The 113,094-nt window shown below is 57.6% G+C and carries 109 protein-coding genes and 1 riboswitch (1 of these 110 cut by a window edge); of the genes, 67 read left to right on the forward strand and 42 right to left on the reverse strand.

Going from position 1 to position 113,094, the window contains the following annotated elements:
• Positions 1–58 precede the first annotated feature (58 nt).
• A complete protein-coding gene (gene irrA, locus ACR0D7_RS08195; RefSeq protein ID WP_480678595.1) occupies positions 59–475 on the forward strand; it encodes an iron response transcriptional regulator IrrA in 417 nt (138 codons plus the stop codon).
• 2 nt (positions 476–477) lie between these two features.
• On the opposite strand, the gene ACR0D7_RS08200 is transcribed toward irrA, so the two are convergent.
• The gene (locus ACR0D7_RS08200) at positions 478–1,368 is read right to left on the reverse strand and encodes a LysR family transcriptional regulator (protein ID WP_480678596.1); all 891 of its coding nucleotides are present in this window, start codon (positions 1,366–1,368) and stop codon (positions 478–480) included.
• Between the two features lie 87 nt (positions 1,369–1,455).
• Here ACR0D7_RS08200 and ACR0D7_RS08205 point away from each other — a divergent pair, with 87 nt between their 5' ends.
• Positions 1,456–2,253 carry a phytanoyl-CoA dioxygenase family protein gene (locus ACR0D7_RS08205; protein WP_480678597.1) on the forward strand — a complete coding sequence of 266 codons (798 nt, stop codon included), beginning with the start codon at positions 1,456–1,458 and terminating at the stop codon, positions 2,251–2,253.
• A 7-nt stretch (positions 2,254–2,260) separates the two neighbouring features.
• Here the strand turns inward: ACR0D7_RS08205 and ACR0D7_RS08210 are convergent, their stop codons facing one another.
• A complete protein-coding gene (locus tag ACR0D7_RS08210; protein WP_480678598.1) occupies positions 2,261–3,124 on the reverse strand; it encodes a hypothetical protein in 864 nt (287 codons plus the stop codon).
• A 120-nt stretch (positions 3,125–3,244) separates the two neighbouring features.
• On the opposite strand from ACR0D7_RS08210, the gene miaB reads away from it, so the two are divergent.
• From miaB to cmk, 10 genes are all read left to right on the forward strand, one after another.
• Entirely contained in the window at positions 3,245–4,564 is a 1,320-nt protein-coding gene (gene miaB / locus ACR0D7_RS08215) for a tRNA (N6-isopentenyl adenosine(37)-C2)-methylthiotransferase MiaB (protein WP_480678599.1), read from the forward strand.
• A 180-nt stretch (positions 4,565–4,744) separates the two neighbouring features.
• Positions 4,745–5,509, forward strand: a complete 765-nt coding sequence (locus ACR0D7_RS08220) for an outer membrane protein (protein WP_368040187.1) — start codon at positions 4,745–4,747, stop codon at positions 5,507–5,509.
• Positions 5,510–5,644: 135 nt separating this feature from the next.
• Positions 5,645–6,667, forward strand: coding sequence for a PhoH family protein (locus ACR0D7_RS08225; RefSeq protein ID WP_170385243.1), 1,023 nt, complete (start codon positions 5,645–5,647; stop codon positions 6,665–6,667).
• Positions 6,668–6,700: 33 nt separating this feature from the next.
• Positions 6,701–7,195, forward strand: a complete 495-nt coding sequence (ybeY, locus tag ACR0D7_RS08230) for an rRNA maturation RNase YbeY (RefSeq protein WP_480678600.1) — start codon at positions 6,701–6,703, stop codon at positions 7,193–7,195.
• 35 nt (positions 7,196–7,230) lie between these two features.
• Positions 7,231–8,112, forward strand: a complete 882-nt coding sequence (locus ACR0D7_RS08235; protein WP_480678601.1) for a hemolysin family protein — start codon at positions 7,231–7,233, stop codon at positions 8,110–8,112.
• On the forward strand, positions 8,109–9,605 hold the full coding sequence (lnt, locus tag ACR0D7_RS08240) for an apolipoprotein N-acyltransferase (protein ID WP_480678602.1): 1,497 nt from the start codon (positions 8,109–8,111) through the stop codon (positions 9,603–9,605). The genes ACR0D7_RS08235 and lnt overlap by 4 nt, the downstream gene beginning before the upstream one ends.
• 41 nt (positions 9,606–9,646) lie before the next feature.
• Positions 9,647–9,695, forward strand: a riboswitch (SAM-SAH riboswitch).
• A gap of 5 nt (positions 9,696–9,700) precedes the next feature.
• Positions 9,701–10,882, forward strand: coding sequence for a methionine adenosyltransferase (gene metK / locus ACR0D7_RS08245; protein ID WP_480678603.1), 1,182 nt, complete (start codon positions 9,701–9,703; stop codon positions 10,880–10,882).
• A 93-nt stretch (positions 10,883–10,975) separates the two neighbouring features.
• Complete coding sequence (trmB, locus tag ACR0D7_RS08250) at positions 10,976–11,686, forward strand: tRNA (guanine(46)-N(7))-methyltransferase TrmB (RefSeq protein WP_480678604.1); 711 nt, start codon at positions 10,976–10,978, stop codon at positions 11,684–11,686.
• Between the two features lie 68 nt (positions 11,687–11,754).
• Complete coding sequence (gene aroA, locus ACR0D7_RS08255; protein ID WP_480678605.1) at positions 11,755–13,101, forward strand: 3-phosphoshikimate 1-carboxyvinyltransferase; 1,347 nt, start codon at positions 11,755–11,757, stop codon at positions 13,099–13,101.
• Positions 13,098–13,715, forward strand: coding sequence for a (d)CMP kinase (gene cmk / locus ACR0D7_RS08260; RefSeq protein WP_480678606.1), 618 nt, complete (start codon positions 13,098–13,100; stop codon positions 13,713–13,715). Before aroA ends, cmk begins: the two co-directional genes overlap by 4 nt.
• Positions 13,716–13,733: 18 nt before the next feature.
• Here cmk and ACR0D7_RS08265 read toward each other — a convergent pair whose 3' ends face one another.
• Entirely contained in the window at positions 13,734–14,213 is a 480-nt protein-coding gene (locus ACR0D7_RS08265) for a YHS domain-containing (seleno)protein (protein WP_480678607.1), read from the reverse strand.
• A gap of 218 nt (positions 14,214–14,431) precedes the next feature.
• On the opposite strand from ACR0D7_RS08265, the gene ACR0D7_RS08270 reads away from it, so the two are divergent.
• On the forward strand, positions 14,432–14,956 hold the full coding sequence (locus ACR0D7_RS08270) for a hypothetical protein (protein WP_480678608.1): 525 nt from the start codon (positions 14,432–14,434) through the stop codon (positions 14,954–14,956).
• Positions 14,957–14,972: 16 nt separating this feature from the next.
• Here ACR0D7_RS08270 and ACR0D7_RS08275 read toward each other — a convergent pair whose 3' ends face one another.
• A complete protein-coding gene (locus ACR0D7_RS08275; RefSeq protein WP_480678609.1) occupies positions 14,973–15,380 on the reverse strand; it encodes a hypothetical protein in 408 nt (135 codons plus the stop codon).
• Positions 15,381–15,568: 188 nt separating this feature from the next.
• On the opposite strand from ACR0D7_RS08275, the gene ACR0D7_RS08280 reads away from it, so the two are divergent.
• From ACR0D7_RS08280 to trpB, 7 genes are all read left to right on the forward strand, one after another.
• The gene (locus ACR0D7_RS08280; protein WP_480678610.1) at positions 15,569–15,868 is read left to right on the forward strand and encodes a DUF6525 family protein; all 300 of its coding nucleotides are present in this window, start codon (positions 15,569–15,571) and stop codon (positions 15,866–15,868) included.
• Positions 15,869–16,133: 265 nt separating this feature from the next.
• Positions 16,134–17,810 carry a 30S ribosomal protein S1 gene (gene rpsA, locus ACR0D7_RS08285; RefSeq protein ID WP_039532111.1) on the forward strand — a complete coding sequence of 559 codons (1,677 nt, stop codon included), beginning with the start codon at positions 16,134–16,136 and terminating at the stop codon, positions 17,808–17,810.
• 271 nt (positions 17,811–18,081) lie between these two features.
• Positions 18,082–18,366, forward strand: a complete 285-nt coding sequence (ihfB, locus tag ACR0D7_RS08290; protein ID WP_170385213.1) for an integration host factor subunit beta — start codon at positions 18,082–18,084, stop codon at positions 18,364–18,366.
• A 6-nt stretch (positions 18,367–18,372) separates the two neighbouring features.
• Positions 18,373–18,723, forward strand: a complete 351-nt coding sequence (locus tag ACR0D7_RS08295; RefSeq protein WP_480678749.1) for a lipopolysaccharide assembly protein LapA domain-containing protein — start codon at positions 18,373–18,375, stop codon at positions 18,721–18,723.
• Between the two features lie 5 nt (positions 18,724–18,728).
• Positions 18,729–19,373: a phosphoribosylanthranilate isomerase gene (locus tag ACR0D7_RS08300; protein WP_480678611.1), complete on the forward strand. Its 645-nt coding sequence runs from the start codon at positions 18,729–18,731 to the stop codon at positions 19,371–19,373.
• A gap of 47 nt (positions 19,374–19,420) precedes the next feature.
• Positions 19,421–19,756, forward strand: coding sequence for a DUF3291 domain-containing protein (locus ACR0D7_RS08305; protein WP_480678612.1), 336 nt, complete (start codon positions 19,421–19,423; stop codon positions 19,754–19,756).
• A gap of 67 nt (positions 19,757–19,823) precedes the next feature.
• Positions 19,824–21,071: a tryptophan synthase subunit beta gene (gene trpB, locus ACR0D7_RS08310; protein WP_480678613.1), complete on the forward strand. Its 1,248-nt coding sequence runs from the start codon at positions 19,824–19,826 to the stop codon at positions 21,069–21,071.
• Positions 21,072–21,159: 88 nt separating this feature from the next.
• Here the strand turns inward: trpB and ACR0D7_RS08315 are convergent, their stop codons facing one another.
• The 7 genes from ACR0D7_RS08315 to ACR0D7_RS08345 form a co-directional block, all read right to left on the reverse strand.
• The gene (locus ACR0D7_RS08315) at positions 21,160–21,537 is read right to left on the reverse strand and encodes a DUF2237 family protein (protein ID WP_480678614.1); all 378 of its coding nucleotides are present in this window, start codon (positions 21,535–21,537) and stop codon (positions 21,160–21,162) included.
• A 9-nt stretch (positions 21,538–21,546) separates the two neighbouring features.
• Positions 21,547–22,710 (reverse strand): serine hydrolase domain-containing protein, encoded by a 1,164-nt coding sequence (locus tag ACR0D7_RS08320; protein WP_480678615.1) that lies wholly within the window; start codon positions 22,708–22,710, stop codon positions 21,547–21,549.
• 82 nt (positions 22,711–22,792) lie between these two features.
• Positions 22,793–23,473: an aminoacyl-tRNA hydrolase gene (pth, locus tag ACR0D7_RS08325; protein ID WP_480678616.1), complete on the reverse strand. Its 681-nt coding sequence runs from the start codon at positions 23,471–23,473 to the stop codon at positions 22,793–22,795.
• A gap of 128 nt (positions 23,474–23,601) precedes the next feature.
• Positions 23,602–24,255, reverse strand: a complete 654-nt coding sequence (locus ACR0D7_RS08330) for a 50S ribosomal protein L25/general stress protein Ctc (protein ID WP_480678617.1) — start codon at positions 24,253–24,255, stop codon at positions 23,602–23,604.
• Between the two features lie 246 nt (positions 24,256–24,501).
• The gene (locus tag ACR0D7_RS08335) at positions 24,502–25,668 is read right to left on the reverse strand and encodes an alpha-hydroxy acid oxidase (RefSeq protein WP_480678618.1); all 1,167 of its coding nucleotides are present in this window, start codon (positions 25,666–25,668) and stop codon (positions 24,502–24,504) included.
• Positions 25,669–25,799: 131 nt separating this feature from the next.
• Positions 25,800–26,591 (reverse strand): tryptophan synthase subunit alpha, encoded by a 792-nt coding sequence (gene trpA / locus ACR0D7_RS08340; RefSeq protein WP_480678619.1) that lies wholly within the window; start codon positions 26,589–26,591, stop codon positions 25,800–25,802.
• A gap of 80 nt (positions 26,592–26,671) precedes the next feature.
• A complete protein-coding gene (locus ACR0D7_RS08345; RefSeq protein WP_480678620.1) occupies positions 26,672–27,157 on the reverse strand; it encodes an acyloxyacyl hydrolase in 486 nt (161 codons plus the stop codon).
• Between the two features lie 199 nt (positions 27,158–27,356).
• On the opposite strand from ACR0D7_RS08345, the gene ychF reads away from it, so the two are divergent.
• On the forward strand, positions 27,357–28,454 hold the full coding sequence (gene ychF, locus ACR0D7_RS08350; protein WP_480678621.1) for a redox-regulated ATPase YchF: 1,098 nt from the start codon (positions 27,357–27,359) through the stop codon (positions 28,452–28,454).
• A 97-nt stretch (positions 28,455–28,551) separates the two neighbouring features.
• Here the strand turns inward: ychF and ACR0D7_RS08355 are convergent, their stop codons facing one another.
• Entirely contained in the window at positions 28,552–29,232 is a 681-nt protein-coding gene (locus ACR0D7_RS08355) for a hypothetical protein (RefSeq protein ID WP_480678622.1), read from the reverse strand.
• 191 nt (positions 29,233–29,423) lie between these two features.
• On the opposite strand from ACR0D7_RS08355, the gene ACR0D7_RS08360 reads away from it, so the two are divergent.
• From ACR0D7_RS08360 to ACR0D7_RS08380, 5 genes are all read left to right on the forward strand, one after another.
• Positions 29,424–30,305: a LysR family transcriptional regulator gene (locus ACR0D7_RS08360; RefSeq protein WP_480678623.1), complete on the forward strand. Its 882-nt coding sequence runs from the start codon at positions 29,424–29,426 to the stop codon at positions 30,303–30,305.
• An 85-nt stretch (positions 30,306–30,390) separates the two neighbouring features.
• A complete protein-coding gene (locus ACR0D7_RS08365; protein ID WP_480678624.1) occupies positions 30,391–32,094 on the forward strand; it encodes an NAD(P)H-dependent oxidoreductase subunit E in 1,704 nt (567 codons plus the stop codon).
• Positions 32,095–32,107: 13 nt separating this feature from the next.
• On the forward strand, positions 32,108–34,891 hold the full coding sequence (gene fdhF / locus ACR0D7_RS08370; protein ID WP_480678625.1) for a formate dehydrogenase subunit alpha: 2,784 nt from the start codon (positions 32,108–32,110) through the stop codon (positions 34,889–34,891).
• Positions 34,892–35,006: 115 nt separating this feature from the next.
• Positions 35,007–35,795: a cyclase family protein gene (locus ACR0D7_RS08375; protein ID WP_480678626.1), complete on the forward strand. Its 789-nt coding sequence runs from the start codon at positions 35,007–35,009 to the stop codon at positions 35,793–35,795.
• Positions 35,788–36,306 (forward strand): thioesterase family protein, encoded by a 519-nt coding sequence (locus ACR0D7_RS08380; RefSeq protein ID WP_480678627.1) that lies wholly within the window; start codon positions 35,788–35,790, stop codon positions 36,304–36,306. Before ACR0D7_RS08375 ends, ACR0D7_RS08380 begins: the two co-directional genes overlap by 8 nt.
• On the opposite strand, the gene ACR0D7_RS08385 is transcribed toward ACR0D7_RS08380, so the two are convergent.
• The 4 genes from ACR0D7_RS08385 to ACR0D7_RS08400 all read right to left on the reverse strand — a co-directional run bounded on the left by ACR0D7_RS08385 (position 36,300) and on the right by ACR0D7_RS08400 (position 43,711).
• Positions 36,300–40,382, reverse strand: coding sequence for a translocation/assembly module TamB domain-containing protein (locus ACR0D7_RS08385; RefSeq protein ID WP_480678628.1), 4,083 nt, complete (start codon positions 40,380–40,382; stop codon positions 36,300–36,302). The genes ACR0D7_RS08380 and ACR0D7_RS08385 overlap by 7 nt on opposite strands.
• Positions 40,379–42,184, reverse strand: a complete 1,806-nt coding sequence (locus ACR0D7_RS08390) for an autotransporter assembly complex protein TamA (RefSeq protein ID WP_480678629.1) — start codon at positions 42,182–42,184, stop codon at positions 40,379–40,381. Before ACR0D7_RS08390 ends, ACR0D7_RS08385 begins: the two co-directional genes overlap by 4 nt.
• Before the next feature lie 162 nt (positions 42,185–42,346).
• Entirely contained in the window at positions 42,347–43,333 is a 987-nt protein-coding gene (locus ACR0D7_RS08395) for a type I glyceraldehyde-3-phosphate dehydrogenase (protein WP_480678630.1), read from the reverse strand.
• A 54-nt stretch (positions 43,334–43,387) separates the two neighbouring features.
• Positions 43,388–43,711: a hypothetical protein gene (locus ACR0D7_RS08400; protein WP_480678631.1), complete on the reverse strand. Its 324-nt coding sequence runs from the start codon at positions 43,709–43,711 to the stop codon at positions 43,388–43,390.
• Positions 43,712–43,991: 280 nt separating this feature from the next.
• Here ACR0D7_RS08400 and ACR0D7_RS08405 point away from each other — a divergent pair, with 280 nt between their 5' ends.
• On the forward strand, positions 43,992–44,348 hold the full coding sequence (locus ACR0D7_RS08405) for a hypothetical protein (protein ID WP_480678632.1): 357 nt from the start codon (positions 43,992–43,994) through the stop codon (positions 44,346–44,348).
• Between the two features lies 1 nt (position 44,349).
• Here the strand turns inward: ACR0D7_RS08405 and ACR0D7_RS08410 are convergent, their stop codons facing one another.
• Positions 44,350–45,285 carry a 2-hydroxyacid dehydrogenase gene (locus ACR0D7_RS08410; RefSeq protein ID WP_480678633.1) on the reverse strand — a complete coding sequence of 312 codons (936 nt, stop codon included), beginning with the start codon at positions 45,283–45,285 and terminating at the stop codon, positions 44,350–44,352.
• Between the two features lie 139 nt (positions 45,286–45,424).
• Here ACR0D7_RS08410 and ACR0D7_RS08415 point away from each other — a divergent pair, with 139 nt between their 5' ends.
• The 3 genes from ACR0D7_RS08415 to ACR0D7_RS08425 all read left to right on the forward strand — a co-directional run bounded on the left by ACR0D7_RS08415 (position 45,425) and on the right by ACR0D7_RS08425 (position 47,859).
• On the forward strand, positions 45,425–46,231 hold the full coding sequence (locus tag ACR0D7_RS08415; RefSeq protein ID WP_480678634.1) for a thioesterase family protein: 807 nt from the start codon (positions 45,425–45,427) through the stop codon (positions 46,229–46,231).
• A gap of 120 nt (positions 46,232–46,351) precedes the next feature.
• Positions 46,352–46,951 (forward strand): DUF1007 family protein, encoded by a 600-nt coding sequence (locus ACR0D7_RS08420; RefSeq protein ID WP_480678635.1) that lies wholly within the window; start codon positions 46,352–46,354, stop codon positions 46,949–46,951.
• On the forward strand, positions 46,936–47,859 hold the full coding sequence (locus ACR0D7_RS08425) for a nickel/cobalt transporter (protein ID WP_480678636.1): 924 nt from the start codon (positions 46,936–46,938) through the stop codon (positions 47,857–47,859). The genes ACR0D7_RS08420 and ACR0D7_RS08425 overlap by 16 nt, the downstream gene beginning before the upstream one ends.
• Here ACR0D7_RS08425 and truA read toward each other — a convergent pair.
• Positions 47,856–48,623 carry a tRNA pseudouridine(38-40) synthase TruA gene (gene truA / locus ACR0D7_RS08430; RefSeq protein ID WP_480678637.1) on the reverse strand — a complete coding sequence of 256 codons (768 nt, stop codon included), beginning with the start codon at positions 48,621–48,623 and terminating at the stop codon, positions 47,856–47,858. The genes ACR0D7_RS08425 and truA overlap by 4 nt on opposite strands.
• 107 nt (positions 48,624–48,730) lie before the next feature.
• Here truA and ACR0D7_RS08435 point away from each other — a divergent pair, with 107 nt between their 5' ends.
• From ACR0D7_RS08435 to ACR0D7_RS08480, 10 genes are all read left to right on the forward strand, one after another.
• Positions 48,731–50,143 (forward strand): YcjX family GTP-binding protein, encoded by a 1,413-nt coding sequence (locus ACR0D7_RS08435; protein WP_480678638.1) that lies wholly within the window; start codon positions 48,731–48,733, stop codon positions 50,141–50,143.
• The gene (locus ACR0D7_RS08440; RefSeq protein WP_480678639.1) at positions 50,140–50,595 is read left to right on the forward strand and encodes an N-acetyltransferase family protein; all 456 of its coding nucleotides are present in this window, start codon (positions 50,140–50,142) and stop codon (positions 50,593–50,595) included. Before ACR0D7_RS08435 ends, ACR0D7_RS08440 begins: the two co-directional genes overlap by 4 nt.
• On the forward strand, positions 50,588–51,577 hold the full coding sequence (locus ACR0D7_RS08445) for a YcjF family protein (protein ID WP_480678750.1): 990 nt from the start codon (positions 50,588–50,590) through the stop codon (positions 51,575–51,577). Before ACR0D7_RS08440 ends, ACR0D7_RS08445 begins: the two co-directional genes overlap by 8 nt.
• Before the next feature lie 54 nt (positions 51,578–51,631).
• Positions 51,632–52,342 carry a VIT1/CCC1 transporter family protein gene (locus tag ACR0D7_RS08450; protein ID WP_170385131.1) on the forward strand — a complete coding sequence of 237 codons (711 nt, stop codon included), beginning with the start codon at positions 51,632–51,634 and terminating at the stop codon, positions 52,340–52,342.
• A 78-nt stretch (positions 52,343–52,420) separates the two neighbouring features.
• On the forward strand, positions 52,421–53,743 hold the full coding sequence (locus ACR0D7_RS08455; protein ID WP_480678640.1) for an SDR family oxidoreductase: 1,323 nt from the start codon (positions 52,421–52,423) through the stop codon (positions 53,741–53,743).
• Positions 53,743–54,222, forward strand: coding sequence for a DUF2269 family protein (locus ACR0D7_RS08460; protein WP_480678641.1), 480 nt, complete (start codon positions 53,743–53,745; stop codon positions 54,220–54,222). Before ACR0D7_RS08455 ends, ACR0D7_RS08460 begins: the two co-directional genes overlap by 1 nt.
• 95 nt (positions 54,223–54,317) lie before the next feature.
• Complete coding sequence (locus ACR0D7_RS08465) at positions 54,318–57,005, forward strand: DUF2339 domain-containing protein (protein WP_480678642.1); 2,688 nt, start codon at positions 54,318–54,320, stop codon at positions 57,003–57,005.
• 164 nt (positions 57,006–57,169) lie between these two features.
• Positions 57,170–60,157, forward strand: a complete 2,988-nt coding sequence (ileS, locus tag ACR0D7_RS08470; RefSeq protein ID WP_480678643.1) for an isoleucine--tRNA ligase — start codon at positions 57,170–57,172, stop codon at positions 60,155–60,157.
• A 79-nt stretch (positions 60,158–60,236) separates the two neighbouring features.
• A complete protein-coding gene (locus ACR0D7_RS08475) occupies positions 60,237–60,692 on the forward strand; it encodes a methylated-DNA--[protein]-cysteine S-methyltransferase (protein WP_480678644.1) in 456 nt (151 codons plus the stop codon).
• 76 nt (positions 60,693–60,768) lie between these two features.
• Positions 60,769–61,236 carry a hypothetical protein gene (locus ACR0D7_RS08480; RefSeq protein ID WP_480678645.1) on the forward strand — a complete coding sequence of 156 codons (468 nt, stop codon included), beginning with the start codon at positions 60,769–60,771 and terminating at the stop codon, positions 61,234–61,236.
• Here ACR0D7_RS08480 and ACR0D7_RS08485 read toward each other — a convergent pair.
• From ACR0D7_RS08485 to fsa, 4 genes are all read right to left on the reverse strand, one after another.
• Positions 61,221–61,934, reverse strand: a complete 714-nt coding sequence (locus ACR0D7_RS08485) for a CDP-alcohol phosphatidyltransferase family protein (protein WP_170385112.1) — start codon at positions 61,932–61,934, stop codon at positions 61,221–61,223. The genes ACR0D7_RS08480 and ACR0D7_RS08485 overlap by 16 nt on opposite strands.
• Positions 61,935–62,019: 85 nt before the next feature.
• Positions 62,020–62,940, reverse strand: a complete 921-nt coding sequence (locus tag ACR0D7_RS08490) for a tyrosine recombinase XerC (RefSeq protein WP_480678646.1) — start codon at positions 62,938–62,940, stop codon at positions 62,020–62,022.
• The gene (locus ACR0D7_RS08495; RefSeq protein ID WP_480678647.1) at positions 62,937–63,644 is read right to left on the reverse strand and encodes a DUF484 family protein; all 708 of its coding nucleotides are present in this window, start codon (positions 63,642–63,644) and stop codon (positions 62,937–62,939) included. Before ACR0D7_RS08495 ends, ACR0D7_RS08490 begins: the two co-directional genes overlap by 4 nt.
• A gap of 195 nt (positions 63,645–63,839) precedes the next feature.
• Positions 63,840–64,493, reverse strand: a complete 654-nt coding sequence (fsa, locus tag ACR0D7_RS08500) for a fructose-6-phosphate aldolase (RefSeq protein WP_170385102.1) — start codon at positions 64,491–64,493, stop codon at positions 63,840–63,842.
• Positions 64,494–64,581: 88 nt separating this feature from the next.
• Between fsa and ACR0D7_RS08505 the strand changes: the two genes are divergently transcribed.
• The 4 genes from ACR0D7_RS08505 to ACR0D7_RS08520 all read left to right on the forward strand — a co-directional run bounded on the left by ACR0D7_RS08505 (position 64,582) and on the right by ACR0D7_RS08520 (position 69,469).
• Positions 64,582–66,777, forward strand: coding sequence for a primosomal protein N' (locus tag ACR0D7_RS08505; protein WP_480678648.1), 2,196 nt, complete (start codon positions 64,582–64,584; stop codon positions 66,775–66,777).
• 72 nt (positions 66,778–66,849) lie between these two features.
• A complete protein-coding gene (locus ACR0D7_RS08510; protein WP_480678649.1) occupies positions 66,850–68,082 on the forward strand; it encodes an MFS transporter in 1,233 nt (410 codons plus the stop codon).
• 67 nt (positions 68,083–68,149) lie between these two features.
• Positions 68,150–69,022 (forward strand): 50S ribosomal protein L11 methyltransferase, encoded by an 873-nt coding sequence (locus ACR0D7_RS08515; protein ID WP_480678650.1) that lies wholly within the window; start codon positions 68,150–68,152, stop codon positions 69,020–69,022.
• A 102-nt stretch (positions 69,023–69,124) separates the two neighbouring features.
• Positions 69,125–69,469 (forward strand): hypothetical protein, encoded by a 345-nt coding sequence (locus tag ACR0D7_RS08520; RefSeq protein ID WP_170385090.1) that lies wholly within the window; start codon positions 69,125–69,127, stop codon positions 69,467–69,469.
• A 95-nt stretch (positions 69,470–69,564) separates the two neighbouring features.
• Here ACR0D7_RS08520 and ACR0D7_RS08525 read toward each other — a convergent pair whose 3' ends face one another.
• On the reverse strand, positions 69,565–69,777 hold the full coding sequence (locus ACR0D7_RS08525; RefSeq protein WP_480678651.1) for a DUF1127 domain-containing protein: 213 nt from the start codon (positions 69,775–69,777) through the stop codon (positions 69,565–69,567).
• Between the two features lie 335 nt (positions 69,778–70,112).
• Between ACR0D7_RS08525 and ruvC the strand changes: the two genes are divergently transcribed.
• The 18 genes from ruvC to ACR0D7_RS08615 all read left to right on the forward strand — a co-directional run bounded on the left by ruvC (position 70,113) and on the right by ACR0D7_RS08615 (position 86,527).
• On the forward strand, positions 70,113–70,610 hold the full coding sequence (ruvC, locus tag ACR0D7_RS08530) for a crossover junction endodeoxyribonuclease RuvC (protein WP_170326920.1): 498 nt from the start codon (positions 70,113–70,115) through the stop codon (positions 70,608–70,610).
• Entirely contained in the window at positions 70,607–71,284 is a 678-nt protein-coding gene (gene ruvA, locus ACR0D7_RS08535) for a Holliday junction branch migration protein RuvA (RefSeq protein WP_170385083.1), read from the forward strand. The genes ruvC and ruvA overlap by 4 nt, the downstream gene beginning before the upstream one ends.
• 4 nt (positions 71,285–71,288) lie before the next feature.
• Positions 71,289–72,308 carry a Holliday junction branch migration DNA helicase RuvB gene (gene ruvB, locus ACR0D7_RS08540; RefSeq protein ID WP_480678652.1) on the forward strand — a complete coding sequence of 340 codons (1,020 nt, stop codon included), beginning with the start codon at positions 71,289–71,291 and terminating at the stop codon, positions 72,306–72,308.
• A gap of 63 nt (positions 72,309–72,371) precedes the next feature.
• Positions 72,372–72,995 carry a hypothetical protein gene (locus tag ACR0D7_RS08545; RefSeq protein ID WP_480678653.1) on the forward strand — a complete coding sequence of 208 codons (624 nt, stop codon included), beginning with the start codon at positions 72,372–72,374 and terminating at the stop codon, positions 72,993–72,995.
• Entirely contained in the window at positions 72,992–73,375 is a 384-nt protein-coding gene (ybgC, locus tag ACR0D7_RS08550; protein WP_170385069.1) for a tol-pal system-associated acyl-CoA thioesterase, read from the forward strand. The genes ACR0D7_RS08545 and ybgC overlap by 4 nt, the downstream gene beginning before the upstream one ends.
• Positions 73,376–73,481: 106 nt before the next feature.
• Positions 73,482–74,177 (forward strand): protein TolQ, encoded by a 696-nt coding sequence (tolQ, locus tag ACR0D7_RS08555; protein ID WP_480678654.1) that lies wholly within the window; start codon positions 73,482–73,484, stop codon positions 74,175–74,177.
• A gap of 1 nt (position 74,178) precedes the next feature.
• Positions 74,179–74,655: a protein TolR gene (gene tolR / locus ACR0D7_RS08560; protein ID WP_170385063.1), complete on the forward strand. Its 477-nt coding sequence runs from the start codon at positions 74,179–74,181 to the stop codon at positions 74,653–74,655.
• 9 nt (positions 74,656–74,664) lie between these two features.
• A complete protein-coding gene (locus ACR0D7_RS08565) occupies positions 74,665–75,762 on the forward strand; it encodes an energy transducer TonB (protein WP_480678655.1) in 1,098 nt (365 codons plus the stop codon).
• A complete protein-coding gene (tolB, locus tag ACR0D7_RS08570) occupies positions 75,759–77,078 on the forward strand; it encodes a Tol-Pal system beta propeller repeat protein TolB (RefSeq protein ID WP_480678656.1) in 1,320 nt (439 codons plus the stop codon). The genes ACR0D7_RS08565 and tolB overlap by 4 nt, the downstream gene beginning before the upstream one ends.
• Before the next feature lie 88 nt (positions 77,079–77,166).
• Entirely contained in the window at positions 77,167–77,676 is a 510-nt protein-coding gene (gene pal, locus ACR0D7_RS08575) for a peptidoglycan-associated lipoprotein Pal (RefSeq protein WP_480678657.1), read from the forward strand.
• A 4-nt stretch (positions 77,677–77,680) separates the two neighbouring features.
• Complete coding sequence (gene ybgF / locus ACR0D7_RS08580) at positions 77,681–78,505, forward strand: tol-pal system protein YbgF (RefSeq protein WP_480678658.1); 825 nt, start codon at positions 77,681–77,683, stop codon at positions 78,503–78,505.
• Positions 78,502–79,755 (forward strand): tRNA lysidine(34) synthetase TilS, encoded by a 1,254-nt coding sequence (gene tilS / locus ACR0D7_RS08585; protein WP_480678659.1) that lies wholly within the window; start codon positions 78,502–78,504, stop codon positions 79,753–79,755. The genes ybgF and tilS overlap by 4 nt, the downstream gene beginning before the upstream one ends.
• Positions 79,756–79,831: 76 nt before the next feature.
• The gene (gene ftsH, locus ACR0D7_RS08590; RefSeq protein WP_170385045.1) at positions 79,832–81,748 is read left to right on the forward strand and encodes an ATP-dependent zinc metalloprotease FtsH; all 1,917 of its coding nucleotides are present in this window, start codon (positions 79,832–79,834) and stop codon (positions 81,746–81,748) included.
• Between the two features lie 102 nt (positions 81,749–81,850).
• The gene (locus tag ACR0D7_RS08595) at positions 81,851–82,447 is read left to right on the forward strand and encodes an MOSC domain-containing protein (protein ID WP_480678660.1); all 597 of its coding nucleotides are present in this window, start codon (positions 81,851–81,853) and stop codon (positions 82,445–82,447) included.
• A gap of 144 nt (positions 82,448–82,591) precedes the next feature.
• Positions 82,592–84,268, forward strand: coding sequence for a formate--tetrahydrofolate ligase (locus ACR0D7_RS08600; RefSeq protein ID WP_480678661.1), 1,677 nt, complete (start codon positions 82,592–82,594; stop codon positions 84,266–84,268).
• A gap of 58 nt (positions 84,269–84,326) precedes the next feature.
• A complete protein-coding gene (locus tag ACR0D7_RS08605) occupies positions 84,327–84,632 on the forward strand; it encodes a chorismate mutase (protein WP_480678662.1) in 306 nt (101 codons plus the stop codon).
• Positions 84,633–84,685: 53 nt separating this feature from the next.
• Positions 84,686–85,576: a bifunctional methylenetetrahydrofolate dehydrogenase/methenyltetrahydrofolate cyclohydrolase FolD gene (gene folD, locus ACR0D7_RS08610; protein ID WP_480678663.1), complete on the forward strand. Its 891-nt coding sequence runs from the start codon at positions 84,686–84,688 to the stop codon at positions 85,574–85,576.
• 357 nt (positions 85,577–85,933) lie between these two features.
• Positions 85,934–86,527: a LytTR family DNA-binding domain-containing protein gene (locus ACR0D7_RS08615; protein ID WP_480678664.1), complete on the forward strand. Its 594-nt coding sequence runs from the start codon at positions 85,934–85,936 to the stop codon at positions 86,525–86,527.
• A gap of 6 nt (positions 86,528–86,533) precedes the next feature.
• On the opposite strand, the gene pdeM is transcribed toward ACR0D7_RS08615, so the two are convergent.
• From pdeM to ACR0D7_RS08685, 14 genes are all read right to left on the reverse strand, one after another.
• Positions 86,534–87,196, reverse strand: coding sequence for a ligase-associated DNA damage response endonuclease PdeM (gene pdeM, locus ACR0D7_RS08620; RefSeq protein WP_480678751.1), 663 nt, complete (start codon positions 87,194–87,196; stop codon positions 86,534–86,536).
• 41 nt (positions 87,197–87,237) lie between these two features.
• On the reverse strand, positions 87,238–89,649 hold the full coding sequence (locus tag ACR0D7_RS08625; protein ID WP_480678665.1) for a ligase-associated DNA damage response DEXH box helicase: 2,412 nt from the start codon (positions 89,647–89,649) through the stop codon (positions 87,238–87,240).
• Positions 89,650–89,689: 40 nt separating this feature from the next.
• Positions 89,690–90,997, reverse strand: coding sequence for a P-loop NTPase family protein (locus tag ACR0D7_RS08630; protein ID WP_170385025.1), 1,308 nt, complete (start codon positions 90,995–90,997; stop codon positions 89,690–89,692).
• A gap of 114 nt (positions 90,998–91,111) precedes the next feature.
• Complete coding sequence (locus ACR0D7_RS08635; RefSeq protein WP_480678666.1) at positions 91,112–91,657, reverse strand: prepilin peptidase; 546 nt, start codon at positions 91,655–91,657, stop codon at positions 91,112–91,114.
• Between the two features lie 3 nt (positions 91,658–91,660).
• Positions 91,661–92,512 carry a tetratricopeptide repeat protein gene (locus ACR0D7_RS08640; protein ID WP_480678667.1) on the reverse strand — a complete coding sequence of 284 codons (852 nt, stop codon included), beginning with the start codon at positions 92,510–92,512 and terminating at the stop codon, positions 91,661–91,663.
• A 29-nt stretch (positions 92,513–92,541) separates the two neighbouring features.
• Entirely contained in the window at positions 92,542–93,090 is a 549-nt protein-coding gene (locus ACR0D7_RS08645; RefSeq protein ID WP_480678668.1) for a tetratricopeptide repeat protein, read from the reverse strand.
• A 40-nt stretch (positions 93,091–93,130) separates the two neighbouring features.
• Entirely contained in the window at positions 93,131–94,117 is a 987-nt protein-coding gene (locus ACR0D7_RS08650; RefSeq protein WP_480678669.1) for a type II secretion system F family protein, read from the reverse strand.
• A 9-nt stretch (positions 94,118–94,126) separates the two neighbouring features.
• Positions 94,127–95,095, reverse strand: coding sequence for a type II secretion system F family protein (locus ACR0D7_RS08655; RefSeq protein WP_480678670.1), 969 nt, complete (start codon positions 95,093–95,095; stop codon positions 94,127–94,129).
• A gap of 11 nt (positions 95,096–95,106) precedes the next feature.
• On the reverse strand, positions 95,107–96,540 hold the full coding sequence (locus ACR0D7_RS08660) for a TadA family conjugal transfer-associated ATPase (RefSeq protein WP_480678671.1): 1,434 nt from the start codon (positions 96,538–96,540) through the stop codon (positions 95,107–95,109).
• 25 nt (positions 96,541–96,565) lie between these two features.
• Positions 96,566–97,795, reverse strand: a complete 1,230-nt coding sequence (locus ACR0D7_RS08665; protein WP_480678672.1) for a CpaE/TadZ family protein — start codon at positions 97,793–97,795, stop codon at positions 96,566–96,568.
• Between the two features lie 199 nt (positions 97,796–97,994).
• The gene (locus tag ACR0D7_RS08670) at positions 97,995–98,621 is read right to left on the reverse strand and encodes an OmpA family protein (protein WP_480678673.1); all 627 of its coding nucleotides are present in this window, start codon (positions 98,619–98,621) and stop codon (positions 97,995–97,997) included.
• A 16-nt stretch (positions 98,622–98,637) separates the two neighbouring features.
• Positions 98,638–100,044 carry a type II and III secretion system protein family protein gene (locus ACR0D7_RS08675; RefSeq protein WP_480678674.1) on the reverse strand — a complete coding sequence of 469 codons (1,407 nt, stop codon included), beginning with the start codon at positions 100,042–100,044 and terminating at the stop codon, positions 98,638–98,640.
• Positions 100,045–100,235: 191 nt separating this feature from the next.
• Positions 100,236–101,111 carry a Flp pilus assembly protein CpaB gene (cpaB, locus tag ACR0D7_RS08680; RefSeq protein WP_480678675.1) on the reverse strand — a complete coding sequence of 292 codons (876 nt, stop codon included), beginning with the start codon at positions 101,109–101,111 and terminating at the stop codon, positions 100,236–100,238.
• 442 nt (positions 101,112–101,553) lie between these two features.
• Entirely contained in the window at positions 101,554–101,814 is a 261-nt protein-coding gene (locus ACR0D7_RS08685; protein ID WP_480678676.1) for a Flp family type IVb pilin, read from the reverse strand.
• A gap of 352 nt (positions 101,815–102,166) precedes the next feature.
• Between ACR0D7_RS08685 and ACR0D7_RS08690 the strand changes: the two genes are divergently transcribed.
• On the forward strand, positions 102,167–103,033 hold the full coding sequence (locus ACR0D7_RS08690) for a lytic transglycosylase domain-containing protein (RefSeq protein WP_480678677.1): 867 nt from the start codon (positions 102,167–102,169) through the stop codon (positions 103,031–103,033).
• Between the two features lie 48 nt (positions 103,034–103,081).
• Here ACR0D7_RS08690 and ACR0D7_RS08695 read toward each other — a convergent pair whose 3' ends face one another.
• From ACR0D7_RS08695 to tldD, 5 genes are all read right to left on the reverse strand, one after another.
• A complete protein-coding gene (locus ACR0D7_RS08695; RefSeq protein WP_480678678.1) occupies positions 103,082–103,708 on the reverse strand; it encodes a 3-oxoacid CoA-transferase subunit B in 627 nt (208 codons plus the stop codon).
• Positions 103,708–104,412, reverse strand: a complete 705-nt coding sequence (locus tag ACR0D7_RS08700) for a CoA transferase subunit A (protein ID WP_480678679.1) — start codon at positions 104,410–104,412, stop codon at positions 103,708–103,710. The genes ACR0D7_RS08695 and ACR0D7_RS08700 overlap by 1 nt, the downstream gene beginning before the upstream one ends.
• A 490-nt stretch (positions 104,413–104,902) precedes the next feature.
• Entirely contained in the window at positions 104,903–107,530 is a 2,628-nt protein-coding gene (gene topA / locus ACR0D7_RS08705; RefSeq protein WP_480678680.1) for a type I DNA topoisomerase, read from the reverse strand.
• A 161-nt stretch (positions 107,531–107,691) separates the two neighbouring features.
• The gene (gene dprA / locus ACR0D7_RS08710) at positions 107,692–108,819 is read right to left on the reverse strand and encodes a DNA-processing protein DprA (protein WP_480678681.1); all 1,128 of its coding nucleotides are present in this window, start codon (positions 108,817–108,819) and stop codon (positions 107,692–107,694) included.
• A gap of 228 nt (positions 108,820–109,047) precedes the next feature.
• Positions 109,048–110,469 (reverse strand): metalloprotease TldD, encoded by a 1,422-nt coding sequence (gene tldD, locus ACR0D7_RS08715; protein ID WP_480678682.1) that lies wholly within the window; start codon positions 110,467–110,469, stop codon positions 109,048–109,050.
• Between the two features lie 176 nt (positions 110,470–110,645).
• Here tldD and coxB point away from each other — a divergent pair, with 176 nt between their 5' ends.
• From coxB to ACR0D7_RS08735, 4 genes are all read left to right on the forward strand, one after another.
• Entirely contained in the window at positions 110,646–111,557 is a 912-nt protein-coding gene (gene coxB, locus ACR0D7_RS08720) for a cytochrome c oxidase subunit II (protein ID WP_480678683.1), read from the forward strand.
• 76 nt (positions 111,558–111,633) lie between these two features.
• Positions 111,634–112,590 (forward strand): heme o synthase, encoded by a 957-nt coding sequence (gene cyoE / locus ACR0D7_RS08725; protein ID WP_170384966.1) that lies wholly within the window; start codon positions 111,634–111,636, stop codon positions 112,588–112,590.
• Positions 112,587–112,748, forward strand: coding sequence for a hypothetical protein (locus tag ACR0D7_RS08730; RefSeq protein ID WP_169794857.1), 162 nt, complete (start codon positions 112,587–112,589; stop codon positions 112,746–112,748). Before cyoE ends, ACR0D7_RS08730 begins: the two co-directional genes overlap by 4 nt.
• A protein-coding gene (locus ACR0D7_RS08735; RefSeq protein WP_170384963.1) for a cytochrome c oxidase assembly protein crosses the window boundary here: on the forward strand, positions 112,748–113,094 show its 5' portion. Its footprint extends 229 nt past the window's final position; 347 of the gene's 576 nt are visible here — the first part of the coding sequence; it begins with the start codon at positions 112,748–112,750; its stop codon lies off the right edge, out of view. The genes ACR0D7_RS08730 and ACR0D7_RS08735 overlap by 1 nt, the downstream gene beginning before the upstream one ends.

The following is a 113,094-nucleotide window of genomic DNA, read 5'->3' on the forward strand; positions in this document are numbered from 1 at the left end:
TGAAATTACCCCGCCATGGCACTTATATATAGGTCAGTAACGAACGGGTATCGGTTCCATGACGCCTCAGAGCCATAGCATAGCCACAAATTGGTTGGTCGACGCAGGATTGCGCCCGACGCGTCAACGCGTGGCCTTGGCAGAGCTGTTGGTCGGTGATGGCCGCCATCGGCATGTGACCGCTGAAAGCCTGTTTGAATCGGCTAAGAAAAACGGTGATGCCGTTTCTTTAGCGACTGTTTACAATACTTTGCGCGCATTCTGCGAAGCAGGTGTTCTTCAGGAAATCACCGTGGACGGCTCGAAAAGCTATTTCGATACCAACACGCATGATCATCCCCATTTCTTCTGGGAAGATGAGAGCCGTCTAAGCGACGCGCCTTCGGACCAGTTGGTGATTCAACGACTGCCGGACGCACCCGAAGGGGTCGAGATTGCGTCGGTTGACGTCGTGATCCGCCTTCGGAAGAAGTAACTTCAATTCCTGAAACTGAGTAATGCGTTTTCCGCGACTGCAATTTGTGCATCCGTCGGCCCCGTACCATGTCGTGCCAAGACCACGGGTTCAGCGGCAAACGAGTCGGACACGGGCAGGCTTAGCAATGGTATTCCGTCATAGCTGATTTTCGCGGGAGGGTTGGCATAACTGATCGCGATCCCTTCACCATGCGCCGCAAGGCTGCGCTGAATTTCCAATGAGGCTGCCCGGTGCGCGACTGTCGGGCTTTCCCCGATCCGTCGGAACAAGCCCAGCACATGCTGGGCTGACAGCCCCTCTTCTGACAGGATAAGCGGGTGGTCAGCGAGATCCCGCAACGAAACCTGCGGTTGCTTGGCCAGAAGGTGCTCTGATGACACAAGGGCATGCGGCGAACTGCTGAATAGTGTTTGCTTGCAAAAGCTCGCATCCATGCTCATCCCATAAGTCAGCGCCATGTCTATCCGGCCATCGACCAGGCCCGAGATCAATCCTTCGAAATTGTCGACCCTGTAGGACACTGCTACATCCGGCAGCTCAGCGCGCAAAAGCCGAAGGGAGCGCGCGAGCATAAACGGGGCCAGATCGACAAAGCAGCCCAGCCGCAACCTTGCCTTTCCCGCGTCTGATTCAGCGGCATTTTCCAACCGGGCAGCCTTGGCCAGCAGCGCTTCGGCTTCTTCGATAAAGCTGCGCCCCTGTGGCGTCAGTGCCATTGCTGCACCCCGCCTGCGGGCAAAGAGGGGATAGCCTAATTGCTCCTCGACCCGCGTCAGCGCGTTGGACAGGGCGGGTTGTGAAACATTCAGGTGCTGCGCAGCGGCGGACAGGCTGCCGTATCGCCCGATGGCGCAGACATATTCATACTGGCGCAGTGAAATATATAACATGAAGTTAAGTGTATCTTTTAAAGTTATGACTTGAACAAGGGGGTTTCCCATGTGCAGATCACCCAAACACATGGCGCGGAGGCAAATATGATCCACCCTTTGGTCACGCATGATATGATCGAAACCTATCAGCAGGATGGCGTTGTCCTGATCAAGGGATTGTTCGCCGATCACGTTGAGACCCTGCGGGACGGCGTGGCCGCGAATATGGCCGAGCCAGGACCGTACGCGTCGGAAAACAGAAAACAAGGTGAGACTGGCCTGTTCTTTGACGATTACTGCAACTGGTCGCGAATTGACCAGTTTCGGGATGTGATCGAAAACTCTCCGGCGGCCGAGGTCGCAGCGGACCTCATGCAGTCAAAAATCGTGCAAATGTTCCATGACCACGTTCTGGTCAAAGAACCGGGCACGTCGATGGCAACCCCATGGCACCAGGACGGGCCATATTATTTTGTCGAAGGAGATCAGACGATCAGCTTCTGGTCGCCGCTGGACCCGGTCAAACAGGCAACGCTGCGGTGTGTGGCCGGATCGCATCGCTGGGAAAAAGAGGTATTGCCGACCCGCTGGGTCTCGGAAGAGGGGTTCTTTCCCGATGAGGGGCAGTACATTCCAGTTCCGGACCCGGATGCCGAGGGCATGAAAGTCGTGGAATTCGAGATGGAACCGGGCGACGCGGTGGCCTTCAACTACCGCACGCTGCACGGCGCGCGCGGTAACCATTCTGACAGCCGCCGTCGGGCGTTCTCGCTGCGTCTGGTGGGCGATGACGCAAGGTATGTAGAGCGTCCTGGCCGCACGTCCCCGCCATTCCCCGGCCATGACATGACGCCCGGTCAGCGTTTGCGCGAAGACTGGTTCCCTGTGTTGCTGCAGCGCTAGGATCGAATCAGAACCACTGGCCCGGTTCGATCAGCCCCAGATCGAGCAATTGGCTGGACGCCCATTGAAACGGCACCGAGTTGCTCCAGCAGAATGTCGGGATGTCGAATGTGGATCCGGCGTTGCTTTTCAACGCCTTGGCTGCCCGGAATGAACATATGGCGGCGGTCATGTTGTGGTGCCAGGGGCAGGAATAGGTGTTGTATTCCGGCTCATCAAAGGTGTGATCGGGCCGCAGTTCCAGGCCCTTTCCGGACTTGAACAGGGCGATCCGGTCAATGCGGCGGCGCTCGTATGGGATGTGATCCTCGAACCGCCAGCGCAAACCACCGGACATGTCCAACTGCCGCTCGATCGGATGACCTTCGGCGTTGTGACGGGTGTGGGCGTAGTATCCCGTGCTGTCCAGCATGGCGCGATCCGGGGCGACGCCATTCGGATAGGTGTTCAGGTCGTCCGCATACAGGTCGACCACGTGGCTCAGCATTGCGTCACGCCGCTCTTCGGTGTGGAAGGCCAGCAATTCGCTCACGGAGCGTGTCTCGCAAAACGGGAAGAACAGGTACTCTGCGTTGTAACAGTAATACATCCAGAGACCCGGAGCAGCCTGTATGATCTTGTTGATAGTGTCGAAAACCACTTTGCTGGGCACGCAGTTCAGGGTGACGCGATGGATGCGTTCGGACAACTCGGGGTCCAGCGCGAATTCCTGCGGCATGAAGGCGATCACGGATTTGAACCCCAGATGCAGGTGGTGCCGGATGGTGCTGTCGATCTCGACCGTGTCCTCGGCAAAGATCAGTGCGACCGGGCCTTTGGCCAGGGCGGATTTACCTGAACTCAGGAAAACGTCGAGAGAGTCGTATTGCATTGCCTGTCCGGTTCCACTTGGCTGGAATCTGCGGTCAAAATCGGGTATCCGCCTCGGCATTGCAAGCGGCGTTCGTAGAGTATAGATGACGCCGATCCCGCGAATGCAAAGGCCATACCCATGTCAGAACCCAAAAAGCTGTACATCAAAACCTATGGTTGCCAGATGAACGTCTATGACAGCGAACGTATGTCCGAGACGCTGGGTGGGCAGGGCTATGTCGAAACACAAAGCCCCGATGACGCGGATATGATTCTGCTGAACACGTGCCATATTCGGGAAAAGGCCGCCGAAAAGGTCTATTCCGAGCTTGGCCGTTTCAAGGGTCTGAAGGCGGAAAAGCCTGACCTCAAGATCGGCGTTGCAGGATGCGTTGCGCAGGCCGAGGGCCAGGAGATCATGCGTCGTCAGCCTCTGGTCGATCTGGTCGTGGGGCCGCAAAGCTATCACCGCCTGCCCGAGATGGAGGCAAAGACCCGCACCGGTGCCAAGGCGCTGGACACGGATTTTCCCGAAGAAGACAAGTTCGAAAAGCTGAAGAATCGCCCTAAGGCCAAGCGTGGCCCGACGGCATTTCTGACCGTGCAGGAAGGCTGCGACAAATTCTGTGCCTTCTGCGTGGTGCCCTATACCCGCGGTGCCGAGGTCAGTCGCCCGGCGGATCGCATTATCCGCGAAGCCCATGACCTGGTGGAACGCGGCGTGCGCGAGATCACTTTGCTGGGGCAGAACGTCAACGCCTATCATGGCGCAGGCGCGAACGGAGATATGACTCTGGCCGGTCTGATCTGGGAGTTGAACAAGGTCGACGGGCTGGAGCGTATCCGTTTTACGACTTCGCACCCCAATGACATGGCCGACGATTTGATCGAGGCGCACGGGACCTGCGAAAAGCTGATGCCTTACCTGCATCTGCCGGTTCAGTCCGGATCAGACCGTATACTCAAGCGTATGAACCGCAGCCACACCGCTGAAAGTTATCTGCGGCTGATCGAGCGTATCCGCGCTGCGCGTCACGACATCGTGATGTCTGGCGACTTCATCGTTGGTTTCCCTGAAGAAACCGAGGAGGATTTTCAGGCCACGCTGGATTTGGTTGAACAGGTCAAATACGGCTACGCCTATTCCTTTAAATACTCGACACGACCGGGAACCCCGGCGGCAGAACGCCCGCAGGTTGATTCTGCGGCGGCGGATGACCGACTTCAGCGTCTGCAGGCGTTAATTACCCGACATCAAAGGGAAATCCAGGATTCGATGGTTGGCCGAAAGGTCGGTGTATTGTTCGAGAAAACCGGTCGCCTGCCGGGTCAGATGGTCGGAAAATCCGAGTATTTACATTCGGTTCATGTAACCGATGCCAATGTCGCGGTGGGTGACTTGCGAGAGGTTCTAATCACGGATTCAGGGGCGAACTCGTTGGCCGGGGCATTGATCTGATCCTGCCGGAACGTGCTGTTTTGAGAACCTAGGCCACATTTTCCCCATTATTAATCCTTGATTTATCATCGATAAATATGGTCCGAGAAAGCTCAGGTTTTCGGGCGCAGGAATTGTACGTTCCTTAAGGTTCAGGGGTGTGCTGACCGTATTTCCGGCCTGGCACGATGGAGGTTACGAGTGCAGTTACTGGCGCGTTACATTGGATCGAACAGTCAACTTGCTTTTGCGGCGGCTCTGGTACTTTCCTTTTGTTCCAGCGCAACGGTTGCAGGCAATCTGGAACAGAGCGTGACCGAACCCCCGGTCATCAGCCCAAAACGGTTTGGCAGTGACGTAAGCGCTTTTTATCTGGGTCTTAGCGGGGGGCATGCCTCAGGCGGCTCGGACCGATTCGGACTTCGGACCCCGGCGGATTTGTTTGAAATTGGTGAGTTGGACCTGAAAGGTGGCTACGTCGGCATTCGGGGCGGCTGGCGCGGTGTTTTACCTGCCGTCGGTGGGCGAGATTATGTTTACGGAATTGAGCTGGGATATGATACCGGCACGATTGATGATGACGTCTCGACTGTTATCGGTGGTGTCACGGTGACTGGTGGGTCCGAGGTTTCGGACGTTCTTTCGATACGGTTTCGCAACGGCCTAACCAACAAAAGCGGTTCAACCCTGTATTTTATTTCCCTCGGCTATGTGCAAGGCGATGTCAAAACGACGAGCAGCCTGGCTTTGGGAGCCGCCGTGCAACCCTTTGAAGAAAATGACACACGCGGCGGTTATTCGGCCAGTATCGGTGTGGAGCACCGCTTGAATGAGGATTGGTCGATCACGGGAGAGTACGAATATGTGCAATTCAACTCGCGCACAGTCGAATTCGACAATGGTTTCTCGACGAAATCCACACCTCGTTACCGCAGCCTGAGATTCGGATTGAACTATACATTTTGATGGCGCGGATTTCTGCGGGGGAGTGTCCGGCGTCGGCGGTTTTACCATCCATTGATGAAATTTTGAATCTGTGGCTTGCGCCCACCAAGATTTGTTGTCTACGCTCGGGGTGAAACGCCAAGACAGGAGAACGGATTGGCCATCGGTGCCCTTACCCCACCGCAAGATGACATGCCCCAACGCGAGGCGTTTGTTGAATTCCCTGACAACCGGTTGTTGATTGATCTGTGCGGCGAGTATGACCGCAACCTGACCGATATCGAACAAAAGTTGTCCGTCCAGATTGTTCGGCGTGGCAACCAGTTGGTCGTCATGGGCGATGAAGACGCTCAAAAACAGGCGATGGAGGTGTTAGAGGCCCTTTACGCTCGTTTGGAAGGTGGCCGCGACGTCGAAGCGGCCGACGTGGACCGCGAATTGCGGATGGGCGGATCGGAACAGGGAACCGGCAGTCGCGATGGTGACCAGCTTGAGATGTTCAAGGGCGGCACGGTCGAGATCAAAACCCGTAAAAAGCTGGTTGAGCCGCGCACCGACGCGCAAAAGGCGTACGTCCAGTCACTGTTCAACAACGAACTGGCCTTTGGGATCGGTCCCGCGGGCACTGGCAAGACCTATCTGGCCGTGGCCGTAGGCGTGTCGATGTTTATCGGTGGGCATGTAGACAGGATTATCCTCAGCCGTCCGGCGGTCGAGGCTGGTGAAAAGCTGGGTTATCTGCCCGGCGACATGAAGGACAAGGTCGATCCGTATATGCAGCCTCTCTATGATGCGCTGAACGACTTTTTGCCCGGCAAACAGCTTGCCAAGCTGATCGAGGAAAAGCGAATCGAAATTGCGCCGCTGGCCTTTATGCGCGGTCGGACGCTGGCCAATGCCTTTGTGGTGCTGGATGAGGCGCAGAACGCCACGACCATGCAGATGAAGATGTTTCTGACCCGTCTGGGCGAGGGAAGCCGCATGGTGATCACCGGTGACCGGTCGCAGGTCGACCTGCCGCGCGGCGTGCAATCGGGTCTGGCGGATGCAGAACGCCTCTTGAAGACGATCCCGAATATCAGCTTCAATTATTTCACTTCAAAGGATGTGGTGCGACATCCGCTTGTCGCCGCCATTATCGAAGCGTATGAGGCCGACTCGGGTCGCGAGACGGGGTGAACGTCCGGGGCCGCAGGCTTTGGGCGTGGTGACATGAACCTTGAACTGACAATCGAAGATGCGCGCTGGCAGGGGCTTGAGCCCTTGGCGATGCGGGCTATTCAGGCGGTTCTGGATCATTGTGATCTGGACGCTAACCTGTGTGAGATCAGCCTGCTGGCCTGCGATGATGCGCGAATCGCCGAGCTGAATGCCGAGTTTCGGGAAAAAACCACGCCGACCAACGTGCTCAGTTGGCCAGCCGAAGATCTGGCTGCCGACCAGCCGGGGGTGGTTCCGGTTGAGCCCGAACCCGACTTTACCGGCGAAATCGCGCTGGGCGATATTGCGATTGCTTACGACACCTGCGCCCGCGAGGCGGAAGAAGCTGGGAAATCCATGGATGATCACGTCACGCATTTGATCATTCACGGAACGTTGCATTTGCTGGGATATGATCACATTCGTGACCCCGACGCCACTTTGATGGAGGCGGTTGAGGTCGCTATACTTGGCAAAATGGGTATTGATGACCCATATAATGTGTAGACGGGCCATTTCGGCCGATTATTTGGAACAGGACTATGGGCGATACAGACGGCAGTTCTAGGGCGGCGCAAGGCGCGCAACCGAAGAACGGCGGTGAAAATGAGAAAACCGGATTTTTCTCTCGAATAGTGGATGCGTTCTCGCCACCCAGCGAGAATGAGGTTCACGAGGCCAATGGGCTTGAGGTCGACAAGGTGCAACCTCGTGGCATGATCAACCTGCGACGGATGCGCGTCGAGGATGTGGCGATTCCGACTGCTGAGATCATTTCTGTCCCTTCGACAATTACGAAAGACGAACTGGCGCAGGTGTTCCGCGACAGCGGGCTGTCGCGCATACCGGTTTACGAGGGTACTCTGGATACGCCGCTGGGGTTTGTTCACCTCAAGGATTTCGCCCTGACCCATGGGTTCAATGGCGGGTCCACCGAGTTTGACCTTGTCTCGATGCTGCGGACTTTGCTTTTCGTGCCACCTTCGATGCCGATTGGTGTGCTGATGACCAAGATGCAGACCGAGCGCCGTCACATGGCGCTGGTGATTGACGAGTATGGCGGTGTCGACGGGTTGGTGACGATTGAGGATTTGATCGAACAGGTCGTCGGTGAAATTGCTGATGAACATGATGCGGATGAAGATCAGCTGTGGGTTCAGGAAAAATCCGGCTGTTACATCGTGCAGGCTCGCGTTCCGCTGGAGGAGTTCGAGGCCGAGATCGGTCGTTCTTTGACCAGTCACGAGGATGTGGACGAGGAAGAGATCGACACTCTGGGCGGTCTGGTTTTCATGTTGTCGGGCCGGGTGCCTGCTCGGGGCGAAGTTGTTCTGCATCCTGAAGGCCCCGAGTTCGAAGTGATTGATGCGGACCCGCGCAGAATCAAACGATTGCGTGTCATGCTTCCGGATCTCGTTGGATGAATCCTACACAGGGTTGGCCTTTTGGGCTGAGGTTTACACTGGCGGCCCTTCTGGGTGCGCTGGCAGCGTTTGGGCTGGCACCGTTTGGCCTTTGGGGCGCAACCCTGGTTGCCTTGGTTCTGTTGGCGCCACTGTTTCTGTCGACTGAAACGCGGGGTCGGGCAGCTTGGGTTGGTTGGGCTTTTGCCACCGGATATTTCGCGCATGGCCTTAGCTGGATCACCGAGCCGTTTTTTGTCGACGCCGCGCGTCACGCGTGGATGGCGCCTTTTGCTCTGGTGTTCATGGCAGGCGGGTTGGCCTTGTTCTGGGCGCTGGCCTTTTGGCTGGCAAGGCGACCGGGCGGCAGTGTCGTTGCGCAGGCGGTTTTCCTGGCGGTGACCATATCTTTGGCGGAAATCGCTCGCGGTTATGTTCTGACAGGGTTTCCCTGGGCGGGTATTGCGCAGGTTTGGATCGACACTCCAGTTGCGCAGCTTTTGTCCTTAACCGGCCCGTATGGGCTGGGCGCGCTGACACTTTTGGCAACGTTGCCTCTGGGTGCAGCCCTGACGCAGCGCGGTAGGTTTGGGTTTCCGCTTGGCTTGACGGCTGGTGCTGCCATTCTAGCGATAAGTTATGGCACGACACGCCCGGCCGTAACGGAGACCGACCATGTGGTTCGGCTGATCCAGCCCAACGCGCCCCAACATCAAAAATGGGATCGCAACTACGCGCCACTGTTTTTTGCCCGGCAGGTTGAGTTCACTGCAGCACAGCCACGACCAGACCTGATCGTATGGCCTGAAACCTCGGTCCCTGAATGGTTGGGAAGCGCGCAGCCCTATCTGGACGTAATCGCGGATGCAGCGCAGGGCACGCCTGTTTTCCTTGGTATTCAACGGGGAGACGGCCCGCGAATCTACAACTCTATGATCTATCTGGATCAGCAAGGTCAGCAAGAAGGGCTGTATGATAAGCATCACCTTGCGCCGTTCGGAGAATATGTGCCGTTCGGAAATCTGATGGCAAAATTCGGTATTCACGGCATGGCCACCACGGCAGGCCATGGGTTTAGCGCGGGGCCGGGGGCTGCGCTGATGGACGCGGGCGAGCTGGGCCAAGCGCTGCCGCTGATCTGCTATGAAGCCGTGTTTACTCAGGATGTTTTGTCTGCGCCCGGGCGCGCGGACTTCCTTTTGCAGATCACCAATGACGCTTGGTTCGGAACCAGGTCAGGGCCATATCAGCATCTGGTTCAGGCGCAGATGCGCGCAATTGAGCAGGGGCTGCCGATGATGCGCTCGGCCAACACAGGGGTGTCGGCGATGATCGACCCGCTGGGACGGATTGCCAAGTCATTGCCCCTCGGGCAGGCCGGGTTCATCGACGCCAAGCTGCATGCGCCGCTGGCCCCGACTGTGTACTCCAAGCTCGGTGATTTTCCTGTTTTTGTGCTTTTGTCTGTCCTATTTGGGCTGCTTTGGCGTCTTACCCGGCCAAAGAACGCTTAATTACCGATTGACCCTGCGTTTCGGTCGGCGTATCCCCCGAATGCCTGTCACAACGGCTTCCTGGCGTGATGGGGAAATCTTAATGGAGCACTTTCATGTCCCGACAGAACTATACTTTCACTTCGGAATCCGTATCCGAAGGGCACCCGGATAAGGTTTGCGACCGGATTTCCGATGCCGTCCTTGACGCTTTTCTGAATGAAGAACCCGAAGCGCGCGTGGCGTGCGAAACCTTTGCCACGACCGACCGTGTGGTGATTGGTGGCGAAGTAGGTCTGTCTGATCAGGAAAAACTGCATGACTATATGGGCCGCATCGACGAGATTGCGCGCGCCTGTATCAAGGACATCGGCTATGAGCAGGATAAGTTCCACCACGAAACCGTCGAGGTGACAAACCTGCTGCACGAGCAATCCGCTCATATTGCACAAGGTGTTGACGCATCCGGCAGCAAGGACGAAGGCGCCGGTGACCAGGGCATCATGTTCGGCTACGCGACAACCGAGACACCTGCGCTGATGCCAGCCCCGATCCAGTATTCCCATGCAATTCTGCGCCGTTTGGCCGAGGTGCGTAAGAACGGCACCGAACCCGTGCTGGGCCCTGATGCCAAATCGCAATTGTCGGTGATCTATCGCGATGGAAAGCCGGTTGGCGTCAGTTCGATCGTGTTGTCAACTCAACATCTGGATGAGTCGCTGACCTCGGATGATATCCGCCGGATCGTTGAGCCCTATATTGCGGAAACCCTGCCCGAAGGATGGCTGTCGGCTGAAACCGAATGGCACGTCAACCCGACCGGAAAGTTCGTGATTGGTGGCCCCGACGGCGATGCGGGCCTGACTGGACGTAAAATCATCGTGGACACCTATGGCGGTGCAGCCCCGCATGGTGGCGGTGCATTCTCCGGCAAAGACCCGACCAAGGTAGACCGTTCTGCGGCTTATGCTGCGCGCTATCTGGCTAAGAACGTTGTCGCGGCTGGTATGGCCGAGCGTTGCACCATTCAATTGAGTTATGCGATTGGCGTGTCCAAGCCACTGTCGATCTATGCTGATACCCACGGCACTGGTCAGGTTGCGGATGCCGCAATCGAAAACGCAGTTGGCAAGGTGATGGATCTGACCCCGCGGGGGATTCGCGAGCATCTGCAGCTGAACAAGCCGATCTATCAGCGTACTGCGGCCTATGGCCATTTTGGGCGCGAGCCGGATGCGGACGGCGGTTTTAGCTGGGAACGCACCGATTTGGCCGATGCATTGAAATCGGCAGTCTGATCCGAAACATCCCGAAGCGCGCCGAGACCGGCGCGCTTTTTCGTTGCCGCGCCGGGGTTGCAACACTGCCACCCGCGCAGTAAGGGCTCCGCCATGAGCACCCAGACACCACAACGCCCCCGCAGAAACTTCTATGGCCGCTTCAAGGGCAAGGCCCTGAAGCAGAGTCAGAAGACGTATCTGAACGAAGATCTCGACGCCCTGTCGCCGGGTGCCGTGGATTGGGAGACCAACCCCGAACGTCATCCGCTGGACCTTACTGCGCTGTTCGGTGGCAAAGATGTCTGGCTTGAGGTCGGCTTTGGCGGAGGGGAACATCTGGTGCACCAGGCCGCCAGCAACCCTGACATCGGCATCATCGGAGCCGAGCCGTATATCAACGGCGTTGCCATGCTGCTGGGCAAGATCCGAAAGGCCGGGGTCGAGAATTTAGCGGTGCATCCCGGCGATGCGCGAGACCTGTTTGACGTGCTGCCTGAAGCCAGCATTGCACGCGCCTTTTTGCTGTACCCTGATCCGTGGCCCAAAACGCGGCACCATCGCCGCCGCTTTGTGACGCAGGAACATCTTGAGCCACTGGCCCGCGCGCTCAAGCCGGGGTCAATCTTCCGCGTGGCGACTGACATTCCCGACTATGTCCGCCAGACGCTAGAAGAGGTTCCGCGCGCTGGGTTCGAATGGCTGGCCGAGCGCCCCGCAGACTGGCGCGAGCCGTGGGATGACTGGATTTCCACCCGGTATGAGCAGAAAGCCCTGCGCGAAGGGCGCACGCCCCATTACCTGACCTTCCGCCGTAAAGACTGATTGCCGCTGGACCAACCGGCCCCAATTCGCTAATCCGCCTTGAACTGATAGCGAAAACAGGAGCCCCCATGTCCGGACACGGCACGCCCATCCCGATGACCTCGCATCCCTGCGGCCCGCTGACTGGCACGGCAGAGGTGCCCGGTGACAAGTCGATCTCGCACCGGTCGCTGATCTTGGGGGCTATGGCCGTGGGAGAAACCAAGATTTTCGGCCTGTTGGAGGGTGAGGACGTTCTGGACACGGCCAAGGCCATGCGCGCGTTCGGGGCTGAAGTCACGGATCACGGTAGTGGCGAATGGACAGTGTATGGTGTGGGCGTCGGCGGTTTTGCCGAACCAGATCAGGTGATCGACTGTGGTAACTCGGGCACCGGTGTACGGCTTATCATGGGCGCGATGGCGACCTGTCCGATCACCGCGACCTTTACCGGTGATGCCAGCCTAAATAAACGCCCGATGGCGCGCGTGACCGATCCACTGGCGCTGTTTGGCACACAGTCCGTTGGCCGCTCAGGCGGGCGTTTGCCGATGACCATCGTAGGCGCGGCAGAACCCGTTCCGGTCCGTTACGAAGTGCCGGTCCCGTCGGCGCAGGTTAAATCCGCCGTACTGCTGGCCGGTCTGAACGCGCCGGGCAAGACTGTAGTGATTGAGAAAGAGGCCACCCGCGATCACTCCGAACGGATGCTCGCGGGCTTTGGGGCGGAAATCACCGTTAAGGATACTGATGAGGGCCGCGTGATAACTCTGACCGGTCGCCCCGAATTGAAACCTCAGGTCATCGCTGTTCCGCGCGATCCGTCCAGCGCGGCATTCCCTGTTTGTGCGGCGCTGATCACGCCCGGCTCGGACGTGCTGGTGCCGGGGATTGGCCTGAACCCGACGCGTGCGGGGCTGTTCACCACTCTGCGCGAGATGGGGGCCGATCTGACCTATGAGAACGAACGTGAAGAGGGCGGCGAACCAGTCGCTGATCTGCGCGCGAAATACTCCCCTAATATGAAGGGCATCAACGTGCCGCCGGAACGCGCGGCCTCGATGATTGACGAATATCCGGTTCTTTCCGTGATTGCGGCGAATGCGACCGGCACGACGATGATGGGCGGTGTGAAAGAGCTGCGCGTCAAGGAAAGTGACCGGATCGATGCTATGGCGCGCGGGTTGCGCGCCAACGGTGTGACCGTCGACGAAGGTGAAGACTGGTGGTCGGTCGACGGGCTGGGCATCGGTAACGTCCCTGGCGGCGGAACATGTGAGAGCTTTTTGGATCACCGCATTGCCATGTCGTTCATGGTTATGGGCATGGGTGCGAAAACTCCGGTTTCGGTGGATGATGGCGGGCCGATCGCGACCTCTTTCCCGATTTTCGAACCGCTGATGGCGGCGCTGGGTGCCAAGGTCGAACGCACATGAGTTTCACCGTTGCCATCGACGGTCCTGCAGCCGCTGGCAAAGGCACGATTTCGAAAGGGGTCGCGGCGCATTTCGGATTTGCGCATCTGGACACGGGTCTGTTGTACCGCGCTGTTGGTCGCCGGACTTTGGACGGAACCGACCCTATTGCCGCTGCCGAAGCGTTGAGCGCCGAGGAGTTGGAACAGGGCGATCTGCGCACTGCTGACATTGCGCAAGCGGCCTCGAAAGTTGCGGTAATCCCTGAGGTGCGCGCAGCTCTGGTCGATTTTCAGCGCGCGTTTGCTCGCCGTTCCGGCGGCGCGGTTCTGGATGGGCGCGATATTGGGACGGTGATCTGCCCTGAGGCCGAGGTGAAGATATTTGTCACCGCCAGCGCCGAGGTGCGCGCCGAACGTCGATATCTTGAGTTGAGCGCAAAAGGCACAGATATCACACGTGATCAGGTTCTGGCAGATGTGCGCGAACGCGATGCACGGGATGCCGAACGTAGCACGGCGCCGATGAAGCCTGCAGATGATGCTGTTTTGCTGGATACATCCGATCTGAGCATCCAAGACGCCTTGGCTCAGGCCGTGGCGCTTATCGAACGGAAACGCCCCGCAGCGTTTTAAGACCGCGGGGCAGGGGGGTTACAACTCGCCGACCGCGATGCTTTTGATGCTCGCCCACTGATCGTCGGCGGTTTTTGCGGTTGTCGCCAGATCTTCTAAGAACGCCGCGCGTGTTTCGGCATTCAGGAACAGATAAAGTTTGCCATCCGCAACCAGATACTGATCCGGGTCACCGTCGAACTTCTTTCCGACCGAGACGCCAAACGAGCAGAACCCGCCGTGCTGTGGCAGGTAGGCACCAGGGTTGGCCTCAAAAGCCTCGCGGTTCGCCACGCTGGTAAAGTAGTATGACGCACCGCCATAGGTGGCAGAGTGGGTGGCAAAGCCTTCGACCGGATTGCCGTCATTGACTAGCGCCACAAGATCGACGCCATGTGCGGCCAGCGGCGCCCCCGCGGCCGAGATACCGTTCGAGACGTTGATTTCATCCGCTGCAAATGCAGGTGCAGCGACTAGGGGCAAGGTGGCGATCAAAGCGCTCAGGATCACAGATTTCATTGCGTTTTCCTTTCATGTTCAGGAATGGGCTGACGGGGCTGCCAACCGCTGAAACATATTTAGGCGGGTGGTTTTGAACGAGCTATCGCAGTTAGCTCGGCAAACTTTGCAGATCGTTCAAAGTTGCGGCGATACGGGAAACACTCTTCACTAAGCTTTGTTTGGCCAGTGTGAGATCGGCTTCCTATGGTTAGCTTGTAGCCTTCAGGAGAGATGCCATGATCCGACTAGCCTTAATGCTGATTTTTCTGGCCGGAGCGCTGGCGGCTCAGGAAACGCCAGAAGCTGAGCCTCCGATGGACTATGAGCGCTTGGGCAAGATCATATTTGCGCTCGACCCTGAGGCGCAGCCCAGTGGCCCCGGCTTTCAGCTGACCGTATCGGATGTGCCGATGCTGGTCATCACCGACACCAACGCTGACCGGATGCGTGCCATGGTTCCCATCCGCAGCGCCGAGGGCCTGACCGCAGAAGACATGCAGCGCATGATGCAAGCCAATTTCGACAGCGCCTTGGATGCGCGCTATGCGATTGCCAACGGGATGCTGTGGGCGGCCTTCATTCATCCGTTATCGCCGCTGGAGAAGGATCAGTTGATTTCGGGCTTGGCGCAAACAGTGAATATCGCCAAGACTTATGGTTCACTCTATTCCGGTGGCGCGCAGCAATTTGGCGGGGGCGACAGCGGTAATCTTCAGCGCGAGCTGATCGAGGAACTGTTGAAAAAAGGCGAGGAAATCTGAAGCGGGTGAATGGGTTTTACGCTGGAGCAGGTACTGGCGTTCGGTCACCCAGCAGATATCGGATAGCATCTGCATAGTCGAAAGCGAGTGAAATTGCGATGGTTAGCAGCACTGCGCGAATGATCCATTTAGGGGCCGTAGGCACGTCTTCGCGGCCCTGCTGCCTCCACAAGTAATAGGCAAGCGGCGTCCAGAATACGGCATGGCCCAGTCCCATCAGTCGGACATATCCAAGCTGGTTGAAGATCAGCAGAACCCCGGCTGCGGCCAGTATACTGCCCAGCAACGTGATGATTGCCGTCAGACGTGTTTTCTTCCAGATCAGTAGAGTAACTGGCAACACAAAGGCGCAAAAGCTCAGAATATTCATCCATATCTGAATCCACTGGGGTTGCTGTGCAACGATCAGGTTAAATTCTTCCATGAACTGACATCTCCGGTTTGCATGTATGAATCCACAGGTGCCGTGTTGACGCAAAGCACGCAACCAAAGGGCAGTTTTATCAACGGAATGTGAGATCGGTAGTCTTGGCTCGGTTCTTGTTCCGCAGTCCGTATTGTGCTCATGTTTTTAACATGTAATAACATTACTTCAAGTGGAGCGCAAAAAGAATGACTTCGAGCAGAGCCCAGCGACGACCGCATCCGACAGGCAAGTCCGGTCGCAACCTACAAAGCAATCTCAGGCGTCGTAAGCGGCAGAAACCGCCAATGCAGGCTTATGACGCGTTGCCCCCGCAATTACGGAAATGGTTGGCACAAGCTTGTTTGCCGTGGAGCCCGATCTCGGCCTTGAAGATATGGAATAACGCGGGTGGTGGGAACGATCCATCGGCTGCGATTGTTCGTCTGGATTCGGTGGAAATGGCTATGTTGCGCCGGGACGCCGGTGTGTGGGGCGGGAACAGGTGACGTGATCGCGCCGACAATATTCGATCAAGCCTTGGAAATATGGGCTTTACCCTTGCACACGCCGCAGAATCCGCCTATACGCGCGCTGTCTGAACAAGGGCGGTTAACGTCCGGATGACGTATCTGAGCAGGGCCGGGTTACCTCGGCCCTTTGTGTTTGTGTAATCGGATGCGCCCCGGATCACGCCCGGTGAAGGCATTGAACAAGACCGGCGGAGACAACCGCTCGGCCAGCAAAAACGTATGTAAAGGAAAACAACGCCACATGGCTAACGCATCCATGGAGGAATTCGAAGCCCTCCTGAACGAAAGCTTCGAAATGGACACACCCGAAGAGGGTTCTGTTGTCAAAGGTAAGGTTCTGGCGATCGAAGCCGGCCAAGCCATCATCGACGTAGGCTACAAAATGGAAGGCCGCGTTGATCTGAAAGAATTCGCAAATCCCGGCGAAGCCCCTGAAATCGCTGTTGGTGACGAGGTAGAAGTATACCTGCGCGCCGCAGAAAACGCCCGTGGCGAAGCCGTCATCTCGCGCGAGATGGCCCGCCGTGAAGAGGCATGGGACCGTCTGGAAAAAGCATATGCCGACGACCAGCGCGTCGAAGGCGCAATCTTTGGCCGCGTCAAAGGCGGCTTCACCGTCGATCTGGGTGGTGCAGTTGCGTTCCTGCCCGGCTCGCAGGTTGACGTTCGCCCCGTGCGCGACGCTGGCCCGCTGATGGGTCTGAAGCAGCCGTTCCAGATTCTGAAAATGGACCGCCGTCGCGGCAACATCGTTGTTTCGCGCCGCGCAATCCTAGAAGAATCGCGTGCCGAACAGCGTGCCGAAGTTATCGGCAACCTGTCCGAAGGTCAGACCGTCGAAGGTGTTGTCAAAAACATCACCGAATACGGTGCATTTGTTGACCTGGGCGGCGTTGACGGCCTGCTGCACGTCACCGACATGGCGTGGCGTCGTGTGAACCACCCGTCCGAGATCCTGACGATCGGCGAAACCATTAAGGTTCAGGTCATCAAGATCAACAAAGAGACCCACCGAATCAGCCTGGGCATGAAGCAGCTGCAGGAAGATCCGTGGGATCTGGTTGCTGCCAAGTACCCGCTGGGCTCGGTCCATCAGGGTCGCGTCACCAACATCACCGACTACGGCGCGTTCGTCGAGCTGGAAGCCGGTGTCGAAGGTCTGGTGCACGTCTCCGAGATGTCCTGGACCAAGAAAAACGTCCACCCCGGCAAGATCGTTTCGACCAGCCAGGAAGTCGACGTCATGGTTCTGGAAATCGACGGCGCCAAGCGTCGTGTGTCTCTGGGCCTGAAGCAGACTCAGCGCAACCCATGGGAAGTGTTTGCAGAAACACACCCCGAGGGCACCGAGGTCGAAGGCGAAGTCAAGAACATCACCGAATTCGGTCTGTTTATTGGCCTCGAAGGCGACATCGACGGTATGGTTCACCTGTCCGACCTGTCCTGGGACGAGCGTGGCGAGGATGCGATCCAGAACTACCGCAAAGGCGACATGGTTTCGGCCGTCGTTTCGGAAGTTGACGTTGAGAAAGAGCGTATCTCGCTGTCGATCAAAGCCCTGGGCGGTGACAAGTTCGCCGAAGCCGTGGGCGGCGTGAAGCGTGGCTCGGTCATCACCGTTGAAGTCACCGCGATCGAAGATGGCGGCATCGAGGTCGAGTACGAAGGCATGAAGTCGTTCATTCGTCGTTCCGACCTGTCGCGTGACCGTGCCGAGCAGCGCCCCGAGCGTTTCTCGGTTGGTGACAAGGTCGACGTTCGCGTCACCAACGTCGACAGCAAGACCCGCCGTCTGGGCCTGTCGATCAAGGCACGCGAAATCGCCGAAGAGAAAGAGGCCGTGGAACAGTACGGTTCTTCGGACTCGGGTGCATCGCTGGGCGATATCCTGGGTGCAGCGCTGAAGTCCGGCGACTAAGCTCAGGCCCAAGCCTAAACCGAATTTACGGCCCCGCGTTGATACGCGGGGCCGTTTTTGTTGCGAATCAATATGTTCCGATTTTTGGGCTTTATTCACCTCTCGTTCATGCATTTGGCTACAAATCTGTGCTCACAAGCAAAAAATCGCGTGACATGGTTGGAAAATTAGGGCTTTGCACACAGAGTTGACGTTCCCCCGAACCTCGTTTTTTTCTATACTGTCCAAATAAATAGAGATGACTAACCGGTCACCTGGGAGGGTAACGCTCATGATCCGTTCAGAACTGATTCAGAAAATCGCCGACGAGAACCCGCATCTTTATCAGCGTGACGTCGAGCGGATTGTGAATACTGTGTTCGAAGAGGTGACCGATGCCATGGCGCGCGGTGACCGGGTGGAATTGCGCGGATTTGGTGCATTTTCAGTTAAACAACGCGATGCACGCATCGGTCGTAACCCTCGAACCGGCGAAACTGTTCAGGTTGAAGAGAAATGTGTGCCATTTTTCAAAACTGGCAAGTTGCTTAGGGACCGTTTGAACGGTAAAGCCTAGGGCATGATGCGCTACATTCGATATGCTTTTCTGGCGACCCTCGGGGTCGTGCTTATTTCCGTCTCGTTGGCCAATCGTGAGTCGGTTCAGTTGACGCTGATGCCGGAACCTTTTGCCGAGCTTTTGGGCTTTAACCTGAGCACATCACTGCCGCTGTTCGTGGTGGTACTGGGCGGTGTTATCGCGGGCCTGATCATTGGCTTTCTGTGGGAATGGCTTCGCGAGCACAAGCACCGACGGGATGCCTCGGCGAAAACAAGCGAAGTTCGCAAGCTTGAGCGTGAGGTCAAAAAGCTCAAGAAAAAGCAGAACGAAGGTCAGGACGAGGTTCTAGCCCTGCTGGACGAGGCCAGCTAAGCGGCATGTCTACTGAAATCAGCGTGAAAATCTGCGGCCTGACCGCCCCGGAACACGTGCGCGCGGCAGTTGATGCCGGGGCGCGCTATGTTGGGTTCGTTTTCTTTCCCAAGTCACCGCGACATCTGGAAATCCAAGCTGCGGCCGATCTGGCTCATTTGGTGCCTGCCGGGGTCGCCAAAGTCGCGCTGACCGTGAATGCGTCAGAAGAAGATCTTGACCGTATCACCGCCGCTGTGCCGCTGGACATGTTGCAGTTGCACGGAAAGGAAAGCCCCGAACGCGTGGCTGAGGTTCGCGACCGGTTCGGCCTGCCGGTGATGAAAGCGGTAGGTGTTGCCGAGGCCGAAGATCTTGCCGCGATTGATCTGTATTCCGAAGTTGCTGACCAATTGCTGATAGATGCCAAGCCACCACGCAATTCGGAACTGCCGGGCGGCAACGGGTTGGCTTTTGACTGGCGCCTTCTGGCAGGGCGCAAATACTGGCGGCGTCCGTGGATGTTGGCCGGAGGGTTGACGCCTGACAACGTGGCTGAGGCCATGCGCATGACCGGTGCTCGGCAGGTTGATGTGTCGTCGGGCGTGGAAAGCGCCCCTGGGGTCAAGGACGTCGATCTGATCCAATCCTTTATCAACGCAACCCGGTGATCTGATCGTGCGGTGGCTGCGTATCCCCGTTAGGGGAGGATGCAGTCATGCTGGCAGCGATTGGCGGGGTTTCTTTGAAACGTTGGTATTACGCACCGGAATTTCACTGGCGGGCGCACAAAGCACTCAATCAGGCGCGCGGTGATCCTTTGTGCCTTCACGCGGTGGTGTTTTCGCATCAGGGATTGTATTTCTCTCTGAGCGTCTGGCACGACGCCGAGGCGATGCTGACCTTTGCCTATTCCGGCCCGCATCGACAGCTCATGCAGGCTGCAGAGCGTCTGGCCGATCTGAACGGTTTCTATCATTTCCCCTGTCTGGGCGTACCAAGCAGGGATCAGGCTCTGCAGGTCTGGGAGCAGAATTATCAAGCAGCGGGTTAGTGCGTTTTGCCATGGCAAATCCCGTCGCCACCTCCTATGAACAACGGGTACGACGATGGAGACACCCATGGCCAACGATCTTTTCAATTCCTTTATGTCCGGCCCCGACGAGCAGGGCCGCTTTGGTATTTTTGGCGGACGGTTCGTCAGCGAAACGCTGATGCCCCTGATCCTGTCGTTGGAAGAGGAATATGAGAAGGCCAAGGACGATCAAACCTTCTGGGCTGAGATGGATGATCTGTGGGCGAACTACGTGGGCCGACCCTCGCCGTTGTATTTTGCCGAACGCCTGACCGAGCACCTGGGCGGTGCGAAGATTTATCTGAAACGTGACGAGCTGAACCACACCGGCGCGCATAAGATCAACAACGTGTTGGGTCAGATCATTCTGGCGCGGCGCATGGGTAAGACCCGGATCATTGCGGAAACCGGGGCAGGGCAGCACGGCGTGGCAACCGCGACTGTCTGTGCCAAGTTCGGTCTGAAATGTGTGGTCTATATGGGCGCGCATGACGTGCAGCGTCAGGCACCCAACGTGTTCCGCATGCGTCTGCTGGGGGCCGAAGTTATTCCGGTAACCTCGGGTCGTGGTACGTTGAAAGACGCCATGAACGACGCGTTGCGCGATTGGGTGACCAATGTGCGCGACACGTTCTACTGCATCGGCACCGTGGCCGGTCCGCATCCGTACCCGGCGATGGTCCGCGATTTCCAGTCGATCATTGGCAAGGAAGCCAAGGAACAGATGCAGAAGGCCGAAGGCCGTCTGCCCGACACCATCATTGCCGCCATTGGCGGTGGTTCGAATGCGATGGGCCTGTTCTACCCGTTCCTCGACGATAAGTCGGTCAACATCATCGGTGTCGAGGCCGGCGGCAAGGGCGTGAACGAAAAGATGGAGCATTGCGCCTCGCTTACCGGCGGCCGTCCAGGCGTGCTGCATGGCAACCGCACCTATCTGCTACAGGATGATGATGGGCAGATTCTGGAAGGGTACTCGATCTCGGCCGGTCTGGATTATCCCGGTATCGGTCCTGAACATTCCTGGCTGAACGATATTGGTCGGGCAAACTATGTCTCGATCACCGACAAAGAAGCGCTGGAGGCTTTCCAACTATGCTGCGCAACCGAGGGCATCATCCCAGCGCTCGAACCCAGCCACGCGCTGGCACACGTGATGAAGATCGCGCCTGAACTGCCCAAGGATCACCTGATCTGCATGAACATGTGCGGGCGGGGCGACAAGGACGTTCAGACCGTGGCCAAATATCTGAACTTTGACATGTCGGATACCGAAGGCCGCTCGGCGGACTAGTAAACCATCAATTTTCGAAAATTTGGCGGCCCTCATCTGGAGACAGATGGGGGTCGTATTGTGTTTGCTAACGGGGTGATGCGGGTAATCAGGCCTGATTGGCGGCGTGTTGTGTGAGAATGTTCAACGGCACTACATCCAGCGCCCGCTGATGAGTGGCCTCAAGATGCACTTTGGGCGCACAACCCTCGTCATGGGCCTGCAAGAACCGACCGGCGCACAGGCACCAACTGTCACCGGGTTTCAAGCCCTGAAAGTCGAACTCGGGGCGCGGCGTGCTGAGATCGTTTCCGACATATTTCGAAAAGGCCAGAAACTCGGCAGTCATGACTGCGCAGACTGTGTGACTCCCCTGATCTTCGGGGCATGTGTTACAGGCCCCGTCCCGAAAGAATCCGGTCAGCGGGTCACCTGAACAGGGGGCGAGTACTCCGCCCAACACATTGATACTGTCTTGTTTTTGCATGAGCCCACCTTACAGGCTTTGAGCGATCTTGCGGAACATTTCTATGTTAGCCTCGTTGATGCCCGGATCGCGGAACTTGCGATCTGCTCCGGTCGTCACGATCAAAACGCCGCGCGGCTGATCGAAATAGAGGTATTGGCCGTAAACGCCACGGGCCAGAAACTCGCCTTCATGCGCGCCCAAGGGTATCCACCACTGGTAGCCATAGCCAATCTCACCTGGCGCGGTCGGGGCACTGGGCAGAACAGATTCGGCAATCCAGTCCGCTGGCACCAACTGTTCGCCATTGTGTCTGCCGTTCTGCAGGATCATCTGACCAAATCGGGCAAAGTCGCGGGTGGTAAAGTTCAGCCCACCAAGCACAAAGGCAACCCCGGCACCGTCGGTTACATAATAGCCATCATACTCAAGCCCCAAGGGCTGGATGATCTTCTCAGTCAACAACTCTGTCACACTGCGCCCGGTGGCGCCGCGTATCACCATGCCGATCACATGGGTGTCGATTGACACGTATTGCCAAGTTTCGCCCGGTGTTGCGAAGCTATCCTGCAGCGATGCCGTGAAATCATCCAGCTCGCCACCCAAGGCAATGACGCGCCCCATCCGGTTGATGTCTGATTTGGGGTCGAAGTAATCCTCGTCGAAGGTGACGCCGCTTGCCATATTCAGCACATTACGGATCGAGGTGCCATCATAGGCCGTACCCTGCAATTCAGGCGCGTATTTCACCACAGGGTCGTCCAACGATTGGATCGCACCTTCTGTCAGCAGAATGCCGAACAGGGCCGAGAGATAGCTTTTGGCGACCGACCACGAAATTCGGCGATCATCGGGGCCAGTGCCTAGATAGTATTCTTCAAACCGGATCTGCCCGTCCTGCATGACCAGCAGAGAGGTCACGACGCGGTCCTCGATCCAATTGTCAGTACCCTCTGGCAGCTCAAAACCGGGACCGTATGGCAATTCCCAAGTTGGCCCATTCCCGCGTGGTAAGCTGACCGTCAAGAAAGCTTTGTCCATGTTAGAGAAGTTATGAACGATCTTTTCTTCGGAAAACAATGAGTTCACGGCCATCAGGCGCTGAATCTCTTCGCGTTTCCAGAACCCAACAACAACTGCGGCCAGCGCCAGCATCAAAAGGATACGCAGCATCCATTTCAACACAGCTCTCATAGTTTGCCTCCCTTTTCCCCGCCGCATTGGAGCGCGCCGAACGCCAATCTGCAATCGGGACGTAGCGGCAAGGTGACTAGTCCTACCTGAACTTGTCCAGCAGCTTTTGCATGGCCGAGCGTTCGTCCACCTCGGGCTCAAGGGCGGGCTTGGATGCCGTCTTTGATGGCTTTGCAGGTGATTTTGACGATCGCGGCGGGGCGGTGCGCAGGGCGACCGCGTTCATGAACTTACCACTATCCCCATCGGCCAGATACCCCGCACCGTCAGCTACGCCTCGCAGCACATCGTCCAGCCAATCGGCATCTGCCTTGGCAAAGTCACCCAGGACATAAGGTGAGACCATCTCCTTCCGGCCCGGATGGCCAATACCCAAACGCACCCGATCATAGGCCGGGCTGATATGTTCGTGAATCGATCGCAGTCCGTTGTGCCCGGCATGCCCTCCGCCCGCCTTGACGCGGACCTTACCGGGGGCAAGGTCCAATTCATCGTGAAAGACGGTTACGTCGGTCGAATCGAGCTTGTAGAAGCGCATCGCCTCGCCCACGGTTTGACCCGAGCGGTTCATAAAGGTTTGCGGTTTGACCAGCAGCACCTTTTCGCTGCCCAGACGACCTTCGGCGATCTCGGCCTGAAACTTGGATTTCCATGGGCCAAAACTGCGGTCTTCGGCAATCCGGTCCACGGCCATGAAGCCGATATTGTGCCGGTTGTGGGCGTATTTCGACCCAGGGTTACCCAATCCGACAAACAGTTTCATAGTATCGTCCTTGTGCAGCGCAGGGGGTTGATGGCACGGAATGCCATTCACTTTCCAGCCCGGTACGCAAAAAGAAAACGGGGCTCAAAGTGAGCCCCGTTTCAAAATCCGAATATTTGGATCCGGATTTATTCTTCTGCTTCTTCCTGACCGACGACTTCAACTTCGTCTGCTGCCACTTCTTCACCTTCTTCGTCGTCGCTGGTCGACAGACCGGTCGGTGCCGAAACGTTCGCGATCACGAAGTCGCGGTCGATGGTCGGCTTGGTGCCTGCGGGCAGCTCAACCGAAGAAATGGTGACAACGTCGTTGATGTTCATTCCGGTCACGTCAACGACGATCTTTTCAGGAATGTCACCGGCGGTGCACATCAGTTCGACTTCCGGACGGACTACAGTCAGAACGCCGCCCTTTTTGATGCCGGGTGCTTCGTCCTCGTTGATGAACTCAACGGGGATGAACAGCGCGATCTTGGTGGTCCGACGCAGGCGCATCAGGTCCAGGTGGGTCGGCAGGTCTTTGACAACGTCACGCTGAACGTCGCGGCAGATGACGCGGACGTCTTCGTGGCCTTCAACCTTCAGGTTCCACAGGGTCGACTTGAACCGGCCTGCTTTCAGACGCTTGAACAGGACGTTGAACGGGATCTGGATCGGCAGCGGCTCTTTATCGCCACCAAAAACAATGCCCGGAACCATGCCATCGCGGCGTGCCTGACGAGCGGCGCCCTTGCCTGTCCCCGTCCGTTCCAGAGCTACGAGATCAGGAATCTCTCCAGCCATGATAATTCTCCAATGTTAGGGCGGGCATCCTCCAAGGCTGTATACCCGCGTGAAGCCGCGTCCTTAGCTTGATTCACTGTGTTTGGAAAGGGGTTTTTGACGGTTTGTCTTTTTGCGAGGCTCTGCCTCGCGCTCCGAGATATTTTTAGCCAGATGAATAGAGGATCCGCAACTTCATCTGGCCAGAAATATCTCGGGGGAGTCGCCCGGCAAGGGCGGCGGGGGCAGAGCCCCAATTCCGGCGGTTCAGCTTTGCCATCGCCCGCAGAAATCTTCAGGAACCAGCAGGTTATGCCGCCCCAGATCGTCAATGTTCCGTTCGCCGCAAAGCGCGATGGTCGTGTCGAGCTCTTTCTGGATCACCTCTAGCGTAGTGGTCACACCTTTCTGACCCATCGCGCCCAGCCCATAGACAAACGCACGGCCGATGTATGTACCTTTGGCTCCTAAGGCGAGGGCCTTCAGAACATCTTGACCCGAGCGGATACCACTGTCCAAGTGGACTTCTATGTCGTCGCCGACGGCATCCATGATCTGAGGTAGCATTCGAATGGAACTGAGGGCCCCATCCAGTTGCCGCCCGCCATGGTTGGATACGATAATGGCATCAGCGCCCAGTTTTGCAGCCATTTTGGCGTCTTCGGCGTCCAGAATGCCCTTGAGGATGACCTTGCCGCCCCATTGTTCCATCAGTTTTTCGACCTTGACCCAATCAAGGCTGGGGTCGAATTGCTCAGCCGTCCATGCGCCAAGGGACGAAGTGTCTGAGATACCTTCGACATGACCCACGATATTTCCGAACTCGCGCCGTTTTGCGCCCAACATCTCGATCCCCCAGGACCACTTGGTCATCAGGTTTGCGATGGTTTTAGCCGTCAGTTTCGGCGGCGCTGACAAGCCGTTCTTGAGGTCCTTATGGCGCTGGCCCAGGATCTGAAGGTCAAGTGTGATCACCAAAGCCGAACATTTCGCATCCTTGGCGCGTTGGATCAGGCGGCTGACATAGTCCTGATCCCTCATCGTATAGAGCTGAAACCAGAAAGGTTTCGTCGTGTGCTCGGCCACATCTTCGATTGAATTGATCGACATGGTGGACAGGGTAAAGGGCACACCAAACTCTTCAGCGGCTTTGGCGGCCTTCATCTCGCCATCCGCGTGTTGCATGCCTGTCAGTCCGACCGGAGCCAGGGCGACTGGCATTGCGACATCTTCACCGATCATTTGCGAGGCTGTCGATCGCCCGGCCATGTCCACGGCAACCCTTTGGCGCAGGCGGATATCCGAGAAATCCGAGCTGTTTTCGCGAAAGGTCTGCTCGGTCCAGCTGCCGCTTTCGGCGTAGTCATAAAACATCCGGGGCACGCGGCGTTCGTAGATGCGTCGCAGGTCTTCGATAGTGGTGATCACGGGCATGCGCCAACGCCTTTTCTTAAGTGGTTAAGAATTTGTACAGGCGCATTTTCAAGGGAGCAATCGGGGGCAGGCATGAAAAAGCCACAGCAGGCAGGTGGCTTGCTGTGGCTTCTTAAGGAAGGGCTGAAAGATCAGGCTGAATGCGCGCCGTCGGCCAGTGATTTCACGAAATCCAGAACCTCGGCCACGGGTTTGCCTTGGGCGATCTGGCTGACGATGGCCGAACCGACTACGGCACCGTCCGCAACACTTGCAATCGCTTGAGATTTCTCGGGCGTGCTAATGCCAAAACCGACGATGACGGGCAGGTCGGTTGCGGCTTTGATCCGTGCCACTTCAGGGCCGACATTCGTGGCCTGTGCTTCGGCCGAGCCGGTTATGCCCGTGATCGAGACGTAATAAACAAAGCCCGACGTATTTTGCAGGACGCGGGGCAGGCGTTTGTCGTCAGTGGTTGGTGTGGCCAGTCGGATAAAGTTAAGACCTGCGGCCTGGGCTGGCAGGCAAAGCTCTTCATCTTCTTCCGGCGGCAGATCAACTACGATCAGGCCGTCGATCCCGGCCTCTTTGGCGTCGGTCAAGAAGGTATCAACGCCACGGCTGTAGATCGGGTTGTAGTAGCCCATCAACACAATGGGGGTGGTATCATCGGTTTCGCGGAAGGCGCGGGCCAGGTCCAACGTCCTTTGCAGGGTCATCCCCCCATCAAGAGCGCGCTGACCAGCGGCCTGAATGGTCGGACCATCCGCCATCGGGTCGGTGAAGGGCAAACCCAGTTCGATAACATCGACTCCGGTACCGGGCAGGCCCTTTACGACCTCAAGCGAGGTGTCGAAATCTGGGTCGCCTGCCATGATATAAGCGACAAAGGCCTTTTTCCCTTCGGCCTTAAGGGCGGCGAACTTGGCGTCGATACGGGTCATCTGCAGTCCTTGCATTCAGGTTTCGACCTGATGTGCAGAAACTTTGCCCGAAAATCAATCCCGGTCCTGCTGCAAAGGCATCAGAATGCGAAGTGATACCTTAGAAGTGCTGAATTGACGCCCGGGTTGTCATCCTGCGTACTGGCGTTGGATTTATGAGTGATTGCCACTGAGATCCTGTTGCCATTGTCCAGCGTGTAACCGACGCCCAGCAAACTGCGAATCTGGAATTCGCCGCCCAGATCGTTCAAGTCATCACTTTCCGAGAAATACCCTGGCATGACACTGCCTTCGACGAACCAGCGGTCGGCAAACGTGTAATATCCGACGAGGCCGATACCGACATGAACATTGCCTGCCGTGTCGACTGACAAGGCACTGCCCCAGGTTGCCGAAAAGCGAGTGGCCTCGTGAAACGGGCGGTGTTGGTATTCAAGCGCAAAAACGGCTTCGTCATCGGCTGCACTGTCGGAAAAATCTGAATATCCAGCGCCAAGGATTACGGACTGGGCCTGCGCGGCCTGTGCGGCACAAAGCAGCGCAAAGGCTGCAGTAACGTATTTCATCTTAGGTCTTCACTATTTGTTTGATCACAACATTCTACGTGGTGAGTTTAGGGGGCTGTTTTCAATTCAGGCAAGTTCACACGTTGTGAACTTTTCCGTGATGTTGCAATTCGGACTTTCCATACCGTTTTGTCGTCCGACTTGCGCATTTCCCCGGACCTGCCTAGAAGACGCCGTCGTATCGCTTCAGGAGGCCAGCATGGGCTTTAAAATGGGAATCGTGGGTCTGCCGAATGTGGGCAAGTCGACCCTCTTCAATGCGTTGACCAAAACCGCAGCCGCGCAGGCGGCGAATTTCCCGTTTTGCACCATTGAACCCAATGTGGGTGATGTTGCTGTACCTGATGATCGGCTGGACAAGCTGGCGGCGATTGCAAGCTCGAAACAGATCATTCCGACGCGGATGACCTTTGTGGATATCGCAGGTCTGGTAAAGGGCGCCTCAAAAGGCGAGGGGCTGGGCAACCAGTTTCTGGCCAACATTCGTGAGACCGATGCCATCGCCCATGTGCTGCGCTGTTTCGAAGACGGCGACGTGACCCATGTGGACGGCCGCGTCGATCCGGTCGCCGATGCCGACACGATCGAGACCGAGCTGATGCTGGCCGATCTGGAAAGCATCGAAAAGCGCCGCGCCAATCTGGTGCGCAAGCTGAAAGGCAACGACAAAGAGGCGCAACAGCAAGACCGTCTGCTAGCCGAGGCGCAGGCTATGCTGGAAAGCGGCAAACCCGCGCGTTTGGTTGAGGTCACCGCCGAAGACGCCAAGGCCTGGAAGATGCTGCAACTGCTGACTACCAAGCCCGTGCTCTACGTCTGCAACGTGTCCGAGGAAGAAGCCGCCGAAGGCAACGAATACTCAGCAAAAGTCGCCGAGATGGCTGCGGCGCAGGGCAATGCGCATGTCATCATCAGCGCCAAGATCGAAGAAGAGATCAGCCTGCTGGAAGAAGACGAAGCCCAGATGTTCCTTGAGGAAATGGGTCTGGAAGAACCCGGCCTCGATCGTTTGATCCGCGCAGGCTACGACCTGCTGAAACTGGAAACCTATTTCACCGTCGGCCCGAAAGAGGCCCGCGCCTGGACCATCCGCACCGGCACCGCCGCCCCTCAGGCCGCAGGTGTGATCCACGGTGATTTTGAGAAGGGCTTCATCCGCGCCGAGACCATCTCCTACGACGACTACATCGCGGCCAATGGTGAGCAGGGAGCCAAAGAAGCGGGCAAGATGCGGGCTGAGGGCAAGGGCTACATCGTCAAGGATGGCGATGTGATGCATTTCTTGTTCAATACGTGAGTGTGAACCATCCCTTTTTCGGATTTGAAAGAATATTTCGCGGCTTAAATACACGGCAAGTTCATGCTGAGCATTAAGCGCGCGCAGAATAGCCTGCTTATCTGTCTGAGAACGCCTCAACCGCAGCCTGACATCTGCCTGGCAATGCTCTCATTACGCTGAATTGGAAAAATACTCGTGGTTTCGGAGGTGGGTCCAATTTGGGATAAACCTGTCGTATTGCACCAGTTCTGACAGGTTGGACTGCCAGTACGATGCCATCTTTACGGACGTTGCATCGGGCTACAACAAACCCTGGTTGCCGAGTGTCCGTTAAGTCGACGTTCCCTGCAACATTCTTACTGACATCATACCAGGCTTGGGCTGCTTCTTCGACTTCGCCCCATTCGGCCCAATCCTGCCAATCGTTCGTGAATTCAGCTTCTAGAGTTGGGTGTTTGCCCCACAATATGCACCTAGCCACATTATCCCTTGTCGGAGAAACATCGGCTAGAAGTGTTCCTGCAACGGTATCAATCCGGATCCGCTGTCCGCGTTCATTTTGTCCGATAACCTCGCCAAGCTCCAACATAGGAGCAATCGTGTTTTGGACCACGCTGGCCTCACAAGCATCGAAGGCATCTCGTAGTGCTACGCCTGCCGTCGCACTGAGCGGTGCCCAGAACAAACTACAGATGCCAATCAAGATACAGTACAGATGGTGCATTATTTTCTCTTTGGGCAGGTGGTTGCAAGTATCATTCAGCGGACAAATGCCGCCCACGGATACCGGTTTCATGCTTTGCAGTCCATGCGATAAGAGATTTGATAATCCTTAACTGAGCATATTTCGACCTAGCAGAAGAGTGTGCTCTTGGAAGACTATCGTGGGCAGAAAAGCCAATGCGCGAACATCTAACACTGCTAATTTTCTCTTTTTGCAAAAGACTATATTGTTGAGGTTGCCTCGCCATATTGAAGTGACCTCAAATGATCGAAATCCGCGACCTCCAACTCCTCAGCGCCTTGGCGCGACATCGCCACTTTGCCAAAGCGGCCGAGGAATGCGGGATTTCGCAGCCTGCGTTCTCGATGCGCATTCGCAATCTTGAGGACCGGTTGGGTGTTTCCATTGTGCGCCGTGCGAACCGATTTCAGGGCCTGACAGAAGAAGGCGAGATGATCGTCCAGCGGGCGCGGCGTATCCTCGATGACACCAAGGCGCTGGAACAGCAGGTTCTGGCCGCTAAGGGCGAGATTACCGGGACGTTGATTCTGGGCGTGATCCCGACCGCAATTGCCTTTACCGGTCGCCTGATCAAACGGTTGCGTGACGCCCATCCCCGTATCATCACGCGGATCGAAACCATGTCGGCAACGGCCATTCAGCACCGGCTGGATGAGGGCAGTCTGGATGCGGGCATCACATATGGCGACAGTATCGGTACTGATCTGCGACAGGTGCAGCCTTTGTATGAGGAAACCTATGTTCTGCTGGTGCCGTCGCATATGACGGATGAAGCCGGGTCGATTCCGTGGGCGAGGGTGGCCGAGTTCCCACTCAGCCTGCTGGAGCCGCAGATGCAGAATCGACGTATTCTGGATCGGATATTCGCCGAACAGGGCCTGCATCCGGATGTTGTGGCCGAAACCAGCGGATTCACCGCCTCGATGGTCATGGCGCGTGAGGGGTTGGCGGCTACCGTGGTGCCTCGGGTTCTGGTCCGTGCGCTGGGCGATTTGAAGGGGACGAAGGTGCTGCCCCTGGTCGATCCCGTTGTCAGTAAACCGATTTGTCTGGCGACCCTGAGCCGCGATCCGGAACTACCGACTGTTGAAGCTTTGCGCGCTGTGGTGACGTCTTTGCGGTGATAAGCTGTCGTTATCGTACGATTGCGACAAGAGATTTGACGATATGTTAGTCTGATGAGACACGGAGCCTTAATCGGAGGGCATCATGGCACCATTAGACACCAAGCCATCAGGCGCACCCAAAGGCGTCTGGAAGTCAGGTAAAGGCAAAGGGCGGCACACGCCCAAAGGCCGTCAGTTCACGGATGAGGCACAGGCTGAGATTCACCGCCTGCTGGGCGATCGCCCGCGCCGCCGCGACCTGCTGATCGAATTCCTGCATTTGATTCAGGACGAACACGGCCATATCAGCGCCGACCACATCGCCGCTCTGGCGGTCGAGATGCGCATCGGTCAGGCCGAGATCTATGAGACCGCTACCTTCTATGCTCATTTCGATGTGGTGAAAGAAGGCGAGACGCCTCCTCCGGCGTTGACCATCCGGGTCTGTGATTCCCTGTCCTGTGAAATGGCCGGTGCTCAGCAATTGCAAAAGGCGCTGGAAGATGGGCTGGACCCCTCCGAGGTGCGCGTTGTCCGCGCGCCGTGCATGGGTCGTTGTGACACCGCTCCGGTGCTGGAGATTGGTCATAACCATATCGACCACGCGACCCCAGAAAAGGTGCAGGCCGCGATTGCCGCCGGTGACACCCACGCCCATCTGCCCGACTACGAAGCCTTTGCGGCCTATGAAGTAAATGGCGGCTACGCCAAGCTGAAAGAGCTGCGTGACGGCGGCGATTGGGAGAAGGTGCAGAAAGACGTCCTGTCCTCGGGCCTGCGTGGTCTGGGCGGCGCGGGCTTCCCATCCGGCAAGAAATGGGGCTTTGTTCGCATGAACGAAGGACCGCGCTATCTGGCTGTGAACGGGGACGAGGGCGAACCCGGCACGTTCAAAGACCGCTATTACCTGGAGCGCACGCCGCATGTCTTCCTTGAGGGTATGCTGATCGCCGCATGGGCCGTCGAGGCCGAGACCTGCTTTATCTACATGCGCGACGAATACCCGGCGGTTCTGGAAATCCTGCGCCGTGAGATCGCCGCGCTGGAAAACGCCGGGATTGTTGAGCCGGGTTACATCGACCTGCGCCGCGGTGCCGGTGCGTATATCTGCGGTGAAGAATCCGCGATGATTGAATCCATCGAAGGCAAGAAGGGCCTGCCGCGTCACCGTCCTCCGTTCGTGGCGCAGGTTGGGGTCTTTAACCGCCCGACCTTGGTGCACAATGTCGAGACGCTGTACTGGGTCACCAAAGTCTGCCGCGAGGGACCTGAGTGCCTCAACAGCACCGAAAAGAATGGCCGCAAGGGTCTGCGCAGCTATTCGATCTCGGGCCGTGTGGCGAAGCCGGGTGTTTACCTACTGCCCGCAGGGTCGACCATTTTGGATGTGATTGAGGCAGCTGGTGGCATGGCCGACGGCCAAACCTTCAAGGCATATCAGCCCGGTGGCCCCTCCTCGGGCCTGTTGCCTGCGTCGATGGATGACATCCCTCTGGACTTCGACACGCTGCAACCGCATGGCACCTTCATCGGTTCTGCCGCTGTGGTGGTTCTGTCCGATCAGAATACCGCGCGCGACGCGGCATTGAACATGCTGCGCTTCTTCGAAGACGAAAGCTGCGGCCAGTGTACGCCTTGCCGTGCCGGCTGCGAAAAAGCGGTGAAGCTGATGCAGGCCGACAAGTGGGACACCGATCTGCTCGAGGATCTGTGTCAGGTGATGGGCGATGCCTCGATCTGCGGTCTTGGCCAGGCGGCCCCGAACCCGATCCGTCTGGTCATGAAACATTTCGCTGACGAAATCTGAGGGAGACAGAGCCATGCTTGATGCAAGCCCAAACAAGACCGTCACCTTCAACCTGAACGGCGAAGATGTCACCGTGCCCGAGGGCTGGACCATCTGGGAAGCCGCGAAGGGACAGGGGTTCACCATTCCGCACCTGTGCCACAAGCCGCAGCCGGGCTATCGCCCCGATGGCAACTGCCGCGCCTGTATGGTTGAGGTGGAAGGCGAGCGCACGCTGGTCGCTTCGTGCATCCGTCCCGCAGCGGACGGTATGGTCGTCAAGACCGACAGCGAGCGTGCCGAGAAGTCACGCGCCATGGTTATGGAGCTGCTGGTTGCCGACCAGCCCGAGGAAGCCCACGACACGTCCAGCCATTTCTGGGACATGGCTAAGCTGAACGATGTCAGCGACAGCCGGTTCCCGGCGAAAGAGGCCGAGAAGATCCCGCTGCTAGATGACAGCCACGTTGCAATGCGCGTCAATCTGGACGCTTGCATCAACTGCAACCTTTGCGTCCGCGCCTGCCGTGAAGTGCAGGTGAATGATGTGATCGGCATGGCTGGTCGTGGCCACACCGCGCAGGTGGTGTTCGACCAAAACGACCCGATGGGCGATTCAACCTGTGTGGCTTGCGGTGAATGCGTTCAGGCCTGCCCGACCGGTGCCCTGATGCCTGCCACCGTGTTGGATGACCACCAGCGCGGCGACAGCAAGGACTACGACAGCGAAACCGAAAGCGTCTGCCCGTTCTGCGGCGTGGGCTGTAAAGTCTCGCTGAAGGTCAAGGACGGCAAGGTCAAGTATGTCGAGGGCATCAACGGCCCCGCGAATGAAGGCCGTCTGTGTGTCAAAGGCCGCTTTGGATTCGACTACATCCACCACCCGCACCGCCTGACCAAGCCGCTGATCCGTCGTGAGGACGCGCCTGAAAAGGGACTGAACGTCGATCCCGGCAATTTGGACACACATTTCCGCGAAGCGACATGGGAAGAGGCGATGAATCTGGCCGCCTCCAAGCTGAAAGAACTGCGCGAAGAAGATCCGCGCAGCGTTGCAGGCTTTGGCTCGGCCAAATGCACCAACGAAGAAGCGTATCTATTCCAGAAGTTCATCCGTCAGGGCTTCAAGCACAACAACGTCGACCACTGCACCCGTCTGTGCCACGCGTCGTCTGTTGCTGCTCTGATCGAGAACGTCGGCTCCGGCGCTGTGACCGCGACCTTCAACGAGATCGAAAACGCCGATGTGGCGATCATCATCGGCTCGAACCCGATCGAGAACCACCCCGTTGCCGCGACCTACTTCAAGCAATTCGCCAAGCGCGGCGGCAAGCTGATCGTGATGGACCCGCGCGGCGTCGGTATGCGCAAGTTTGCGGATGAAATGCTGCAGTTCCGTCCGGGTGCGGATGTCTCGATGCTCAACGCGATCATGAATGTGATCGTTGAGGAAGAGCTGTATGACAGTCAGTACATCCACCGCTGGACCGAGAACTGGGAGGCCGAAAAAGAGCACCTGCGCCAGTTCACGCCTGAGGCGATGGCGCCGATCTGCGGTATTGAGCCGGATCAGCTGCGCCGCGTCGCCCGCACTTTTGCGCAGGCCAAGGCCGGCCTGATCTTCTGGGGTATGGGCGTCAGCCAGCACATTCACGGCACTGATAACTCTCGCTGCCTGATCAGCCTCGCGCTGATGACCGGCAACGTTGGTAAACCGGGCGCGGGTCTGCACCCGCTGCGCGGTCAGAACAACGTGCAGGGTGCATCTGACGCGGGCCTGATCCCGATGTTCCTGCCGGACTACCAGACCGTGACGGACGATGGCATTCGCGCCAAGTTCAATGATGTCTGGAATTCGGACGATTTCTCGAATGAGAAGGGTCTGACCGTCACCGAGATCATCGATCAGGCGTATGCGGGCAACATCAAGGGTATGTACATCATGGGTGAGAACCCGGCCATGTCCGACCCGGATGTGAACCACGCACGCGACGCGCTGGCCAAGCTGGATCTGATGATCGTGCAGGATATCTTCCTGACCGAAACGGCGAACTATGCCGACATCATCCTGCCGGCCTCAGCGCTGTATGAAAAGAACGGCACGGTGTCGAACACCAACCGTCAGGTGCAGCGGGTGCGCCCCGCTGTGACGCCTCCGGGTGAGGCGCGCGAGGATTGGAAGATCACGGTGGAACTGGCGCAGCGGATCGGCTTGAACTGGGACTACACCGATGTGTCTCAGGTCTTTGCCGAGATGAAGCTGACGATGAACTCGCTCAACAACATCACTTGGGAGCGACTGGAGACCGAGACGATCACCTACCCGTCGCTGTCAGAGACTGATCCGGGGCAGGCGATCGTGTTCGGCGATGGCTTCCCGCGTGCGGACGGCCGGGCGCGGTTCACCCCGGCTAGCGTCATTCCGCCGGATGAGGCACCGGACGAAGAATACCCGATGATCGCCACCACCGGCCGTCAGCTGGAGCATTGGCACACCGGGTCGATGACCCGCCGGTCCAACGTTCTGGACGCGGTGGAGCCGGAAGCGAACTGTTCGTTGAACCCGCGCACGCTCAAGCTGATGGGGATCGAACCGGGTGAGATGATCCGTCTGACCACCCGTCGCGGCTCGATCGAGATCATGGCGCGGGCCGACCGGGCGATTGCCGAGGATATGGTGTTCATCCCGTTTGCCTATGTCGAGGCGGCGGCGAACGTCCTGACCAACTCGGCCATCGATCCCTATGGCAAGATTCCCGAGTTCAAGTTCTCGGCGATCCGGGTCGAAAAGATCGAAGACGCCGTCGCGGCGGAATAGCCAAACCAGCCAAGAACATTGGGTAAGGCGACCTGCAAAAGGTCGCCTTTTTCGCGTCTTGACAGCGGCTTATGCACGGCCAACCCTATCATCGTTATTCATGATGGAGTTGCCGATGCCTCGCCGTTTCGTCGATCTTTCTGTTCCTTTGGAAATGGGCATCGTGTCGGACCCACCGATCATGCTGCCCAAGATTGAATACATGACCCACGACCAGACCGCCGAACAGGTCATGTCGTTTTTTCCGGGATTGCAAAAAGAGGATCTGCCCGGTGGTGAGGGTTGGGCAATAGAACTGCTGCAGATCGCCACACATAACGGCACCCATCTGGATGCGCCCTACCATCATCACTCGACGATGAATAACGGCGAGCGGGCGATCACCATCGACGAGGTGCCGTTGGAATGGTGCATGAACCCCGGTGTCAAATTGGATTTCCGCCATTTCGACGATGGCTATGTGGTCTCTGCTGCAGATGTTGAGGCCGAGCTAAAGCGCATCGGTCACAATCTGCAACCGCTTGACATCGTGATCGTGAATACGTCGGCGGGCACGCAGTACGGCCAGCCCGACTATCTGATGAAGGGCTGCGGGATGGGACGCGAGGCGACCTTGTACCTGACTAATCGCGGTGTGCGGGTAACCGGCACAGACGCCTGGAGCTGGGATGCACCCTTTCCCCTGACCGCTCAGGAATATGCCGAAACCAAGGATGCGTCGATCATCTGGGAAGGCCATCGCGCCTCGATGGAGATCGGCTATTGCCATATCGAAAAGTTGACCAATCTCGAAGATCTGCCGCCCACCGGTTTCGAAATCTCGTGTTTTCCGTACAAGATAAAAGGCGCCTCAGCAGGCTTTGTGCGGGCTGTCGCGATCTTTGAGGAGGACAGTGATGAATAAACCCCTGAGCGGACATGACGGCCCTTATGACGCCCCAGTTGAAATCCGAGGCTTCTCAGTCTTGCCGGAATGGGTCGACTATAACTGTCACATGAACGTCGGCTTTTACGGCGTTGCCTTCGACATGGCTCTGGAAAAGCTGATGGTCGATCACCTCGGGCTGGGTGAGGTGCAGGTCAAGGCGCTGGAGCAGGGGCCGTATGTCCTGCAATCCCACATGAATTTTCTGCGTGAGGTCCAGCCGGACGAGCCGTTCTATTTCCGCTTTCGGATGCTGGATTCAGACCTGAAACGCGGTCATTACTTTGCGCAGATGCTGTCTGAAAAAGACAATGCTGTTTGCGCCACGCAAGAAGCGCTTTTCATGAATGTCAGTCACGAAACAGGGCGGTCTGTGGCCTATTCTGACTGGGCAGCAACACGGCTTGCCCGTATGGTCGAGGATCACAAGATTTTGGAGCCTGCTCCGCAGATCGGGCAACCTATTGGCATCCGCCGTAGCGGTCAGTAATCGCGTTCGAAAAACACCCCAACACCGGTTTCCCCGCGCCCGTCGACGGTGCCACGGACGGTGAAACTGTCAGTTACGTCCAGATTCAGGTTCACCTCGGTATCGCCCTCGGTGTTTACAGTGAAGTCGGTGTAAAGGTTGTCACTAAGATAGGCGCCGGCCCCAAGCGCACCGCCGCCACCTTCAGCGGATCCGACGTCGATCGTATCCAGGCCGGTTGCCTCGCGTATACCCTTCGTGGCGTCGCCACCGGCGCCGCTGAGCTGTGCCAGAGATGCTGCCATTTGTGCAATCATGAAGGGTGAAATTTCCGAGAAACGGTTGCCGAACAACAGCATGGCCAATGCTTCTTCGGCGGGGCGCTCGGGGTCAGAATAGACATCTACCGCGGGTGCATCCAGCGGACCGGCGATTTCGATCGTGGCTGTACCATCGGATGTACTGGCTGACGAAGCAAACTCAATATAAGGCTTCAGATCACCCTGCAGCGTAACAAGTCCTTTGGTCAGGGCCAGTCTGCGACCTAGAATGTCGATATGACCTCGGATCAGCTCGATCTGGCCGGAAGGAACGACCGAAGCTGTTGTGCCGCCAATAAACAAACGTCCGCCCAGCTCGGCATTTACACCGCGGCCTCGCACAAAGACCGCTTTGGGTGCCAGCAGACTGACATCCAGTGTGATGCGGGAATCGCTTTTGGCAGCGTCCTCTTGAACGACCAGCCGCGCGCGTTCGCGGGTTTGGAACCCGGCTGCAGTTTCGTTGATATGCTCAATTTCAGGGATGGGTGCTGCGCCCACGGCACCGGCAGCGGCAGCCAGATTGATATTGGTCTCTTCGAACGTGATCTGCCCAGCTACTGCGCTGTTTCCGGCCAAAGCGCCTGTCAGTGCAATTTCGCCGTTTAGCGTGGTCTCGTATAGCAGTTTGTCAGTGAGCACGAGTTGATTAAGCCGCGTGACGATATTTGCGTTGAGAGGAGGTGTCAGATCCAAGGGGCCAGAAACGGTAAATGTCCCTCCTGCACGCATGCCGCCATTCAGCGAAATTGTGGCTCGGCTCTGAGCAAGTTCTACCGACCCGCTGATGCCAGTGACGGTCTGCCCGATCCCTGGGATGGCAAGAGATGTACCCGAAGTGGTAATGCTGCCACTCAGCGACCCGAGTTCCGGTTTCCCTTTGAGCCGCAGATTGTGTCGGGCCGTTCCCTCGATCTTGTTGGGTGAGATAAAGATGTTGGCAATGCCAAGGTTGATCCCGCCCTGTGCCTGCAGGTCGGCTTCACTTGTGGTTTCATCAAATGTTCCCGCGATCGTACTGCTGATCTCAGCCGGTCCATTGGCTGAACCGTCGATGGTCCAGACCCCCTTGCTGCGTTTTGCGTTGCCAGTGACAGCGACGGTGCCGGGGAACTCAGGTGCGAAACGCTCGATCTTGTTCAGTTTTGCATCGAAATCCAAATCTGCCGTGCCGTCGGTTGTGACCTCGCCGGTCAGAGCCGCGTAAGAACTGTCTGGTCCGCTAAGCTTGAGCGTCCCGTCCAGCCCCGACCCGGTCGGGGCAACATTGCCATCCAGCGTGAGAGGCCCGGACATTGAGGCAATGACGCGAGACAGGTCGTCAAGCTGAGCGGTGAAGTTCAGCCCTCCGGCCTCACGATCCAGTTTGCCCGACGCGGTGGCAGACAAGGCTGTGCCCCGCAATCGGAAGGTTCGAACATCTACAAGGTCTTCCCCCTTCGCCGCATCGACCCGCAAGGTCGTCCGGCCTTGGATCAATTTGTCGACCATTTCGATGCCGGTTTGAATGTCATCGGCGCTCAGGTTGCCCTGAATGTCAAATATCCGGCTGGCAAGGTTTCCATTGCCCTGAACGGTTGCGTTGACTGCGCCGCTTAGGTCGCGTTTGGCGAGGCCCGAGAACAACGACAGATCAGGGGCGTTCACGCGGGCGTTGCCGTCAATGGCCAATTCGCCGGTTGGATCGTCCACCGTTGCGGCGACCTGCGCGTTTACGGCAGTGCTGTCGACTGTTGCCTGACGAATCTCGATCCGGTCTGCGGTGCGCGCACCGTCCCATTGAACCAAGGTCTTGCCGGTCAGCAGGGGATCAATGTCGGGCATCCCGGTCTGGATATCTTGGCCGGTGATGCTTGCGGTGCCGTCAAATTCCAACGTCTGCACCGTTCCTTTGCCGCGCACCTCAGCTTGAACAGCGCCACCAAGGTCGCGCTTTGCCAATCCGGAAAAAACTGCCAGATCGGGTGCTGTCACATTCGCCTGCCCGTCGATCGTCAGGTTGCCACCGGGTGTGGTGACGTCGCCGCTAGCCTGTGCCTGCGCGACATCGCTGTTCAGGTCGAATTCACGAATAGTTATACCGTCGCTGCCGCGGCTGCCATCAAGGGTTATCGTGGTCTCGCCCTTGATAATGGGGTCGATATCATCGCGACCTGTGACCAGATCGCGGCCTTCGACAACCAGCTTTCCGTCAAAACTGCCCTCCAGCGGAGAACCTTTGCCTTCAAACCGTGCCAAAGCCGACCCACCCAGATCTAGCTTGGCTACCTCTGAGAACCGGGCTAGGTCTGACGCCTCAAGCCTAGCTGATCCGTCGACCGTCAGACCACTGGTCAGCCCGTCGATTAAGGCGTCCAGCGCCAGCGAATAATCGGTCCCTCTTAGCTCGAACCCGGATAGGTTAAGAGATTGATCGTTACCGTAGTCGAACTGTCCATCCAGAGTGATACGGTCACCCAGAGCCGAATTTATCCCTTCATCATTCAAGTCCAGGCCGTCGGCAATAACCTGCAGGTCACCTTGCACGGTGATCCTGTCGCCTTGATCCAGAATACCCTGCGCGGTGATCCTAGCCGTGTCCAGATTCGCTTGCGGTGACTTAAAGGCATCGGCAGTCAGACTCAGAAGCCATAGGTTGCCGTTTTTTTGATTGAATAGAGCAGAAATCTGCGCCGCTTCGATCGAGGTGTCTCCGCCTGCTACAGGGAGTACAACCGTCTGCCCGTCTGGCGGTGTAATGCGACCTTGCAGGGCTGCCAATTGCAAGTTGCCGCCCTCGGTCAATTGAACCTCACCTTTCAGGTTTAGGGCTTGCGTGGTCAGCTCAAATTTGGGGATGTCCAGCGCCCCTGCGGGCTTGGTCTGGCCATCGACGAACAGGCGCGTATTCGGGCCAAAGAACGGGTCAAGATCTTCGGCCATAAAGGGGGTCAGGTCGCCACCCAGATCAGCAGTGAAAGCGATGCCGTCTGCCGCACCGGTTTCGGCGGCGCGTAGCTGAACCTGCCCGTCGACCCGCTGCTGGTTATCGCTGCTCAGTGCGATATCAGCGGTGAAATCGGTCAGCGGCCCCGCACCCTTGGCTGTGAACCCGATCGGAGGGCTATCAGGGATGTTCAGCGCGGTTGAAATCAGGCCGCCCGCAGCTTCGGTGACCTGCAAATCCAGATTTATCTCGCGCGAGTTATTCTGGAAACCGGCGGTTAGCGTGATCTCGTCACCTGTGCGATCCAATCGGGTAACGTCCAGATTGGTGTCCAACGTACCATCGGCCAGCGACAGGTTACCTGTCACCGAAAGGTCAGCCGCAACACCGATCAGAGGCTCGCCTAGCGAAAGCTCATCTATCTGGATTTCGCCAATCTCGATCGAGACGGGCAGTTCGGGCAGTTGAAAGGGTTGTGTTTCGGCAGACGGCGGTGGGGCATCCGAGGTGGTCGCACCCGGTGCGCGTGCGATGTCGATCTCTTGCGCAGTCAGGGCATTAACGGAAAATCGTCCCCGGATCAGGGCCAGCCGATTCCAGTCCAAAACGGCATCCTTGATGGTCAGCCAGACGCCTTCATCATCTGCTATGGTGATCTCTTCAATAGTGGCGCGTGCACTCAGCGCCCCTTGCAGGCCAGTGACGGTGACGTTCTGATCATCACCCGACAGCGTGTCCTGCAAGAACCGCTCAAGCATACTGCCGCCGCCATCATCCTCTTGCGCGAAGGCGGGCGGTGCGGTCAGGAACAGCACCGTGGATACAATCGGATATGAATATTGCCGTATCAAAACGCCTGTCCGATCCCGATGTAGAATTGCAAACCGTCGCCCGTGTCACCTTGAACCGGCAAGGCAAGGTCAAGTCGCAAGGGACCGAAACCCCCCAGATCATACCGCACCCCAAGGCCCGCGCCGGAATGATATTCTGCGCCACTGCCGATGAAAGACGACGTATCCACCGTACCGAAGTCATAAAACCCGACAAGAGATATCGTGTCTGTGATCTTTCCGCGAACCTCACCTGACAACCCGACAAAGGATTTCCCCCCTGCGATTCCGCCGTTGACCGGGATGCCGAGGCTTTCGAAGGGTTGCCCGCGTACAGTGCCCGCGCCGCCCGAGAAGAACAAGAAATCGGGCGTTACGTCACTTGCCGAAGGCCCGATCACAGACCCCAACTGCGCGCGGCCCGCCAGGACGATCCGACCGCCCGTGTTCAGGCTGGTGTAGGCGCGGCCGTCGAAAAACAGCCGTATGCCGTTATCTGTCCCCGAAAATCCAACGAAAGGCATGGCTTGTGCGTCCAGATAAAACCCGCGGGTCGCGCTGACCTTGCTGTCCCGTTGGTCCCATTCTGATCGAGTAGGGATGATAAAGTATCGGAACTTGCGCCCTGAGCCATAAGCATCATCCGCGTCCGACCACTGAAAACCGGCTGAGGCCTCGGCATAAAGCCGGTCGGAAAATGTGCGCCGCGCACCATATGCCAGCGACGCGATGGTCACGTTGTAATTGTCGGTGTTGCGCCGTTCCAGCAACGCACTCCAAAAGGTGTTGTCATCCGGCCCCAGCCTATCGGGCTGGTCCAGTCGCAAGCCAATGCGACCGTCCAGATCTTCGGTGCCACCGATATTACGCAGCGCGGCTTCGAACCTTAGCCGTTCGGCGCGGCGGAATACGTTGCGATGTGTCCAGGTTGCGGTCAGATCCAATCCAGCATTTGAAGCAATCTCGCCTCCGAGCGTAAGACGACGCTTGGGCATGTCTTCGAATGTGGCATCGAAATCGAGCGTGCCGTCAGGGTTAGGCGTTTCACGTTCTTCGATAGAGACGACACTGAATGTACCGGTACGACGCAGCCGGGTTCCAACCTTTTGGATTTCGGCTGGGGAATACACCTCTCCTGATGGGAAGCCTGCAATCTTTTCGATCGAGCGATGGCGCACATCGGTGTCGCCTTTGATGACCATCTTGCCAAAGGTCAGGCGCCTTCCCGGTTCCAGGTCGATCTGCGCGTCCAACCGGTTCTGGGCGTGCCGTGCGATGACCCGTTGATCTTCGACCGCAGCCTTGGCGTGGCCAGCGTCGCGCCAGCCCTGAACCCCGGCCGAGGCCGCCTGTTGGATGGCACCCGTTGTGGCCAGCTTGCCCGGAGCGAACTCCTCAGGCAGGGCAGTGTCCGGCGCAAGAGGGGCGACAATGGCTGTGCCAAACTTGAAGGTCGGCCCGGTGTTAACCGTGATAACCGCGCGGTTGATCGCGTTGGGAACGGTGAGCGAGCTCATGTCAGCCGCTTCTTGTCCGTCCAGCTTGATACTGACGACGGGACTGAAATAGCCCTCATCATACAGAATCTGAACGATTGTGCGGTAATCCGAAAGAGCGGCAGACAGAATTTCCAGCGGTGTGTCCAAGCCCCTGTCCTCGGCAGTTGCAACTGACGAGGTTTCCTCAATACGCTCGACCAGGTCTTTTGGGGCACCTGGGGCGTTCAACGTTGTTTCCAGCGCCGCCACAGAGGTCGGACCGACAGCAATCGCGCCGAGAAGGCAAAACTTCAAAAAAAAGGCCCGCGGCCTGCTTCCCCGCATCGAATGGCTCCAACTGCCCCAAGTCGAAATCAATTTCGCCGTCTTATAAAAATGACGGTTGATTTATTGATGTTAGAGCATCCGTTCCCTCGCAGGGAAAGAGATTTTCGAACGCGATGCCAAAAATAAGGCTAGTGTGCCCGCGTAGCGCCTCTCTCTCGATCAGGGCTGCGTCATCAATCGGGCAACATCCAGCATCCGAGCAGAAAAGCCCCATTCATTGTCATACCAGCCGAATATTCGGACCTGATTGCTGCCTGTGACCCGAAGCTCGGGGCCAGCGATCACAAGGGATTCGGGTCGGGTGCGCAGATCCGATGACACCAGCGGGTGATCGGTCCAACCCAAAACGGGGGATTGGGTGACAGCTTCGCGAAAATCAGCCTCGAACCCGGTTGCCGATATTCCGCGATCAAGGGTCGCGACCAAGTCAATCGCGGATACGCTGGCGGTGGGGACACGTACAGCCGCCCCCGAGATGCGGCCTGCGAGATGGGGCATGACCTCGTCAATCAGGTGCGTGGCGCTGGATGTCGTCGGGACCATGGACAGCGCCCCGGCGCGGGACCGGGCCAGATCGCCGCGTGGCGCGTCAACCATGGGCTGGCTGTTCGTATAGCAATGGATGGTTGTCATGTGGGCCGAGGTGATGCCCGCAATACGGTCCAGCACCTTGACCAGAGGGGCCAGCCCGTTGGTGGTGCACGAGGCGTTTGACACGATCCGCGCGTTGCCCAGCTGATCCTCATTGGCACCCAGTACGATGGTGACTTCTGTCGCGGGCGAGGGGCCAGAAATCAAGACTTTGCCCGCCCCGGCCGCGAGCCCCTGACTGGCCACGTCCGAGGTCCGCGCAACGCCGGTGCAGTCCATCAGAACGTCAACACCAGTCAGATCGACACGGGAAAGATCCGGGCTATGTGTCATTGGGATGGAATGGCCGTCAACGATCAGAGCCGTGTCGCCGGTCTCGACTTTGCCAGTGTAACGGCCAAAAGTGCTGTCGTATTTGAACAGATAGGCGCAGGTTTCCAGCGGTGCGATATCGTTAATCAGCACCAGCTCAATATCCTTGCCCCACGGCAACGCAAGCAGTTGCCGCAGGATTGTGCGGCCGATGCGGCCGAATCCGTTAATCGCGAGTTTCATGCGCAAGCTATGGCAGCGGGTCGCGGTCACCTCAATGCCTGTTTCGCCGCAGGGTCAGTTGCAGCTGACCTGCGAGAAGAACTGGCCTGACATGTTCTGATACATGCTGGCCCTGATCGGCTTGCACCCGGTGGCCGCCTGAATTGCTGCTATGGCCTGAGTGGTGCGCAGGCGCGGCGGCGGGCCAAACGGGTTCAGATTGTTGTTGTCACGGGTTGCGCGATATACCACCGGAGAGTCCGAGACCTGAGTAACGGCCCAGGTACGGCTCATGACAAAGACCGATTTGGTTTCCTCTTTGGCGGCAACCGGGGTTGCCTCAAGGGCTGTCAGGCCCACTACCGCTGCAAGTGCCAGCATTGATCCACGAAGTACCATTGAACAATCTCCAGTGCTAAAAAACCGGTGTTATTTCACCAGATTCAAGCGCTTCTGTGAAGCCCCGCGCCGGAAAATGCGAATCATCGTCAGCGTTTAGCCAACGACAGGGGCATACGGCGGTTCACGTCCTTGTAGAGCAAATAACGGAATCCTCACAGCCCGCCTGTCCCAGAGGCCGAGTTGCGATGTAATTTGATTGTTGCCGAACAGGGCTTGGCCCGCCTTCGATGCCGGTATAATCTTGAAGTCAAATCTATTTCAGCAAGGCGAGGCGGTCATGAAAGCCTGGATTTCTTCTACATTGGTGGCGATTGTTGTTTTGGGGTCAGCTACGGCAGTTCAGGCCAAGTCTCTTTCACGAATCATCGCGGAAATGGGACTGTCACCTGCGGATTTCAATGTGCTGAGCGCGGCTTCGGACGCGATGCTGGCGGGGTCAGTTCCCCGCGTTGGTGAAGAAAGCGTGTGGGTGAACGATGAAACCGGATCAAAGGGCACAATCCGTGTTCGCGATGTGCGCGACAATTGCGTGCACCTGCAGCACTTTATTCAGCCCAAGGGAGCGGAACAGAGCCGAGAGGTCAGAACTCGCCGCTGCCGTGATGCAGGCGGCAACTGGATCTTGACGCCCTGACCTAGTAGCCGCGCGTTCGGTCGACCTCGTGCAGCAGGGGCTCTGCTGCGGTCAACCTTCGAAAGTTTTCACCAACATCTGCCAGCGCTTCGCCCAGATGCCATCCAGACACATGTGGCGTGATCGTCACGCCCGGATGTGTCCAGAGCGGGCTTTCGGATGGCAGCGGCTCGGTCGAGGTCACGTCCAAAACTGCGTGGCCGGGCGTACCGTTGTTGAGGGCGGCAATCAGGGCGGTCTCGTCGATCAGGTCGCCTCGACCGGCGTTCAGCAACTGGCTTCCGGGTTTCATGGCTGCCAGTATCCGCGCATCAAACATCCCAACGGTTTGCGGGGTTGATGGCAGGATTGCACAGACATGGTCGCATTGGCCCAGCAACTCGGGCAGCGCGGCGTCGCCGTGCAGACAGGTAACGCCCTCGATCTGCTTGGGTGAACGACTCCAACCCATGACCTGAAACCCAACTGCACGCAACATTTTGGCACTTCGCGCACCGATATGGCCCAGCCCCAACACTCCAACCACAGTCTCAGGCGAATAGATCGGCGCCTTTGGAGCCCATTCCGCGCGGCTCTGGGCCGCCTCGTGAAATGCCATGTGGCGTTGATGGCGCAGGACATATGCGACGAACCACTCGGCGATACCCTGCGCGGGCGCATCCGGCTTCAACCGCGCGATGCGCACGTGATCGGGCAGGTTGGGATTGCTGACGATGGTCTCGACCCCGGCGCCCAGCTTTTGCACCAGTTTCAGATTGGGAAGGCGTCTCAGGTTCTCGTCTTTCAATCCGACAACCGCAAGCATCGTGATTTCGTCGGGGTTGCCCAATGTATCCGGCGTCCGAATATCAGCTTCAGGGTGAAGCCGCTGAATGTCGCGGGCGATATCGCTGTCACTTATCCAGTCGGACATCCCGGTTTCGATCAACAAGGCCATGTCGCGCCCCTTGTGCTTTAAATTGTGTGCAAAACGTCCCGTCACTGAACTGGACATTTTCCCCGCAGCTAAGTCATTCTTTGGCGCAAGGTAAAGCCCGGACGTCGGGCCACGTGCCAATACGTATACGAGGCAGACCATGAACGGGAAACAAGACCTGAGCCAGCAGGCCTATTTTCATCTGCGCGACGATGGCGCCTTTATCGGCAACGATCCTGCACGCGGACCATGGTCGGCTGATCACTGCCACGCGGGGCCGGTCAGTGGCCTGATCGTACGCGCGGCCGAAACCGAGGTCGGGCCGGAAAAGATGCTGACCCGGCTGACGGTCGATTTGCTACGGCCCCAACCTCTGGCGGGTTTGCGTGTGGCAGCCGAGACGACGAGGCACACCAAAACGCTGGCGACCACGCGGGTCACGGTGCACGATCTTGACGATACGCTCTGCGCCACGGCCACGACTATGCATCTGGCACGCCGTGATCTCGGCCCGGTTCCGAATGTGACGGTGGCTCCACCCAATCTCAAAGACGCGGTGACCGGGCCGTTCCCAATTGGCGAGGTGCGCCACGATTTGCCTGGGTTCGCAAATCATTCCGAAGTACTGTACCCCAAAGGGGGCAATCAGGGCGCCGGTCCAAAGACAGTTTGGATGCGTACGCCAAAGCTGCTGGACGGGGAAAATCAATCCCCGATACAGGCGCTTTGCCCGCTGGCTGATTGCGGCAATGGTATCTCGTGGAACGCGCCGACGACCGAGATGGGGTTCATGAACACCGACCTGACCGTTCAAATCCACCGAGAGCCTGTTTCGGATTGGGTGGCTTCGGAGTCGGTATGCCATTGGCAACCTTCGGGGATCGGGATGTCTCAGTCCGTGCTGTATGACACCGAAGGCCCGGTTGGCACGGCCCTACAAACGCTGATCCTGTTTCCGCCAACCTAATCTCTGGCGCTTTTCAGCACGACACCTTCAAAACGCATTGCCGCGTGCGGGGAGAGGCCCTATCTTTCGCGTATGCGTTGGATATTTACCATTGTGACTTGCTGTTTGCCGATCCCGGCGATGACGCACCCGCATGTCTTTATCGACACCGGATTGGAATTCATAGTCGATGAGACCGGCCAATTGACCCATGTTCGTGTCACCTGGGCCTATGATGAGTTTTACTCGCTGCTGGTGCTTGAAGACATGAAATTGGATCAGGATGCCGATGGCATTCTGACCGAAAGCGAAAAACAGTTCCTGTCCGGCTTCGACGCGCAATGGGTTGAGGGGTATAATGGCGATCTGGTCGTGTTTTCGGATGGTGTACCGGTAACCCTTTCTGGTCCATTAGAGCCCGCAGTCACCACCGAGTACGGGCGTATCGTGTCATCTCATTTGCGCGCCGTCGAAGGTGATCCGGTGTCTGCCGCTGCTTTAACCGCTAAAGCCTATGACGAAACCTTTTATACGGCTTATGAGGTGACCCGCCCGGTGACGGTAACGGGCCCCGCGTCTTGCCAGATTGCCCGGATTGACCCGGATATCGATGGGCAACTGGCGCAAATGCAAGCCTTTCTGCTGACATTAGACGCCGATTACGACCTGGAGGAAAATGATATCCCGCTGGTCGGGGAAAGCTTTGCGACCGAGATTTTCGTTTCATGTCCAAATACCTGATTGTTCCGGTCACCGTCGCCTTCGCTCTGCTGCTGTGGTTCTGGGGTAGTGGCGGGTTTGACAGTTTGGCAGCTTGGGCTGCGGGTGAGCAGCGTGATTTCCAGAACCAGATCGCGCGTGCCTTGCGTGCGGCGCGGGCCGAACAGCCGCAGGCCATTGCCACCCTGCTGACGGTCTGTTTTGCGTACGGTTTTTTCCACGCCGTTGGCCCGGGTCACGGCAAGGTGCTGATAGGTGGTTACGGTTTGGGTCGAAAGGTTGCGTTCTGGCGGCTATCCGCGATCAGTGTGCTATCCAGCCTGGGGCAGGCGGTCACGGCCATTGTTCTGGTCTATGCCGGGGTTCTGGTGTTTCAGATGTCGCGGGAAACCCTGGTCGGCACGACCGAACAGGTCATGGCTCCTATCAGTTACGGCGCCATTGCTGCGATCGGTTTGTGGCTGGTGTTCCGGGCGCTGCGCAGCTTTGCCAGAAGGCACCGCAGCAAAGCCGGGCATCACCACCACGACAATGATCATCACCATCATCATGATCACGAGGTCTGCGCCGATTGTGGCCACCGCCATGGTCCCACAGCCGAGGAAGTGGCGCAGGTTGGCAGCTTGCGCGAGGCAATGCTTTTGATTGCTGGCATCGCCGCCCGACCCTGCACAGGGGCGCTGTTCGTTCTGATCCTCACATGGCAGATGGGCATCGCGATGGTCGGCATTGCCGGAGCTTTTGCGATGGCGCTGGGCACAGCAACGGTCACAACTCTGGTCGGATGGACCTCGTTCGGGTTGCGCGGCGGATTGCTGGCGTCGGCGTCAGCCACGCGGTTTGCATCGGTTCTGGCCCCGACCATCGAGTTGGTGGCGGGCCTGATGATCGCGGTAATCGCAAGTGGCTTGTTGATGCGCGCGATCTAGTCGAAGACCGGCTCAGGGTACCCAACGCGCGCCAGATACAGCCCCTGTGGTGGGCAAACCGGCCCACAGGCGGCGCGATCGGTGGCTTCCAGCGCATCGCGCACGTCTTCGGGCGTCCATGCACCGGCCCCCACGCGTTCCAGTGTTCCAACGAAACTGCGCACCTGATTGTGCAGGAAAGAACGGGCACGAACGTGGAAATGCACCTCTGGGCCGGAAAAGCCCTGAACCTGTTCAACGCGCAGCTCATCCAGAGTTTTGAGCGGGCTCGCCGCCTGACATATCGAAGACCGGAAGGTGGTGAAATCATGCCGCCCGATCAACATATCCGCCCCTGCCTGCATGGTGTCGATGTCCAACTGATGATTGATCTGCCAGACCTGACCGGCGTCATGTGTTGCAGGCGCCCGGCGCATCAGGATGCGAAACAGATACTGCCGCTCTAACGCGGAAAACCGGGCGTGCCAGTCGTCGTCCACCTGCGCTGCTTTTACGATGGCCACTGGCTGCGGTTTGAGGTGATAATTCAGCGCTTCGGACAGGCGGAACGGGTCCCAGTCCTTGACCAGATCGCAATGCGCCACCTGACCCAACGCATGTACGCCTGCATCGGTCCGTCCCGCAGCGGCGATTGTATGGTCGCCCGGTTGAATGCGCGACAGGGCCTGTTCGATCGCACCCTGCACGGATGGCAATTCCTTCTGCCGCTGCCACCCGGCAAACGGTTCCCCCTGGTATTCGACTTTCAACGCGTATCTAGGCATGGGCTGCTGGTAACGCGCCGTGCGAAAGGGGGCAAGAGCGGGAAAGCTCTGGCAAGTGCGGTTACCTCTACCTATCTTGAGCAAAACGAAAAAAGCGAGGCGACGGTTTGGTCATCTCATCTCTGGCAGACAGTCTGGTGCGCGGCGTAGAAACCGTGGGCGATCGCGTATCCGAGACCTTGTTCGAGCCAGTCATACGTCTGGGTGTCACCGGGTTGGCGCGGTCGGGCAAGACGGTATTTATTACCTCCTTGGTTGCGAACCTGCTGGATCGCGGGCGGATGCCTGGTTTGGTCGCTCAGCAAGAGGGGCGGATTAACACCGTCTATCTGCAACCGCAGCCCGACGATACTGTGCCCCGGTTTGACTATGAAAACCATCTAGCCGCGCTGACCGGGCCACAACCGCATTGGCCCGACAGTACCCGGGCGGTGTCGGAATTGCGCCTGTCTTTCAAGGCGCGGCCTTCCGGGTTGCTTTCAGGCCTGCAAGGGCCGCGCACCATCCATCTGGATATTGTGGACTATCCGGGTGAATGGCTGCTGGATCTGGCCTTACTGGACAAGACCTATGAGGTCTGGTCAGCCGAGACGCTGGACCGGATCGCCAAACGTACCGAGGCTGCGGCGTTTCTTGAACAAGCCAAGGCCGCTGACCCTGCCGGGACCCATGATGAACCCACCGCGCAGGCACTGGCCAAAACATTTGCCAATTATCTGAACGACGCGCGCGATGCAGGGTTCTATGATTGCACACCGGGCCGCTTCCTGCTGCCGGGCGATCTGGCGGGGTCTCCGGTTCTGACCTTTGCGCCGCTGCCGGTGGAAGGCCATGCGCCCCGGCGCAGTCTGCACCGGGAAATGGCGCGTCGGTACGAAGCGTACAAATCGCAAGTAATCAAACCTTTCTTTCGGGACCATTTTGCCCGGATCGACCGGCAAGTGGTTCTGGTCGATGCGCTGGGCGCGATCCACAAAGGTCCGCAAGCGGTCGAGGATATGCGTCGCGCGATGGCCGATATCCTCTCGGCCTTCCGCCCCGGGCGCAACGCGTGGCTGAGCCAGTTGCTGTTGGGTAAACGGGTCGAACGTATCCTGTTCGCAGCCACCAAGGCCGATCACCTGCACCACACGCAACACCACCGTCTGACTCATTTCATGGAGGCCCTGACCCGCGATGCCCGCGACCGGGCCAGTTTCGCCGGGGCCGAAACGGCGGCTTTGTCGCTGGCAGCGTTACGCGCAACGACCGAGGAGATACGCATCCATAACGGGGTTGAGCTGCCCTGCGTACGTGGCACATTACTGGACGGCAAGCAGGCCGCGTTCTACCCTGGGGATTTGCCTGAAGACCCGGCGCAACTTCTTGGTCCGGCGCGCGATGGGGCCAATAGCTGGCTAGGTGAAGATTTCGGTTGCATGGCTTTTGCACCTGCTCATCTGACCCTGCGCCCAGGCGATGGCCCACCCCATATTCGGCTGGACCGTGCCGCTCAGTTCCTGATCGGAGACCGCCTGTGACCGTAACCCTCCGCCCCGCGCGCACCACGGATGCAGGTGCAACTGGAGAGATTTTGCATGGTTTCGCTCGTGAAAACGAATGGATGCCCGAATTGCATTCCCGTGCTCAGACCATCGCTTTTTGTGGCTGGATGATTGATCTGGGCTGGGTCACAGTTGCCGAGGCTCAGGGAAATGTAGTCGGGTTTTTGGCCTTGAACGAAGCAGAAATCCATTCTCTGTACCTAAAGCTGGGATCACGCGGGCAGGGGATCGGGCAACGACTGTTGGAGCACGCCAAATCTGATCGGGTGGAACTGACCCTGTTTGCCTTTCAGGCCAACCACGGTGCGCGCCGGTTTTATGAGCGCAACGGCTTTGTTGAAGTTGCCCGCAGTAATGGCGCTGACAATGATGAAAATCTGCCTGACATCAAATATGTCTGGCTGCGGGAAAGGGCTGATGATGGCTAAAGGTCCGGTACTGATTGATCTCGACGCAGAGGAGCCCGCCGCAGACGTGGCACAGGCCCCGCCGGTGCCCGATCTTGAGCAGCCGCAGGGGCAGGCAATGCAGGCGGCGGTTCGGCTGGCGGCCCGAAAGCCATCGGCCCTGTCGCGGTGGTTCTGGGGTTTGGCGCTGGCTGTGATTGGTGCCGTGGTGTCAATCGCAGCGTGGGATTTTGTCACTTCGCTGCTTTTGCGCGCACCTGTTTTGGGCTGGGTCGTAACAGGCCTGATGGGTGCGCTGGTACTCGTTGCTCTGATCATCGCGGTGCGGGAATTGGCAGCCATCGGGCGGCTGTCCCGGGTGGACGGAATGCGCCGCGCTGCTGACGTTGCTTTGGCAGAGAGTGACCTAGAGCAGGCCCGCGCGGTGACCAAACGCCTGGTCGCCTTTTACAATGGACGGGACGAAACCCAATGGGGCCGCGACCGTCTGGTTGAACGGATGGACGAACAATTCGATGCCTCTACCCTGCTGACTTTGGCCGAGGATGAGTTGCTGGCACCTCTGGATGCTGCGGCCAGCCGAGAGGTCGAGGCAGCGGCTCGTCAGGTGGCGACCGTGACCGCGCTGGTGCCTTTGGCGCTGGCAGATGTGGCGACGGCTCTTGCATCCTCATTGCGGATGATCCGCCGGGTGGCCGAGATTTATGGCGGCAGGGCTGGTTTTCTGGGCAGTTGGCGCCTGACCCGCGCGGTGTTCGTGCATCTGGTTGCAACAGGTGCCGTGGCTGTGGGTGACGATTTGCTGGAACCTGTTCTGGGCGGATCGGTCCTCAGCAAGCTGTCCCGCCGGTTTGGTGAGGGGCTGGTGAACGGCGCGCTCAGCGCGCGGGTGGGTGTGGCCGCGATGGAGGTCTGCCGTCCGCTGCCCTTTTCCGAACGGCACAAGCCGTCGACCCGCGGGATGATCAAACGAGCGCTCAGTGGGTTGTTTTCGAAAACTTGACCTAACGCAAAGCCGTCTTGTCTGCTGGCCTTCATAACAAGGGCGGAGCCAGCCATGACCGACCACGGACACAGCCAGCAGGAAATCGTCGCGCGGATCAATGAACCGCCCGGACGCGGGGTTTTGCGGGATATTGTGTATGGCGGCATCGACGGGTCAGTCACCACCTTTGCCATTGTAGCCGGGGTAGCCGGGGCGGGATTGTCCCCATTCATCATCGTGGCGCTGGGGCTGGCCAATGTGCTGGCCGACGGGTTTTCCATGGCGGCGGGGAATTACTCGGGCACCAAGGCCGAGCTGGATAATATCCGCCGTATCCGCGCCATCGAGGAACGTCATATCCACCAATTTCCGGACGGTGAGCGCAGCGAAGTACGTGAGATATTGGCTCAGAAAGGACTGTCAGGCCGCGTTCTTGAAGAGGCCACCGACGCCATCACCGCAAATCATGACAACTGGATCAACCTGATGATCGAAGGTGAGTACGGTCTGGGCAGTGTCGATCCCCATCCGATCAAGGCCGCAACCGCAACGTTTTTGGCTTTTCTCATTGCAGGAATGGTGCCGCTGCTGCCGTTCTTGCTGTCACTTGATCAGGCCTTTGCGGTTTCGGCCTGGATGACCATGGGCGTTTTCTTTGCCATAGGCGCCTTCAAAAGCCGCTGGTCCCTGGCTCCGTGGTGGCGATCTGGCGGCGAGACATTGGTGATCGGCGGTGCTGCTGCTCTGATTGCGTATCTTGTGGGATCTCTCTTTCACCCATAGGGGCCGAGATTGTCGCAGGGCGCTACAAAAAGCTGGTTTCGGTTCAGTGGTGGGGTACGCTGACGAAAACAGCTTAAAATGATTGCTCGACCATTGCGGCTAGCGAATAAAAATATTCTTGTTTTAGGGGCTTACGGCTTTATTGGGTCTGCGGTTGCCCGATCACTTGGGGCAGAAGGTGCGCAGGTAGCGGCCTTTGTGCGGAGCAAGGAAACTGCGGCTCAGGTTCTGCTGGATGCAGCGCACATCCAAGGCGACTTGCGCGCTTGCTTGCGGCCTGAGGATTGGAGTGGCCCTCTGGCAGGTATCGACTGTGTCGTGAACTGCGCAGGGGCATTGCAGGATGGTCCTGCTGATGATCTTGAAGCCGTACATCACACGGCGATCGCCGCTTTGGGGCAAGCCTGCGCAAAAATGGGAATCGCAGTGGTGCAGATTTCAGCCATTGGTGCCGATTCTTGTGCCGAGACGGATTTTATGCGCACAAAGGCAGCGGGAGATGAAGCGTTGCGGGGCTGTGGTGCGCCGCTTTGGATTCTCAAGCCCGGGTTGGTCATCGGACAGACCGACTATGGCGGTACGGCATTGCTGCGAATGCTGGCGGCGGTGCCTTTTGTGCAGCCCATCGCACATCCACAAGCACCGGTACAATGTGTGGGCATGCCCGATGTGTGCGAGGCTGTGATCGGGGCCATTGCCGGGGACTTGCCGCAAGGAACCTATGATCTGGTCGAAGACAAACCTGCGCCATTGTCCGAGGTTTTATCAGAAACACGCCACTGGCTGGGGTTCCCGAGCGCGCGGTTGACGTTGGATATGCCAGTCTGGGGAACGCACCTGATCTCGCGCTGCGCGGATGCGCTAGGCCGTTTGGGCTGGCGCTCGCCATTGCGAAGTAACGCGATGGTCATCATGGCCAAGGGCGTGGTTGGAAACCCCGACCCCTATCGCGCAGCCACTGGCCGATCTATGGCGCCCTTGCGCCAAGTCTACGCAAGCCTGAACAGCTCTCGCGAACACAGGTTAAGCGCACGCTTGTCCCTTTTGACGCCACTGGTTGTCGCGGTTCTAAGCCTGTTTTGGATGCTTTCCGGACTATTCGGGCTATTTGGCCTGTCTCAGGCTACAGCGGTTCTGACAGATGTCGGGTGGGACGCAAACCTTGGGATGGTGAGCGTCCTGTTCTGGTCCGCTATGGATATCTTGCTGGGGCTTGCCATTCTCTGGCGTCCGTGGGCAGCGCGTGTTTGCATAGCTCAATTTTGTGTCGCGGTATTTTATCTGATAGGGGCAAGCCTTGCCGTTCCAGCCCTGTGGCTGGACCCTCTTGGCCCTCTCACCAAAATCCTGCCGGTGATGATGCTGTCGCTTGTTGCCTGGCCCATGCTGCAGAAACGATGATGGACCCGGACCTTATCCTGCGATGGTTGCACGTTATCGGAGCTTGCGTCCTGCTGGGGACCGGAGCCGGGATAGCGTTTTTCATGCTGGTGGCACATCGTACAGGAGATGCCAGGTTTATTGCGCAGACCGCCGGCATAGTCGTTCTGGCCGATCTCGTATTCACAACAACGGCCGTCGTTGCTCAGCCCATTACAGGGGGACTTCTGGCGTGGCGGTTGGGCTGGTCATTTACCGAAGGGTGGCTTTTGGCCTCGCTGGCACTCTATGCGATGGCCGGGCTGTTCTGGTTGCCGGTTGTCTGGATACAGGTCCAAATGCGTGAACTGGCGCAGAAGGCTGCTGACAATGCTGAACCGCTGCCGCTTATGTATCACCGAATATATCGTATCTGGTTTGCCTGCGGGTTCCCTGCCTTTGCGGCTGTGTTGATGATTCTTTGGCTGATGATCGCGCGTCCTTCGATTGTCTGGATTTAGCCTTTGGGGACGTGACGCTAAAACCATTGAGAATTCTGGCTGTTACAGACTGTGTACCTCGGGTAGCCTGACATTTAAACCACTCGGAGGCCCACTTGGAATCCCTGCTTGTTCTCGTTGGATTGATCGTATTGGCCATTCCGGTGGCAATCGTTGTGCTTATGGTCGGACAGGTCCGCCTACGCCGCAGGGTAGAACAACTAGAACGGCACCTTCTCTCGCTGGGTGAAGCCGTTCCAGAGCCTCGCGCAGAACCGCCCAAGCCAGAGGCTCGCAAGCCTATGGAAAAGCCCGAAAAGGCGAACCCTTGGGTTGTCAGGAGGGGTACGCCCAAGGAACCTTCAGAAGAAAAGCCGCCAGCCGCTGTAGTCTTTCGAGCAGATCGCTTGACTGCTTTGACCGCTTGGCTGCGTGAGAACTGGTTCTACGCCGTTTCGGCCCTGTCCCTCGCTCTGGCCGGGATATTTTTGGTGCAATACGGCGTTGAGAATGGCCTGTTGCCTCCATCCGCACGTGTGATCGCAGCTTTGTTGTTCGGTGCCGCGCTGATCTGTGCCGGAGAGGTCATCCGGCGAAAATTTGGTGACGATGAAGCATCAAGCACAGCCTATTTACCGTCGGTGTTCTCAGGGGCAGGTCTGGTCACACTGTTCGGGGGTATTCTGGCCGCTCGGCAGCTCTATGATCTGATCGGCCCCGAATTCGCGCTGATGGCAATGATCTTTATTGCACTGATAGGGTTGGTGCTGGGTTGGTTCCATGGCCCGTTGCTGGCGGCAATCGGACTTATCGGGGCGTTTTCCGCCCCCTTTGTGGTCGGTGGAACCTCGGAAAACCCCAGCTGGCTTTATGCTTATTTCCTTGTGATTGCCGTTCTGGGGCTTGGGGTCGACACGGTGCGGCGTTGGGCATGGATTTCGGTCCTGAGCTTGATTGGCTCCTATTCCGCCTGCTTGCTGCTGGTATTGTCCTCACCCTTGACCGAGGCGGCGTATTTGGTCTGCGTAACCGCGTTGGCCGTGGTCGCGATCGCCATCCCGGTTCGGCGTATCTGGCCTGATCATGCCGGGCCCATGATTTCTTCAGTCGTCTGGCGCAAAAAGGGAGGTGCCTGGCCGGAATTCCCGACACGGCTTGCTTTTGGCGCAGTGGCCGCCAGTTCAGCGATAGTGTCGGTTCATTGGGCAGACAGTTCGGGCGAGTTCTGGTTGGGCGTCATACTACTGTCTGGTCTGACGCTTGGGTTGATGGTGTGGGGGCAGCGCGCCGAGGCGTTGCAGGATGCGGTCGCATTGCCAGCCCTTGGGTTGATCTGGTTTGTTCTGATGCATGGCTGGGACAATGGTACCGTCCTGCGTCAGTTCGCTGAAACCTATGCCGAGACGCCCGAGGCAGATTACCCGTGGGTCATTACTATCCTGACTGTTCTGGGGGCGGTGGTTTCGATTACGGCGGCTTGGCGATCAATGCGTGCGCAATCCTATGCTGCGGTCTGGGCCACGGCGGCTGCGGTTTTCGCGCCTGTGTTCGCGATCGCGCTTGAGGTTGGTTGGCAGCCTTCGCAGGTCATCGGCGCGTATCCGTGGGCCCTGCACGCCATTGCGCTGGGCGTGCTGATGGTCGTCTTTGCCGAACGCTTTGCACGCGTCGATGGCGACAACCGGATGCGCCCGGCTTTGGCCACGCTGTCTGCGCTGTCCTGCCTGACCTTTGCCTGCGTGATCGTTCTGAGTTCGGCGGCATTAACCATTGCTCTGGTCGTGATGATTGTTGTGGCTGCTGCACTGGATCGCAAATTCACCCTGCCTCCAATGAGCTGGTTTATCTGGGCTGGGGTGTTCACGGTCACGGTGCGGCTGGTTCTGGACCCGGGTCTGGACTGGGCCAGCACGGCTCCGGTGGTTGAAATGACGCTGGTTTACGCCGCGGCTACCGTCGGGTTTTTGGCGGGGTGGCTGCTGGTCAGGCCATTGGATCGGCCTGTGGCAACATTGTTGCTGGAGAGCGCGGCCTGGGCGACAGGGGGCATATTGCTGTCTCTGTTGCTGGAACGCTGGCTGCAGAGTTTTGGCGAAGGCAACGCCACCGACAGTCATTGGGGGCTGGGTTTGCTGGCGATCATCTGGCTGTTGCTGGCCTTCGCGCAGGTTCAACGGTTTGAACTGGGCGGAAAGCTGAACTATGCGCGTTACGTTTTGGCCGCGTTCTTTGCCGCGCACGGGCTTTTTCGTCTGGCACAAGCGTTGAGCGATGCAAATCCGCTGCTCAATATTGTCGCGCCGCCGGTTTTGGGTCCGCCGGTGCTGAACACATTGGCGGTCGCCTACCTGCTGCCTACACTGGTCATTGGCTTCTCGGTCTGGCGCATCCACGCGTCCCCGCTGTGGCTAAAGCGAGCAAGCTATGGGTTGAGCGGCGTGTTGGCTGCGGTCTGGCTGGGCTTGATGATCCGTCATATCTGGCAAGGTGCAGGCGGTATGTATGAGGGCAACGGCGTGACCCAGCCCGAGCTTTATAGCTATACCATGGCCTTACTGGTGATCGGGGCGGTGCTTTTCTATCAGTCGTTAGCGCGCCGGTCTGACGTGATGCGCAAGGCCGGGCTGGCGGTGATCGGACTGGCGGTGGCCAAGGTTTTCCTGATCGATATCGCCGGTCTGGGCGGGTTGATCCGGGTGTTCTCGCTGCTGGCATTGGGTCTTGCTCTGGCGGGTCTTGCATGGCTGAACCGTTGGGCCACACTGCGCCATTCGCCGCAGGATCCGGAACCTCTGGACCAATAGGCGCGGGCGTCCTATAAGCGCGGCCATGCATGCCCATTTGGCCATCATTATTCGAATTATATCCCCGGCGCTCTGACCCTCTGAGACGCCGGGCAAAGGTGTTTGAGACTTCGCACCGACCGCTTCGATCCTAGTACGACCAGATCATCCAAAGGACGCCCCCAATGTGCGCCGACACGATCCAGACACCTGATTACAAAGACACGCTGAACCTGCCCAAAACCGAATTCCCCATGCGCGCTGGCTTGCCGAAACGCGAACCCGCATGGCTGGAGAGGTGGGAGACCATCGGCGTCTATGACCGCCTGCGGGAAAAAGAGGGTCGCGCGCCCTTTACGCTGCACGATGGCCCCCCATATGCGAACGGTCACCTGCATATCGGCCACGCCCTGAACAAGACCATCAAGGACATGATCGTGCGCTCCCACCAGATGATGGGTTTCGACGCGCGCTATGTGCCCGGATGGGACTGTCACGGCCTGCCGATCGAATGGAAGATCGAGGAACAGTACCGCAAGAAGGGCAAGAACAAGGACGAGGTGAACATCGTAGACTTCCGTCAGGAATGCCGCAAATTCGCCGAGGGCTGGATCGACATCCAACGAGAAGAGTTCAAGCGTCTGGGGATCACCGGCAATTGGCCTGATCCTTACATCACCATGGATTATCACGCCGAGGCCGTGATCGCCGACGAATTCATGAAGTTCCTGATGAACGGTACGCTCTATCAGGGCTCGAAGCCCGTGATGTGGTCGCCGATCGAGAAAACCGCTCTGGCCGAGGCCGAGGTCGAGTATCACGACAAGGAAAGCTTCACCATCTGGGTGAAGTTCAAGGTCGTACTCGATGAAACTGCATTGTTGATCGAGCCGACTCCGCGAGGTGGCAGTGGGGATCCTGACAGTGCAGCGAAGATCAAACTCGCAGACCTCGAAGATGCCTATGTGGTGATTTGGACGACGACCCCGTGGACCATGCCGTCGAACAAAGCCGTCGTATACGGTAAGGACATCTCCTACGGACTGTACGAAGTCACCGGCACGCCGGACGAATGCTGGGCCAGTGTCGGCGACAAGTTCCTGCTGGCAGACAATTTGGCCGCTGATGTTCTGGGCCGTGCGCGTTTAAACGATGACCAGTGGACTCGCGTGCGTGACGTGACCACGGATGAACTGGCAGACGTTGGACTGGTTCACCCGCTGGCCGGAGCCGAGGGCGGCAACGGTGAATGGGACGACATCCGTGACTTCCGCGCGGCGGAGTTTGTGACCGACACCGAAGGTACCGGTTTCGTCCACTGTGCGCCGTCTCACGGCATGGAAGAATTCGAGCTGTACCGCGATCTGGGAATGCTCGAGAAGGTCATCACTTACAACGTGATGGATGACGGCTCGTTCCGGGCTGATCTGCCGTTCTTTGGCGGCAAGTACATCCTATCCCGCAAAGGCGGCGAAGGTGACGCGAACAAGGCCGTCATCGACAAGCTGGTCGAGGTTGGCGGTCTGCTGGCGCGCGGCAAGATCAAGCACAGCTATCCGCATTCGTGGCGCTCGAAGGCTCCGATCATCTACCGCAACACGCCGCAGTGGTTTGCCTCCGTCGATCGCAAGCTGAACGATGGCAAGGGCGAGATGGGGGATACCATCCGCGAGCGCGCCCTGCGGTCCATCGACGAACTGGTGAAATGGACGCCGCAGACCGGTCGCAACCGTCTGTATTCGATGATCGAAGCGCGGCCGGACTGGGTTCTGTCGCGTCAGCGTGCGTGGGGCGTGCCGCTGACCTGCTTCACCAAGAAGGGGGCTCTGCCTACCGACGCGGACTACCTGCTGCGCAACGAAGACCTCAACGCCCGCATCAAGGCAGCGTTCGAGAAAGACGGCGCCGATATCTGGTACACCGACGGCTTCAAAGAGAAGATCCTCGACGGCATCGCCAACCCGGAAGACTACGATCAGGTGTTCGACGTGCTGGATGTGTGGTTCGATTCAGGCTCGACCCACGCTTTCGTTCTGCGCGACCGCGAAGACGGGACCGAGGACGGTATCGCCGACGTTTACATGGAAGGTACCGACCAGCACCGCGGCTGGTTCCACTCGTCAATGCTGCAGGCCTGCGGCACCAAGGGTCGTGCGCCCTACCGCAACGTGGTGACCCACGGGTTCACGCTGGACGCCAAGGGCAACAAGATGTCCAAGTCGTTGGGCAATACCATCGTGCCAGAAGAGGTCGTCAAGCAATACGGCGCTGACATCCTGCGCCTGTGGGTGGCCCAGACCGATTATACCGCCGACCAGCGGATCGGGCCGGAAATCCTGAAAGGCACCGCCGACAGCTATCGCCGCCTGCGCAACACCATGCGGTTCATGTTGGGTTCGCTGGCCGATTTCACCGAGGCCGACCGCGTTGATCCGGAGGATATGCCGCGTCTGGAACGCTGGGTCCTCAGCCGTCTGGCCGATCTGGATGAGCAGGTCCGCAAGGGCTATGCGTCTTTCGACTTCCAGGGCGTGTTCAGCGCCGTGTTTACCTTTGCAACGGTTGACTTGTCGTCCTTTTACTTCGACGTCCGCAAGGATGCGCTCTATTGCGATGGCGACAATCTGCGCCGCCGCTCGGCCCGTACAGTGCTGGATATCCTGTTCCACCGCCTGACCACGTGGCTGGCCCCGGTTCTGGTCTTTACCATGGAAGAGGTCTGGCTGGAGCGTTTCCCGGGCGACGACAGCTCAGTCCATCTGGTGGATTTCCCCGATACGCCCGCCGATTGGCGCGATGCTGAACTGGAGGCCAACATGGCCAAGGTCCGCCGCGTCCGCCGGGCAGTAACCGCCGCGTTGGAGATCCAGCGTCAGGACAAGGTGATTGGCTCCAGTCTTGAGGCTGCTCCGATTGTATATGTCGAAGATGGCGACACTCGTGACTTGCTGGCGACGTTTGACGTGGACGATATGTGCATCACCTCGGGATTGACCGTTACCGGCGACCCGGCTCCGGCCGAGGCATTCCGCGTGCCGGAAATTGAAGGCGTCGCGGTCGTGTTCGAAAAAGCCGACGGCGAGAAATGTCAGCGGTGCTGGAAAATCCTGCCCGACGTTGGGCGCCACGCCCACGAAAGCGTCTGCGGACGCTGCGACGAGGCGCTGAGCTAAGATCAGACCCCCGGTTTAACGACCGGGGGTTTTTCTTTTGCGGGTTGCACGGGCTTTGGCGATCTGAAACGCTGCGCTTATGCCGATGATTGCCGTTGAAACTCAGTTTGGCCGCCTTGGAGTCGAAGAAACCGACGGGGCTATCACGCGACTTGTCTGGAACGGTCGGGATAACAGCCCAAAAACATCCTTGCTGCAAGAGGCTGCCGCGCAGTTAAGAGCCTATGATCAGGGTGAACTGGAACAGTTCGACCTGCCATATCATGTTGCAGGGTCCGAGTTTCAACGACAGGTCTGTGATCTGATGTTTGCTATCCCGCTGGGCGAAACCCGCACTTATGGAGATATCGCAAAAGAGCTGGGGCAGCCGCCTCAGCCAGTGGGGCAAGCCTGTGGGGCGAACCCGATCCCTGTGATCATCCCTTGCCACCGGGTGCTGGCGGCGAGCGGCTTGGGTGGCTTTTCCGGTGATGGCGGGATCGAGACCAAAGTTGCTCTGCTCCGGCACGAACGGGCAGCGGGCCTGCTGATCTGAGAGAAGAATTTCAGTTGCAATCCCGCTGGTTGAGGCCCAACTTGTATCAAACAGAGAATTCAAAGGATCGCATTGCATGACAGCTCAAATCGACCCTGCTGCCCGTAAAAAGGCCATTATCGACCGGCTGATGTCACTGGAAGAACAGGAATTGGCGACTGCGCAGGCACATTACGACGCATTCCTGAAGGATTCTCAACTGGATGACCGGGAAGGTCATGACAAGGATGACATAGCCGCCTCGCGCGAGAATGCTGATCTGGCGGCTGCATTTGACGCCCCTGTACATGCGCATCACGCCAAGATCGACGTGATCGAGAACACTGATTTCAGTGTCACAGACACCGTGCGGCCCGGCGCGGTGGTCAAGTTCAATGATCGGCGGTTTGTCGTCTGCGTCTCGACCACTCGGTTTGAGGTGGACGGCAAGACCTATATGGGCATCTCAACGCAAAGCCCGATCTACCTGGCCATGGTCGGCCTACAGAAAGGCGACATGTTCACCCATAACGGTACCGAATTCGAGGTTCAGGAAATCTTGTAATCCGCGCTTTTGCGCTGTGGGATCACCTGCTGCGCAATCCCTGCGAACACCAGATACAAGCTGGTGATCACCAGACCCCAATGGGCCCAGCTTTCGGGATGGAAATCGACCCACGCAGCCCAGCCAGCAAAGAAAGTCCAGGCCAGCGCCATTGGCAGCGAAATCGAGCGCCAACGCTCGGTCCGGACGGGGTGAATGAATTTCAGCGGCAGGAACATCGCCAACGACAGCAGCGACACCAACAGCAGAATAACCCAAAAGCTGGGTTCGAGCGCGAAGACGACGATCACGAACATATTCCAGCACCCTGGAAACCCGGAAAATGAATTATCTTTTGTTTTCATTCGGGTATCTGCGAAATACATCGCGCTGGCAAAGGTGATTACAATAATCGCGAACCAGCCTGTCCAGCCGTCCATCAAGCCGGATTTGAACAACGCAAAGGCCGGGATGAACACATAGGTCAGATAGTCGATGATCAGATCCAGCAGCACCCCGTCAAACTCGGGCGCATTCTTTTTCACGTGGTAGTGACGCGCCAGCGGGCCGTCGATGCCATCCACGATAAAAGACACCACCAGCCACAGATACATCAGGCTCCATTTTTCCTCGACGGCGGCCAGCATCGCCAGCATTGCAAAGACGGCACCGGTTGCGGTGAACAGGTGAACGGAAAGTGCTTTAAATCTGAGTGTCATGCAGGTGTCATGGACGATGCGTCCGGCAGATGCAAACCAAAAGCCGGAATTGGGTGAATGTGAGGCGTCACGAGGCGATATGGGGTCAGGCTTTGGGATGGGCGCGATTGTAGACCTCCATCAGCCGTGCGGTGTCAACGGCCGTGTAGGTCTGGGTTGTGGACAGTGAGGCATGCCCCAGCAGTTCCTGAATCGCGCGCAAATCGCCGCCAGCAGACAGAAGATGCGTGGCAAAGCTGTGGCGCAGAGCGTGTGGTGTGGCCGTTGCGGGCAAACCAAGCTGCATCCGCGCCTTGGCCATTACGCCCTGAATAGCACGTGGGTTCAACGCACCGCCGCGCACGCCGCGGAATAGCGCCTTGTCTTTGGTCTGCGGGTGAGGGCAGAGCTGAAGATAGCGATCCACGGCTGCGCGGGCGGCTGGCAGGACTGGGACGATCCGTTCTTTGTCGCCCTTGCCAAGGATGCGCAAAGTTCCGGGCAAGGGCGCGTCGGCACCGGTCAAGGACAGCGCCTCGGATATGCGTAGCCCGCAGCCGTAAAGCAGCGTGACCACGGCCACATCGCGGGCCGAAACCCAGTCATTGGTTGATTGCAGCTCGACCGTTTTAATCACGGCGCGGGCGGCGTCTTCAGCCAATGGACGCGGGAGTTTCTTGGTGAATTTGGGCGCGCGGGTCGACAAGACGGCGGTTGGTTCGAAATCTTCGCGTTCAGAGAGCCAGCGATAGAAGCTTTTGACAGCCGAGAGTTTGCGCGCCAGTGACCGGGCGCCAACACCTGATGCGCGCTGTTCGGCCATCCAGGCACGCATGTCAGAGACGGTGATCCGGGCCAGTGCAGCCAGCCCTTGCCGTTCACTATGATGCAGGGTCATGAACGAAAGGAATTCAGTGACATCTCCGCGATAGGCAGTCTGAGTATTCTCAGATCGTCCCGCCAAAGCCCCCAAACTGTCCAGCCAATGCTGCAGCGCATCGCGACAGGCTGGGGAAATCAGGCTCACGATAGCCAGTGGCGCATCGAGCGTTCGAATACGCCGGCAAAGAAAGACAGCAGATCGGTGCCAAGTTGCGGGGTAAAATGGTTTGCGTCCCTGGCACCCATGACAATCATGCCCGGCAGGCGGCCTTCACCGAAATTAAGCCTCAGGCACGCCTCAGAGCGGAATTGGCTAGCCGCCGCGCCAAATATCCGGGGGCTTGGGCTTGGCATCTGACGCAGTACGACCTCGCGCGCGGGGCCGCCGCGGTCCTGGCTGAGATAGGCGTCGATTGCGCCGGGTTCGACCACGGTCAGAACGCCGCCCAACTTCTCGATGGCGGGGTCTTCTTGCGTGTTCGTTGTTTCCAGAACCAGTGTTATGTGATCCACGCGGAGGATATCGGCCACTTCATTGCCGAGTGTGTTCAGAAAATCTTCGAAATCGACGGGTTCCAACAGGCGCAGAATGGCACGGTGCACCTGATTGGTGCCTGCCAGATTTTCATAAGCTGCCGCAATAACCGAGCGGTGGGTGTCTTCGAGGCGATCCAGCCGTGCCTCGAGCCGTTGCATCGCGATGCCACGCAGATCGACGACGTTGTCACCGCGTGCCTGTTCGTTTGCAGAAACCAACGCCTGCATTAGATCCTTGTCGTCCAGCACGGCGTCCGGTTCAGCCAGAATCGCGGCGCGGAGAGTATCCTTGAGTTTAGTGTTGCTGCTCATGTCCCGTCCGGTCTTTTTTTGTTGAGCGGCTTATAACACGGCATGCCGAATTTGCCTTGGGAAAAATACAGGCAAAAGTAGAATTCGTTTGGGGATGTGTCAGAAAGGCTCCCGCCTGCAACACCCTGATCAGATGATCAGTTTTGCAGTTGGGCCAGGCGCGGCGCCCAAAGGCGCCGCGCGGGTGCGCGAAGTTTACAGGATTTTCTGACCGGTCTTGGCCCAGTCAGCCAGGAAAGTTTCCAGGCCTTTGTCAGTCAGCGGGTGATCGGCCAGTTTCTTGATCACGGCGGGCGGCGCGGTGATCACGTCGGCCCCGATACGGGCACTGTCGGTGACGTGGTTCACGGTACGGATCGAAGCGGCGAGGATTTCGGTTTCAAACCCATAATTGTCATAGACCTGACGGATATCCGCGATCAGGTCCATGCCGTCGAGGTTGATGTCGTCCAGGCGACCGATGAAGGGTGAAATGAAAGTCGCACCTGCCTTGGCGGCGAGAATCGCCTGATTGGTCGAAAAGCAGAGGGTCACGTTGACCATCTGGCCTTCGTCGCTGAGCGTTTTGCAGGTTTTCAGGCCATCCCAGGTCAGCGGTACTTTGACCGCGATATTGGGTGCAATCTTGGCCAGCTTGCGGCCTTCGGCGATCATGTCTTCGGCTTTGGTGGCAACCACTTCGGCGGATACCGGTCCATCGACGAGGTCACAGATTTCCTTGGTCACTTCCAGAATATCGCGGCCTGATTTCAGGATCAGCGAAGGGTTGGTGGTTACGCCGTCCACCATGCCCAGATCGTTCAGTTCGGCAATGGCTTCGATCTCGGCTGTATCTACGAAGAATTTCATGAGGGCAGTCCTTTGATGGGTTGGCCTTGGTCGCGGATGCCTTTACCTCAAAGAGACCCATGCTGAAACCCCCTGCAGAGGATATGCGTTGAGCGCTCAGGAGTATTTCGACCAAGGTGAGCTGGTGGCGGTTCTGACCACACAGCCTCTGGACCGGACGCTGGATTACAAAGCGCCTGAGGGTGGGTGCTTTCTAGGTGCGTTTGTCGAGGTGCCACTAGGCCCGCGTAAGGTGTTGGGCGTGGTTTGGGGGGCGGGGCAGGGCGGTTTCGATCTGGCCAAGGCGCGATCCGTGATCCGGGTGCTTGAGGTCGCGCCGATGCGCGAGGAGATGCGAGTGTTTCTGGGTCGCGTGGCGGATTACACGCTGACGCCTATGCCCGCGATGCTGCGGCTGGCGACGCGCGCACCGGGGCTGGGTGACCCGCCGTCGATGCGTAAGATATACCGTCTAGGAAGTGGCGAGCCGGACCGGATGACCGACGCCCGAACCCGTGTTCTTGAGGTTTTGCGGGATTATGGCGGGCTGGCGTTTACACTGAAGGAGCTGGCAGAACAGGCGGGTGTGACGTCTTCTGTCGTGAAAGGGCTGGTGAAACAGGGTGCGGTGCGGGAAGAGGACAGTCCGCGCGATCTACCCTATCCGTATCTGGACCCGGACCTGCCGGGTAAAAAACTGACCGAGGATCAGGCGGCTGCGGTTGCCAGATTGCAGGCCGGACAGCGCACCGGCGACTATGGAACCACGCTGCTGAAAGGCGTGACCGGCTCGGGCAAGACTGAGGTTTACTTGGAAGCGGTGGCCGAAGCGCTGCGGATGGGTCGGCAGGCTCTGGTCCTTTTGCCCGAGATTGCTCTGACAGCAGAGTTTCTGACCAGAGTTGAGGCTCGGTTCGGTGCACGCCCGGCCGAGTGGCATTCGGGGGCCACAATGACCGAACGCCGTCGGGTCTGGCGCATGGTCGGACAGGGGGATGCGCAATTGGTTGTGGGTGCCCGGTCGGCGCTGTTCCTGCCGTTCCGCGATCTTGGTCTGGTTGTTGTCGATGAAGAACACGACACGTCCTATAAACAAGAAGACGGGGTGCATTATAGTGCCCGTGACATGGCGGTGCTGCGCGCGGCCATTTGCGGGGCACGGGTGATTCTAGCCAGTGCCACGCCGTCGTTAGAGAGCTGGGCCAATGCAGAGGCGGGCAAGTATGACCGGCTTGACCTGACCGCTCGGTTTGGCGCTGCGGTTCTGCCCGAGATGAAGCCCATCGACATGCGGGCCGAGCAGATGCAGCCGGGGACGTGGATTTCTCCGTCTCTGCGGCAGGCTGTGCGGCAGCGGATCGAACGGGGCGAACAGTCGCTGCTGTTCATCAACCGCCGCGGCTATGCGCCGGTGACATTGTGCCGGGCGTGCGGCGAACAGATTGCCTGTGATCATTGCGACGCGCGGATGGTCGAGCACCGGTTTCTGAAACGCCTGATGTGTCACCAATGCGGTGAGAGCAAACCGATGCCCGAGGCCTGCCCTTCTTGCAAGGTTGAGGGCAAGCTGGCCCCGGTCGGGCCGGGTATTGAACGGCTGGCGGAAGAGGCCGAAGCGACTTTTCCCGAGGCCAACATCGCTATGCTCAGTTCCGATTTGTTCGGCTCGGCGCGCGCCTTAAAGGCCAAGATCGAAGAGATTGCTGAGGGTGATGCGGATATCGTCATTGGAACTCAGCTGGTGGCCAAAGGACATAACTTTCCAAAGCTGACTTTGGTGGGAGTAATTGACGCCGACCTAAGCCTGCATGGTGCCGACCTGCGTGCCGCCGAACGGACGTTCCAATTGATGCGGCAGGTTGCGGGGCGTGCCGGGCGGGCGGACAAGCCCGGTCAGGCGCTGTTGCAGACGTTCCAGCCTGAGCATCCCGTGATCCGCGCCATTCTGTCGGGTGACGAAGAAGGCTTCTGGAAAGCCGAGGCCGCCGGACGGCAAGTCGCTGGGGTGCCGCCCTATGGTCGTATGGCGGGGATCGTTCTGTCTGGGCCAGAGGTTGGTCCGGTTTTCGACATCGGCAATGCCATGGCCCGAAACGATGTACCGCTGCGCGATATCGGTGCGCAGGTGTTTGGGCCGGCACCTGCACCCATTGCGCGTATCCGGGGGCGTCATCGTGTGCGCCTGCTGGTCAAGGCCCCCAAGGGCGCACCCATTCAAGACGCCATCGCCCGCTGGATCGCACCCCTGCGTCTGAAAGGGGACATCCGCCTGACCGTCGATATCGACCCGCAGAGCTTTTACTGACTCTGCATTCGCGCAGGTCAGTTGTGCATCAAGCCCCTCGCCAAGGCAGGGAAATGGGCGTAGAGGGGTCCCATGTTGAAACCTATGCCGCTTTCCGAGGCGCAGAGCCTGCCGTTCTGGCGTCGACCCATCACGCTCTTGTTCGTGATGGCGCTGACGATGCCCATCGCCTTCAACGCGTGGAGCGCGCTGTTGAATAACTTCGTTATCGAGGTGGCGAATTTCGACGGCGCCGATATCGGGCTGCTGCATACTGTGCGTGAGATTCCGGGCTTTCTGGCCATCGGCGTGATTGCGGTGATCATCTTTATCCGCGAGCAGGTGCTGGCGATGATCTCGCTGATGATGCTGGGCCTGGCGACGGCGGTGACCGCGTGGTTCCCAAGCTTGGGCGGTTTGCTGTTCGTGACATTGTTTAGCTCGATTGGCTTTCACTATTACGAAACGGTGAACCAGTCGTTGCAGCTGCAATGGTTGCCCAAGGACCGCGCACCGCAAGTGCTGGGCTGGCTGGTGGCCATGGGTTCGGCGGCCACGGCGGTGGTCTATGGCCTGATCGTTCTGACCTGGGACCGGTTTGATCTGTCCTATAACTTCGTTTTCATGGCTGCAGGCGGGGTGACGGCCCTGCTGGCATTGTTCTGCCTGTTCGCATACCCACAATTCGACGCGCCCACGCCGCAGACCAAAAAACTGATCCTGCGTAAACGCTATTGGCTGTATTATGCGTTGCAATTCATGGCAGGTGCGCGGCGACAGATATTTGTCGTTTTCGCGGGCTTTATGATGGTCGAAAAGTTCGGCTTTGAAGTGCACGAGCTGACCAGCCTCTACCTGATCAACCTGATGATCAATATGGCTGCGGCCCCCTTGCTGGGCAAAGCCGTCGGCAAATTTGGCGAGCGCCGCACGCTGATTTTTGAATACACCGGGCTGGCGATCGTGTTCGCGGCCTATGGCGGAATTTACTGGTTCGGTTGGGGCGTTCTGCTAGCTGCAATCCTTTATGTGATCGACCACGTGCTGTTTGCACTGGCGCTGGCTCTGAAGACTTACTTCCAGAAGATCGCCGACCCGGCAGATATCGCTCCTACGGCAGCAGTCGCATTCACGATCAACCATATTGCGGCGGTGTTCCTGCCCGCGCTTCTGGGCCTGTTGTGGGTGGTGTCTCCCGGCGCGGTGTTTGGCCTGGCGGCTGCAATGGCTCTGGTCTCGTTAGCGCTTTCGATGCTGATCCCGCGCCACCCTGAACCCGGCAACGAGACGATCCTGGCCAAATACGCCCAGGCACCGGCCGAATAAGCACCAGAGCTTGACCTTGGCGGGCCTGCGCCCTAGGCGCTGTATCAACTGATACACGGAGGCCCCTATGCCCACATTCACCGCGCTTACCACTCTGACCGGCAAGAAAGCCGCCGAAGGTCTGGGCGAAGCGATGGAACGCCTTGACCCGGAACCTACCGGCGTCGGCGTGTTCGAGGTCGAAGACGGTTCGGGCCTGTGGGAGGTCGGCGGTTATTTCACCGAAGCACCCGACGAAACCGCTCTGGCCGTTTTGGCCGCCGCGTTTGAGGCCAAGCCGTTTGTCGTTTCGGAACTGCCCGAAACCGACTGGGTAGCGCATGTGCGGCGAGAGCTTGCCCCGGTAGAGGCAGGGCGGTTCTTTGTCTATGGCAGCCACGACGCCGACAAGCTGCCCGAGGGCCGCATTCCGCTGTTGATCGAAGCCGCGATGGCCTTTGGGACAGGTCATCACGGTACCACGCTGGGTTGCCTCAAGGCGCTGGACTATCTTTTAAGCAATGGCTTTGAGGCGACCAAAGTGGCCGATATCGGCTGTGGTACTGCGGTTCTGGCGATGGCCGCCGCGCGGGTCTGGGACGGTGACATCATTGCCAGTGACATCGATCAGGTCGCGGTGGATGTGGCCGAGGCCAACCTGAAGGCCAATGATATGGCAGGCCAGGTTCGCTGCGTCGAAGCCGCCGGTTTTGATCACCCCGATCTAAAATCACACGCTCCCTACGATCTGATTTTTGCAAATATCCTAAAAGGCCCGCTGGTCGCATTGTCGCCCGAGATCGGAGCGAATCTGCGCGCCGGAGGATATGCAATTCTGTCGGGAATCCTCAATGAACAAGCCGCAGATGTGATTTCGGTTTATTTACACAATGGGTTCAATCTGACCAAAAGGGACGAGATTGGTGAATGGACGACGCTAGTATTAAGTAAACAGGGCTAAAATCAGGCCATTTGCAGGAGTTTCGTGGATTCTTGCCTCTTTTTTGTCGCAATCTGCAACTAATGTCGAAATGTGGTTACGGGGGCGGTTTTGGAGGCTGCCATGACGGGAAAACAGCTGGAATTTGATCAACGCGTTCATCGCCTGACTAAGAAACACGCAAAGCTCAGCCGGGGCTATCGCGCGACGATGCGCAAGGATGGTCTTGTCGTAATGAGACCGCAGCGGGTTAGGTCTGCGATTCCGGCGAAGATGCTTCTAATTGGCCTTGCCGGGCTGTTTGCGTTCAAAACTTTTCTGCTGAGCAGCCTTGGAGCTTCGGCTTATCAGTATCGCGTTGATAGCCTCGCAGAGGGCACAGCAGTGGAAAAGGCTGGTGCCTGGGTGATGCAGATCGATCCTTTGTCAGAGTACGTTGCAACTCAGATCAACGGATATTTCCACTAGTTTCATAGAGTTTAAAGAAGAAACGCCGCACATTAGATGTGCGGCGTTCTTTTTTACCCCAAGGGGAATGGGGGCGAGTGAGTGGTGGTTGATTCTTACCGACGACCTTCTGCCACGGCGTCAATATCGCCACGGCACAGGCCGATGTCTTCCAGTTCGCGATCCGACAGGCTGTTCAGTGCGTTGCGGGTCGCGCGGGCGTCGCTCCATTCGATAGCTGCATTTGCGACCGATGCGAAAGTTGCGCCGATACGGCCAACGAGGCCGAACGAGCCAGTGGTGATGCGGGTGGTGTCCAGTGCAGCCATATCCTGTTTCCTTCTGGTTAAAATTACCGTTTCGATCGTTTGATCTGAGCGGCATCTAGTGATGTCGATTTGGCTGTGCAAGTACCGAAATTGCATGTTTCCTATGCAATTTTTGCAATGCTGTATTGTCATTAAAATCCCTTAATTTACTGGCAATCTGGCGTTCAGGAAACGTGTCGAATTTAGGCTATTCACTGTCGTAATCAGGCCGCTCTGTCGCCCCTGGATCAGGAGTGTCGTTTTTAGGTTCTAGGTCAATTCGCTTGGAAAATGTTCACGCTTCGTGCTAATTCGTAAGAAAGATCACAAAGAACCCGAGCAGGCCGAGGCACAACATGCGTATTTTGGGCATTGATCCGGGGCTTAGAACCCTGGGATGGGGCGTCATCGAATCGCATGGCAGCCGTTTGAGCCACGTTGCCAACGGGTTGTGCAAGTCAGACGGGGACGATCTGGGTGAGCGATTGTTGTCGTTGCATAACCAGATCGTCGAGGTCATTGCCGAACATCAGCCTGATCAGGCCGCCATCGAACAGACGTTTGTCAACAAGGATGGGGCGGGGACATTGAAGCTGGGTCAGGCGAGGGGCGTGGCGCTGCTAACACTTGCACAGGCTGGGTTGCCGGTGGGGGAGTATGCGCCCAACCGGGTTAAAAAAACTGTGGTGGGCGTAGGCCACGCCGAGAAAGAGCAGGTCCTGCACATGGTCAAGCTGCAATTACCGGGTTGCCAGCCCAAAGGGGCCGATGCGGCGGATGCGCTGGCTATTGCCATCTGCCACTCGTATTACGGCGCAGCGCCACAGGCGCGGATGAAAGAGGTGCGGGCATGATTGGAAAACTGACGGGTCGGCTGGATTATCGTGCGGCGGATCACGTGCTGATCGACGTGCGCGGCGTGGGTTATATCGTCTATTGCTCGGACCGGACGATGGCGGCGCTGCCCGGTGTGGGCGAGGCGGTCTCGATCTATACCGACATGGTCGTCCGTGAGGACCTTATGCAGCTCTATGGTTTCTTGTCGTTGGTCGAGAAGGAATGGCATCGCCTATTGTGCTCGGTTCAGGGGGTTGGGGCCAAAGTTTCGCTGGCTATTCTATCTGCGTTGGGGCCGGATGGGGTCAGCAGGGCCATTGCTCTGGGCGATTGGGGTGCGGTCAAGGCCGCCAAAGGCGTTGGGCCGAAGACGGCGCAGCGCATTGTGCTGGACCTCAAGGATAAGGCGCCGGGCGTGATGGCCATGGGCGGCACCGTGACTGAGGCGATGGACGGCCCTGAGCTTGAGGTCGTGGAACTGGCTCAGCCGATACCAGCGCCCACGCGGGCGGTTAAACCGGCATCCGGCGCCGCAGCTGCGTCGGCTGGCGCGTTGTCGGCGCTTGGTAATCTGGGCTATGGCCCGTCCGAGGCGGCCTCGGCCGTGGCCGAAGCAGCAGCCAACATGCCTGACGCGGGCGAGGCCGAACTGATCCGTGCCGCTTTGAAATTGCTTGCTCCGAAGGGGTAAATGAATGGTAGACGCCGACCCCACCCTACGCCCCGAGCCGATGCCCGAGGACAATGATCGCGCCCTGCGCCCGCAGGGGCTGGACGAATTCATCGGTCAGGCCGAGGCCCGCGCAAACCTGCGCGTTTTCATCCAATCCGCCCGGCAACGGGGCGAGGCGATGGACCACACGCTGTTCCATGGCCCTCCGGGATTGGGGAAGACCACGCTGGCGCAGATCATGGCGCGCGAGCTGGGTGTGAATTTCCGCATGACTTCGGGGCCGGTTCTGGCCAAGGCGGGTGATCTGGCGGCGATCCTGACCAACCTGGAATCGCGCGATGTTCTGTTCATCGACGAAATTCATCGTCTTAACCCGGCGGTCGAAGAGGTGCTGTATCCGGCGATGGAAGATTTTGAGCTGGATTTGGTGATCGGCGAAGGCCCCGCTGCGCGCACGGTCCGGATCGAGTTGCAGCCCTTTACGCTGGTGGGCGCGACCACCCGGATGGGGCTGTTGACGACTCCGTTGCGCGACCGGTTTGGTATTCCTACGCGGCTGCAGTTCTACACGGTAGATGAGCTGCATGAAATCGTCACCCGCAACGCGCGCAAACTGGGCGCACCGGCTGATGACGAGGGCGCGCGTGAGATCGCGCGCCGTTCTCGCGGGACGCCCCGGATCGCGGGGCGGTTGCTGCGCCGGGTGGTGGATTTTGCCATTGTTGAAGGCGACGGGCGGATCACCCGTGAACTGGCTGATGGCGCTCTGACCCGGCTGGGCGTAGACAACTTGGGGCTGGACGGTGCGGATCGGCGGTATCTGAAGCTGATTGCCGAAAACTATGCTGGCGGGCCGGTGGGGATCGAGACCCTGTCGGCGGCGCTGTCGGAAAGCCGCGACTCGTTGGAAGAGGTGATTGAGCCTTATCTATTGCAGCAAGGTTTGATTCAGCGCACCCCGCGCGGACGTATGCTGGCCCAGAAGGCGTGGGCGCACTTGGGAATGGCTGCACCTCGGGGGCAAAACGATCTGTTCGGTTGAAGCGGCGCGACAGAAAATCTATGCCTTCGGCAAGAGTATTTTGGAAAAGATGAAGGGCTGCGCGTGACTCCGAACGAAATCGAAGCACTTTTTACGCGGGACAGCGGAGAGTTTCTGTTTGCACGCTGGGGGCGGCCTATCGTTCCCATCGTCTTTGGCGTTGAGGATGAAACGCTGGTCACTGTCAAAGGCGCGTTCGAGGCGGTTGTGGCTCTGGCCGGGCACAAGATGGCAGAGACGGACCCGGAACTGGGTGCAAACTGCATGGTGTTTTTCTTTCGGGACTGGCAGGAGCTGCTGGAGGTTCCTGACCTCGACCGGCTGATCCCCGATCTGGCCCCGTTGGTCGAGCGTCTGGAAAAAGGCGGGGCCAATCAATATCGCATTTTCCGGTTCGAGGAGGACGGAGCCATCCGCGCGGCTTTCGTATTTCTGAAGATGGATAAAGAGCTGTCAAAAATTCCCGCTGAAACATTGGCGCTGGGGCAGGTGGTGCAGACCATCCTGCTGTGGTCCGACTCGGCCTTTCGCACGCAATCGCCGCTGGCCGTGGCCGCTGACACGACAATTCTGCGCCCCGACATTGCCGGGCTGATCCGCGCCGCTTATGACCCGGTTCTGCCGAGTGTGGCGCAGGATGCGTCTCATGCCCTGCGCTTGTTTGCCCGTCTGGAACAGCCGCAATGAAGCATGTCTTTCCCATTCGCGTCTATTACGAAGACACCGATATGGGCGGTGTGGTTTATCACGCCAATTACCTGCGCTTTATCGAACGGGCGCGATCGGACTGGGTGCGCAATATCGGCAATGATCAGAACGCGATGCGCGAACAAGGGATCGTCTGGGTTGTGCGCCGGATTGAGGCGGATTACCTGTCGCCCGCCAAATTCGATGATGAGTTGATTGTTGAAACCGAGATGGTCTCGATTTCGGGTGTGCGCCTGACCATGTTGCAGCTTGTCCGGCGGGGTGAGACCGAGGTTTTCCGCGCCACCGTGACCGCCGTATGTATCAACAAAGACGGCAAACCGATCCGGCTTCCGGCAGAGATTCGCGCATTGATGTAACAAATCGCTCAGCCAGGGTGGTTCTGTTGGCATTTCATGACCAACTGCGTTAGCGTTTGGCAAAACAAGGCCAAATGGCTGTCAGGCAATAACAAAGAGCAGGTTCATGGAAGCTGAAACGCTGGCGCTGGCGCAGGAGATCGATTTCTCCATGTGGGGGCTGTATGCCCGCGCGACATTTATCGTCAAACTGGTGATGCTAATGCTGGTTGGCGCATCAATCTGGTCCTGGGCGATTATCATTCAAAAGCTGATCAACTACCGCGCTGCACGAAGCGAGGCGCAGGTGTTTGATGAAAGTTTCTGGTCTGGCAACCCATTGGATGAGTTGTTCGAGCAGATCGGAACGCAGCCGGATGGCAGTTCGGAGAAGATTTTTGCGGCGGGTATGATCGAATGGCGCCGCTCGCATCGCACCGATGGCGGATTGATCGCAGGTGCGACGGCGCGGATTGACCGCTCGATGGATGTGGCCATCGCCAAAGAATCAGAGGCATTGCAGAAGGGTTTGCCCATTCTGGCCACGGTAGGGTCGACCGCACCCTTTATCGGATTGTTTGGCACCGTCTGGGGCATCATGAATGCTTTCATCGAGATTGCCGAACAACAGAATACTAATCTGGCTGTTGTTGCACCGGGTATTGCAGAGGCACTGTTGGCCACGGGTCTGGGCCTGCTGGCCGCGATCCCGGCCGTGATTTTCTACAACAAGCTCAGCGCGGATAGTGATCGGATCGTTGGCGGATACGAAGCCTTTGCCGATGAATTTGCCACTATCCTGTCGCGGCAGTTGGACAGCTGATATGGGCGCGGCGGTTCAGCAATCCTCGAACGGAAACGGACGCAGACGCGGGCGACGTCGTGGGCGCGCGCAGCCGATGGCTGAGATCAACGTGACCCCGTTTGTGGATGTCATGTTGGTGCTACTGATCATTTTTATGGTGGCGGCGCCGTTGTTGACAGTCGGTGTGCCTGTGGACCTGCCCAAGACAGCCGCCAGCGCACTGCCCGGTGATAACGAGGAGCCTCTGACCGTTACGCTGACTGCAGATGGGCTTGTCCAGATTCAAACAACGGATGTGCAGCGCGAAGAGTTGATTGGAAAGTTGCGAGCAATCGCATCAGAACGCAGCAGTGACCGCGTGTTCCTGCGAGCCGATGGCGCAATTCCTTATGCGCAGGTGATGCAGGTCATGGGCGCGTTGAATGCGGGTGGGTTTTCCAATGTGGGCCTTGTGACCGATACCGGCGGGCCGACCCTGGACGAAGGTGGAGAGTGAGGCCGCGCGGTGGATACCGGCACCAAGATCTCGGCGATTGCCCATGTCACTTTGATCGGATGGGCATTTTTCGGCGGTACATTCCGGTCGGAACCCTTGCCTATGGCAGTACAGGAGGTGTCGGTGGTTTCGGCTGAGCAGTTTGCCGCAATGACCGCACAGCGCGATGCGCCCGAGGTGCTGACCCCCACCGCGTTGCAACAGCCTGAAACGCCCGAAGAACAGGTGGTCACGCCTGAGACAGTGGACGAAGAAATCACTCCACCCGAAGTCGTAACCCCGCCGGAACCCGAACCCGATCCCGTACCGGAACCGATCGAGCCCCCGCCCGAACCGGAAGTGGTCGAGGAGCCACCAATCCTGGATCAACCGGAACCGGTGACCGAGATATTGCCCGTGCCACCAGGCCCCGAGGCGCAACCGCGCGCGGCTGACAAGGTTGCGCCCGAGCCCGTAGCCCCGCCACCGCCAGAGGCGCAACCGGATGATATTGAGACACCAGCAGTGTCTCTGGATGAAGGCGCCGAGACCCAACAGGAGCAGCAGGACCAGACCGCACCAGAAGAGGCCACGGACGAGATCGTGACTGAGGCGGAAGAGACCAAAGAGAATGCCCCGCGCACCTCTCCGCGGCCACAGGTACGACCTAATCGTCCGGCGCCCCCGGCGCAGCCCGAGGTAGCCGAAGCTGAAGAGCCCACCCCGTCGGAACCTGCTCCTGCGGATACTTCTATTGATGATGCATTGGCCGAGGCATTGGGTCAGGGAAGCGAACCTTCCGGTCCTCCGCTGACCAGCGGTGAAAAAGACGCGATGCGTCTGGCGGTTTCGCAGTGCTGGAACGTCGGCTCCCTGTCCACGGATGCGCTGCAAACGGTCGTTGTCGTGGGCTTTTCGCTGAGCCCTGACGGCAAGGTGGTCGGGGGCAGTTTGCGCATGATTGACAGCTCTGGCGGCACGGCTGCGTCTGCAAAACAAGCTTATGAGGCCGCACGACGGGCAATATTGCGCTGTGGGGCCAAAGGATATGACCTGCCTGCTGACAAATACGATCAGTGGCAGGATATTGAGATTACATTCAATCCCGAGAGGATGCGGATCAAATGATGAGATTTCTGACCAGTCTGTTGCTTGGCCTGACGATCATGGCAGCGCCGGTATACGCCCAGAGCGGACCGCTGCGTCTGGAACTGGATCAGGGGATCATCGAGCCCTTGCCCTTTGCGGTGCCGAATTTCGTGCCTGACGGAGCAGCGGCAGCACAATACGCAAATGACATCTCTCGTGTTGTAGCGGCGGATCTGACCGGAACCGGCCTGTTTCGCGAAATTTCTTCGGACGCGTTCATCAGTCGGGTCAGTAGTTTCGATGCTCCGATACAATTCGCAGACTGGAAAGCTATCAATGCCGATGCGTTGGTAACCGGGGCCGTCAACGTCTCGGGCAACCGTCTGACTGTGCGGTTCAGGGTGTGGGATGTGTTCTCAGGCCAGGAACTGGGTAATGGTCTGCAATTTGCGGGTACGACCGATGGTTGGCGGCGCATGGCGCATAAGGTGGCTGATCAGGTCTATAGCCGGATCACGGGTGAAGGTGCATATTTCGACAGCCGCGTCGCGTTTGTATCTGAAAGCGGCCCCAAGGATCAGCGTCAGAAACGTTTGGCGATTATGGATTACGATGGTGCCAACGTGCAGTACCTGACCGACAGTTCGGCCATCGTTCTGGCACCGCGCTTTTCACCGACGGGTGACCGGTTGCTTTATACCAGTTACGAAAGTGGTCAGCCGCGTATTTATGTTCTGGATATTGATCGCGTCAAACGGACTGAGTTGAACACACAAGGCGGCACGATGAGCTTTTCGCCGCGCTTCTCACCGGATGGCCGCTCGATCGTGTACTCGTTGATTCAGGGCGGTAATACCGATCTTTGGAAGATGGATCTGGCCTCGGGTCAGAGCGTACGCCTGACCAACACCCCCGCGATTGAAACAGCCCCCAGTTATTCGCCGGACGGCTCGCAAATCGTGTTTGAAAGCGACCGCTCGGGTACGCCGCAACTGTATATCATGCCTGCCAACGGTGGAGAGGCGACCCGTATCAGCTTCGGCCAAGGTCGCTATGGCACTCCGGTCTGGTCGCCGCGTGGTGATCTGGTTGCGTTCACCAAGCAAAACAAAGGACGGTTCCATATCGGCGTCATGCGTGTTGATGGCAGCGAGGAGCGGCTGCTGACCTCATCTTTCCTGGATGAAGGGCCGACTTGGTCTCCCAATGGCCGCGTCATCATGTTTACTCGCGAAACGCAGGGTGCAAGCGGGCGGGCTACGCTGTATTCGGTGGATATCTCGGGTCGGAACTTGCGCCCGGTGCGCACTCCGGATGGCGGGAGTGATCCTTCTTGGGGACCATTGCAGAATTGATCGGAGCAGGGGCTTGGAAAAGTTCACAAAAATCCTGCACTGTGATAGAGAGACGGCAATAAATCGATAAAACAACGAGGCACCTGAAATGAACGTATTGAGCAAAGTCATCGCTTTGGGCGCGCTAAGTGTCATCGCCGCCTGTACTAATAACGATCCGTCGGCGCTTGGCGGCGGTTTTGGCAACGGCGCGAACGGATCCATAGCTCTGGGCTCGCCCAGTGACCCACGCTCGCCAGCGTATTTCCAGCAAACCATTGGCGACAGGGTGCTGTTTTCAGTGGATCAGTCGACCCTGACACCGCAAGCACAGACAGTCCTGCAAGGGCAGGCCAATTGGCTGTTGGCTAACCCGGATTATGTGGCCACCATCGAAGGCCACGCGGATGAGCAGGGCACGCGTGAATACAACCTTGCTCTGGGCGCGCGCCGGGCGAATGCGGCCCGCGAATACCTGATTTCGCGCGGCGTGGCGGGTAACCGTTTGACAACCGTAAGCTATGGCAAAGAGCGCCCGATCGAGATTTGCAGCACCGAGGATTGCTATTCCAAAAACCGCCGCGCGGTGACGGTGCTGACCGGTTCAACCTTGGGGTAAGACGATGAGAATTGCAGGATGGGTTCTGGCCGCAGTTATTTCGACCGCCGGTATGGCACAAGCACAGGATCAGCAGACTCTGGCGGATATCCGGCAGGAGCTGACGGTTCTGCATGTGGAAATTCAGCGCCTCAAGCGTGAGTTTTCGACAACCGGTTCTCCGGCCCCGAACCTGTCTGGCAGTTCCATTCTGGAGCGTGTGGACGCGATTGAGGCCGAATTGCAGCGTTTGACGCGTCAAACTGAACAGCTGAACCAGCGTGTGCAGAATGTCGTGACAGACGGCACCAACCGGATCGGGGATTTGGAATTCCGTCTGGTCGAACTGGAAGGTGGCGATCTGAGTACGCTGGGTGAGACATCGACTTTGGGCGGCAATACCGAAATTACGGCTGCCGCACCTGCGACCCCAACCACGCCGAACGTCTCGGAGCAGGGGGAGCTGGCGATTGGTGAACGCGCCGATTTCGATACCGCTGCGCAAGCTTTGGCCGAGGGGAATTTTCAGGTGGCTGCGGATCAGTTCGCTCAGTTCGACCTGTCATACCCCGGCAGCCCACTGGCGCCCGAGGCGCATCTGAAACGTGGGCAATCTCTGGAAGGTCTAGGCGACACGCGAGAGGCTGCTCGGGCATTTCTGGCCAGCTTTACGGGTGATTCCGAAGGCGCATTCGCCCCAGAAGCTTTGTTTGAACTGGGCGCTGCTTTAGGTCGCCTGGGCCAAACCGATCAGGCCTGTATTACATTGTCTGAGGTTGGCGTACGCTTTCCGTCCTCGACCGTTGTATCCGCCGCCACACAAGAAATGGCGTCGTTGGGCTGTTCTTGACCGATCAGGGAGAAACTCTGCGAAGAGAAATCCGTGCGCGGCTACCAGAAAGGTTACCGCCTCGATTAGGTATTGCCGTGTCCGGGGGCGGAGATTCGGTGGCGTTGATGCACTTGTTGCAAGACATCGCGCAGTCCGAGCAAGTTGCCCTATATAGTGCAACGGTGAATCACGGCTTGCGCCCTGAAGCCGAAGCCGAGGCTGCATGGGTTGCCGAACAGGCGGCTATTTTGGAGATCCCACATGAAACGCTCATTTGGCGGGGCTGGGATGGTGCCGGTAACTTGCAGGATCAGGCTCGTCAGGCGCGGTATAGGCTGTTGACGGATTGGGCAAAGCGCAACGAGATGACGGCGATCGCGCTGGGCCATACGGCGGACGATCAGGCCGAAACGGTTCTGATGCGGCTTGGCCGAACTGCAGGCGTGACCGGCCTGTCGGGTATGCCCTACATACGCGAGCGTGACGGGATCACTTTGCTGCGTCCGATGCTGGGGATCACCCGTAAATCTCTGCGGGGTTTTCTGTCAGCAGGCAATGTGGACTGGATCGAAGACCCATCGAATCACGACAGCAAATTCGACCGGATCAAGGCCCGAGAAGCGCTGTCAGGGTTGGCACCTCTTGGCATTTCGGCACAATCTTTGGCCCGTGTGGCTGAAAATCTTGCACAAGCGCGTGAGGCATTGGACCGCTATACGCAGGAATCCGCGCGCAAGGTTGCGGTGGTGGATGGCGGGGATGTCTGTATCGACCGTAGTGGTTTTGAACTGCTCCCAGCCGAGATTCAAAGGCGGCTTATTATTGGAATCATCGCATGGATTGCCGGAAATGGGTATCCGCCACGCAGTGCGGCTGTGGATCAGGTGGTGGCTGCCGCGCGGGATGGCCTAGCCATGACTCTGTCGGGCTGTCTGGTGATCCCGCAGGGCGATAAAACGTGGTTTTGCAGGGAGCTAAACGCAGTGGCGACGCAAACCACGGCCCCAACCGAGGTTTGGGATAACCGCTGGGTCCTGTCGGGCCCCGAAGCTTCGGGTGTCGAGGTGCGCGCTTTGGGAGAGGACGGTTTGCCAGAGGTGCAAAACTGGCGTGCTTTGTGCAAACCGCGTCAGGCGCTTTTGTCTTCCCCTGCAGTTTGGAGAGGTGAAAGCTTGATTGCGGCGCCGTTGGTTGACTATTCGAACGGATGGAGGGCCAAGTTTGCTCCGCATTGGCCCGAGTTCTACTCTTCGCTTTTATCGCATTGAACCTGCTTGAATCATCTCTATTTTATAGAGCAACCCGGCAGACCCTCATTTGCCGAAATCTTTTGGGAGATATTCCTTGGGCAACGCTCGTAACATCGCCTTCTGGGTCGTTCTGTTTCTGCTGATCCTTGCACTGTTCAATTTCTTCAGCGGGCAAGGCGGAACGCTTCAGAGCAATGAAAGAACCTATTCCGACTTTGTCAGCGCCGTAGAAGGTGGCGAGGTCAAGAGTGTGACGCTGGATGGTGAGCAGATTCGCTATTCCACTCAAAGCGGCGCAAACTATGTCACAATCAAACCGGGTGACGCCGAAGTCACCAAACTGCTGATCGACGAGAACATCCCTGTTCAAGCGGTGAAACAGCAGCAATCTGGTTTCCAATCCTTCATTCTGACGCTGCTGCCATTCCTGCTGCTGATCGGTGTGTGGATCTATTTCATGAACCGTATGCAGGGCGGCGGCAAAGGCGGAGCCATGGGCTTTGGCAAATCCAAGGCTAAGATGCTGACCGAAAAGCATGGCCGCGTGACCTTTGACGACGTTGCGGGCATCGATGAAGCCAAGGAAGAGTTGGAAGAAATCGTCGAATTCCTGCGTAACCCGCAGAAATTCAGCCGTTTGGGTGGCAAGATTCCGAAGGGTGCTCTGCTGGTTGGCCCTCCGGGTACTGGTAAGACGCTGCTGGCCCGTGCGATTGCGGGTGAAGCAGGCGTGCCGTTCTTCACCATCTCGGGTTCAGACTTTGTTGAGATGTTCGTGGGTGTCGGCGCAAGCCGTGTGCGCGACATGTTCGAACAGGCCAAGAAGAACGCGCCCTGTATCGTGTTCATCGACGAGATCGACGCCGTGGGTCGCCATCGTGGTGCCGGTTATGGCGGCGGTAATGACGAACGCGAACAGACGCTCAACCAGCTGTTGGTCGAGATGGACGGGTTCGAAGCCAACGAAGGCGTTATCATTCTGGCGGCGACCAACCGTAAGGACGTTCTGGATCCCGCGCTGCTGCGTCCGGGCCGGTTTGACCGGAACGTGACCGTCGGCAACCCCGACATCAAAGGCCGTGAGAAAATCCTGGGCGTGCATGCGCGCAAGACACCTCTGGGCCCCGATGTCGATCTGCGTATCATTGCGCGCGGTACGCCGGGCTTCTCCGGTGCGGATTTGGCAAACCTCGTGAACGAGGCCGCGCTAATGGCCGCGCGTGTGGGCCGTCGCTTTGTCACCATGGAAGACTTCGAGAATGCCAAGGACAAGGTGATGATGGGTGCCGAGCGCCGCTCGATGGTGCTGACGCAGGATCAAAAGGAAAAGACGGCGTATCACGAATCCGGTCATGCGGTGGTTGGTATGACACTGCCCCTTTGTGATCCGGTCTACAAAGCAACAATCATTCCGCGCGGTGGTGCGCTGGGTATGGTCGTCAGCCTGCCTGAGATGGACCAGTTGAACTATCACCGCGATGAGTGTGAGCAGAAACTGGCCATGACCATGGCTGGTAAAGCCGCCGAGGTCATCAAATACGGTGAAGACCATGTTTCAAACGGCCCGGCCGGTGACATTATGCAGGCCAGCCAGTTGGCGCGCGCCATGGTGATGCGCTGGGGTATGTCGGATAAGGTCGGTAACATCGACTATGCCGAGGCGCACGAGGGCTATTCGGGCAACACGGCTGGTTTCTCGGTATCGGCCCATACCAAAGAGCTGATCGAAGAAGAGGTAAAGCGCCTGATCCAACAAGGCTATGAGCGTGCGCACAGCATCCTGACCGAGAAAAACGAGGAATGGGAGCGTCTGGCGCAGGGCTTGCTGGAATACGAAACCCTGACTGGGGACGAGATCAAGCGCGTCATGAACGGTGAATCGCCGAACGAAGGCGATGATGAAGGCGACAAACCTGATGAGGGCAGTGCGCCCAGCGTGACAGCGATTCCGAAAACCAAGGTCAAGAAATCTCCGCCCGACGGCGGGATGGAGCCCGAGCCTTCGGCATAAGAACATCAGACCCGGGCATTGTCCCGGGTCTTTTTTCGCCTTTTCAATCGGGGCTAGCTGCCTTCTATTGCGACAGCGGAACTATGTTGAAGGGGAGCAATTATGCCCGTCATGCGTGAGACCGAGTACAAGGGTAAGGTTGTCTGGCTGGGTCATGTTCCCGCGGGTAAATCCATTCGCGCGAACGCTGTAGATGCTCTCGATCTTGGTTTCTTTGGCGATCGCGGCGCCCGGCACGAGGGCGAGACCCGCGCCTCGTGCGTGCGGGTGAAAAATCTGTACCCGCAGGGCACTGAGATCCGCAATGTCCGGCAATTGTCAGTCTTGTCCGCCGAAGAGATTGACGCGACAGCGCAAGAGATGGGGCTGGATCGACTGGACCCGTCCTTTTTAGGGGCCAGCATCGTGCTGCGCGGTATTCCGGATTTCACTCACATCCCGCCATCTTCGCGGCTGCTAGTTGCGGGGGGCGTTAGCATCACGGTTGATATGGAAAACCGCCCCTGCGTGATTCCGGGGCGCGAAATCGAAACCGATCTGCCAGGGCACGGCGCGGCGTTCAAACCGGCGGCTCAGGGGCGGCGCGGTGTCACCGCATGGGTAGAACGACCCGGCGAACTGAAGCTGGGTGATACCATGACGCTGTTTGTGCCGGATCAGCGGAATTGGGCACCATTGGGTCAACCCGTTTCCAATTAGAAACGGTGGATTTGCCCCAACGCCGTTTCGCGGCCTGAATATGTCGGAATCTATAGCCATCGACATTGTACACAACGGTATGGGTGACACAGCGCCGACGTACTGCGTCGGTATTGCACGGTATTCAATCAAGGACCCTGGCCAATGAGCTACAAATCCGACATCGAAATCGCTCGCGAAGCGAACAAGAAACCGATTCAGGAAATCGGCGCCAAGATCGGCATCGAGTCCGCAGACCTGCTGCCTTACGGCCATGACAAGGCAAAAGTCAGCCAGGACTTCATCAACTCGGTTCAAGACCGCGAAGACGGCAAACTGATCCTCGTCACCGCGATCAACCCGACCCCGGCAGGTGAAGGTAAGACCACCACCACCGTTGGTCTGGGTGACGGTCTGAACCGCATCGGCAAAAACGCGATGATCTGTATTCGCGAAGCCTCGCTCGGCCCGAACTTCGGTATGAAGGGCGGCGCTGCAGGTGGCGGTTACGCGCAGGTTGTTCCGATGGAAGAGATGAACCTGCACTTCACCGGCGACTTCCATGCCATCACCTCGGCACACTCGCTGCTGTCGGCGATGATTGACAACCACATTTACTGGGGCAACGAAGCCGAGATCGACACCCGTCGTGTCGCCTGGCGTCGCGTTGTCGACATGAATGACCGTGCGCTGCGTCAGATCACCGCCTCGCTGGGTGGCGTGTCGAACGGCTTCCCGCGTGAAACCGGATTTGACATCACCGTCGCGTCCGAGGTCATGGCGATCCTGTGCCTTGCCAATGACTTGAAGGACCTGGAAAAGCGTCTGGGCGACATCATCGTTGCTTATCGCCGGGACAAGACCCCGGTCTATTGCCGCGACATCAAGGCCGAAGGCGCAATGACTGTTCTGCTGAAGGACGCAATGCAGCCGAACTTGGTGCAGACGCTGGAAAATAACCCGGCATTCGTCCACGGCGGTCCTTTCGCCAACATCGCGCACGGCTGTAACTCGGTCATCGCGACCAAAACCGCACTGAAAGTGGCCGATTACGTTGTCACCGAAGCAGGCTTTGGTGCCGACCTGGGTGCTGAGAAATTCATGAACATCAAGTGCCGCAAGGCGGGCATCGCGCCGTCGGCAGTGGTTCTGGTCGCCACCGTGCGCGCGATGAAGATGAACGGCGGCGTTGCCAAGGCCGATCTGGGCGCGGAAAACGTCGATGCCGTGAAATCGGGTTGCGCCAACCTGGGCCGCCACATCGAAAACGTGAAATCCTTCGGTGTACCGGTCGTTGTCGCCATCAACCACTTTGTCACCGATACCGACGCCGAAGTTCAGGCAGTGAAAGATTACTGCTCCAACCATGGTGTCGAGGCAGTTCTGTCGCGCCACTGGGAACTGGGTTCGGAAGGCTCCGCACCGTTGGCCGAGAAGGTTGTCGAAATCGTTGAAGGTGGTTCGGCGAACTTCGCGCCGATCTACCCTGATGACATGCCGCTGTTCGAGAAGATCGAAACCATCGCCAAGCGCATCTACCGCGCTGACGAGGTTCTGGCCGACAACAAGATCCGCAACCAGCTGCGCGAGTGGGAAGCTGCGGGATATGGCAATCTGCCTGTCTGCATGGCGAAAACCCAGTATTCGTTCTCGACCGACCCGTCATTGCGTGGTGCACCCACTGGCCACTCGGTTCCGGTGCGTGAGGTTCGCCTGTCCGCCGGCGCTGGTTTCATCGTGGTTGTCTGCGGTGAGATCATGACCATGCCCGGTCTGCCCCGCAAACCGGCTGCTGAATCCATCTGCCTCAATGACGCAGGTGAGATCGAGGGCTTGTTCTAAGCGCCCGAATGATACATCTCGTGGTCCGGGGATATCCCCGGGCCGTGAGGAGAATAAGATGCCCACTCTGAAACCGCCGCAGGACTGTCGCTCGATGCAGGAATTGCGGCCTCAGATCGACAAGCTGGACCGCCAACTGATTGAATTGTTGGTAACGCGCGCAAGTTACATCGACCGCGCGTCAGAGCTGAAGCCCGGCGAGGGGCTTCCAGCCCGCATTCCGGATCGTGTCGAAGACGTGGTGCAACGCGTGCGCAAGAGCTCTGACGAGTTGGGCATGGACCCCGATCTTGCCGAGACACTCTGGCGCATTTTGATTGATTGGTCGATTGCCCGCGAAGAACGCGTGCTCGGCCCCGACTGAAGACCCGGGCGCTGTATGCGCCCGATCCGTTTTTTGAAAGAAGGGATCAAAGGATGGTAGCGCAGGTTATCGACGGTAAGGCCTTTGCGGCCAAGGTTCGCGCCCAGGTGGCAGATCAAGTTGCGAAATTGAAGGAAGAGAACGGAATCACCCCAGGTCTTGCGGTGGTTCTGGTCGGCGAAGACCCGGCCAGTCAGGTCTATGTCCGCTCGAAAGGCAAGATGACCGTCGAGGTCGGCATGAACTCGTACGAGCACAAGCTGGATGCCGAGACATCGGAAGAGGACCTTCTGGCGCTGATCGACAAGCTGAACAACGACCCGGCCGTGCACGGCATTCTGGTGCAGCTGCCGTTGCCCAAGCATCTGAACGAAGATCTGGTGATCAATTCGATCGATCCGGCCAAGGATGTTGACGGTTTCCATATCTCGAATGTGGGCCTGCTGGGTACCGGGCAGAAGTCGATGGTGCCCTGCACCCCGCTGGGCTGTCTGATGATGCTGCGCGACTACCATGGCTCGCTGTCGGGTATGGATGCGGTTGTGATCGGCCGCTCGAACATCGTGGGCAAACCGATGGCGCAACTGCTGCTGGGTGACAGCTGCACCGTGACCATCGCGCATTCGCGCACCAAGGACTTGGCCGATGTTGTGCGCCGCGCCGATATTGTGGTGGCTGCCGTGGGCCGCCCCGAGATGGTGCCGGGCGACTGGATCAAGGAAGGTGCCACCGTGATCGACGTGGGCATCAACCGCATCGAGCGTGACGGCAAAAACAAGTTAGTCGGTGACGTCGATTATTCCAGCGCCGCTGAGCGCGCTGGCGCCATCACCCCAGTTCCGGGCGGCGTCGGTCCGATGACCATCGCCTGCCTGCTGGCAAACACGCTGACCGCCTGCTGCCGAGCAAATGGCCTGCCAGAGCCCGAAGGCCTGACGGCCTAATCAATGCACAGCACTTCTGATTATCGGGGCCGAAGAGTGGATGCACTCTTCGGCCTTTCTTGTTCAGATCGCACCAAGTTTGAATTGACGGGGTTTGAAGTATCTGGCTATCGGTGATAAACACGTAATTCCAGCCGGTTACGATGATTTGTTTTGGGTCGCGCTTAGTGAGGCTGGGCACTGCCGACCTTTCGTTGAGTGAGTATGATAGTCGTGCCAAGTTCAATCCCGCCCGCACTGACCCTGCGTCGAGCGATTGCAGGGCTTGCATTCCCGCCTTTACTGGCATGTGCTTTTCAACCCTTCCCCGATCTTTATCTATCCTATGTTCAGCGTCTTGTTTTCTGGGTCGGGGTGATGACGCTAGCACTGAGCACGACATGGGTGGTCAGAGGCCTCGCGCAGAAGTATTTAGCCGATACTCGGTTTTCCTGGCGCGACATTGCATTGGTTGCGGTGATCCTAGCACTGTTTGTCCCGCCTCTTTGGCTCATGTCCTACCTGTTGATCACGGTTGGGGGGCATCAAGCTCCGGGCATCTTGTCGGTAACACCTTACGGCGCGCTTTTCGCAACCGGGCTGGTGCTTGCCCGCGGCTATAGCCAGGCTGAGCCGCAACAGGAAAACGAAGTGCGCCCTCTTCCACGTCTGGTCAAACGTCTGCCTGATTCATTTTCTGGTCAGATTTATCGACTGACTGTACGGGACCATGCTGTAGATGTAGTGACATCAGAAGGAACGTTTACCATCCGATCACGATTCACAGATGCGATAGCCGAAATGGAGCCTGTTCCCGGCCATTGTACGCACCGATCCCACTGGGTTACGGACGATGCTATCGTCGGTGCCGAGAGGCAGGCCGGGAAAACTTTTGTGCGACTGAAGAACAACGATCTGGTTCCAGTCAGCCGAAAATACAAACCCATGTTGGAACAGGACGGCTTGCTTTAAAGCCCTTTACCTTGGCATTGGGATGGTCTGCGGCGCGGGGCCTGTCAGAATCGCAAGGGCGCGGTCACCCATAAGCTTGTACAATACCTGATCGGAACTGCGCATTCCGCCGGTGTAGGTGCCATAGGCTGGAAGGATTATCCGTGCCTGGTCCACCAGAAATGCTGGCCGGGTAATCGAACGGCCGCGTGTCTTGAGACGAGCCTTAGGGTGATAGTGGCCCGAGATTTCAGCCTGTGCCTCCGCCTGCGCGATATGCCGAAATGTCAGAGGACCGATCGTGCATTCGAACAGGTGCGTACCCCCCAACTCAATAGGGCCAGGGTCATGGTTGCCTTCGATCCAGATCCACCGCCGCCCTGCTTGCAAGGCGGTGATATCACGCTTTTCCGCCGCGTTTATCGCCATCGAGGCATCAAGATCGTCAAAACTGTCGCCAAGGCAGATCACAGTGCTGGGGTTGGTTCTGGCAATATCAGCGCTTAGACGGGTCAGGGTTTCTTTACTGTCATAAGGGGGCAGGGTTGGGCCGCCCCGTCGCGCGATACGCTCGGATTTACCCAGATGCAGGTCAGACACGCAGAGCAGGTTTTGATCTGGCCACCACAATGCCCCAGAACCCAACGCATGCAAGGTCTGCCCCACAAATGAAAACGTCACTTCGTTCATGATCCGTTCTTCGCGCGTTTTGATGGGTGACGCAAGCGGCATCAACCGGGTTCCAGCCCTGCGGCCTGCAACAGTCGGGCGCTTTCTTCGGCCAGAAGGCGTTCTTCGGCCACGCCTTTGACCGGGACTTTGCCAACCTCGAGAAATAGCGGCGCAGCGAGGGGGGAAACCCGGTCCAAACGCAACAGGTCAATCCGATCACCGATGCGGGCTATCATGGCCTCGATCCGACCAAAATCCACCAGCCCGCGCATGGCTTCTTCGCGGGTGATCTGCATCAACAGGTGATCGGGGTCGTATTTCAGCAACGTGTCGTAAAGGATATCCGAAGAAAACGTAGCCTGACGTCCACTTTTGCGCTGCCCTCCGGTGTTGCGTTCGATCAGCCCTGCAATCGTGGCCGAGGCGCGAAAGGTTCGCTTCATTACTGCATTTCCTGCCAGCCAAGTCGCAAGCCCGTCGCGCAGGGCATCCAGTTGAAACAGGGGGCGCGGATCCGTCACCGCGTCCAACCCCCAGATCAGCGTTGCATAATCGGTCGCCACAAATCCCAGCGGTGCCAGCCCGGTTTCCTCCATTCGTTTGGTCAGGAGCAAGCCTAGTGTCTGTTGCGCGTTTCGACCGGCAAAGCCATAGACGCACAGATTCTCGCGCCCGTCGTTGGGAAAGCTTTCGATCAGTAGGCGGTCGCGTTGGGGCAGGCGGGATATGTCGCGCTGGAGGGCCAGCCAGTCGGCTGTGTGCGCCGGTAGTTGTGGCCAATCGGATTGGGCGAACATTCTCAGGATGCGATCGCTCAACTGCGTCGATGTAGCGAATTTTGTACCTGAGAATACAGCCACCTTGGGTTTTCGATCAGCGCGGCGACTAACCTCGACCACCATTTCGCGTAGCCCCTCATAGCGCACGATCTGACCGCCGATCAGAAACGTGTCACCTTTGGTAAGCGATGCGGCAAAGGCCTCCTCGACCTCGCCCAGCGGTTTGCCACCACGATTGCGTTTCAAGCGCACCTTCAGTGTGTCAGTGTCCTGAATGGTACCGAGGTTCATGCGGATACGCTGCCCCGCGCGCGGGTCGCGTAGCTGCCACCGGCCATCAGGACGCTTTTGCAGACGTTGCCAACGGTCATAGGCACGCAGGGCATAACCACCCGTTGCGCAGAACTCTAAACAGGCGTCGAATTCGGCACGGGTTAGTTGGGAATAGGGACCGGCCGTAGTCATTTCTGCGAATTGCGTCTCCGCATCGAACGGCCCTGCCGCCGCGGCGATCAGGATGTGTTGGCAAAGGACATCGCGTGGACCGGTACCGCGTGGCTCACCATCCAAATCGTGCGCCTTGGTGGCCTCAAGCGCCGCGACACACTCTACCACCTCAAACCTGTTCGCAGGCACCAGCAGGGCTTTGGAGGGCGCGTTGTAGCGGTGATTGGCCCGCCCGATGCGCTGCACCAGCCGTTTGACGTTTTTAGGTGCGCCAATCTGGATAACTAAATCGACATCGCCCCAGTCGATGCCCAGATCCAAACTACCGGTGCAGACGATCGCGCGCAGTTCTCCTCGCACCATTGCTGCTTCGACCCGTTCACGCTGCTGCCTGTCCAGACTGCCGTGGTGGATGCCGATCGGCAGGCCGTCTTCATTGGCAAGCCAGAGGTTGTGAAAGAAAATCTCGGCCTGCGCACGGGTGTTGTGAAAGATCAGCGTGGTCTTGTGCTGTTTGATCTGCTCCATAACCGCTGGGATCGCATAAGCTGCACCGCCGCCAGACCAAGGAGGCATTTCCTCCGTCTCCAGCATCCGGATGTCGGGGTCTGGGCCGGGATCGGCCAGCACGATTTCGCAGGTGTCTGGATGACAGGCCAGAAAGCGTGCGATTGCCTTTGGGTCTTCGACGGTGGCCGAAAGACCGACCCGGCGCAGATCTGGGCAAATGGACTGCAGCCGCGCCAGAGCCAACATCAACTGATCCCCGCGTTTGCTTTCCGCCAAGGCGTGGATTTCGTCGACGATAACCCGCTGCACGCCTGCAAACATCCGTCGAGCGTCCTCATACGAGGTCAGCAGGGCCAAGCTTTCAGGTGTGGTCAGCAGAATGTGCGGAGGGTCCACCCGTTGACGTTTCTTCTGTGTGGCCGAGGTATCGCCGGTGCGGTCCTCGATCCGAATCGGTAGACCGATCTCATCTGCGGGGGCGCGCAGGTTACGGCGGATATCGGCGGCCAGCGCCTTGAGAGGCGAGACATAGATCGTGTGCAAGCCCGCGTGATTCCGTTGGGCCAATTCCGCCAAGGTAGGTAGGAACCCGGCCATGGTCTTACCGCCGCCGGTAGGGGCAATCAGCAACGTGGCCGGGCCTTCGGCCCGGTCGAACATGTCCTGCTGATGTGGGTGGACGGACCAACCCTTGGCGGCAAACCAATCTGTGATCCGAGCGGGAATCTGCGTCATGAACGCAGGTTACCCGTCCCGTCAGGAAATTGGCACGGCGTTATTTGACGATTTTCTCGTCCTTAACGAACATGTTGGACCACGCGCGGTCGATCAAATCCGGGCTCATCTGGTAGGGAATACCCTCGAATTCGCAGATCGAGATCATCTGGTCGATCAGGAAGATGGGCTGATAGTTCGCGTAGATGTTGTTGATGGTGGGGTATTTGACCTTCAACAGATGCACCAGTGCTTCTTCGTCCAGAGGCATGCCGCGTTTGCGGGCGACCATGGCAAAGATTTTCAGGAAATTCTCTTGGTTCGGCCCGTCGATCTTGATCTTGAAGAAGATCCGGCGCAGGGCTGCTTGGTCAAAGATTTCATTCGGGTGGAAGTTGGTCGAGAAGATGACCAGCGTGTCGAAGGGGACTTCGAACTTTTCCCCCGATTGCAGGCCAAGGATATCCTTGCTTTCTTCCAGTGGAACAATCCAGCGGTTGATCAGGGCCTGCGGCGGTTCCTGCTGACGGCCAAGGTCGTCCACGATGAAGATGCCGCCAGTCGATTTCAACTGCAATGGCGCCTGATAGGTCCGCGCAGTGGGGTTATAGACCAGATCCAGCATGCTAAGCGACAGTTCACCGCCTGTTACAACAGTCGGGCGTTCGCATTGAACATAGCGCGAATCGAACCGTTTACGGCGGCGCAGGCTGTTGGGATCATCAGGTTCCTGCTCGATCGCGGTGTGTACGATCGGATCGTAGACTGTGATCACCTGACCCGCGTACTCGATGGCAAAGGGCACATAGACATTGTCACCCAAAGCATCCCTGATCCCGTTCGAGATCGAGGATTTACCGTTGCCCGGAGGGCCATACATCAGGATCGAACGACCCGCGCTGACAGCGGGGCCTAGATGATCCAGAAGACTGTCAGGCAGAACCAGATGTCCCATTGCGCCAACCAGCTGATCGCGGGTCACCTGAATGTTGCGGATCGACTGACGTTTTACCTGTTCGCGGTAAACATCCAACGGCACGGGCATGGCCCCGAAATATTCCGACTGGCTCAGCGCGTCCAGCGCGCGAGCCTTGCCGGCATCGGTCAGCTGATAACCCATCTCGTTGCCGCTGTTGGCATTCAACGTGCCTGTGGCTTCAAGCAACTTTTGCTCGCGGGCCATGTCGATCAGTTCCTGTGTAACGGAACCTGGCAGGCAAATCGCTTGGGCGATCTCGGAAACGGTATCCACATTTTTGCGAAAGATCGTTTTTAGCATGATGTCGCGCATCATGACGATGGGCAGTTTCATTTCACCCAAACCCTTGGGGGCAGGGGGGGCCATAACCGAGGTGGTCTGCATATTCATGAGCGTCGCCCGTTTATCCAGTATTCACGCCAAAAGCCCCAAGGGGGCACTCACGAAAATTTGGCGATGCTTTGTGGCAGTACCAAGGCGGGGACAAGGCGGGTTAGTGATAGTTTACGAACCGTAAACAGTGCCTAAGATCAGATAGATGGCCAAGGTTCCGCCCAGCGGGAATCCCATCGGGAAGTGCTTGGTTTTGCTCCAACTTTCCCAGTCCGGTGCAATGTTGCGTAAAGGAGTTCTTTTGACCAACCGATGCGTGACATAAGCTGCAAGCGTGGTGGCCGCCAGAATGAACATGATCAGCCTTACATCACCCGTCCAGATGAAGGGAGAGGCAGCCGCCAAAAACTTGGCGTCTCCGGCACCCATTACGCCAGCCGCGTTAAGCAGGATACCAAAGATCAGAATGACCACGATATGAAATACGTGCCAGACATAGGGTGGCAACGAGAGCGACAATGGTCCGATGTTCGCAGCCGTCCAGTCAGTCGACCACGGGGGCAATACGAATAGGCCGACCAAGAGAAAAACAAACGTCAGGGCAACAACCGCGTGGTTCTTGATCAGCATGTCGCGCAGGTCTGTGAACGCGACGTAAAAGCAGATAGGCAAGACAAACGGTATGAACCAAAGCGCGGCTTGCGCGGGAATGTCCATCAATCAGGCACCATCAAGAGCGCGAAGAGAACGGACAGCCTCGTCATAGTGCTGTGGATGAGTGGCGATGGCTTCGCGGAACAGGTTCTTTGCTGTCGTGACATTACCTTGTTTAACAGCGGATATTCCCATTGTGTTCAACAACATAGCGCGTTCAATCTGCGACATGGGCACAACTGGCATGCTGTAATTCCCCTGAGCTGCACGGGCCAGAACCAGATTGTTTTTGGCGGTGAAGAGAGTCTGGTCTTGGCGGATCGCTTCAGTGAACAGGCGTTCAGCCTCAGAGTACTGGCCGCGGGTCAGTTTGGAATAACCCCAATTGTTCATAACGCCGCCCGGACGCGTCGTCAGCCCAACCGCCGTTTCATAGAAATGATCAGCCCGCTTCCAATCCTTCGTGGAGTCGGCAACCACGGCTTCAAGGCGATAGCGTTTGAAATTTTCATACGTCGGCGGAATGGAATTCAATACGGAACGGGCTTGTCCCCAGTTTCCTGCACGTACGAGGGCATCGGCATATTCGACCTTGTCGATATTCGAAGCCCCCTTCATCGTTGTCACCTTCTTCCAGGCGGTGACGGCTTCTGTCGTGCGTTTGGCCCGGGTCAGTGAAATCGCCAACCCACGCTGCAAATCTATGCGTCCGGGATTCTTGGCGGCTGCGCCTTGAAAATAGGTGACCGCTTCATTTGGGTCAGCAGCGGTCAACAACACCTCGTTCAGGTTGGTCTCGTCAATGACATTGACCTCCTGATAGGTGCGTTCGACCTTTTCTTCTTCGGTTTCTTTTTCGCAGGCCGATAATACCAGCCCGCACATGACCAATGGCGCAATCAAGAAATGTTGGCGCATTTTTGCGTCCCTTACTGCTCTTGCCTGTGTTACGGGAGCTTGCGCAGCTTGAATTGACCGTCGCCTTGCTGCTCCAGCGTAAATTCTTGTTCTTCTGCCGTAGTATTAACAGGATTTTCCATTTTTGCGAGAGCTAAGCGCAGATTGTCCCGGATTGCGTCACTTTCGCCATTGTCCAGCGCATAGGCGCGTTTGAAAACTTGCGCCGCTTCGGGATACTCGCCCTGTTCGACCAGCACGACACCAAGGTTGTTCCAGGGGACGGGCCAGTCAGGGTTGTCCTGAACCGCTCGGCGTAGCAGTGTTTCGGCCTGCCCTAAACGCCCAAGCCCCAAATTTGCCGTGCCCATGGATGTCAGAATTTGTGTTGTCATCCCCTGATCCAACGCCGCGCGCGCGAATGCGTCCAGCGCCAGATCATACTCACCAGATGACATAAGGCGGTTTCCGACGGTGATTTCGTCTACGCTTTCGCCATTTGGATCAATCCCGGGCGGATCCAGATCGCCCGAGGAGCCTGTTTCAGTGCATGAAGCCACCATAGCAATAACTATGGCGGCCTTTAGAGAGAGGCGCATCCGGAATGGGATGCGCCGTTGCCTGGATTGTTTAAGCGTGTCAGCCAGCGCCTTGGTTTGCAAAATCTGCGATTCCTTTTGCCGAAGGCCCGACCAGAATAACCAGCAAAGGCGGCACCGTCAGGATCATTGTGGCAAGTGTCATCTTGGTTGGCAACTTGTTCGCAGCCTCTTCTGCGCGCATGACGCGTTTGTCGCGCATTTCGCTTGCATAGACCCGCAACGCTTCGGCGATCGAGGTGCCGAAGGTGGCTGACTGGATCATAACAGTCACGAATGCACTCACGTCCTGTACGCCGCAGCGCGTTCCGAAATCGCGCAAAACTGTATCCCTGTCCTTACCAGCTTTCAGCTCATAGGCGACAATTTCGAACTCTTGCGCGATCTCGGGGTAAGAAGCCCTCATTTCCTTGGCCACACGAACGATCGCCTGATCCAGAGATTGACCGGCTTCAACACAGACCAGCATAAGGTCGAGCGTATCGGGGAATCCAGAGGTGATTGCTTCGTGCCGTTCATCAACGCGCCGTGTAATCCAGTAGCGTGGCAGGAAGTACCCGGCGAGCACCGGGATCAGAACACGAATGGCCATCTGTGATGACGTGAACTCCTGACCGCCTGATAGAACCGTTACCAGCATGACGCCGATTAGGATGCCAACGATGCCAAGTGCAAACTGCGCAAAGTGAAAGAATCGCACAGCATCTTTCGAATGATAGCCGGCCTGCCGCAGCTTGAGCTGGATCGCCGACAATTCTTCCTCGTTCTTGGGTTCAAGGAAGGTTGCGAATTTCTCGAGCTGTTCGTTTCTGCCTGCGGTGCGCAGCTTGTCTTTTTTGATCTTTTTGTCAGCTTTGGGAGCCGAGTTCGACCTCTGCAACTTTTTTAGCGGATCCTCCGGCTGATTTAGCATCAAGGAGATGGCAATCAGGATCAGGAACAGTCCAAGAATACCGAGGACGATTAGCGGACCGAACTCGCCTAGATGCTGTTTGATCAGGTCGTTGATTGGGTTCAGAAATTCCATTTTGTAACCTCAGACCTTGATGTTGGTAAGAACGCGCATCACGATCAGGTTCAGTGTCAGCATGATGCCAACAAAGAAACAGGCCGGGATAAACAATGGATGATCAAGCACGTCGTCATAGTATCCGGGATCTGTCACCAGAATGAAAACCAGACAAAACAGCGGGAAGCCGGACAGAAACTTGCCGGACCACTGCGCTTCGGCAGTAATTGCTTTGACACGGCGGAACAGGCGGAAACGAGCCCGGATGACTTTTGCCAGGCCAGCCAGAATTTCGGCAAGGTTACCGCCTGATTGCTGTTGGATTCCCACAGCAACAGCCAAAAAGCGAAGGTCCTGCATATCCAGCCTTTGCGCCAGATCTGTCAGCGCTTCGCCCACATCACGACCATAGGCGCATTCGTCCGCAATGATCCCGAATTCGGTGCCAAGCGGATCCTGCACTTCACTGGCGACAATCTGAACAGAAGACACGAACGGGTTACCCACACGCAAAGAGCGGACCATTAGCTCAACCGCATCGGGAAGCTGCTCTTCCATCATGCTCATACGTTTACTGGCCTTGCGGTTCACCCAAGTGTAAACGCCGCCAACACCGATCAAAACAGATAGTGCCACGCGCAGCACTATTTCCGTGGCGGTGCCGACGCTCAACCCGACAAAGGCAAAGCAAGACAACAAGGCCATGACCAGAATCAGTTGCCGAGGAGAGAAGGCGATGGCCGCCTTTTGCGCCTTGTCGGCCAGTAATGAATAGAGCGGAATGCTCTGAGATTTCATGTGCTGCTGCATCTCTTTGCGCAGCTGTTCCAGAACTTGTTCCCGACCGGCGCCCTTGTCCAGCATATCGAGACGCCGGTTCACACGATTGTTCAGGCTGATGGATTTGCCAAAGGCCACCAGATAGATACCTTCGACCAAAGCGAATACCGCGGCGAAGATCACGACATATATGATCGCCTCAACAGGCAGTTGCATATTCAGATCTCCTACATAGCCGTTGGTTCATAGATCGAAGCGGGCAGGTCAAAGCCCCACAGGCGGAAACGCTCGGAAAAGTGACTGCGCACGCCGGTTGCGGTGAAATGACCGATGATTTTGTTTTCTGGTGTCAAGCCAACGCGTTGAAATTTAAAAATTTCTTGCATCGAAATTACGTCACCTTCCATGCCGGTAATCTCGGTAATAGAAGTCATTCTACGCGAACCATCCTGCAAGCGGCTGGCTTGTACGATCAGGTTTACAGCGCTCGAGATTTGGCTACGAACCGCTTTGATCGGCATCTCGATCCCGGCCATGGCGATCATGTTTTCCAGACGCGAAATCCCGTCGCGGGCCGAGTTTGCGTGAATCGTGGTCATCGACCCGTCGTGCCCTGTGTTCATGGCCTGCAGCATGTCGATCACCTCGGCGCCACGTGTCTCACCCACGATGATGCGGTCGGGTCGCATACGCAGGGCGTTTTTCAGACAGTCGCGCGGGCTGACCTCACCCTTGCCTTCAACGTTGGGCGGGCGGCTTTCCATCCGGCCCACATGTGTCTGTTGCAACTGAAGTTCCGCTGTATCCTCAATCGTCAGGATGCGTTCTGCATCGTCGATGAAGCTGGACAGCGCGTTCAACGTGGTTGTTTTACCCGAACCCGTACCGCCCGAAACGATGATATTCAGACGAGTGGACACAGCGGCCTGAAGAAAAGCGGCCATTTCTTCGGTAAAGGCACCGAAATTGACCAGATCGTCGATGCCAAGCTTGTCTTTCTTAAACTTACGAATGGAAACCAGCGAGCCATCTACTGCAATCGGTGGAACCATGGCATTGAAACGCGAACCATCGGCAAGACGGGCGTCAACATAGGGATTGGATTCGTCGACACGACGCCCCACAGCGGACACGATCTTGTCGATGATCCGCATCAGGTGCTTTTCGTCTTTGAAGGTAATATCGCTGATTTCTAGCTTACCGTCACGTTCCACGAAGATCTGTTGCGGACCATTGACCAGAATATCGTTGACTGAATCATCCCGCAGCAGGGTTTCAAGTGGACCCAGGCCGGTGACTTCATCGTAAAGTTCTTTGTTCAGCTGCGAGCGGTCCTCGCGGTTCAAAACGATATTTCGGGCTTCCAGTACCTCAGTAGCGATTGCGCTGATCTCTGCGCGCAGTTCTGCCTCACCCGCATTTTCAAGCGCTGCTAGGTTCAGGTTTTCCAGCAACTCTCGGTGCAGTTCGATTTTGATTTCGCCCAGGCGCTCTTTACGCTTGCGATCACGATCAGAGCCGACTGGCTCAGCCGCCTTTTTTTGCAATGGGCGCCGAGCAACCGCTGTGGCCGCAGGCGCCTTTTCGGCAACAGGGGCCGGATTTGCAGCCGGGGCTTGAACCGGCTGTGCTGCGGGTTGTTTTTTGTATCTGGAAAACACGGCGGTTCTCTCCCTTAGGTTCCCATTAGGCGGCTTCAGCGTCGCTGTTGCCTAGGCTGTGAAGGGACTTCGCAAGTTTTGCGATTTCCCGGCGCAGCGGGTTTTTGCTGGCTGCATTGGCCAGGGGCTGCCCGTGATCGCCGCTTTGCATGACGGGTTTACCTCCGTCGGGCAACTGAAGATCAATGGAAATTCCTAAGCTTTCGCCCATTCGTTTGACTCGGCTCTTACCATTCAGATCAGTGAATTTCGGTGCCCGGTTCAGGGCAAAGCGCAACTTGTTGAACGGCAGCTCCTCGGCCTGCAAAGCCCGCTTCAAGCGCAGTGCATTTTGGGCCGAACGCATATCCAGCTCAATAATGGCAAAATAAATATGGGCCGTCTGAAGAACAGTTTCTGACCACTGAACCAGCGTCGATGGCATATCTACAATGACATAGTCAAAGTGTCGCCGTGCTGTTTCTATAACGCGGTCAATATCTTCGGGGGTGATCAGGTCCAACGGCACCATATCGGAGGGTGCTGTCAAAACTTGCAGCTTGTCTTCGTAGCTTTGTAGCGCTTGCGAGAATACGTCGTCATCCATAGAGGAGGTATCCGACAGCATTTCAAATACGGTTTCCCGGCGTGGCAGGTCCAGATAGGTCGAGACTGTGCCAAATTGCAGATCCAGGTCCAGCAGACAGACGGACGGTGCATCTTTGTCGGAAACGGTTGCCAGTTCCCAAGCCAGATTCACCGCTAATGTGGTCGAACCGACACCGCCAGCCAATCCGTGCACAACAAACAAGGCCCCTTCTTTGGCTTCACCTGGCGCCAGCGGAGCAACGGCCTGTTGTACTGCAATCGGGGCAGGCTGCTTCATCCGATTGATGGCTTCCTGAAGTTCACCTTCGGGCAGAGGGTAGGGGACAAACTCATCCGCACCTTTGCGCAGTAGCTGATGCAAGGAGGCCGGAGTGACATCTTCGGCAATCAGAACAACTTTAATGTTCTTTTCCTTTGCGCGGGTGATGATCTCACCCATCAGCGACAGGTCGTCTTCATCTTCGCCATCAATTGCTAATGCGACAAATTCCAGAGAATCTGCATCGGGTTGGCTGAAAAACGTCAAAGCCTCGGCAAACCCAAGATCGCCCCAGTTCTCTCCCAGGACCGCTTCCATGTCTTCGATCAGAAGATCGAAATTCTGGACATCGCGGCTTACAGTGCAGGCCAGGATGGCATTTTCGTTTTGTGGCGTAGTGCTCGTCATTAACACAATCCTTGTCGTGACAGCTGGCAAACCGAATGAGTCTAATGACTCAATCTGATTCGCTATTGCCCCGTTTGCGGCCGATTTGGGCCGTAGGTCATCTAATTGTAGAAAAATTGGCTTGGAACTTAGGCAACATTAGGGCGCAAAAGAACCAATTGTAGGGAAATGGGCGACGATGCCGCCCATTTCCTAGGGATTATTGACTTTGACCAGTAGTAGTGTCTTCGCTTTGGATGTAGCTCTCGCGCGTCGCGCTCGCAACATATTCGCGATAGATCACTTCCGCATACTTGCCGTCCAGCAATTGCGGTGCACGATCCACAAAGCCTGAAACTTCAGTCACTGTCCGACGGTTGCGTCGGTCTCTGTCAGGGGTGTCGATCAGTGGGCGTGATTTGCCGAAGGATACGACAGCCTCAAGTCTGGATCTGGAAATTCCCTGCTGCGTGAGGAAATTTACAGCCGCGTTGGCGCGCCGTTGACCCAAGCTTTGGTTATAACCCGAAGATCCAACGGCGTCAGTATGTCCGTATACACGGAAGCGCGCCTCTGGGAACTGTTTGATCCAATCGGCTTGCCGCAACAAAATCCGCTGTGCCGCCGCATCCAACTTTGCACTATCGAAAGCAAAGTTGATCTGCGTCGGAACTTCGGCCGCGAAACGCTGACCCAGAATCTGAGCATAAGTCAGTTCGCCATTCATGACCTGAGTGTTGTTTAGGGTAGCATTCCCGAACGCTCCTTGGTCGACTTCATAGCCGGCCTCTCGCGCACACGCGGCGACAGTGAGCGAAAGACCCAGTGTTATGATCCACTTCTGCATTGGTCCAATCCTCCTATCAATCCAGAACGTAACCGTATGAGCTACCAAAGTCCTGTTTGGCCACTTCGGATGCTCCGCCGGACCCCGCGCGCACAGTGCGTGCAGTTCTTCCGTTTACGAACAGGTCAAATTCGCTAGGCGGTTTGACTCGGTCGGTTGGCAACGCAAGCGCTTCGCCGCGAGATGGCGATACGAGATGCGCAGTGACGATGATAACCAGTTCGCTTTGCTGGCGCTGATATTCCGCGCTGCGGAACAATGCGCCTAGTACCGGGACATCCCCAATCCAAGGGATTTGGCTGTTCAGATCAGCAAAGTCGTCCTGAATCAGGCCTGCGATTGCAAAGCTCTCTCCATCGCGCAGTTCAACTGTCGTTTTGGTCTGCCGAGCGATAAAGGTCGGCACGTTGTTACCTGCGATTGTGAAGTTAGAGTTAGGGTCAATGGCAGAGACTGATGTTCCCAGCTCGAGATTGATGAGATCTCCGTCCACCACACGTGGAGTAAACAGAACCTGAACACCGAAATTCCGGTATTCGATGGCGATGTTGCCATCATCTGCAGGAATCGGGATTGGAACTTGGCCACCTGCAAGGAATTCCGCTTCCTGGCCAGATAGTGCGGACAGGTTGGGTTCTGCAAGGCTGCGCGCAAGACCTTTGGCTTCCAGTGCTTCAAGCAGCAGGCGAACCTGAGTTGAGCCGGCACCAAACCCAAACAGGATTGCACCTGTATTTGTTTGCTGCAATGGAATGTTATTATTCAAAGCGTTAGCGAGCGCGCCAGCAGTGTTCAGCGTGTTGAAGCCGCCGGTAACGTCACTGCCGCCAAAGCCCAGCGAAGCGGTCAGGCTTTTGGCAACCGACCGGTTCATTTCGGCAAAGCGGACTTTCAGCATCACTTGCTGTACACCGCCAACCGACATCAGGTTCGAAACCCGCTCGGGCGCGTAACGTTCGGCCAGTTCCAGAGCCCGGGCTAGTCTTGCGCTGCTTGAGACAGTACCCGAAAGCACGATGCCGTCATTGGCGGTACGTACTTCAATCGGCTCTGTCGGCAGAATCTGCCGCAAACGCTCTTTGAATTCGGAAACATCCGGTGATACGCGAACGCGAACGTTGGCCAGCAAGTTGCCAGCGCCGTCAAACAACGTCAGCGTGGTCGTGCCCGGTGCTTTACCCAGCACATAAATCGTGCGGTCCGAAAGTGACGAAATGTCAGCGATGCCTGCGTTTGCGATACTGAGTTCTGCAAATGGCTCTTCGCTTTCAACTACAATCGCGCGGTTCATGGGAACGTCCAGCGTTTCCGCTGTGCCATTCTTCACCACGCGCAAAGTTTCCGCCCAGGCCGTTTGGCCGAGCGGACTAACTACAAGCGCCAACCCTAGCAGGGTTGCGCTGATCCAAGAACGTATTGTCATGTGACCTGCCTCTCCGATCACGCCTCGTTTTAGCTTCAATGCTTTATGCCAAATAACCCTGCGCGAATTGCGAATTTATTGCAATAATCAATGGTTTCCGGAAGTTTCCTTATGTGGGGATTGCGCAACATGCAAAATGAAACAAGCCGCGCACTGGGCACGGCTTGTTTGGGTAAGACGCTGATTTGGCGTCAGTTTGTGCAGGGAATCTCGGTTTTAACGATTTCCCCTCCGCGCCGCGTGTTAACGGTGCAGACTTTCTTTTGGACGGCGGCCGGGGCAGGCGTCGGCTTTTTCAGGCCAAGCAGTTTTTGCTGGTTAACTTCAATCGCGCTGGTCACGGTATCGCCCTGTGCTCCAACCAAGGCCAGCGACATACGTCCTGTGTTCTGAGCCTGCGCTAAAGCAGCGACTTGCTCCGGGGTCGCAGCAACTGTTACGGTTCGTGCGATTGTCGCTTCGGTCAAATCAGATCCAGCCGACTGGTCGATCGCGACAAGTTCAACATTGGTTTGAATGAGGCGTGTGATTTCTCCGCCGCCGCCTTCGTAATTACCGCTGACCGATCCTGTCCAATAGACGTCCACAAGGTCACCCGGACGCAGAAAGCCGGAAACGCCCGACGCAACATCAACCCTGAAAGCAAAGGCGCGCTGGCCCTTTTTGATTCGTGAAATCAGACCTGCCGGCTCTCCGGGGTTGGTGACTTTCACTGTTAAAATAGCCTCGTCCTTTTCCATGGTTCTCAGGACGAATCGGTTCCCTTTGGCGTCTTCGGGAAACAAATCCGCCATGCCAACAAACGTGCCGTCGGGAATTGCACCTTCGGGCCAATTCACTATCCGTACGTCTTCAGGGGTCAGAGGTTCTCCGTATTTTAACGTCCGATTGGAAACAATCACTTCGACGGTAGGAATCGTTTTGACATTGGCCAACGCATCTTGTGTTGCCTGGCGCTCTCGGGCGAGTTGGTCCTGGTGCTGAGAGATGTAGTCGCGCGCCAAGTAGACGGCGCCACCGGCCAAAGCCACCCCAACTATCAGGACAAGTCCAAATACTGCACGCATTCGCGTCCCCTCATATTATATTTCGTTGTTTCATCGTGTCACCGCGATGAAGTTCGCTTCTAAGTAATCGTAGATTGTGTCGAAAAAGGGGACAATATTTGACTTTATGAGCTATCAAGAGCTCCGAGCGATTGTGTGGTTTGTTCATCAGAAGTTGATTTGGCGGGTTACTTCGTGGAACTGGCGCATCGTTTAACCCCCAGTCAGTCTACGTAGACAAATCCCCTAACGTCGACGAACAATACGGATATTCACCTAGTGCCGATAATAGTTGGCTTGGAAAGCAAGGCCAAAGATTCAATTGATGCATTTAGTTCTCAAGCTAACCAATGGCGTATTTCTACCCGACAAGCTGACGGTAAGTATAAAATAGAACGAAAATAAGGCCACGCTAAAAATAGCGAGGCCCCATTGTAGTCTTGTGGAGTTAGCGCTGTGGCTATTATTGCGTAGTAGTATCGGTAGTACCGCCAGTAGTACCGCCAGTAGTACCGCCAGTAGTGGGGTTCACACTAGGGGTTGCAACGGTGCCTGCTGCAGTTGTCAGCGAGGAGCCTACTGCGGTCGAGACCGCGCTGGTGCCGTTGCCGATCGAAGTATAAGCAACTGCGGCCAGGCCAACGATAGCTGCGGTCAGAACAACCCAGTCAACTGTTACGGCGCCGTCTTCGTCTTTACGGAAGTTCTTGATGAACTTGATCATGTTTCGTCCCTCCTAAAGGATCAAATGTTAATTAAACCTCGGCGTGCTACAGAGCTTTCTCTCTCAGTTCGCTCCCGACCGTCTCGGTATGGCACTATGATTGCCCGTCAGGCGTGGCAGGATTTGGGCCAAACACAGTTTTTTTCCGTTTTCGCTTAACTTTTTACTAAGAATTCATCTAAGGCATTGAAAACATAAAAATAAAAATATTTGAGGGATGAAGTCTCCTACTGTTGTCGGTGTAATATTGCGCCAAATGAGGCGAAATTGCCCCAATTAGTCGTGTTTTTCTGGCTTTGTGAGAGTTTTTACGTTTCAAATCGTACAAAAGAAAAAGCATGAGGCAGGCAAAATGAAATTCCGGGTCGCGATGACCTGCGCAGCTATGGTCGCGTTGTCGATGTCAGGGGCATTGCCTGCCGTCGCGAATGAGGTTGAGCCCAGGGGTGTATATAAAAGAGTGAAACCCCCCAAGCCGGGATCGAGGCCGAAAGTTACAGTCCAGATTTCACCCGAAGAACACGCGGCGGCACCTTTTGCACCCAGTACCGGAGCCGAAATCGTCATCCCCGAAATCGTCGCACGCACCAGAGTTGCACCACCGGGCGTTCCCGGTTCGGGGCCACAGAAAAAACCGGTTGGATCTTACAAGGCCTTTTGGGACAAGGTGTCGCCAGCGCTGGCCGATGGTGGCGCAGGTCGGTTGCGCTCCGCTTTGAACGCATTGGCCGTGACCAATGTAGCATCGCCGCGATTGCAGACGCTCCAGAACATTGCGCAAAAGCAGGGGATCGAGATTCTTCGATCGACTGTGGGCACAAATGTTTCACCCGCGCTGGTGCTGGCGGTGATTTCGGTTGAATCTGCTGGTCGCGCCGATGCGGTCAGTTCGGCCGGAGCGCAAGGGTTGATGCAATTGATGCCCGCCACAGCCCGTCGTTTTGGCGTTAAGGACAGTTTCCAACCCTCTCAGAACATCTCTGGCGGGGTGAAATATCTGAACTGGCTTATGGAAGAGTTCGGCAATGATCCGATTCTGGTATTGGCCGGGTATAATGCGGGTGAGGGGGCGGTGCGTAAACACGAAGGCGTGCCACCATATGCGGAAACGCGGGACTATGTGCCCAAAGTTCTTGCGGCCTTTCAGATTGCCAAAGCCTTGTGCTCAACGCCGCCCGAGTTGATTTCGGACGGGTGTGTGTTCCAGACCCTGAATTGAAAAAGGCCCGCCAGATCCGGCGGGCCTTTTCTATCTCTCAGCTTCAGATCAGTTGACGATCTTGGCCTGAGTTGCAGCCCGCATCTCGTCCTCGCTGACGCCGTCGGCCAGTTCGACGATCTTCAGGCCGCCTTCGACCACGTCCAACACACCAAGGTTGGTGATGATGCGATCAACAACGCCCTTGCCGGTCAGAGGCAAAGTGCATTCCGTCAGCACTTTGCTGTCGCCGTGCTTGTTGGTGTGATCCATCACCACGATCACGCGACCCACGCCTGCAACCAGATCCATTGCGCCGCCCATGCCTTTGACCAGCTTGCCGGGAATCATCCAGTTGGCCAGATCGCCTTTCTCGTCCACTTCCATTGCGCCCAGAATCGCAGCGGCAATCTTACCGCCTCGGATCATGGCGAACGAGGTTGCGCTATCGAAGTATGAGGTTCGGGACAGTTCGGTGATCGTCTGCTTGCCTGCGTTGATCAGGTCAGCGTCTTCCTCGCCTTCAAACGGGAAGGGACCCATGCCCAGCATACCGTTTTCGGATTGCAGAGTGATATCCTTGTCGCCCACATAGTTCGCCACCAGCGTCGGAATACCGATGCCGAGGTTCACATACATGCCGTCTTCCAGCTCTTCTGCCGCGCGCGCGGCCATCTGATTGCGGTCCCAGGGCATTATGCGTCCTCCTTCTTGCGGGTGGTGCGCTGTTCGATGCGCTTTTCGTGATCGCCCTGAATGATGCGATTCACGTAGATTCCCGGCAGATGGATCGCGTCCGGGTCGAGCGAGCCGCGCGGGACGATCTCTTCAACCTCGGCCACACAAATCTTACCGCAGGTCGCGGCAGGCACGTTGAAGTTGCGGGCGGTCTTGCGGAAGATCAGGTTGCCGGTATCGTCGGCTTTCCACGCTTTCACGATGGCGAGGTCGGCAAAAATGCCTTCTTCCATGATATAGGTCTCGCCGTTGAAATCCTTGTGCTCTTTGCCTTCAGCGATCACGGTGCCTACGCCGGTTTTGGTGTAGAAGCCGGGAATACCCGCCCCACCGGCGCGCATGCGCTCGGCCAAAGTGCCCTGCGGGTTGAATTCCAGCTCAAGCTCTCCGCTCAGGTATTGGCGCATGAACTCTGCGTTTTCTCCAACGTATGAGCTGATCATCTTTTTGACCTGCTTGGTTTGCAACAGGATGCCGATACCGAAATCATCAACGCCAGCGTTGTTCGAAGCAAAGGTCAAGTCCTGAGCACCCGACTCCTTGATCGCATCCAACAGCAGTTCAGGAATGCCGCACAGGCCGAAACCGCCCGCGGCAATAAGCATGCCATCCGTCAGCACCCCATCAAGCGCTTCGGTGGCATTGGCATAGATTTTCTTCATGGAAAACTCCCCCAATGACATGGTGATGGGCAGGTTGTGCCGCCACGTCACGGGGAAGTCAACGAATCCAAGGAGGTGTTGGTATTTCTACCTAAGTGGCCCGATGCGATGATGCCGGGTTACTCAGTGAATAGGGTTCCAGCTTAGCTTTCAGGACCTTTGACGGACGTGCGGAGTGGTAAATGCCCTTGTCCTGCCAACTGCTTGTTCGCAGGAACCCCTGAACCTCGGGCCAGTCCAACATGTCGTCATGCGGGGCAAGGTACCACGTGCATTCATCGGGAAAGGCGAGCCAGATATTTCTTCCTATGTATTTCCTATCGATGGTCCAGCGGCTTTTTTGTTGGACTATTTTGATATCCCCATCACTTTCCCGATGCACAATAAGGTCAACACCCTCATCAAACACCGGGAGGAAAACGTTATACCCGAGGTCAAGAAGTGCTGACGAGAGTGCGTTTCGCAGTATGATTTCCCGTCGGCTCATGGGTTAGCCAGCAGCTTTTTTAGTGACCTTCTTGGCAGTAGCTTTCTTCTTGGGTGCTGCCTTCTTTTTCGTACCCTTCTTGGCGGCGCGTTCATTGACCAGTTCGATGGCCATTTCCTGCGTCACGTCCTCGGGTTTGATATCTTTGGGAATAGTCGCATTGACTTTTTCCCATTTCACATAGGGCCCATAACGCCCGTCCAGAACCTGCATGGCACCGCCATCGGGATGCTCGCCCAGTTCCTTCAGCGCTTTGGCTGCGGCCCGACCACGCCGCCCCGGATTGGCGCGTTTTTCCGCCAGCATTTCGACCGCGCGGTTCATGCCGATCTCGAAAACGTCATTCGGATCTTTGAGGTTGGCATAAACCGGCTTTGCCTCTTCAGGCAACTGATGCATGATATACGGCCCGAACCGCCCGAAATTAGTGCTGATCATGCCGCCTTCGGGATGCTCTCCGATCTGACGCGGCAGGGACAGCAATGTCAGGGCCTTGTCCAGGTCCATGTCGTCCTTGCTCCAGCCACGGGGCAGAGAGGCACGGGGGGGCTTCTTGTTCTCAGGCGTTGGCTCTCCGCGCTGGACATAAGGACCGAAGCGACCGGATTTCAGCCAGATCTCATCACCCGCATCTTCGCCCAGCAGGCGTTCGTCGCCCTCGGCCCCTTCGCCGGCGATGGGACGGGTATAGGTGCATTCAGGATAGTTGCCGCACCCCACGAACCCCCCGGTGCGAGAGGTTTTTAGGTGCAGCTGACCCGTTCCGCATTTGGGGCAGATACGCGGGTCTGAGCCATCTTCGCGCGGAGGATAAAGCTGGGGTGCCAGTGCCTCGTCCAGCTTGTCCAGAACCTCGGAGATACGCAGTTCAGATGTCTCGCCAATCGCCGCCGAGAAATCACGCCAGAACTTGCCCAGCAAGTCCTTATAGTCGCGGTCACCAGCGCTGACGTTATCCAGTTCTTCTTCCAGATTGGCGGTGAACTCATAGCCCACATATTGGCGGAAGAAATTCAGCAGAAAGATGGTGACGATCCGACCTTTTTCCTCGGGGATCAGCCGGTTCTTGTCCTTGCGCACATATTCCCGGTCTTGAATCGTCGTCACGATAGATGCGTAGGTCGACGGGCGACCGATCCCCAATTCCTCCATCCGCTTGACCAAAGTGGCCTCGGTATAACGCGGGGGCGGTTGGGTGTGGTGCTGCAAGGCAAGAACAGATTCGTTGTCGGACAGGACCGCGGCCTTGTCCGACTCGCCGGTTGCTTTGACAAATTGCTCACGCAGCGAGGTCTTGGCAAAACGCGCCGGATCGCCCTGCATGATCTGAGGCAGGCGCTTTTCGTCATCATCGGCCACATCATCACGGCCTTCTTCATAAACGCGCATGAAGCCATCAAACAGTACCACCTGACCTGTAGCGCGCAGACCAACCTGGCCATCATCGCTGCCAATCTCGACCGTCGTCCGCTCCAGCCGCGCGGCGGCCATCTGGCAGGCGATAGTGCGTTTCCAGATCAGATCGTACAGCTTGCGCTGATCCTCGTCCGTCACCTTCAGCGCCTTGGCATCGCGCGACATGTCCGTGGGGCGGATACATTCGTGTGCTTCCTGTGCGTTCTTGGCCTTGTTCTTGTAAATACGCGGGCTGTCCGGCACGTATTCAGCGCCATAGCGATCCGCGATTGCATCGCGCGTAGCGGCCACAGCCTCGGGCGCCATATCAATGCCGTCGGTCCGCATATAGGTAATGTACCCAGCCTCATATAGCCGCTGCGCCACCTGCATCGCATGGCGCGCGCCCATGCCGAATTTGCGGCTGGCTTCCTGCTGCAGGGTTGAGGTCATGAACGGTGCGCTGGGGTTGCGCGCAGCAGGCTTCGCCTCGACCGAGGTGACACTCAGCGCGCGGCTGGTGATGGCCTGCACCGCCAGTTCGGCTTGCGTGACATTGGACAGATCATGCTTATCCAGCTTTTTGCCTGCCAGAGTTACCAGTCGCGCCTCATAGGTCTGACCGCGCGGGGTTTCGAACAACGCACGGACCGACCAGTATTCGACCGGCTTGAATGCCTCAATCTCCATTTCGCGTTCAACGATCAGGCGCAGGCAGACCGATTGCACGCGCCCGGCTGACTTTGCGCCTGGCAGTTTGCGCCACAGAACAGGCGACAGGTTGAATCCCACCAGATAATCCAGCGCGCGGCGGGCCAGATAGGCCTCGACCAGTGGCATGTCTACCTGACGCGGGTTCTGCATCGCCTCGGTCACAGCATCTTTGGTAATGGCGTTGAAGGTCACGCGGCTGACAGGCGTGTCCTTCTTGATCGAGCGGCGCTTAGTCAGCGCCTCTTGCAGATGCCAGCTGATCGCCTCGCCCTCGCGATCGGGGTCAGTAGCGAGGATCAGGGCGTTGTCTTCTTTCAGAGCGTCGGCGATGGCTTTGACATGCTTGCGGCTGTCATTACCAACCTCCCATTTCATCTCGAATTCATGCTCGGGGTCGACGGATCCGTCCTTGGGGGGCAGATCGCGGACATGGCCGTATGACGCCAGAACCGTGTAGTCGGCGCCAAGGTATTTATTGATTGTCTTGGCCTTGGCAGGGGATTCTACAACAACTACAGGCATTTAGGGAAAAACCTCGCTCGACAAATTGGGCGCCTTCTATGATTGTGCAAAATGTGTAGGGCAAGAGCGAATTGTCAATGCGTTCCTTTAAAAAGGCGAAATTGGCGGTGAATTCAGTGTGGTAGGCGAAGAAAATTTATGCGCGTGCCGCGAAATCTTTGTCACGCTGTCAGCGAAAGTAACCCGCCAGGCTGGCGTTGTATGCGCCCGTCCAGTTCCAGATCAACCAGTGCTGGACCAATCTCGCCAGCCGTGGCGGCAATGTCGCGGATCAGTTGATCTTCAGCTATAGGAGAAGGACCAAGCCGAGCTAGAATTTCGCGATGTAGGTGTGCGCAAGATGGTGAAGGTTCTGGTGCAACGCCGGGAAAGGAGGCTTCGCACAGATCTGCTTGCGGCTGTGGCAGTGCTTCGATCACGTCTTCTGCGGATCGCACCAAAATGGCACCGTCACGGATCAACAGATTGCAGCCTGCCGCGCGAGCATCGAACGGGTGGCCGGGAACGGCCAAAACCTCACGCCCTTGATCCAGTGCATCGCGCGCAGTGATCAGGCTGCCGGATTTGGCAGCGGCTTCCACCACCACCACTGCCTGCGCGAGGCCCGAGATGATCCGGTTGCGGCGCGGAAAGTGACGCGCCTGCGGGGTCACTCCCATGGGCTGTTCCGAAAGGCGCAGGCCCGATTTTATGATGTCGCACGCCAGATCAGTGTTCTCGGCCGGGTAGATAACGTCAACGCCTCCGGCCATGACGGCCACTGTGCCGGTACCCAGCGCAGCCATATGCGCCGATGTGTCGATGCCGCGGGCAAGGCCGGACACAACGACATACCCTTGTTTGCCCAAATCGGTAGCCAGCCCACGTGCCATGCGTGCACCCAGTGATGAGCAATTGCGCGCCCCGACCATGGCAATGCTGGGTTTGCGCAGAACCGAGATGTCACCGATGGCCCAAAGCAAAGGCGGGGCGTCAGACAGGTCATTCAAAGCGTCAGGAAAATCAGCGGACCCAAGGCACAAAAGCCGCGCATTGGCAGATTTTGCAGCCTTGAGTTCCGCCTCAATCACGCCGGGCGGGCAAATTTCATACCCTTCAATTCCGGCAGCGCGTGCCATTTCAGGCAGCGCGGCCAACGCGTTCTGCGCCGAGCCATGTTCCCGCAGCAGTCGACGAAACGTCGCCGGACCGACCTTGCGCGAACGCAACAGACGAAGCCAGGAAAACCGGTCCTCTTCCGTGGTGGGTGGGAGTGTGGGGTGATTGGAAGAAAGCTGTTCTTCGGTCATCCGATGCTCCGCCTGATTGCCTAACTGGTTTATGGCTGCAGGAGTTAACAGCTTGTGAATCCATTCAAATTATTCGGATAATTTTCCTGAACTCGCCCCGGGGCTTTCGTAACTGCTAGATTTAAATCAATAAAATTTACCCAGCCCTCAGGGGGCAACCTTGAGGGGCTACTGACAAATGCTATTCATCAAGGAAGGGGGTTAACCCTGTCCATCAATGATTCTGCGTCAGGTCGCGGATCCACCAACGGTCAGACCGTCCATCAGAACTGTCGGCTGACCCACGCCCACTGGCACCCACTGGCCATCTTTGCCGCACGTCCCCATGCCCGGATCAAGCGCCATGTCGTTGCCGAGCCCTCGAATGCGGTTCAGCGCGGACGGCCCATCCCCGATCAGAGTCGCCCCTTTGACCGGAGCGCCGATTTTGCCGTTTTCGACGCGGTAGGCTTCGGTGCATGAAAACACGAACTTGCCATTGGTGATGTCCACCTGTCCGCCGCCAAAGCCGACGGCCCAGATACCGTCTTTGATATCCGCCACAAGCGAAGCCGGGTCGGCGTCTCCGCCCAGCATCACCGTGTTGGTCATGCGTGGCATCGGTTTGTGGGCATAACTCTGCCGCCTTCCGTTGCCGGTGGGGGCAACACCCATCAGGCGCGCATTCTGGCGATCCTGCATATATCCGGTCAGGATACCGTCCTCAATCAGCGCCGTCCGTGAGCTGGGTGTGCCTTCATCATCCACGGTTATCGAACCGCGACGGTCGGCAATCGTGCCGTCATCCACAACTGTCACGCCTTTCGAGGCGATCTGCTGCCCCATAAGGCCAGCAAAGGCCGAGCTGCCCTTGCGGTTGAAATCACCTTCCAGCCCGTGCCCGATGGCTTCGTGCAGCAAGATGCCGGGCCAACCTGGGCCGAGCGCGACTTCCATAACCCCAGCAGGTGCAGGGATGGCGTCCAGATTGACCAGCGCAATCCGCAGCGCCTCGCGCGCTTTGTCCTGCCAGTCGGCAGGGTCGATCAGCCCATCCAGCCCCACGCGGCCACCACCTCCGGCCGAGCCGCTTTCGCGACGGCCGTTGTGTTCCACGATGACCGAGATGTTCAGGCGTGTCATAGGCCGGACATCACGTACGTGAACGCCATCAGGGCGCAAAATCTCGACCTCTTGCACGGCGGCTGCAATGGTGGCGCTGACCTGCACAACACGCGGGTCCAAATCGCGAGCGAAGGCGTCGATCTCGCGTAGAGTTTCGATTTTCACCGGGAAACTGGCGGATTCGATCGGGTCTTCGTCCGTATATAGCCGCGTGTTGGTGGCGCGGGGCGCCTCGGCCAACGTGCCGCCGCCATCACCTACGGCTAGCCTGGCGGTTTCGGCTGCCCGTTTTAAAGCGTGAATCGAGACATCGGTGGAATGAGCGTATCCGGCGACTTCTCCTTGTACAGCGCGCAGGCCAAACCCCTCGGATGCGTCATAGGACGCAGTCTTCAAACGCCCATCGTCAAAGACCAGAGACTCGGATTTCCGGCGCTCGACGAACAGTTCTCCGTCTTCGGCCCCAGCGGTGGCAGACTGCAAAACCTCAAGCGCTTCGTCCTGCGGAAGAGCGCTTTCAAATGGGCGAAACGGGTCGTTGGGCATCACTTGGGACCTTTCGAGTTTGATCCAGATCAAAAATAGCGTCTGTTTGACGCAAGCATTTTGCTTTATCTACCCGCCGGAATATGGTTTTTAACGCGGCCAAAGACAACGGGAGAGGTGCGACTGATTCACACCTTTTCGCCAGGGACGCAAAGATCAAACGATCAGGACAGAATATGAAGAATGCTTTGATGCTTTCGGGGCTTGCAACAGCCCTCTCCAGCCTTCCCGCTATGGCTCAGGAGCTTGAGATTATCGGTAAACCGGTTGACGGCGGTATGGGATTCCAGCCCGCAGCCACCAGTCTGGCCGACGGGATTCACCGGCTGGACGGAATGATTCTGGTGATCATTACCGTAATCTGCCTGTTCGTCGCGGCGCTGCTGGTTTACTGCATCGTCCGTTACAACCAGCGTGTGAACCCAACCCCTGCGCGATTCTCGCACTACACCCCAGTTGAGATTGCATGGACCTTGGGTCCGATCCTGATTCTGGTCTTTATCGGTGCCTTCTCGCTGCCAGTTCTGTTCAAACAGCAGGAAATTCCCGAAGGTGACGTGGTCATCAAGGTAGTCGGCAACCAGTGGTACTGGACCTACGAATATGTCGATCATGATTTTGCGTTCGACAGCTACCTGCTGGGTCACCCAGCGACCTTGGACGAGGGTGCCCGCCCAGCGGACGCGGACGTAACGCCGTTCGTTCTGGATGACGCGATGCGCGCCAAGCTGGTCGATGCCGGTTACGGCGAAGACGAGTGGCTGCTGGCGACCGACACTGCTGTTGTCGTGCCCGTCGGCAAGGTTATCGTCATGCAGGTTACCGCTTCGGACGTGATCCACTCGTGGACCATTCCGTCCTTTGGTGTGAAACAGGATGGTGTGCCTGGACGTCTGGCCGAGCTGTGGTTCCAGGCCGACAAGGAAGGCATCTACTTCGGTCAGTGTTCGGAACTGTGCGGTAAGGACCATGCTTACATGCCGATCACCGTCAAAGTGGTCAGCGAAGAGGCATATGAGGAATGGCTGCAGGGCGCGATCGACGAATACGCAGGTCTGCCCGCGGCCTATCAGGTTGCCTCGAACTGATCCGGGCTTTGGCCGATCAGAAACATGATGCAGGCTGTGCGGTAATCGCGCAGTTTTCGCCCCAGAAGGACCCGAAATGAGCGACGCAAGCTTCAATGCCAGCACCGTAACCGCGCAGACCCGCGCGGACGAGGCCAGCTTTGGCGACTACTTCGCCCTGCTGAAGCCGCGGGTGATGTCGCTGGTCGTTTTTACTGCTCTGGTCGGTCTGCTGGCCGCGCCGGTCCCCGTTCATCCCTTTGTCGGCTTTTGCGCCATTCTGTTCATTGCCATTGGTGGCGGAGCGTCGGGTGCTCTGAACATGTGGTGGGACGCGGATATCGACAAGGTGATGAAGCGCACCAAAGGGCGTCCGATCCCGTCCGGTAAGGTCGAAGAGGGTGAAGCCATGGCCATCGGCCTAGCCCTGTCCGGCCTGTCGGTGATCATGCTGGGGTTGGCGACCAACTGGTTCGCAGGTGCCTTTCTGGGCTTTACCATCTTTTTCTACGTTGTTGTCTACACGATGTGGCTGAAGCGTTCGACGCCGCAGAACATCGTGATTGGCGGTGCAGCAGGAGCTTTCCCGCCGGTGATCGGTTGGGTGGCAGCCACAGGCTCGATGACGCTTGAGCCGTGGCTGATGTTCGCCCTGACCTTCATGTGGACCCCGCCGCACTTCTGGGCGCTGGCGCTTTTCATGCGCTCGGACTACGACGATGCGGGTGTGCCAATGCTGACAGTGACTCACGGTCGTCGCGCGACCCGCTGGCATATACTGTTTTATACCGGATTGCTGGCACTGCTGGCAGTTGGCACTGCGTTTTCGGGTATTGGTGGACCGATCTATCTGACAGTTGCCGTGGTGATGAACGCTCTGTTCCTGCGTGGCGCTTGGCAGATTTCACGCCGGACCGAGGACGACTCGGAAGCGGATAATTTCAAGGTCGAGCGCTCTTTCTTCAAGCTCTCGCTGCTCTATCTGTTCCTACACTTCGGCGCGATTTTGGCCGAGGCGCTGCTGAAACCCTATGGGCTGGGAGGTTGGTCATGAGCCTGCGCAAAAGCCATGAATTGCACCAACGCCGGTTCAGTCGCAACCTGGGGGTTGGCCTGACGCTGGCAGCTTTCATCGTCATCATCTTTGGTCTGACCATCGTCAAGGTTTCGGGCACTAGCCTGGGTCTGCCGACGCAGGAGGTGCAGAACTGATGGCATTGTCCGGTCCGCAGAAAACAGTGGCACAGACGGTTGGCGTGGTTGTCCTGATGGGCAGCTTGGCATGGGCGGCGGTGCCGTTCTACGACTGGTTCTGCCGGGTCACTGGTTTTGGCGGTACCACGGGCGTGGCCGAAGTGGCACCCGAGGACATCCTTGACCAAAAGGTGACAGTCCGCTTTGACGCGTCAAAGGCCAAGGACATGGCTTGGGAATTCAAGCCGGTCGAGCGCGAGATGGAGGTTCGTATTGGTGAGACCGGGTTGGCTTTCTATGAAGCTTACAACCCGACCGATCGACCAATTGCGGGGCAGGCATCTTACAACGTCGCGCCTTATTC

The organism is Ruegeria sp. BB7, assembly GCF_056539365.1.

What these genes read in the sequence shown, in the direction of transcription:
- irrA (WP_480678595.1), top strand. Translation starts at nt 59, where the DNA reads ATGACGCCTCAGAGCCATAGCATAGCCACAAATTGGTTGGTCGACGCA.
- ACR0D7_RS08200 (WP_480678596.1), bottom strand. Translation starts at nt 1,368, where the DNA reads ATGTTATATATTTCACTGCGCCAGTATGAATATGTCTGCGCCATCGGG.
- ACR0D7_RS08205 (WP_480678597.1), top strand. Translation starts at nt 1,456, where the DNA reads ATGATCCACCCTTTGGTCACGCATGATATGATCGAAACCTATCAGCAG.
- ACR0D7_RS08210 (WP_480678598.1), bottom strand. Translation starts at nt 3,124, where the DNA reads ATGCAATACGACTCTCTCGACGTTTTCCTGAGTTCAGGTAAATCCGCC.
- miaB (WP_480678599.1), top strand. Translation starts at nt 3,245, where the DNA reads ATGTCAGAACCCAAAAAGCTGTACATCAAAACCTATGGTTGCCAGATG.
- ybeY (WP_480678600.1), top strand. Translation starts at nt 6,701, where the DNA reads ATGAACCTTGAACTGACAATCGAAGATGCGCGCTGGCAGGGGCTTGAG.
- ACR0D7_RS08235 (WP_480678601.1), top strand. Translation starts at nt 7,231, where the DNA reads ATGGGCGATACAGACGGCAGTTCTAGGGCGGCGCAAGGCGCGCAACCG.
- lnt (WP_480678602.1), top strand. Translation starts at nt 8,109, where the DNA reads ATGAATCCTACACAGGGTTGGCCTTTTGGGCTGAGGTTTACACTGGCG.
- metK (WP_480678603.1), top strand. Translation starts at nt 9,701, where the DNA reads ATGTCCCGACAGAACTATACTTTCACTTCGGAATCCGTATCCGAAGGG.
- trmB (WP_480678604.1), top strand. Translation starts at nt 10,976, where the DNA reads ATGAGCACCCAGACACCACAACGCCCCCGCAGAAACTTCTATGGCCGC.
- aroA (WP_480678605.1), top strand. Translation starts at nt 11,755, where the DNA reads ATGTCCGGACACGGCACGCCCATCCCGATGACCTCGCATCCCTGCGGC.
- cmk (WP_480678606.1), top strand. Translation starts at nt 13,098, where the DNA reads ATGAGTTTCACCGTTGCCATCGACGGTCCTGCAGCCGCTGGCAAAGGC.
- ACR0D7_RS08265 (WP_480678607.1), bottom strand. Translation starts at nt 14,213, where the DNA reads ATGAAATCTGTGATCCTGAGCGCTTTGATCGCCACCTTGCCCCTAGTC.
- ACR0D7_RS08270 (WP_480678608.1), top strand. Translation starts at nt 14,432, where the DNA reads ATGATCCGACTAGCCTTAATGCTGATTTTTCTGGCCGGAGCGCTGGCG.
- ACR0D7_RS08275 (WP_480678609.1), bottom strand. Translation starts at nt 15,380, where the DNA reads ATGGAAGAATTTAACCTGATCGTTGCACAGCAACCCCAGTGGATTCAG.
- ACR0D7_RS08280 (WP_480678610.1), top strand. Translation starts at nt 15,569, where the DNA reads ATGACTTCGAGCAGAGCCCAGCGACGACCGCATCCGACAGGCAAGTCC.
- rpsA (WP_039532111.1), top strand. Translation starts at nt 16,134, where the DNA reads ATGGCTAACGCATCCATGGAGGAATTCGAAGCCCTCCTGAACGAAAGC.
- ihfB (WP_170385213.1), top strand. Translation starts at nt 18,082, where the DNA reads ATGATCCGTTCAGAACTGATTCAGAAAATCGCCGACGAGAACCCGCAT.
- ACR0D7_RS08295 (WP_480678749.1), top strand. Translation starts at nt 18,373, where the DNA reads ATGCGCTACATTCGATATGCTTTTCTGGCGACCCTCGGGGTCGTGCTT.
- ACR0D7_RS08300 (WP_480678611.1), top strand. Translation starts at nt 18,729, where the DNA reads ATGTCTACTGAAATCAGCGTGAAAATCTGCGGCCTGACCGCCCCGGAA.
- ACR0D7_RS08305 (WP_480678612.1), top strand. Translation starts at nt 19,421, where the DNA reads ATGCTGGCAGCGATTGGCGGGGTTTCTTTGAAACGTTGGTATTACGCA.
- trpB (WP_480678613.1), top strand. Translation starts at nt 19,824, where the DNA reads ATGGCCAACGATCTTTTCAATTCCTTTATGTCCGGCCCCGACGAGCAG.
- ACR0D7_RS08315 (WP_480678614.1), bottom strand. Translation starts at nt 21,537, where the DNA reads ATGCAAAAACAAGACAGTATCAATGTGTTGGGCGGAGTACTCGCCCCC.
- ACR0D7_RS08320 (WP_480678615.1), bottom strand. Translation starts at nt 22,710, where the DNA reads ATGAGAGCTGTGTTGAAATGGATGCTGCGTATCCTTTTGATGCTGGCG.
- pth (WP_480678616.1), bottom strand. Translation starts at nt 23,473, where the DNA reads ATGAAACTGTTTGTCGGATTGGGTAACCCTGGGTCGAAATACGCCCAC.
- ACR0D7_RS08330 (WP_480678617.1), bottom strand. Translation starts at nt 24,255, where the DNA reads ATGGCTGGAGAGATTCCTGATCTCGTAGCTCTGGAACGGACGGGGACA.
- ACR0D7_RS08335 (WP_480678618.1), bottom strand. Translation starts at nt 25,668, where the DNA reads ATGCCCGTGATCACCACTATCGAAGACCTGCGACGCATCTACGAACGC.
- trpA (WP_480678619.1), bottom strand. Translation starts at nt 26,591, where the DNA reads ATGACCCGTATCGACGCCAAGTTCGCCGCCCTTAAGGCCGAAGGGAAA.
- ACR0D7_RS08345 (WP_480678620.1), bottom strand. Translation starts at nt 27,157, where the DNA reads ATGAAATACGTTACTGCAGCCTTTGCGCTGCTTTGTGCCGCACAGGCC.
- ychF (WP_480678621.1), top strand. Translation starts at nt 27,357, where the DNA reads ATGGGCTTTAAAATGGGAATCGTGGGTCTGCCGAATGTGGGCAAGTCG.
- ACR0D7_RS08355 (WP_480678622.1), bottom strand. Translation starts at nt 29,232, where the DNA reads ATGAAACCGGTATCCGTGGGCGGCATTTGTCCGCTGAATGATACTTGC.
- ACR0D7_RS08360 (WP_480678623.1), top strand. Translation starts at nt 29,424, where the DNA reads ATGATCGAAATCCGCGACCTCCAACTCCTCAGCGCCTTGGCGCGACAT.
- ACR0D7_RS08365 (WP_480678624.1), top strand. Translation starts at nt 30,391, where the DNA reads ATGGCACCATTAGACACCAAGCCATCAGGCGCACCCAAAGGCGTCTGG.
- fdhF (WP_480678625.1), top strand. Translation starts at nt 32,108, where the DNA reads ATGCTTGATGCAAGCCCAAACAAGACCGTCACCTTCAACCTGAACGGC.
- ACR0D7_RS08375 (WP_480678626.1), top strand. Translation starts at nt 35,007, where the DNA reads ATGCCTCGCCGTTTCGTCGATCTTTCTGTTCCTTTGGAAATGGGCATC.
- ACR0D7_RS08380 (WP_480678627.1), top strand. Translation starts at nt 35,788, where the DNA reads ATGAATAAACCCCTGAGCGGACATGACGGCCCTTATGACGCCCCAGTT.
- ACR0D7_RS08390 (WP_480678629.1), bottom strand. Translation starts at nt 42,184, where the DNA reads ATGCGGGGAAGCAGGCCGCGGGCCTTTTTTTTGAAGTTTTGCCTTCTC.
- ACR0D7_RS08395 (WP_480678630.1), bottom strand. Translation starts at nt 43,333, where the DNA reads ATGAAACTCGCGATTAACGGATTCGGCCGCATCGGCCGCACAATCCTG.
- ACR0D7_RS08400 (WP_480678631.1), bottom strand. Translation starts at nt 43,711, where the DNA reads ATGGTACTTCGTGGATCAATGCTGGCACTTGCAGCGGTAGTGGGCCTG.
- ACR0D7_RS08405 (WP_480678632.1), top strand. Translation starts at nt 43,992, where the DNA reads ATGAAAGCCTGGATTTCTTCTACATTGGTGGCGATTGTTGTTTTGGGG.
- ACR0D7_RS08410 (WP_480678633.1), bottom strand. Translation starts at nt 45,285, where the DNA reads ATGGCCTTGTTGATCGAAACCGGGATGTCCGACTGGATAAGTGACAGC.
- ACR0D7_RS08415 (WP_480678634.1), top strand. Translation starts at nt 45,425, where the DNA reads ATGAACGGGAAACAAGACCTGAGCCAGCAGGCCTATTTTCATCTGCGC.
- ACR0D7_RS08420 (WP_480678635.1), top strand. Translation starts at nt 46,352, where the DNA reads ATGACGCACCCGCATGTCTTTATCGACACCGGATTGGAATTCATAGTC.
- ACR0D7_RS08425 (WP_480678636.1), top strand. Translation starts at nt 46,936, where the DNA reads ATGTCCAAATACCTGATTGTTCCGGTCACCGTCGCCTTCGCTCTGCTG.
- truA (WP_480678637.1), bottom strand. Translation starts at nt 48,623, where the DNA reads ATGCCTAGATACGCGTTGAAAGTCGAATACCAGGGGGAACCGTTTGCC.
- ACR0D7_RS08445 (WP_480678750.1), top strand. Translation starts at nt 50,588, where the DNA reads ATGGCTAAAGGTCCGGTACTGATTGATCTCGACGCAGAGGAGCCCGCC.
- ACR0D7_RS08450 (WP_170385131.1), top strand. Translation starts at nt 51,632, where the DNA reads ATGACCGACCACGGACACAGCCAGCAGGAAATCGTCGCGCGGATCAAT.
- ACR0D7_RS08455 (WP_480678640.1), top strand. Translation starts at nt 52,421, where the DNA reads ATGATTGCTCGACCATTGCGGCTAGCGAATAAAAATATTCTTGTTTTA.
- ACR0D7_RS08460 (WP_480678641.1), top strand. Translation starts at nt 53,743, where the DNA reads ATGGACCCGGACCTTATCCTGCGATGGTTGCACGTTATCGGAGCTTGC.
- ileS (WP_480678643.1), top strand. Translation starts at nt 57,170, where the DNA reads ATGTGCGCCGACACGATCCAGACACCTGATTACAAAGACACGCTGAAC.
- ACR0D7_RS08475 (WP_480678644.1), top strand. Translation starts at nt 60,237, where the DNA reads ATGCCGATGATTGCCGTTGAAACTCAGTTTGGCCGCCTTGGAGTCGAA.
- ACR0D7_RS08480 (WP_480678645.1), top strand. Translation starts at nt 60,769, where the DNA reads ATGACAGCTCAAATCGACCCTGCTGCCCGTAAAAAGGCCATTATCGAC.
- ACR0D7_RS08485 (WP_170385112.1), bottom strand. Translation starts at nt 61,934, where the DNA reads ATGACACTCAGATTTAAAGCACTTTCCGTTCACCTGTTCACCGCAACC.
- ACR0D7_RS08495 (WP_480678647.1), bottom strand. Translation starts at nt 63,644, where the DNA reads ATGAGCAGCAACACTAAACTCAAGGATACTCTCCGCGCCGCGATTCTG.
- fsa (WP_170385102.1), bottom strand. Translation starts at nt 64,493, where the DNA reads ATGAAATTCTTCGTAGATACAGCCGAGATCGAAGCCATTGCCGAACTG.
- ACR0D7_RS08510 (WP_480678649.1), top strand. Translation starts at nt 66,850, where the DNA reads ATGTTGAAACCTATGCCGCTTTCCGAGGCGCAGAGCCTGCCGTTCTGG.
- ACR0D7_RS08515 (WP_480678650.1), top strand. Translation starts at nt 68,150, where the DNA reads ATGCCCACATTCACCGCGCTTACCACTCTGACCGGCAAGAAAGCCGCC.
- ACR0D7_RS08520 (WP_170385090.1), top strand. Translation starts at nt 69,125, where the DNA reads ATGACGGGAAAACAGCTGGAATTTGATCAACGCGTTCATCGCCTGACT.
- ACR0D7_RS08525 (WP_480678651.1), bottom strand. Translation starts at nt 69,777, where the DNA reads ATGGCTGCACTGGACACCACCCGCATCACCACTGGCTCGTTCGGCCTC.
- ruvC (WP_170326920.1), top strand. Translation starts at nt 70,113, where the DNA reads ATGCGTATTTTGGGCATTGATCCGGGGCTTAGAACCCTGGGATGGGGC.
- ruvA (WP_170385083.1), top strand. Translation starts at nt 70,607, where the DNA reads ATGATTGGAAAACTGACGGGTCGGCTGGATTATCGTGCGGCGGATCAC.
- ruvB (WP_480678652.1), top strand. Translation starts at nt 71,289, where the DNA reads ATGGTAGACGCCGACCCCACCCTACGCCCCGAGCCGATGCCCGAGGAC.
- ybgC (WP_170385069.1), top strand. Translation starts at nt 72,992, where the DNA reads ATGAAGCATGTCTTTCCCATTCGCGTCTATTACGAAGACACCGATATG.
- tolQ (WP_480678654.1), top strand. Translation starts at nt 73,482, where the DNA reads ATGGAAGCTGAAACGCTGGCGCTGGCGCAGGAGATCGATTTCTCCATG.
- tolR (WP_170385063.1), top strand. Translation starts at nt 74,179, where the DNA reads ATGGGCGCGGCGGTTCAGCAATCCTCGAACGGAAACGGACGCAGACGC.
- tolB (WP_480678656.1), top strand. Translation starts at nt 75,759, where the DNA reads ATGATGAGATTTCTGACCAGTCTGTTGCTTGGCCTGACGATCATGGCA.
- pal (WP_480678657.1), top strand. Translation starts at nt 77,167, where the DNA reads ATGAACGTATTGAGCAAAGTCATCGCTTTGGGCGCGCTAAGTGTCATC.
- ybgF (WP_480678658.1), top strand. Translation starts at nt 77,681, where the DNA reads ATGAGAATTGCAGGATGGGTTCTGGCCGCAGTTATTTCGACCGCCGGT.
- ACR0D7_RS08595 (WP_480678660.1), top strand. Translation starts at nt 81,851, where the DNA reads ATGCCCGTCATGCGTGAGACCGAGTACAAGGGTAAGGTTGTCTGGCTG.
- ACR0D7_RS08600 (WP_480678661.1), top strand. Translation starts at nt 82,592, where the DNA reads ATGAGCTACAAATCCGACATCGAAATCGCTCGCGAAGCGAACAAGAAA.
- ACR0D7_RS08605 (WP_480678662.1), top strand. Translation starts at nt 84,327, where the DNA reads ATGCCCACTCTGAAACCGCCGCAGGACTGTCGCTCGATGCAGGAATTG.
- folD (WP_480678663.1), top strand. Translation starts at nt 84,686, where the DNA reads ATGGTAGCGCAGGTTATCGACGGTAAGGCCTTTGCGGCCAAGGTTCGC.
- ACR0D7_RS08615 (WP_480678664.1), top strand. Translation starts at nt 85,934, where the DNA reads ATGACGCTAGCACTGAGCACGACATGGGTGGTCAGAGGCCTCGCGCAG.
- pdeM (WP_480678751.1), bottom strand. Translation starts at nt 87,196, where the DNA reads ATGAACGAAGTGACGTTTTCATTTGTGGGGCAGACCTTGCATGCGTTG.
- ACR0D7_RS08625 (WP_480678665.1), bottom strand. Translation starts at nt 89,649, where the DNA reads ATGACGCAGATTCCCGCTCGGATCACAGATTGGTTTGCCGCCAAGGGT.
- ACR0D7_RS08630 (WP_170385025.1), bottom strand. Translation starts at nt 90,997, where the DNA reads ATGAATATGCAGACCACCTCGGTTATGGCCCCCCCTGCCCCCAAGGGT.
- ACR0D7_RS08635 (WP_480678666.1), bottom strand. Translation starts at nt 91,657, where the DNA reads ATGGACATTCCCGCGCAAGCCGCGCTTTGGTTCATACCGTTTGTCTTG.
- ACR0D7_RS08640 (WP_480678667.1), bottom strand. Translation starts at nt 92,512, where the DNA reads ATGCGCCAACATTTCTTGATTGCGCCATTGGTCATGTGCGGGCTGGTA.
- ACR0D7_RS08645 (WP_480678668.1), bottom strand. Translation starts at nt 93,090, where the DNA reads ATGCGCCTCTCTCTAAAGGCCGCCATAGTTATTGCTATGGTGGCTTCA.
- ACR0D7_RS08650 (WP_480678669.1), bottom strand. Translation starts at nt 94,117, where the DNA reads ATGGAATTTCTGAACCCAATCAACGACCTGATCAAACAGCATCTAGGC.
- ACR0D7_RS08655 (WP_480678670.1), bottom strand. Translation starts at nt 95,095, where the DNA reads ATGCAACTGCCTGTTGAGGCGATCATATATGTCGTGATCTTCGCCGCG.
- ACR0D7_RS08665 (WP_480678672.1), bottom strand. Translation starts at nt 97,795, where the DNA reads ATGACGAGCACTACGCCACAAAACGAAAATGCCATCCTGGCCTGCACT.
- ACR0D7_RS08670 (WP_480678673.1), bottom strand. Translation starts at nt 98,621, where the DNA reads ATGCAGAAGTGGATCATAACACTGGGTCTTTCGCTCACTGTCGCCGCG.
- ACR0D7_RS08675 (WP_480678674.1), bottom strand. Translation starts at nt 100,044, where the DNA reads ATGACAATACGTTCTTGGATCAGCGCAACCCTGCTAGGGTTGGCGCTT.
- cpaB (WP_480678675.1), bottom strand. Translation starts at nt 101,111, where the DNA reads ATGCGTGCAGTATTTGGACTTGTCCTGATAGTTGGGGTGGCTTTGGCC.
- ACR0D7_RS08685 (WP_480678676.1), bottom strand. Translation starts at nt 101,814, where the DNA reads ATGATCAAGTTCATCAAGAACTTCCGTAAAGACGAAGACGGCGCCGTA.
- ACR0D7_RS08690 (WP_480678677.1), top strand. Translation starts at nt 102,167, where the DNA reads ATGAAATTCCGGGTCGCGATGACCTGCGCAGCTATGGTCGCGTTGTCG.
- ACR0D7_RS08695 (WP_480678678.1), bottom strand. Translation starts at nt 103,708, where the DNA reads ATGCCCTGGGACCGCAATCAGATGGCCGCGCGCGCGGCAGAAGAGCTG.
- ACR0D7_RS08700 (WP_480678679.1), bottom strand. Translation starts at nt 104,412, where the DNA reads ATGAAGAAAATCTATGCCAATGCCACCGAAGCGCTTGATGGGGTGCTG.
- topA (WP_480678680.1), bottom strand. Translation starts at nt 107,530, where the DNA reads ATGCCTGTAGTTGTTGTAGAATCCCCTGCCAAGGCCAAGACAATCAAT.
- dprA (WP_480678681.1), bottom strand. Translation starts at nt 108,819, where the DNA reads ATGACCGAAGAACAGCTTTCTTCCAATCACCCCACACTCCCACCCACC.
- tldD (WP_480678682.1), bottom strand. Translation starts at nt 110,469, where the DNA reads ATGCCCAACGACCCGTTTCGCCCATTTGAAAGCGCTCTTCCGCAGGAC.
- coxB (WP_480678683.1), top strand. Translation starts at nt 110,646, where the DNA reads ATGAAGAATGCTTTGATGCTTTCGGGGCTTGCAACAGCCCTCTCCAGC.
- cyoE (WP_170384966.1), top strand. Translation starts at nt 111,634, where the DNA reads ATGAGCGACGCAAGCTTCAATGCCAGCACCGTAACCGCGCAGACCCGC.
- ACR0D7_RS08730 (WP_169794857.1), top strand. Translation starts at nt 112,587, where the DNA reads ATGAGCCTGCGCAAAAGCCATGAATTGCACCAACGCCGGTTCAGTCGC.